This is a genomic window from Mycobacterium sp. 29Ha, assembly GCF_032883055.1.
In the GTDB taxonomy this organism is placed as follows: Bacteria; Actinomycetota; Actinomycetes; order Mycobacteriales; family Mycobacteriaceae; genus Mycobacterium; species Mycobacterium gallinarum.
The window spans coordinates 1-113351 of sequence record NZ_JAMQTI010000013.1; the positions used below are offsets into that span (position 1 = coordinate 1).

Sequence of the window (113351 nt, forward strand, 5' to 3'; positions counted from 1 at the left end):
GGCAACGAATCACCGTTTCGCGCGCATTTCTGATGAGTCAACGCGGTCGGTGGGCGTACGTAGTATCGAATGTATGTTCGAGTCAGAGTTGGCGGCGGTTGACGACGCCAGCGTCGTCGCGGCGATTGCGGATCTGACTCGGGCTGAGGCCGTGACGGCGGCGCGGCGGTTGGCGGCGATCGCGGAGTTGAAGCGTCGTCGTGTTCTTGATGATGATGAGCGGGCGCGGTGGGCGTGTGATTGGTGGGACTGCGCGGCGGCCGAAGTCGCGGCAGCGATGAACATCAGTGCGCGCAAGGCCTCAGGTCAGATGCGTATCGCGGTGGCACTAAGCGATCACCTGCCCGCCGTCGCCGCGATGTTCGCTCGAGGCGAGCTCAGTGCGCGGGTGGTGGGAGCGATCACCTGGCGGACGCAGTTCATCACCGACGACGCGATATGGGCGGTCATCGATCAAGCCATCGCGGAGCGGGCTGGCAGGTGGGGTCCGCTGGCCGAGGACAAGTTGATCTCGGCGGTGGATGCGTTGGTGTTGGAGTTCGATGAGTCGGCGTTGATGGTGGCCAAGACCATCGCTCGGAGCCGGGATTTCGTGGTCGGTGATCTGGAGGATGAGGCCGGTACGACGTCGGTGTGGGGCCGGTTGACGGCGGTGGATGCGGCGGTGCTGAAGAAGAAGATCGCCGCGATGGCGGCCACGGTGTGTCCCAACGATCCCCGTTCGGCCGGTGAGCGTCGCGCCGATGCGATCGGGGCGTGGAGCCACGGTAATGATCATCTGCCGTGTGCGTGCGAGTCTCCGACTTGTGAGGCCCGGGCGAGCCAGCCGGCGCCGAAGTCGTCGGTGGTGGTGACCGTCTACACCGATCAGGCCACGGTGGACGGGCTGAAAGGTAATGCGCCATCGATACCCGCGCCCACGACCCCCGCCCCGGCCACCCCTAAATCCTCTGGCACCGCGCTGTTGTCGGGGACCGAGGTGCTGCCGACTCCGCTGTTGGCGGAGTTGCTGCGCAACGGCGCCAAACTGCAGCCGCTGTGCACACCTGATGCTGAACCCGAGTCGGGGTATCGGCCGTCGGCGATGCTGGCGCGGTTTGTGCGGGCGCGGGATCTGACGTGCCGGTTCCCCGGCTGCACCACGGCGGCGGAGTTCTGCGATATCGATCATGTGATCCCCTACCCGCTGGGGGCCACGCATGCGTCGAATCTGGCGTGTCTGTGCCGAAAACATCACTTGCTCAAGACCTTTTGGACCGGGGATTGGGAGCTGACACTGCGACCCGATGGTGGCGCGGTGTGGACCTCGCCGACCGGACACACCTACACGACTCATCCGGGATCACAGGTTTACTTCCCCGACTGGGACACCACCACCGGAGACCTGCCACCCCCACTGAAGCCGCAGACGTTCAGCACCGACCGGGGGTTGATGATGCCCCAACGTAAACGCACCCGAGCCGAGGACCGCGCCGCACGCATCAAAGCCGAACGCGAACACAACAACTCGCCCCCACCGTTCTAGTTGGCGGAGGTCGCCTCCATCTCACGTTGGCGCTTGAGTACCACTCTCAACAGGCGCAACGACACCGCAGGCGCGAGTCGGTCCAAGTACCACAAGGTCTTCCACCAGGCGGGCACGATGATGATCGCGTCATTTCGCAGCACGGCCTTCAGGACACGCTTGGCGAACTCGTCGGCGTCCATGGGCCGCAACCGTTCCCACGCCTCGAGGAACTCATCGGCGGAGACGCCCGGCTGGCCGATCCGTCCGTACTCGCCGCCAGTGAGGATCGGCGTGCGGATCACGCCTGGGCACAACGCGGACACCCGAACTCCGTGACGCTCGGCCTCGATCCGCATCGATCTCGAGATCGCCACGACGGCATGTTTGGACGCGCTGTAGCTCGTCTGGCCCACCGTGGCCGTCAGCCCGGCCATCGACGCCGTGTTCACGATGTGACCGAAACCCTGCCTGATCATGACCGGGTAGACCGCCTGGATTCCGTGCACCACGCCGTGCAGGTTCACGTCAAAGACGTCGTTCCAATCCGCGAGCGAGTATGAGTCGACTTCGCCGGAGACCCCGATGCCCGCATTGTTGAACAGATAGTCGATCCGTCCCGACTCCTGCACCGCGGCGGCCACCGCACGCTCGAACGCAGCGGCATCGCGCACATCGAGCTCAATCGCGTGCACCTTGCCTCCGTCATGACTCAGGCCCTGCGCCAACTCCTGGGCCCGAACGATCTGGCGGTCGGCCATCCAGACCTGAGCGCCTCCGCGCACCAGCTCGGCGGTGAGCGCGGCGCCGATGCCCGACGCGCCGCCCGTTACGAACGCGACCTTTCCTGACACGCTCGATGGCATTGCGAAAGGATAGGTGTTTCCCGCGGCGACATGCGCTCAGTTCCGATCATCGTGAGCGAATCCCCTGGTCCGGAATGCATACGCCGGGCAGACGTTAGACAGTTAAGTGATGGGTATGCCGGCAGTCGACGAGCTCCGCTTCGTGGCGGTGAGCCAGCACGACACGCTGGCCGCACCGCTGCTGGCCGAGCTCGCCGTCGAATACGCCGGCCGATACGGCGGCACCGAGCAGCGGGTCATGAAGTGGTTGCTCGAGGAGTACCCGGCCGAAGACTTCACGCCGCCGGACGGCGCGTTGCTGGTCGGGCTGCTTGACGGCATCCCCGTGACCGGCGGCGGTTTCAGGCGATTCGACGACACCAGGGCTGAACTCAAGCGCATGTGGACCGACAGCGAGCACCGGCAGCGGGGCTATGCGAAGGCGATGCTCGCAGAACTCGAGCGTGAGATCGCCGCCCGGGGCTACCGCAGCGTTTACCTCACGACCGGCGACCGTCAGCCCGAGGCCGAAGCGCTCTACCTGTCATCCGGATATACCCGGCTCGCCGGGCCCCTGCCCGCCGCGAGCGAGGGCTATCCGATCGCCTTCGAGAAGAGGTTGCGATGACCGGGCACCTACACCTCGGCGTCGCGCTCGACGGCTACGGCTGGCACCCGGAGGCCTGGCGCCACACACCCGACGGCGAGCCTGTGACCAGCGGGCGCTACTGGTCCAACTTGGCCGCCACCGCCGAACGCGGACTGTTGGATTTCGTGACCTTCGACGACGCGCTCACCCCGCAGCGCCGCCGCCGCGCCGAAATCGAACCCCGATGGCTCGCCGGCCGGCCCGATGCCGTCCTCATCGCGTCCAGGGTGGCCCCGACGACGCGTCACATCGGACTCATACCGGTTGCCACCGTCACCCACACCGAACCGTTTCACGTGTCCAAAGCGATTGCCACACTTGACTTTGTCTCCCGCGGACGGGCGGGCTGGCAGGTGAGGGTCAGCGGTACCCCGCATGAATCGGAGCTGTTCGGCCGCCGTGACATCAACGCCGTCGACCTGTTCGACGAAGCTTCCGACGCCGTCGAGGTCGCGCGCCGACTCTGGGACAGCTGGGAGGACGACGCTGTCATCCGCGACGCCACCACCGGGCGCTTCATCGACCGCGACAAGCTGCACTACATCGACTTCGTCGGTAAGTACTTCTCGGTCAAGGGCCCGTCGATCACCCCCCGCCCGCCGCAGGGCCAGCCCGTGGTCGCCGCCCTGGCGCATGCACGACCCGCCTACGAATTCGCCTCGCGCAGTGCAGATCTGGTCTTCATCACGCCCGAGGACGAGGGCTCGCTGCGCTCCATCCTCGGCGAGGTCGCGCAGGTTGGCGGCAACCGTCTCAAGGTGTACGCCGATGTGCTCGTCTCCTTCTCTGGCATCACCGACGATCGTTCGGATGCGCTGGTCTTCGACGGCACCCCGACCGCATTGGTCGACCTGATCATGGACTGGCAGCAGATGGGCATCGACGGAATCCGGCTGCGTCCTTCTGTCAACGTCACGGACCTGCCGGCGATCGTCAACGAGGTCGTGCCGATTCTGCAGCGGGCCAACCGGTTTCGCACGGCATACGACGAAGGTGAGACGCTGCGGCATCGACTTGGCCTACCAGCCGCGGACAACCGCTATACCGAGGCAAGCTGATGACTGTCCCGCTATCGATTCTCGATCTTTCGCCGATCAGCGAAGGTGCCGACGCTGCGACGGCATTGCGCAACACCGTCGACCTCGCCCAGCACGCCGAGCAGTGGGGCTACAAACGGTACTGGGTCGCCGAACACCACTTCGTCGCGGTCGCATCCGCCCAACCCGCGGTTCTCATCGGCCAGATCGCGGCTGCCACCAGCACCATTCGGGTCGGCGCCGCCGCGGTGCAACTCGGCCAGACGACCGCGATCGCCGTTGTCGAGACCTTCGGCACTCTTGACGCATTTCACCCCGGCCGTATCGACCTCGGAATCGGCCGGTCCGGGCAGCGCCGCAGGGAGGCGATCAACGACGCCACCCCGAAACCCGAGCCGTCCACGGAATGGCGCGACGTCGACGGTGTCGTTGTACCCCCGCCGTTCGACATCAGTGCGCTGATGCGCGATCCGCGGTTGCGCGCGAAGATGTCGGTGCTGCAACAGCCCGAGGCCGTCGCACCGGACTTCGCCGACCAGGTCGGCGACATTCTCGCCATGATCGACGGCAGTTATTCGATCGGCACAGTCGACGCACACGCCACGCCGGGGGAGGGAAGGGCGTTGATGCCGTGGGTCTTCGGCAGCAGCAAGGGGCAGAGCGCACAGGTCGCAGGCGCACGCGGGCTTCCGTTCGTCGCGAGCTATCACATCACCCCCGCGACGGCGCTGGACGCGGTCGACGCATACCGCGCGGCCTTCCGGCCGTCGGCGGCACTGGCCGAACCGTATGTGGTCGTGTCGGCAGACGTGGTGGTCGCCGACGACACCGAAACGGCGCGGCATCTGGCGTCGAGTTACGGCCACTGGGTGTACTCGATCCGCGCGGGCGGCGGGGCCGTCCCATACCCGGATCCCCGCACCGTCGAACCGCTGACCGATGATCAGCTGGCGATTGTGAAGGACCGCACCGCAACACAATTCGTCGGTGACGCCGAGGAGGTGGCCGACAGGCTCGAGTCCCTGCGGCGGGTCACCGGGGCGAACGAGCTCGTCGTCACCTCAGTCACGCACGACCATGACGATCGGCTGCGCAGCCACGAACTGCTTGCGAAGAGGTGGGGTCTGTGAGCCGACGAGAGGGCAAGGACCGCAAGCAGATTCATCTTGCCGCCCACTTTCCTGGCGTCAACAACACCACGGTGTGGTCGAGTCCCGAATCGGGCAGTCAGATCGATTTCGACTCGTTCGTCCATCTCGCCCAGACCGCCGAACGGGGCCTGTTCGACTTCTTCTTCCTCGCCGAGGGATTGCGGTTGCGGGAACACCGCGGCCGCATCCACGACCTCGACGTCGTCGGCCGGCCGGACACGTTCACCGTGCTCGCCGCCCTTGCCGCGGTCACCGACCGTCTCGGTCTGACCGGAACCATCAACACCACCTTCAACGAACCCTTCGAAGTGGCACGGCAATTCGCCACCCTTGACCATCTGTCCGACGGCAGGGCCGGCTGGAACGTGGTCACCTCGTCGGATGCCTTCACCGGTGAGAACTTTCGCCGCGGCGGCTTTCTCGACCACTCCGACCGTTACAAGCGCGCCGAGGAGTTCGTCACCGTGGCCCGGGAGTTCTGGGACAGCTGGTCAGCCGACGCCGTCATCGCCGACCGCGAGAACGGAATCTACGCCGTCCCGGGCCGGATTCGTGTCGTCGAGCATCGGGGACCGCAGTTCGACGTCCGCGGCGTCGCCACCCTGCCGCGCACACCACAAGGCCACCCCGTCCTGCTGCAGGCCGGTGACTCCGCCGACGGCCGGGCGTTCCTGGCCAAATACGCCGATGCGGCGTTCACCATGCACTCGTCGCTGGAAGCGGGCCAGACCTACTATGCCGACGTAAAGGCCCGCGCCGCGTCGTACGGCCGAGATCCAGAGGGGCTCAAGGTGTTTCCGGCAGCCACCTTCGTGCTCGGCGACACTGCTGAAGAGGCGGTGGACAGGGCCCGTCATATCCGGCACCAACAGGTGAGTCCGCAGACCGCGATCGCGATGCTCGAACAGGTCTGGCAGCGCGACCTGTCCGGCTACGATCCCGACGGCCCGCTGCCCGACGTCGAACCGGCCGACGATCCCACCGTCACCCAGGGGCGGGTACGGCACGGCGATCCGAAGGCACTGGCGGCGGCCTGGCGTCAGCGTGCCGAGGCGGGCAACCTGTCCATCCGCGAACTCGTCATCGCCGTAACCAGCCGCGAGCAGTTCGTCGGCACCCCCGCACAGGTCGCCGAACAGATCGACCTGCATGTGCAATCCGACGCCTGCGACGGATTCATCCTCGTGCCCCACCTCACGCCGCGCGGGCTCGACGAGTTCGTCGACCTGGTCGTACCGCTTCTTCAGGAGCGCGGCACGTTCCGCACCGGATATTCCGGGCACACTCTGCGGGATCATCTCGGCCTATAGGCTGACTCGGAGGTGCCGCGGCGACACCGGGGGTGAAGATGGCCTTTACACAGCCGGCGGTGGGGTTTCTGCTCCTCGCCGCGGCCGTGCTGACGGCGATTCTCGGCCTGGCTTCGCGTGTCTACATCGGCCGCAGACGCAGGACCAAGCCGGTACAGGCCATGGTCCGAACCTTCCGCAAGACCGGTATCGCCCGGCTGCTGTTCGGCCGCTTCGACAGTGACGTGCTCGACGACGACGAACTCGACAGCATGATCCTGATGCCCACCGTCGTGGTGGCCTGCGGCCTCTGCCTCACCGCGCTGTTCCTGCTCGGCTACAACACCTTGGCTTGAGTCTGGGCCTGAGCCACTGCGTCCCGGATCGAACCCCGCCACACCGGACCGTGACCGGGCAACAGCACCTCGGTGTCCAGCAGGCCCAGTGCGGACAGGCTGCGCAGGCAGCCGTCCTCGTCATGGTTGAAAAGCTTCGGCAGTAGCTGCGGCCCGGTCCGCGGTGCCAGCGGGTGGCTGGTGACCAGCGCGTCGCCCGAAACCAGCACGCCGTCGACCAGGTACGAGCAGTGTCCGCCGGTGTGCCCCGGTGTCGGAATCACCACCGGCGCGCCGGGTAGGCCCGCGGCGATGTCTTCGGTCAGCGCCTGCGTGCTCGGAATGCCGTCGTGGGTCAACGCACCCTTGCGGGTGATCGCCACGGACCACTTGACGTAGCGCGGCTGCCATATGTGTTTCGCGATGTCGACCGGTGAGGCCTGTTCCAGGTACTCCCGTCGGGAGTGGGCGACCTCGGCTGCGTGGCAATAGACCGGCGTGCCATGGGTTTTGGCAAACCAGATCGCCGAACCGAAGTGGTCGATGTGCGCGTGCGTCAACAGGATTGCACGCAGGTCGTCGACGCCGAAGCCGAGCCGGCGCATCGAGTCCAGCACGTCGTCGCGGTTACCCGGGAATCCCGTGTCGATCAGGATCACACCGGCGTCGTCGGTGACGAGGGTCCAGTTGACGAGGTCGGTGTAAGCGAAGTGGACACGGTCCGTGACGGCGTCCAGGGCTGCTGCCATGTCGCGAGTTTAGGCAGGAGGGTAGAAATAAAAGGTGCCTGAACTGAAACTCGGATATAAGGCGTCGGCGGAGCAGTTCGCCCCGCGAGAACTCGTCGAGCTCGGCGTCGCCGCCGAAGCGCACGGGATGGACAGCGCCACCGTCAGCGACCACTTCCAGCCGTGGCGCCACGAGGGTGGTCACGCGCCGTTCTCACTGGCCTGGATGACCGCGGTGGGTGAACGCACCGAGCGGCTATTTCTCGGTACGTCGGTGATGACGCCGACGTTCAGATACAACCCCGCCGTCATCGCCCAGGCCTTCGCCACCATGGGCTGCCTGTACCCGGACCGCATCTTCCTCGGTGTGGGCACCGGTGAGGCGCTCAACGAGATCGCGACGGGTTACGAGGGCGAGTGGCCCGAATTCAAGGAGCGCTACGCCCGTCTGCGCGAGTCCATCCGGCTGATGCGCGAGCTGTGGCTCGGCGACCGCGTCGACTTCGAGGGTGAGTACTACAAGACCAAGGGCGCCTCGATCTACGACGTCCCTGAGGGTGGCATCCCGATCTACATCGCCGCGGGCGGACCGCAGGTGGCCAAGTATGCGGGCCGCGCGGGCGACGGCTTCATCTGCACGTCCGGCAAGGGCGAGGAGCTGTACAAGGACAAGCTGATACCTGCAGTTAAGGAGGGGGCGGAGGCCGCCGACCGCGACCCCGACAGCATCGACCGGATGATCGAGATCAAGATCTCCTACGATCCGGATCCGAAGCTGGCGCTGGAGAACACCCGCTTTTGGGCGCCGCTGTCACTGACGGCCGAGCAGAAGCACAGCATCAACGACCCCATGGAGATGGAGAAGGCCGCCGACGAGCTGCCGATCGAGCAGGTCGCCAAGCGCTGGATCGTCGCGTCGGATCCCGACGAAGCGGTCGAAATGGTCGGTCAGTACGTCAAGTGGGGTCTGAACCACCTGGTGTTCCACGACCCCCGCCACGATCAGCGCCGTTTCCTCGAGCTCTTCCAGAAAGATCTGGAGCCGCGGCTGCGCCGACTCGGCTGAGCCGAAATCGCAACGAGCACAGCATGATTCGAGTGTTCGCGACGGTACTCGGCGTGCTCGCGTTCGTGGCCGGCGCGGTCGGATTGGTGTCGCGGTACCTGCCGATAACCAACGAGGCCATCCTCGTCGTCGCCGCGGCATCGCCGTATCTGACAATCGCGGCCCTCATCGCTCTGATCCTGTTCGCGCTGGCGCGGCGTTGGGTGCTGACCGTCGCCGCGGCCCTGTTGTGTGTGGTGATGATCGGTGTCCAGCTACCACGGTTCATCGGCTCCGAGAGCGCGGATGTGCCGAGCGTCGCGGTGCGGGTGGTCACCGCCAATCTTGGCTTTGGAGAGGCGGATTCGGGTACCGTCGCGGACCTGGCGCGCTCATCGGCCGATGTGCTGGTCATTCAGGAGCTGACGCCCCAGGCTGCGGCCGCGCTGGCGGGGTTGGACGAGACGTTTCCGCACCGCATGCTCAATCCCGAAGATAAAGCATTTGGAATCGGGATCTGGAGCAGGTACCCGCTCGTCGACACCGGTCACGTCGAGGGCTACCAGATGCCGATGCTGAGGGCCCGCATCCAGCTTCCGGGCGTACGGTTCCCGCCGACGCTGCTGGCCGTACACCTCGCCGCACCGTGGGTGCAGCCGCTGCAGATCTTCGGTGACGACATGGCCAAGTTCCCCGCGACCCTGCGCGACCTCGCGCGCGACGCGGGATCGGGTGCGGTGATCGTCGCCGGCGATCTCAACTCCACCATCGACATGCAACCGTTCCGCAAGTTCCTCGACGAGGGTTATCGCGATGCGGGTGAGCAGGTGGGCGCGGGACTGACCCGTACCTATCCGAGCAAGCCGTGGCGTAAGCCGATGATCGGCATCGATCATGTGCTCGTCTACAACTGCGTCGCGTCTTCCGCGCGCACGGTGCCCTTGCCCGGGTCCGACCACCGCGGCCTGGCCACCACGATCGAGATTCCGGTCGACCCGACCGCCAGTTACCCGATTTAGGGGCGGGGTGAGTTCTTTAACAGGTCCTCGTCCACCTCTGGTTTTACAACTCGGTACAGACGCCATTGCTCCTGCCCGAAGGCACCCTGGGCGGAGTGGACAAGCACACCGATTCCTGCGCCGTCATCCCACATCGTCGGGTAGCGAGTAAGGACGGTATCGGGCGCAGCGTTGTACTCAGGGTTGGTGACGAGCAGGTACCGGACTCCAAAGTCCCACGGACGGTTCAAGGCTGCGGCGTAGTCGAAGTCGGTGTCGATAATGAACTGCTTGGGATCGTTGGATGCCAGCCAAACTCCCCAGTTCATGAAGGTGTCCATCAACACCGACCCGTCGGGGAGATTCTGTCGATCTAGATACGCCGCGAGAATGCGGTCGTCCACGCCAACTCGCCGGTACCACTGTTCGTGGGGCGGATATGTATCGGGATCGAGGAGCGAGTTGAGGCCGAACTGCAGGTGGTGATTGCCGATGTCCTTGTCGAGCATCGAAATCGCCGACACCGGGACGCAAACGAGGAGCGAGAGGCTGAGAACTGCCGCGCCAAACCTGCTCGGGATGGTGTTCATTCGCCAGCGACTTATCGGCATCTCAGTCGGGGTCCACCAAATCAACGCGAGGACAATCACCATCGGAATTGCCGGCATGTAATAGCGGAACCACCCGAAGGTCGTGTCGGTGTAGGCGCCCCACAGGGAGAAAGCCAAGATCGATCCGAACGTGACGATCGGTATCAAGCCGTCGATTCTCCTCGTCGACACGATGACCACCACGGCGATGGCTACCGCGAACCCGGTGAAGGGCTGCATAGCCAGTGTTCTGATCGCCAGCAGCATCCATTCGTGCGGCACGTCGAGCATGCCGGAGTCGCGGGCCAGCGACGTCGAAACCTGGCTGGTGTTGCCGTATTGGGAGGTTAGGGTTGCGAACAGCTCACCGGTCAGGATCCATCCTGTGGCGGCCCACGCTAGGAAAGCCACGCCTAGAGGAAAGATTACGATCAGCACATTGAGCACCACTGACGACATGGGTGACTGCGACCGGTAACGGATCAGGGTAACGGCAGCAACAAGCACAGCTGCGCCGACGGCAGCGACTATGACCTCATAGCGGGCGAGATAACCTAACCCCAAGGCGATTCCGGCCAAGGCGAGGTCCCCGACGGCCAGCGAATCGACCCACTTGAGTAGGTGACGGATGCACCACAGGACGAAGAAGATCTCAGCGGCCTCACTCAACCCGGAGCCACCGTATGTGACGACCTTGGGTGGAGAGCGAATGCCGCTACTGCGATGTGGCGCCATACCCGACCGACGCCACGATCCAACGCGATCCGGCGGACCAGCAGCGCTGAGCCCGCCATGAACGCTGCGCTTTGTATTGCGCCAGCCAGACCATATGTCTTCAGTTCCGGCCACCATTGGTGCAGTGGCAGCAGCGGGATTTCGATCAGGCTCGGCAACGGATTCCAGACGAACCCGATCGCGGATAGGTGAGGATCCCTACTCATCAAGGCGAAGCCGGCGTGCGCGACCCGACTTGGACCGTCTCCGTCGAAAAGGTTATAGCGAGTGATCAGAATCGCGTTGATTACGACGTACCCCGCTACCAGAGCGAAGAACAATGCAACCGGTGGCCACGAGATTCGTCGCTTCGGTGGCGGTACTTCCTCCGGAGACGCCTGGACGTCCTCGGCGACATCGACGCTCATCGCCGACTCATGGATTGGCGCGTCGCTTTCTGAGGACGCCAATCGAGATCGCGGCCAGCACGGCGATGGCGCCCGCTGCGATGGTTGCCCAGACCCACCATCTCCAACCATCGGCAAGATCCGGTTGCGGCGTCATTGCATCGCCGGCGCGCACCGCCATGTTCGCGGTGTCGCCGGCTGGGCCAGTGGCGACGGTGTCGCCAATCAACGACGCCCACCGATTCTCTAGTCCTCGGATGTAGTCAAGACTTTGGTCCACGAGGCCCCAGTCGCCCGTGCTGTTCAGAGCGAGCACCATCCGTCCGTTGTGTGAGAACGCCTGCACCACGCCAAGTGGACCATGAATGTCTATGTCTGTGACCGGGGCACCGTTGACATCGACGACGGTCTCGCCAGTGGTAAGCATCGGAGGCTGCATACCCGCGCGCGCAAGCTCCTCACCACTCGCCACGACCACCAACCCGGAGCCACGTCCTGCGGCTTCATCGAGGGTCGCGAGACGGGGCCGCAGTGCGACCACCGAGTGCTGCCCCATCAGGTTGATTGCCTGCGCGGCATAGCGAATGTGCTCCGGTTGGTCGATCGCGACATCAAACTCCGGCGCAAATGCCATTGGTAGAACCGGAAATCCACCGCGATTGTGACTGCCGGGGGTGACGGTGACGGTCGACCGAGGGTCGACAGCGAACGTGATTCTGTCCGTGAGCGGCGCACAATCTCTTTCGGGATTGTACCGAATCTCCAGTGAGAGTCCGACATTCGAGGCAATGGTTTCGGGAGGAAGATCAAAGTACAAGTCGACGAGACCTGACTCGTCGAGTTTGTGAGTTGCGAGGACGGTGCTTCCCGAGCGAATCAAGATAGATGCATTCCCAGATGTCACGGGGGTGTAGTTGGAGATCAAATGCACCTGTGCGTGGTCGATTGAGCCAACGGCGAATTCTGAAGCATCGAAGCCGATATAGAGCGTTTCAACCCCCAATATCTCTGACTCGGCGGTCATATCGAGTTCGCCGAAACTGCGGGTATATGCCGCGGTTGGGACGGAGTTCTTCATCGAGTTGACTGAGGCAGTGGTTGTTTGGGCGAGTTCGTACCGGCGGTCGGCGAAGAGATCCACCTGGCGGAGGAGTTCCTCACCCTTTCCGGTGATCGCCAGAACCGCTCCTTGCGTTCCCGGATTCTCGACGGCAATCCCGGGGTTGTCGCTTTCGCGGATCTCAATCGATCGCCGCGTCGGTCCGCCGCTCCGCCAAACCGGTGACGAGGAAGTGTCGACATCGATTCGAACAGGGATGGGCCGACTCAGTTGGGTGAGCTTGGCTACGAGCGCGAGTGCCGCCTGCTGCTGGTCACGACTCGGGTTGGGGCCCACACCGATCGTGATCTGGTCAAGATAACGAGGAAGGAAACCCGCGACTGTTGGGTCGGGGGTGGGACCAGAGAATGTGGTCATGAGCTGACTCAAGCTGAGCGAAGGAAGCTCAGTGCAGCTGGTTGAAGGCGGATTTTGGTCTCGCAGAATGAAACTCAGTGGTGCTCGTCCTTCATTCACCATCGCGCCTGAGATGTCCACAGTGAACGGCACAGCCGAGACTCCCATGGGTACGACGATGCTGCCGAGCACGATACCGCGGGCGTCCAGGACGTCGACATGGCCATCGATCACGTTGACCACCGATCCGATCTGTCCGGTCAACATCGACGGACCGATGCCTTCGGGTACGGGGATCGAGGTATCGAAGGCCTGGTTGGAGCCGATTATCTCCAGCTTATCGGGAAGTCCCAACTGCCTCAGACCGATCGCCGGTGTCACGTTGGGTTCGGCGGCAGCGGTTTCGTAGGGCTGCGCAGATGCGACGGGACTCGTAGGCAGCATGGCCTGAGCCGCGACGCCGATGACGGCAAGTGGCACGATGAGCGCCCGCGCGATGGCGCGCATTAGTTTCCTCCATTGGTAGGGGTCGGGGCTGTGGGGTGGGTGAGTCCGTGCACCGTCTTTTCCCAGAAGAACGGCCGGAATACCAACTGGTACAGTGCCTTTAATGCGGCAACTGACTGCAGGAGCCAGTACAGCGGCGCCAACAGCGCCGCCCACCATAGGTAGGGTTTGCCGAGCGCTTGGGTGGCGACCAGTCCCACGAAGATCGACAACGGCGCGCCGACGATGAACAGCACCAAGCAGATGTAGTAGGTCAACGGAGGGAATACTTCCGCCACGAATGCGGGTCTACCGAGTACCCATATCAACATCGTGAACCAGAAGATCAAGTTGATGGCGGCGGTCACCGGCACGCCGCCGGTCATGTTGATCAGGCGCAACGTCGACTTGATGCCGATCGTATTGCGCAGCTTGACCGGGCTACGAAGGTGGACCAGCATCGTCTGCAGGTAGCCCTTGTACCAGCGCGACCGTTGCCGAATCCAGTTGACCACGTCAGAGTTGGCTTCCTCCAACGTTATCGAGTCGAGAATGAGTGTCCGGTAGCCGTGTCGCGCCAGACGCACGCCCAGATCGGCGTCTTCGGTGACGTTGTACTCGTCCCAGCCGCCGACCTCACGCCACACTCTGGTTCTCATATGGTTGGACGTGCCGCCCAGCGGAACGACGCCTCGCAACTCGTCGACCGCGGGCAATACAATGCCGAACCACTGGTCGTATTCCAGCGAGAACCACCGGGTGAGCAGATTCTGCCGCTCGTTGAAGTACGCGAGACGCGCTTGTAGACAACCGATTTCAGGTGGGACACGACGGAATGCGACGACTGCGCGGCGGAGCTGGAGCGGATCTGGAATGTCCTCGGCGTCATAGATGGTCACCATCTCACCCTTGAGATCGGGCAGCGACATGCCGTAGTTGCAAGCTTTTGGCTTCGTGCGGGGCATACTGTGGGGAACCAGAACGATCCGCACGGACCGCAGGTCGGCGTCGAAGAGCGCTCTCTGCGTGGCGATGTCGTCTTCCTCCACAAGTAACAGGATCTCGAGCTTGTCGCTCGGGTAATCGAGCCTGCCGACACCATTGATGAGGTTGGACACGATGGAGGTTCGTCGTAGACGGGCAACAGCACTGTGTAGACGGGGAGCTCATCGGGGGTCAGACTCAGGGCCTCGTCATCACTCACGCGTATCAGCGCGGACGACTTCAAACCCTTGAGCACCAGAAAGTTTCGGTCGATAGTCGACCACAGATACAGCATTGCTATCACCAGGGTGATCAGTGGTGGCACGTGGTGCGGCAGCGCAAGAACGGTGCCCGCAAAGAGCAGCACCGCGCACGCCAGCATGATCAGTGAAGCGCGGCCAAGGATTGTGCGCGCCGATAGGTGCGCAGGCAGCACAACTGCTTCGCGGGTTTCAGTCACCGGTCGGCGCCCCCAGGGTCGACTTTGAAGCGTTCATCAGCCGCTTGACCAATGCGTCCGCGCGCGCCACGACCAGCGGGTCGACGTGTCCGGCCGCATTTGGCTGCTGGCGGGCCAGCCACAGCGCCGGCTTGATCGAAGTATCGAGAAACGACAGTGCCGCGGGATTCGGTGGCGGTGCCTCGCTCTTGGGTGCCTGGTTGACGATCACGGTGACACGTTGGTAATTGTCGCCGGACTTCCACATCCAGGTGACGGCGTACCAGTCGGTGTCCGCTGCGTCGGTGGTGGCGTCGGCATTGCTGTGGATGACCCTGGCTCCGGCGGGCATCGATTCGCGTTTGACCGACTGGTATTCGATCGGCCGACTGCTTGGGTACCAGATCGAATCGTCGAAGTCGGTGAGCGCGGGCAATCGCTCAGTGGTGATGACGTCGATGGCTGCCGTGGGCATTCCGTCTTCGGCGGGCACGCGATAGCGGACGAACGTCGCGTCGGCGCCGATATACCTCGTGATGAATGGAAAGTCAGCGTCTGCAACGAGTCCCGCGCGCTGCCCCCAGTCTGCCGCGACCGCGGCGGCATATTGGCTGCGCGCGTGTGGCGGGTTGATCAGCAGCAGCGTCACCGCGACCAGGATCAACATCAGCATGGACAGCGGCGAGCGGTGCGGCATGTCTGACCACGCGCTGCTCGCAGTGCTCACCAAGTGTGCGTCACGCAGCAGCATGACCACGGTGACGACGACGGGCACGATGCCCGCGACCAAGAGCACGGTGGCGGCGAGACTCAGGTGATCGCCCACCAACACAGTCAGCGCGCTCCCGCTCGCCACGCACACCAGGGTGGCGGACAGGCGCCGCCCCCAAGACGCGCAGCGTCCGGCGAGAAACACCGCCGTCGCGCCGAGAACGGCGGTCAGCAGCGCGACCACGGTGTCCGAACCCCCGAACGCGGCGGCCGTCAGTAGAAAGGGCAGTGGGCTGATGCAACACACCGCGAACAACCACAGCTGCCACATCCGCACGACATACCGGACCCCGAACATGACCGCAACCAGGCACGCAATCCAGAGCAGCACGCCCCACAGGTCCAATTGCCATTGCACGGCCAACGTCGGCATGCGATTGCTCAACAGGTAGATGCCGGTGAAGCCGCCGATGCCCGCGACGCCGGCGACGATCCAGTCGGACTCGGTATCGCTGACGCCGCGAGGCGCCTGTCGGTAGCCCGAGGCGATGACGCCGATCAGGATCGGCAGGACGAGCAAGACGACGACGCGGGATCCGGCCAGCGCATCGCCGAGGATGTCGGCGATCGCGAACGCGTAGGCGGCAAAGGACAGTATCGCGAAAACCGCAAGACGGGGCCAATATCGCCGAGCGACCGCAATCGAACCCGGCGACGGCGCCCCGGCTAGCGAGAGCGGGCGCACTGGAGTGACGAGCGACGTTTCCAAGATTCACCTCTATGACGCCCGGGAAGGGGACGTTCAGTTATGAGATTTGCTAGGGCAAGCACAGGACTGATGACGCGTTTGCGCCATTTGGCACGGTATCAGCAAATTCCGTAACTGGGTGTGACATATGAACAAAATCACACAGCCGTCAATATCTGGCAAAGGCTCACAGCGGGTACTCCACGCAGTGCGTGCTGTATCACCGGCCCCCCGGGGCCGTCTCCGCAATCGTACGCGATCTTGATGACGGGCACGTCAATAGCGGTTCGGCCCGCACGCCGCACACTCGGCCTCGCCCGTGCCCTAGGCTTGTCCACGTGCCCGCTGAGCCAACTTCGGGGATCTACATCGCTTCACCGGAAGGCGACACGGGCAAGTCGACAATCGCCCTTGGCATCCTTCATCGGCTCGCCACCAACGTCGCGAAGGTTGGCGTCTTCCGCCCCATCACCCGCCTCGGCGAGGAGCGCGACTACATCCTCGAGCTGTTGCTGTCGCAGGCGACCGCGGGACTGCCCTATGAGGATTGCGTGGGCGTCAGCTATCAACAGCTGCACGAGGACCCCGACGCAGCGATCGGCGACATCGTCGACCGCTATCACCGGGTGGCCGACCAGTGCGACGCCGTGCTGATCGTCGGCAGTGACTACACCGACGTCGCCGCCCCCAGCGAGTTGTCCACGAATGCCCGCATCGCGGCAAACCTCGGCGCGCCCGTCGTCCTCGCAGTGAAGGCAAAAGACCGCAGTCCCGAACAGGTCGCCCAGATCGTCGACGTGTGCCTGGCCGAGATCAGCGCCCAGCACGCACACACCGCTGCGGTGGTGGCCAACCGCTGCGACCCCGATGGGATGGGCGCCCTGGCCGCAGCGCTCGAACCTTTCGGTCCCAAGTGCTACGTGCTGCCCGAGGAGCCGCTGCTGGTGGCGCCGTCGGTCGCCGAGTTGCAGGCCGCCGTCGAGGGGACGGTGATCGGAGGCGATCCCGCACTGCTTTCACGCGAGGCGATGGACGTGCTGGTGGCGGGTATGACCGCCGAACACGTGCTGGAGCGGCTTAACGAAGGCGTTGCCGTCATCACGGCGGGCGACCGGTCCGATGTCGTGCTCGCCGTCGTGAGTGCGCACGCCGCCGAGGGCTTTCCGTCGCTGTCCTGCCTGATCCTCAACGGTGGCCTCGAACTGCACCCGTCGATCGCCTCGCTGGTGTCAGGGCTGGGTCTGCGCTTGCCGATCCTCGCGACCCGGTTCGGCACGTTCGAGACGGCCAGCCGGGTGGCGTCGGCGCGCGGCAGGGTCACCGCCACTTCGGTGCGCAAGATCGACACCGCACTCGCGCTGATGGACGCGCACGTCGACGTCGCCGACCTGCTCGCACAGTTGACGATCGAGATGCCCTCGGTCGTCACCCCGCAGATGTTCACCTACCAGCTGCTGGACTGGGCGCGGTCGGATCGCAAACACATTGTGCTGCCCGAGGGTGACGACGATCGCATCCTCACCGCGGCGGGCCGGCTGCTGAAGCGCGGCGTCGCTGACCTGACGATCCTCGGAGAGGAAGCCCAGATCCGCGCGCGGGCGGCTGAACTGGGTCTCGACCTTTCGGCGGCAGCGGTGCTCGACCCGAAGACCAGCGAACTGTGCGACAAATTCGCCGAACAGTACGCCGAGCTGCGCAAGCACAAGGGCGTGACCGTCGAGCATGCCCGCGAGATCATTCACGACGTCTCGTATTTCGGCACCATGCTCGTGCACAACGACATGGTCGACGGCATGGTGTCGGGCGCTCGCCACACCACCGCCCACACTGTGCGCCCCTCGTTCGAGATCATCAAGACGCTGCCCGACGTGTCGACGGTGTCGAGCATCTTCCTGATGTGCCTCGCCGACCGAGTGCTCGCCTATGGCGACTGCGCGATCGTGCCCGATCCGACATCGGAACAACTCGCCGATATAGCCATATCGTCGGCCCGTACCGCCGCGAGGTTCGGTATCGAACCGCGAGTGGCGATGCTGTCGTATTCGACCGGTACCAGTGGCACCGGGGTTGACGTCGACAAGGTCAGGGCCGCAACGGAACTCGTACGCCAGCGGGAGCCGGAGTTGCTGGTCGACGGGCCCATTCAGTACGACGCGGCGGTCGAACCTTCGGTGGCGAAGACGAAGATGCCCGACTCTAACGTCGCCGGGCACGCCACCGTGCTGATCTTCCCCGACCTCAACACCGGCAACAACACCTACAAGGCGGTCCAGCGAAGCGCCGGCGCCATCGCGATCGGCCCCGTGCTACAGGGCCTGAAGAAACCAGTCAACGATCTGTCGAGGGGTGCACTGGTGGCGGACATCGTCAACACCGTCGCGATCACGGCCATTCAGGCGAAAACGCTGTGAGTCGCGTCCTGGTCGTGAACTCGGGCTCGTCATCGCTGAAATACGCAGTAGTGGAGTCAGATTCGGGCGAAATGATCGCCGACGGCATAGTCGAGAGAATCGGGGACGACGACGGCGTCCCCGACCACGCCGCAGCGTTACAGGTGGTGTTCGACGAACTGGCGGACGATCTGGCCGGACTGGTGGCCGTTGGTCATCGGGTGGTGCACGGGGGTCCGGACCTCTATCAGCCCACGCTGGTCGACGACGCCTTGATCACCAAGCTGGAAGAGCTGTCTCCGCTTGCGCCGCTGCACAATCCGCCCGCGCTGCTGGGTATCGAAGTGGCTCGCAAAGCGCTGCCCGATTTTCCGCATGTCGCCGTGTTCGACACCGCCTTCTTTCACGACCTGCCGCCCGCCGCGGCCACCTACGCCATCGACCGCGACATCGCGGCGCAGTGGAAGATCCGACGGTATGGATTCCACGGCACGTCGCACCAGTTCGTGAGCGAGCAGGCCGCCGAATTCCTCGGTGTACCAATGGACTCGCTGCGCCAGATCGTGTTGCACCTCGGCAACGGCGCGTCGGCGTCGGCGATAGTCGGCGGTCGTCCCGTCGATACCTCCATGGGATTGACACCGATGGAGGGCCTGGTGATGGGCACCCGCTCCGGCGATATCGACCCCGGGATCATCACCTATCTGTCGCGCACCGCCGAGATGAGGGTCGAGGACATCGAGTCGATGCTCAACCGTCGCTCCGGCATGCTGGGCCTCGGAGGTGAGATCGACTTCCGCGTCGTCCACCAGCGCATCGAATCCGGTGATTCGGCAGCACAATTGGCCTACGACGTCTACATCCACCGGTTACGCAAATACATTGGCGCCTACCTGGCGGTGCTCGGTTCGGCCGACGTCATCACCTTCACCGCCGGGGTCGGCGAGAACGACGCCGCTGTCCGTCGCGACGCGCTGAGCGGAATGTCGGCGCTGGGTGTCGAGCTCGACGAGGAACTCAACGCCGAGGCAAGCAAGGTCGCACGCCGGATCTCGGCGGAGAGCTCGAGAACGACCGTGCTCGTGGTTCCCACCGACGAGGAGCTGGCGATCGCCAGGGCCTGCGTCTCCGTGGTTACTGGACAGGGGTGAGCAGCGGCGGTGCCTTCTCCAGCGGCAGCGCACCCTCGGGATCGCAGATCGCGAGAAGGCGACGGACCTGCCTGCCGGCCTGCAGCACCCAGGTGGCTTCGCATCCGCAACAGATCACGTTGATGTTGTGCAGTGCCGCGAAGCCCGCGGTACCGAGGAAATCCACCAGCCGTAGGTCGATGACCACGTGCGTCGAACCCGCGATGTGACGCTGGACGTAGCCGGCGAGTTCACGGCTGTTCGCCGCGTCGATCTCACCCTCGACGGTGACGGTGACCGTCGAAGGCGCATCGCGGTGCGCGCTGAACACCGCGCGGTGGTGCACCTCCCGCCTGCCGATGGATTCGGGATCGGGTCTGAATACGCGAGAAGTACTGATGGTCACTGTGGGCCTCCTCAGTCGAACTGGGATGCCGTCAGGGGATCAGGCCCTACTTCTCAAAGCCGCTGTGACGTCACCGGTTGGCTCTCATCTCAACCTGAGAGAAACGCTACTACGAATTCCGTCGGATAACTATGACAGGTTGATGAGGGAATTGTTGCTCGTTACGCCTGCGACCGCGGTCAGATGCTACGGATTTCGTTGCTGATCGTCAGAACGTCGAGGTGGGCCGCACGCTGTTCGCAAGATCGACCAGCGCATAGCGGTGGCCCTGGGTGGGTGCGACCCGCGCGAGGGCGCGTAGCGAGGCCTCGACACCGAGTTGCAGCCCGTGTTCGGTGAAGGGAAAGCCGAGGATGTGGTTGGTGCTCGCGGTGTTGTCGGCCAGCCAGTCCATCGCGGTGCCGAGGACCAGCGCCCGGATCTGCAGCACGCGCGGCTCGGTGTCCGGCAGGGCTTCGACGCGCCGCGCCGCATCGCGGATGTGTTGCTCGGTGATTTCATTCGTCGACCGTCCGGACAGCAGCGTCACGGCGCTCGTCAGGCGGGCGGTCGTGAAGTGCCGCGACATGACGGGCACCTGGTCCAGCGTCCGCACGGCGGCGTCGCGGTCTCCTGCCGCCGACTGCGAACGCGCCAGCCCGAAGCCCGCCGAGATGACGCCGTTGTCGGTGGACCACACCGTGTCGTAGAACTTGCGCTGCGGCGCCTCGTCGACCTGCGCGCCCGCCAGCTCCGCGGTGGCCGCCAGGGCGATCTTGGGCGCCAGCTCGCCGGGCAGGGTGTCGAGCACCTCCGTGAAATACTTTGTGGCGGAATCGTAGTCGGCCGTCAGCATCGCCGACACAGCCCGGAACCACACCAGCCGCCACCGCCAGCCGACTCGCTCGGCAAGATCCTCCAGCTTCCGTGTGGCCTTGGCGACGTCGCCGAGGTCGAGCAGCGCGCGAACCTCCATCAGCGGTAGTTCGACCGACTCCGACAGATCGATGCCCTCAGAATCGAGCGCACCGTGGCGCGCAGCGCGCAACGAGTCAAGTGTCTGAACGGGTTGCGTGAGCACGCTCGCCGACAACACGGTCGCGCCGACGTCGGCCGGATCGACAAGTGGTACCTGCAGCGCCTTGACGATGTCCTGCGCGGTCAGCCGCTCGGAATGCACCTGCCCATCGAGATAGACGTCGGTGTGGGCCACCAGCAGATCCACCCCGAACGTCGAACGCGAGGCGGAGAACACCGTGGACAGGCCGGGGCGCGGCACACCGGTGTCGCGGGCCACCACCTCGCGCAGGACGCCGAGCAACTGGCTGGTCATCTCCTCGGCGCTGACGAATCGCCGTCGCGGATCCGGATCGATCGCGCGCCGCAACAGCCGGGCGAACGAGTCGTACTCGGTGAGCACCGGATCGTCCTCGGGCAGGCCGTCGACGTAACGGCCCTTGCGGGTGCGCATGTTCAGCGTCAGCGCGGCCAGGGTGCGGCCGACGGTGTAGATGTCGGTGGCGACCGTCGGCCCGGTCCGCACGATCTCCGGCGCCTGATAACCCGGTGTGCCGTACAGATATCCGAACGAGTTGATGGTCGACACGGCACCGAGGTCGATCAGCTTGAGCTGCTCCTCGGTGATCATGATGTTTTCAGGCTTGAGGTCGTTGTAGGTGAGACCGATCGAGTGCAGATAGCCAAGGGCGGGAAGGATTTCCAGCATGTAGCCGATGGCCTGGGCGACCGGCACCTTCTCGCCCTTGGCCTGCTTCAGCGACGTACCGCCGACGTACTCCATCACGATGTAGCCGACCGGATTGCCGTGCTTGTCGTCGTGCTCGACGAAGTTGTAGATCTTCACGATGCCCGGGTGGGTGACCTCGGCGAGGAACTGACGCTCGAGCATGGCGATCTTCTGCGCCTCGGCATCACCCGAATGCACCAGGCCCTTGAGGACGACCGGCCGTTCGTTGACGTTGTGATCGAAGGCCAGGTACACCCAGCCGAGACCGCCGTGGGCGATGCAGCCCTTGATCTCGTACTGGTCGTTGATCATGTCACCCGGACTCAGCTGCGGCAGAAAGGAATACGCGCTTCCGCAGTGGGGGCACCAGCCTTCTGACAGCGCCTCGCCGTCATCCGAGGAACGGCCGACCGGGCGGCCGCAGTTCCAGCAGAACCGCTTTCCCTCGGCGACCACCGGGTTGGTCATCAACGCTTCGAGCGGGTCCTTGGCGCGCACCCGGGGAATCTCTACGAGACCGCCGCCGAGGCGGCGCATCGGAGACAGCGCCCGTGTCGCCGTCGTGTGATCCTGCGGCTCGGTCTCGCCGGTGCCGACGGACATTCCCTCGGAGTCGTCGTCGAAGTGCGGACGGAACACCGCCTGGGTGGCCATCGGCCGCATTGTGGCGGCGCTGTCGAATTCCAGGTCGTCGAGGCCGGCCGGTTGGGTACCCGGATCGGATTCGTCGGACTGTACCGCTGCCATCAGCCCGAATACCTCGCCACCGGTGGTGCCGGGGCAGGCCCCAGCACCGTCAACCACTTGCGGTACAACGTGTTCCACGTGCCGTCGCGGCGGATGCGCTCCAGCGTGCCGTTGACGAATCGCACCAGCCCGGTGTTCTGCAAATTGATGCCGATGCCGTAAGGCTCCTCGTTGAGGCTGGGTCCGACGATGTGCAGATAGGGATCCTGGGCTACCAACCCGGCCAGGATCGAGTCGTCGGTGCTGACCGCGTCGGCCTGCCGCTGTTGCAGCGCCACCAAGCAGTCGGCCCACGCGACGACACCGACGATGATCGGTGGCGGCGTGATCTCCTGGATCCGCTGTAGTGACGTCGTGCCCTTGGCGACGCACACCCGCTTACCCGACAAATCCGACGGCTCCGAGATCGTCGAGTCGCGTGCCGCCAGGATTCGCTGGTTGGCGTTGAAATACACCGTGGAGAAGTTGACTAGCTTCTTGCGTTCGCAGGTGATCGTCATGGTCTTGACGACGACGTCCACCTGATTGTTCTGTAATCCGGCGATTCGGTCGGCCGACGACAGGATGCGGTATTCGACCTGGGAGGGGGTGCCGAAGATGTCGCGGGCGATCTCGCCGGCGATGTCGACATCGAAACCGGTGATCTCACCGGTGATCGGATCGCGGAAGGAGAACAGATTGCTGCCGATGTCGAGCCCGACGATGAGTCGTCCTCGGGTCCGGATGTTCTCGACCGCCGCTTCGGCGTCGGACCGATTGTTGAACGGCCGCAGGCTCGCGGTGCGGTCACACTCGTCGTCGGGTTCGGTTGGAATGCGCACGATCTCGGGCGGCATCTCCTCCATGCCCGCGGGGGTCGGGGGAGGAAGCGTCACGCCGGGTGTCTGAATCACCGACGACGCCTGCGCACACCCCGCCACCACCGCTGCCGCGGCGAGGATGGCGGTGAGCTTTCGCAACATCATCTGTACTCACTCAACCTCGGCCACAAACCCAGTGCCACCGCCAACGCCGCGACGACGGACAGCACCGCTGCTCCGACGGTAGCGCCGGACAGCACGCGGTGGGCGTTGACGATGTCGCCGCGGAGCTGACTACGGCTCTCCTCGATGCCCTTGCCGAGCGCGTCGTCGAGCTTGTTGAACGCCGGAGTGGAGTCGTCTTCGCCGGTGCCGAGCGCCACCTGGGTGGCGGCCTGATAGTTGCCGACCGCGATGTAGGCGTTGATCCGGTCGTCGGCCGCCCGCCATTTCTTGAGCAGTTGTTCCGCGTCGGCCAGGTCGGTCTTGTCTATGACGTCGTCGCGGGCGAGGTAGTCCGACAGCTGCTGCTGCATGACGTCGATGCGCTGGTAGTACGACTGCTTGCGCACGTCCTCGTCGCCGCGGCGAATCAGTGAAAGGGTTTCGTCGGCGCGGGCCTGCTGAGCGGTGATCGCCAGGGTGGTCACGGTCTTGAGCGACTCGGCGGCAGTGTCTTTGGCGCTGCGGCTGTCGGCGGTCGAGATGATCAGCGCTGTTCCGACCCAGACCAGCATGATCAGCACCGCCAGCCCACCCGCGATGAAGCCGATGTTGATGCGTCGCCGGGTCCGGCGGGCCAGCCAGCGGTTGGCGAAAATACCGAACAACAACGTCGCGAGCACGACCAGGATCACCGGACCCGGAATGCGGGTCGAGGCCGTGGTCTCCGCGTCCACCCGCGCCGAGGTCTCCTCGTAGAGACGCTGCGCGTCGGGCAGGATCCGCGTCTGCATCAGCGCCGACGCCTCGGATAGATAGGAAGAGCCGACCGGATTTCCGGCCCGGTTGTTGGTGCGCGCCGTCTCGACCAGTCCGGTGTACACCGACAGTTCGGCGTTCACCCGGCCGAGCAACTGCACCATCGGCTCGTCGGTGAGCCCACTGGAAGCCCTGGTGACCGCGACGGAGGCGTCGGTGATCGCCTGCTCGTAGCGCTGCCGGACGTCGCGCGGCTCGGCGCCGGCGATGAACGCCGTGGCCGCCGCCGCGTCGGCTACCGACAGCGTCGTGTACAGCTGTCCCGCGGCGAACGCCAACGGTTCGGTGTGGTTGAGAACGGTGGTCAGTGCCGCCTGGCGGTCGTTGATCGTCGTCGACGTGGCAAAGGCGCTCGCGATCACCAACGCGGACAGCACGACACCGATGCTCAGAATCCGGCCAGGGGTGGTCCAGAGGAACCACCAGCGTGGGTGCGCTGGTGTTGTGGGCGACCGTGACGCGAGTGGCTCGGTCGACGGGTGCGCCAACTCCACAGTCACGCGCGCGGACCTGCTTTCCGGCTATCGTTTTTCGACGGTTCCACTCTATAAAAAAATCCTAAGAGCTTCATCGAAGACGCGCGTCCGTATTCTTGACGCGTGCGCGGCGATGGCGACGGCTGGGTGGTGTCCAATACCGGCTCGTGGTTCTGGGGTAGGCATGGTGCTGCGGGTCTGTTGCTGCGGGCGCCGCATCACGACGGTTCGGCCGCGGTGCTGCTGCAGCATCGCGCGGCCTGGAGTCATCAGGGTGGAACGTGGGGCCTGCCGGGTGGTGCGCGCGACAGTCACGAAACCGTCGAACAGGCTGCAATCCGGGAGGCGCACGAGGAAGCCGGACTGTCCGAGGATCAGCTCACGGTGCGCACGAAGGTCATCACCAAAGAGGTGTTCGGTGAGGACGACACCTATTGGAGCTACACGACGGTCATCGCCGACGCCCCCGAACAGCTGCCGACCACACCCAATCGGGAGAGTGCCGAACTGCGCTGGGTCGCCGAGGACGACGTCGCGGATCTGCCCCTGCACCCTGGCTTCGCCGCCAGCTGGGCGCGGTTGCGCACCGAGTCGGCATCGATCCCGCTGCTGGTCAACAAGCAGCTCTGAGCGCTTCCTTCAACTGTCGCGCCGCCGCGGACGGATCGTCGGCCGCGGTGATCGCGCGCACCACCACGACCCGGCGTGCCCCGGCGGCAATGACCTCCGGCAGTCGCGCAGCGTCGATCCCGCCGATGGCGAACCACGGTTTCGGCGTCCCGGACCGCGCCGCGGCGTGCACCAGGTCCAGGCCCGGTGCCGGGCGGCCGGGCTTCGTCGGCGTCGGCCAGCACGGCCCGACGCAGAAATAGTCGACGTCCTCTGACGTCGCAGCGGCCACCTGCGCCTCGTCGTGGGTGGATCGGCCGATCAGTGGGCCGTCGCCGATGATGCGGCGGGCGATCGGAAGCGGCAGGTCGTCCTGGCCGAGGTGCAGCACGTCGGCGCCTACGGCCAAGGCGATGTCGGCCCGGTCGTTGACCGCCAGCAACGCGTCGTGCCGCCGGGCGGCGTCGGCGAGGACGGCCAGCGCCTCGAGTTCCCCGCGCGCCTCCAGCGGCCCGTATTGCTGCTCACCCGGCGAACCCTTGTCCCGCAACTGAATGACGTCGACTCCGCCCGCCAGGGCCGCATCGGCAAACTCGGCGAGGTCACCGCGCTCGCGCCGGGCGTCGGTGCACAGATAGAGCAAGGATCCGGCGAGGCGTTCGGAGGCTTTGTGCACACCGCGACGCTAGCGACTACCGTGAAGTCGACACACGGGAGTCCCGGGACCGGGGGCTGAGAGTGGGCACGCCCTGCCCTTACCGTCACACACCTGATCCGGGTCATGCCGGCGAAGGGAGGGGAAATGGCCTCAAATGGAATTGCCGGCTCGCCGGCAGAGAGATCACTCGCGGTCATCGGCGGTGGCGTCATCGGGCTGGCGGTCGCACGACGGGCTGCCCTCGACGGTTGGACCGTGCGCGTGCACCGCAGCGACGAGCCCGGCTCCTCGTGGGTGGCAGGCGGCATGCTCGCCCCGCACAGCGAGGGCTGGCCCGGTGAAGAGCGGCTGCTACGGCTGGGGCTCGCGTCGCTGAAGCTCTGGCACAGCGGGTTCCTCGACGGTCTTCCCGACAGCGTGGTCACCGCGCGCGAATCGCTGGTCGTCGCCGTCGATCGGGCCGACGCCGCGGACCTGAGGACCGTCGGCGAGTGGTTGGCGGCTCAGGGGCATCCGGTCGAGCCGACGACCGCCGCCCGCGAGATCGAACCGCTGCTCGCGCAGGGCATCCGGCACGGCTTTCGTGCCGAAACCGAACTGGCCGTGGACAATCGGGCGATCGTCGATGCGCTCGCCGAGCACTGCGAGCGGCTCGGAGTGCTGTGGGCGCCGCCGGTCGGTGAGTTGACCGACGCTGTGGCGGACGCCGTGGTGATCGCGAACGGTATCGACGCGCCATCGTTGTGGCCCGGTCTGCCGATCCGCCCGGTGAAGGGAGAAGTGCTGCGGCTGCGCTGGCGACGGGGGTGCATGCCGGTACCGCAGCGCGTGATTCGCGCCCGAGTGCACGGCCGCCAGGTCTACCTCGTTCCGCGGCACGACGGCGTGGTCGTCGGCGCCACCCAGTACGAACACGGCCGTGACACCGCGCCCGCCGTCACCGGTGTGCGCGAACTGCTCGATGACGCGTGTGCCGTGATGCCCGCGCTCGGCGAGTACGAATTCGCCGAGTGCGCAGCCGGTCTTCGTCCGATGACGCCCGACGGACTGCCCATCGTCGGCCGGCTCGACGAACGCACACTGGTCGCCGGTGGACACGGACGCAACGGCTTTCTGCTGGCGCCGTGGACTGCCGAGGCGATACTGGGGGAGCTGAACGGTGTTCCGTTGCCTGAAGCTGATTTGGTGGGAAGTGCGATGAGGAGCCAATGAAGATCTCGGTGAACGACGAAGCGGTCGAGGTCGACGACGGCACGACCGTGGCCGCGTTGGTGGAACGGCTGGGATTCGGCGAGAAGGGCATCGCGGTGGCCGTGGACCTCTCGGTGCTGCCCCGGTCGGAATGGCAGACGACGCTCGCCGACGGCGCGCGCGTCGAGGTGGTCACGGCGGTGCAGGGTGGTTGACGCGAAGCTGACGATCGCCGGTCGCGAGTTCGGATCACGCCTCATCCTCGGTACGGGCGGTGCGGCGAACCTGACGGTTCTCGAAGAGGCGCTGGTGGCCTCGGGCACCGAGCTGACCACGGTGGCGATGCGTCGCGTCGACAGCGAGGGCGGCACCGGTGTGCTGGACCTGTTGAACCGGCTCGGCATCACCCCGTTGCCGAACACCGCGGGCTGCCGCGGCGCCGCCGAAGCAGTGCTGACCGCCCGGCTCGCCCGCGAAGCACTACAGACCGAATGGGTCAAGCTCGAAGTGATCGCCGACGAGCGCACGCTGCTGCCGGACGCCGTCGAATTGATCAAAGCCGCAGAGCAGTTGGTCGACGACGGATTCGTCGTGCTGCCCTACACCAACGACGATCCGGTGCTCGCACGTCGGTTGGAGGACACCGGCTGCGCGGCCGTCATGCCGCTGGGCTCGCCGATCGGCACGGGACTCGGCATCGCCAACCCGCACAACATCGAGATGATCGTCGAACACGCATCGGTGCCTGTCGTGCTCGACGCCGGTATCGGCACCGCGAGCGACGCCGCGCTGGCGATGGAGTTGGGCTGCGACGCAGTGCTTCTCGCGACGGCGGTCACCCGTGCCGCCGATCCGCCGACCATGGCCGCTGCGATGGCGTCGGCCGTCACCGCCGGATATCTGGCTCGGCGCGCCGGCCGGATTCCGAAGCGCTTCTGGGCGCAGGCATCCAGCCCCTCCATATGAAACGGTATGTGGCGCTGGGCAGCTCGATGGCCGCCGGGCCGGGAATCCGGCCCCGCGCCCAGGGCGCCCCATTCTTGGCGGGTCGTTCGGCCCGCAACTATCCGCACCTGGTCGCTGAGCGGCTCGGTCTCGAGCTGGTCGATGTGACGTACTCCGGCGCGACCACCGCCAACGTGCTGGCCGAGCCGCAGCCCGGCGCCGCGCCGCAGATCGAGGCGCTCGATGGGACCGAAGACCTGATCACCGTCACCATCGGGGGCAACGACGTCGGCTACGTGCCGCTGCTGTTCGCGGCCGGGCTGCCGAGGCTCGTGCGTGCCCTGCCGCTGGTCGGTCGGCGGTTGACCGACCGGCTGGATGCCTCGGCGCGTGAGCGGGCACTGGTCGAGGTCGCCGAGTCGCTCAGGACCGTCGGTCGGACCCTGCGCCAGCGCTCACCCGGGGCGCGCGTGTTGTTCGTCGACTACCTGACGCTGCTGCCCCCGTCCGGTACCGCCGCCTCGCCGCTGTCCGACGCCGATGCCGCCATGGGACGGCACGTCGCCGACGAGTTGGCGCGGGCCACCGCGCAGGCCGCCGCCGACACCGGCTGCGGGCTTGTCCGGGTCGCCGAGCACAGCGTCGACCACCACGCGTGGTCCGACGAACCGTGGACGACCGGCTTCGGTCTGCCCGTGCCCTGTCGCCCCGCGCCCCTGCACCCCAACGCGGCGGGCATGCGGGCGGTCGCCGATCTGGTCGTCGCGCAGGTGTCCGGTCCCGGTGCCGCCGAGTCGGGATAACGTGGTGGCGATGGGGCACAAAACGTGGTGGAGATTGGCCGCACTGCCGGTGGCCGCCGTCCTGGTGCTGGCCGGGTGTGGACGCGAGATGCGCCCCGAGCCGTCGCAGCCTCCGGCCACCCCGGCGGGGCCCACCACGGCGGCGACGGTCTTCGCGCAGAAGATCTCGGAGGCGGTGACAGGCGACGCGCTGATGGCGCACGTCACCAAGCTGCAGGAGATCGCCGACGAGCACGGGGGCAACCGGGCACTCGGCACCCCCGGGTATGACGCTAGCGTCGACTATGTGGCGAACACCCTGCGCGACAAGGGTTTCGACGTACAAACCCCTGAGTTCGAAGTTCGCCTGCCATATTCCGACGAGCCCGCGCTGACGGTGTCGGGCGCCAGAGTCGAGGCGTTTCCGCTGGAGTTCACCATCGGTACGAAGGGTGACGGGGTGGCCGGTGAGCTGGTGCCCGCCCGCGTCGAGGACTCACCGGGATGCACGGCATCCGATTACGACGGTCTGCCGGTCCAGGGTGCGATCGTGCTCGTCGATCGTGGAGAGTGCCAGTTCGGCGACAAACAGGCCGTCGCCGCTGAGCGCGGCGCGGTCGCGTTGGTCGTCGCCAACAACATCGACGGCGACGAGATGGGCGGCACGCTCGGTCCCGACACCGATGTGAAGATTCCGGTCATCGGGGTCACGAAGGCCACCGGCGAGCGACTGCGGGCGGATCCCGGCCCGGCCACTGTCAAGCTCAACGCCGGCGTGCGCGTGGAGCGCACCCGCAACGTGGTCGCCCAAACGAAGACGGGGTCCACGTCCGACGTCGTGATGACGGGTGCACACCTCGACAGCGTGGCGGAGGGGCCCGGGATCAACGACAACGGCTCGGGGGTGGCCGCGGTGCTGGAAACGGCGCTGCAGCTGGGGAGCTCGCCGGACGTGAAATACGCGGTGCGGTTCGGGTTCTGGGGAGCTGAGGAACTCGGCCTGCTCGGGTCCAACGACTATGTGGCATCGCTGGATCACGACGCGCTGATGGATCTTGCGCTCTATCTGAACTTCGACATGGTCGCCTCGCCCAATCCGGGTTACTTCACGATCGACGGCGATCAGTCCGCGCCGCCGGATCCCCGGCAGCAGGCGCCACGCATCCCGGAGGGGTCGGCTGGGATCGAGCGCACGCTCGTGGCCTACCTCAAGAGCGCGGGGAAGAACCCCGAGGACGTCCAATTCGAAGGCCGGTCGGATTTCAGCAGTTTCACGCTGGCCGGTGTGGCCGCCGGTGGTCTTTTCACCGGCGCCGAGGAGAAGATGACGCCCGAACAGGCCGAGCGGTGGGGTGGCGAGGCGGGCCAGCCGTTCGACCCGAACTACCACAAACCCGGTGACACCATCGACAACATCGACCGTACGGCGTTCGAAATCAACGGTCGCGGTGCGGCATACGCCGTCGCGCTGTACGCGCAGGATCAGTCCGGACGCAACGGTGTGCCGATCCGCGAGGACCGCACACGTCACGTGCTCGAATCATGAAGCGATGGGCGGCCGTCCTTGCGGTCACTGCGGTGCTGACGTCGTGCTCCTCGTCGGACCCCGTCGGCCCTGCGCCGGATCTAGCGGCCGAACTGGCGGGCAAGGTCGGCGCGGACGGAATGTATGCGCACCTGAACGAACTGCAGAAGATCGCGGACGCTAACGGCGGTACCAGGGCCAACGGCACCCCCGGCTATGACGCCAGCGTGGACTACGTTGCAAAGTTCCTGCAGGACAAAGGATTCGATGTCCAGACTCCGGAGTTCGAGTTGCTCGCCCGCTCGGAGGGCGGCGACCCGAAACTCACGATCGGCGGCCGCAACTACAACGTCGAGCAGGCATCACTACTGATCACCACACCGCGCGCCGGGTTGAACGGGGTGACGCTGCGACCGCAGAGGACATCGACGGGCTGCCGTTCCGCCGACTATGGCACGGTGTCGATGAGGGGGGCGATCGCCGTCGTCGACGACACCGGCTGCTCGGTCGTCGACAAGCAGAACGCCGCCGTCGACCGGGGTGCGGTGGGCATGCTCGTGGTCAGCGCTCCGGCCCCGGGCGCGGGCAGCCCACCCGGCCTCTTCACGCCGGGCTACTACCAGCAACTCACCGTGCCGGTCGGTGTCATCGGCAACGACGCGAACGCGGCGCTGCGGCGCACGACCGCGCCCGTGAAGCTGATTCTGGACAACAAGCCCGTCATGAAGAAGGCGCGAAATGTGCTGGCGCAAACCAAATCCGGTGACACCAGCAATGTGGTGATGGTCGGTGCGCACCTCGATAGTTCTGCCCGCAGCCCCGGCATCAACGACGACGGCTCAGGGGTCGCAGCGGTGCTGGAGACCGCTGGGGCGCTCGGTTCGGCACCGCAGATCAAGAACGCCGTGCGGTTCGCACTGTGGGGTTCGGAGGAGAATGCGCTGCAGGGTGCGACGAAGTACATCCGCGGACTCGAGACCGGACAACTCGACGAGATCGCACTGTATCTCGACCTCGACATGATCGGCTCACCCAACGCCGGCTACTTCACCTACGACGGCGACCAGTCGGGCCAGTTGAATCCCGAGATCCCGCTGGATACCGTCCCGGTCGGTTCAGCCGGCATCGAACGGACCCTGGCGTCCTACCTCAACGGTGCGGGCGTGCGGCCCGCCGACATGCCGCTGACCCGCTACACCGACTACAACGCATTCCTGACCGCAGGCGTGCCTGTCGGCGGACTGACGACGGGTGCCGCGCAGCGGAAAACCGAAGTGCAGGCACGGCTTTGGGGCGGCCGCGCCGGTGCGCCATATGACCCCAACTACCGGACTCCGCGCGACACGGTGGACAACATCGACCGCGATGCGCTGTCGGTGATGGGGGCGGCGGCAGCCTTTGCGGTCGGCACGTACGCGCAGTCGCTCGAGGGCGTCAATGGAGTTCCGACGCGGGATCAGCGACATCGGAGCGCTCCCTAGTCCGCCGCAAGCCCAACAGCCGCATGCCGTGATACACGACCAGGGCGGCGATCGACCCCAGCGCGATGCCGGTGAACGTCAAATTGCCTGCATGCCAGGTGAAGTCGGCGATACCGATGACGAGAGGGATGGCCGCGGTCATCTGGTTGATCGGCTTGGAGAAGTCGACGCCGTTGGTCAGCCAGATCCGCACGCCGAGAATGCCGACCAATCCGTAAAGGACAACGGTGGCCCCGCCGAGCACTCCGGCGGGGATGGCCGAGATGACGGCGCCCACTTTCGGGCACAGCGACAGCGCGATGGCGACCGCCGCGGCAACCCAGTACGCCGCCGTCGAATAAACGCGGGTGGCGGCCATCACGCCGATGTTCTCCGCGTACGTGGTGGTCGCCGAGCCGCCGCCGAAGCCCGCCAGCGTCGTCGCCACGCCGTCGGCGGCCAGCGCGCGGCCCGTCACCGGATCGACGTCGGTGCCGGTCATCTGACCGACCGACTTGACGTGCCCGATGTTCTCGGCCACCAGGGCGATGACGGCGGGCAGGAACATCGGCAGCACCGCCAACGTGAAGGTCGGGGTCTGGAACTCGGGAAGCCCCACCCAAGGCGCGGCCTTGATACCCGAGGTGTCGACCTCGCCCAGAATCAGCGCCAGCAGGTACCCGGCGAACACGGCTATGAAGATGGCGAGCCGTCCGACGATGCCGCGGAAGAACGCCAGCGTCGCCAGCAACAGCACCAATGTGACGATGCCGACGAGCGGGCCCTTCTCGAAGTTCGACTTCGCGGCGGGCGCGAGGTTGAAGCCGATCAGCGCGACGATCGCGCCGGTGACGACCGGAGGCAGGGTCACATCGATCCAGTGCGTGCCGACCAGATGCACGACGGCGCCGATGACGATCAGTGCGACACCGACCGCCACCAGGCCACCAAGCGCGCTGCCCGTGCCGTTTGACGCGACGGCCGCGGTGACCGGAGCGATCACCGAGAAGCTCGAACCGAGATAGCTCGGCAGCCGGTTACCGGTGATCAGCAGGAACAGCACCGTGCCGATACCCGAGAACAGCAGGGTGGTCGCCGGCGGAAATCCGGTGAGCACCGGCACCAGAAAGGTCGCGCCGAACATCGCCACGACGTGTTGTGCGCCGATGCCGATCGTGCGGAACCAGTCGAGCCGTTCGTCAGGCGCGACGACGAAATCGTCGTCGGCACGGGCGTCGACCTTGGTCCATGTCAACATCGTCAACGAAGCCATGCTCTAAGACCGTAGGCAACCGTGCCTGCGAGCACCACGCAACTGCCAACGAGCACCGACGAGAGGGGCAGGGTGAACGCGAGCAACAGGCAGCCCGCCAGGCCCACGCCCGGAATGATGCGCGCCGCCCAAGCTTGATGTCGCCGGCCGTCCGGCTCCAGCGTCCACGCCGACGCGTTGGCGATCGCGTAGTACAGCAGCACGGCGAACGACGAGAAGCCGATCGCCTCTCGGACATCCAAGAGTGCCGCTGCCACCGCCACCACGATGCCGACGGCCACCTCGGCGCGATGTGGGCTGCCGAACCGAGGGTGCACGGCGGCCAGGGCATGCGGGAGGTGGTGGTCGCGCGCCATCGCCAAGGTGGTGCGCGAAACCCCGAGAACGAGAGCGAGCAGTGAACCGAGCGCGGCGACGGCGGCCCCGACGCGGACGACGGGTTCCAGCGCGGGAAAGCCCGCCGCGGTGACCGCGTCGGCGAGCGGAGCGCTCGTAGAAGCCATTGTGTCACTGCCCAATTCGGCCAACACCGCGACGGCGACCACGCCGTAAACAACCAGTGCGATGGTCAGCGCGATCGGGATGGCGCGTGGGATCGTGCGGGCCGGATCGCGTACCTCCTCGCCGAGCGTCGCGATGCGTGCGTAGCCGGCGAATGCGAAGAACAGCAAGCCGGCGGCCTGCAGCAGGCCTGCAACGGAGACGTCCGAGCCGACGCCGATTCGCGCCACATCCGCGTCGCCGAAGCCGAGGATGACGACCACCACTGCCGCGAGCACCGCAAGCACCACGGCGACGATGGCGCGGGTCAGGAGCGCTGACTTCTGAATGCCGGTGTAGTTCAACGCCGTCAGTGCCACCACCGCTGCGACCGCGACGGCGTGTGCCCAGGTCGGCCACGCGTAGTAGCCGACGGTGAGTGCCATGGCCGCGCAGGATGCCGTCTTGCCGACGACGAAGCTCCACCCCGCGGTGTAGCCCCAGAAATCGCCGAGTCGCTCCCTGCCGTATACGTAGGTGCCGCCGGATTGCGGATACCGGGCCGCCAACCGGGCCGAGGAGGTCGCATTGCAGTACGCGACGACCGCGGCGATGCCCAGGCCCACGAGCAGACCGGACCCGGCGGCCGCCGCCGCAGGGGCCAGCGCGACGAATATGCCCGCGCCGACCATCGACCCCAGGCCGATGATGACGGCGTCGAAAGTGCCGAGCCGCCGGGAAAGCGCAGGACCGTCCGGCGTGCTCACACGACGATGCTATTTCAGGCGACGGGGTCCTTCCCGAATGCCGATTCGCGGCCCCAGAGCAGCGCTGCCACCGCAACGAGTACGGCAAGCGCAATCGACGCGATCACCACGGGCGGGATGGTCCACAGGCGGCGCACGCGAACGGCTGTCTCGCACTGGTCGACGTAGGTGTGCTCACCGGCGGCGGCCGCGGCCTGGCTCAGATCGGTGGCGAATCCCGTCCCGCACTTGATCTGGAAACCGTATTGGTCGAAGGCGTCGAGGAAGACGGGAAAATTGAGCGCCAGCAGCCCCGCGGCGATCACGACGACGCACCCGACGCCGAAGTAGAACGCGCGATGGTGATAGTGATGCATACGGCCCCCGTTCGTGTCGCGGAGCCTCTATGTTAATGTCCGTTCTCCCCGTCGCCACTGCTTTTGGCGGGTTTTCGACCTGGTCGCATTCGGTGTTTGGGTAACTTCGGTTATGGTGTCTGCCATGGCGCGCCCCCGGCCAGCGAGCGGCGAAACGATTCGGCGCCGCCCCAAGGATCGCAAGGCCCAGATCGCTCGTGCTTCGGCCGAAGCGTTCAGCACGCTGGGCTTTCACGGCGTGAGTATGGAAGCCATCGCGTCTCGCGTTGGCATCTCGGCCGCGGCGCTGTACCGGCACTACACCGGCAAGTACGAACTCTTCCGTGATGCGGTGCTCAGCCTCGGCCAGCAGCTGGTGGACTGCACAGAGTTCGCCGACGACGCCGCGACCGAGGACCCCCAAATCGTCCTGCACCGACTGGTCGCCGCGCTCATCGACACCGCGATGGCCAATCGCGAAGCCGGCGGACTCTATCGATGGGAAGGCCGCTATCTGCGCGGCGACGACCAGGCCACGCTGATAGCGCAGATGCGCACCGTGCACCGCCGGATCCAGCGACCCCTGTGCGTCATCCGCCCCGAGCTCACGGGTCGGCAACGCTGGACGTTGTCGACCGCGGTCCTTTCGGTGCTTGGCAGCATCGTCGATCACCGGGCCAAGCTGCCCGCGATTCAGGTGCGGGCGTTGCTGGCCGAGCTCGCGGATGTCGTTCTGGCGGCCGAACTCCCCGACCCCGCCGACGATCAGGACGCCATCGAACCTCACGCGTCGACGGGCACGGAGCCGTCGAGATACGAAGCGCTGCTTGACGAATCGATGCGGTTATTCAATCTCAACGGATATCGCGACACCGGGATGGAAGACATCGCCGCGGCGGTCGGCATGCCGGCGTCGGGGATCTACCGGTACTTCTCCGGCAAGAGCGACATCCTCGCGGCGGCGTTCCGCAGGGCGGCCGATCGCCTCTCGGCGGATACCTCGACTATCACGGCCACGATCGGCGATCCGCAGGACGCGCTGACCGCGGTCATCGATGCCTACGTCGCTCGGTCGTTCGACCAGCCCGAACTCGATTACGTCTACTACAGCGAGCGGCTCAACATGACCGCGGCCGATCAGAAGATCCTGCGCAACATGCAACGCTCCACGGTGGAGGCATGGGTCGAGCTGGTCGTGGCGGTCCGTCCGGAGTGGACACCGGGACAGGCGCGGTTCGCCGTGCACGCGGCGATGTCACTGGTGGTCGATCTCGGCCGCCTGATGCACTACGAGCGATCGGTGCACAGCTTCGAGACGATGGAGCGACTGCTTGACCTGACGCTGTTGGGCCGCTATCGGTTACGAGCGACGTTGCCCACCAAGTAGGCCAGGTACCCGAGCACTCCGACGACGGCCAGGCGACGGGTCTTCGGTGCTGCCAGACCGAGGCCCAGGGCCGTCTCGATGCCGCCATTGATATAGATGTTCTGGCGCGTGTTGCGCGGAAAAGCCGGCGCGGTGATCGATTCGAAGAGCTGAGGACGGGCGAAGTGGGCCAGGCCTGTCCCGGCGAGGGCCAGGCCCGCTATCGTCGCGCCACGCGAATTCTTCTGTTCTGAGGGCACTGCTACCGATCCTCTCTGATCACGAAATCTGATAGTCGCTCAGCGGGTAATCGGAGGCTTCCTTCAACGCCGCGCGCGTCGAAAGGGGGCGCAGCAGGTTGGCCTCGCCCTTCGGGTCGAAGTAGTACGACCTCGATGTCGCGCAATTCCCGCGCACGAACACCGAATTCCCGATCAGCTCCGACATCCGGTCCAGATAACGGGTGTTGGCTTCCTCGGTGACTTCGAAGGTCGTCGCACCGCGGCGCTGCACCTCGCCGAACAGCCGGTCCATATGGCGCATCTGGTATTCCACCGTGTTGAAGAAGTTCAACCCGAGGAACGCGTATGGGCTGGCCATGCTCAGGTAGTTCGGGAAGTACGGAACCGTCAATCCCTGATATGCCTGGAACCTGGTGTCGCGCCACCACTTTCCGAGGTTACGGCCTGCACGGCCGACGATTTCGATGGCCGGGAAGTTGGCCTCCCACAGGTCGAACCCGGTCGCGAGTACGAGTGCGTCGATCGGCGTCCTGGTGCCGTCGCTGGAGACGATGGCGTCCGGCTCGACGTGGTCGATCCCGCTGGCTTGCAGGTGGACATGGCGCTTGTTGAAGATCCGGTAGTAGTCGTTCGAGAACGTCGGCCGCTTACAACCGAAGTCGTAGTCGGGGGTCAACTGCTCACGCACTTTTCGATCCCGAACGGACACCATGCGGTGGGTCTTGGACAGGTCGCCCGCCGCGACATTGAGCCGCCGAAGGAAAAGGTTGTTCTGGTGGAGTTCGACGAAAATGAAGAATTCGTACAGCGCGTCGGTGATGGCGCGGATGGCCCGCTGCGCCAAGGGCACTCGTGCGAAAAGGCGCTTTGCACGCTCGGAGAAACGGAAATCGACCTTGGGTACCACCCAGATCGCGGTGCGCTGATAGACGGTGAGGTCGGCCGCCTTCTTGGCCAGCTCGGGGATGAGCTGGACCGCGGTGGCACCGGTGCCGATGACGGCGATGCGCTTCCCCTCGAGGTCGTAGCTGTCGTCCCATTCGGTGGTGTGGATGATCTTGCCCGCGAACTGGGTGATCCCCGGGATGTCCGGTGTCTTCGGCTGGGAAAGAAAGCCAGTGGCGGTGATCAGGTAGCGCGCGGTGACGGTCTGACCGCCGGCCAGCGCAATGCACCAGACCTTGGTCTCCTCGTCCCAGCGGGCGCTCTCCACGCTGGTGTTGAACCGCATATGGTGGCGTACGTCGTACTTGTCAGCGACATCGTTGGCGTACTGCTTGATCTCCGCACCGGTGGAGAAGAGTCGCGACCAGTTGGGGTTCGGCTCGAAGAAGTAGGAGTAGGTGGTCGTCGGGACGTCGACGGCCAGGCCGGGGTAGCGGTTGATGTGCCATGTCCCGCCGAGATCGTCCTCCCGGTCCAGAATGACGAAATTCTCGTAGCCCATCCGCTTGAGTTGGATGGCAGCACCGATCCCCCCGAAACCGGCGCCCACGATTACGGCGTCGAATTGTTCCGAAGTCATGGAAGAACGGTACCTCAGGTACTGCTCAACTCCCGTGAAGGACTCAGCCTCTGATGGAGCCGGCCCGCGGCGGGTCGAGCGTCGCGACGCAGGTCACAGCCCTGTCGCCCTGTTCCCACGTTTCGGCTGTGGGGTACAGCACGTAGAGCTGGACACTGTCGTCGGTCATCGACGAGGGCGAATAGCTCGCAAGCTCCGGGCTGCACTTGTCGGCGTACGTGTCGATGGCCGCCTGGCCGGGAAAGTCGTCCCCAGGCATCTGCAGCACCGCGAACACCTCCCCTGCGTGCGGTTCGGCGCAATCGATGGTCTTGACGGTCAGCACTCGGGTGTCGCCGGGGATCTCCGAAAGGCAGTCGCCCATCTCGACGTCGGTCGCGGTGACGGTGCCCTGGCCGACGGCGAAGTAGAGCGCGACCCCGCCACCGACGACGAGCACGATCAGCGCCGCAATGACTCCCAGGACGATGAAGACGATTTTCTTGGAGTTCGACTTCTGTGGCGGGGGAAAATAGCCGGGCGGCTGCTGGGAGTAAGGCGGCGGCGGGGGCGGCGGGTACGCGCCGGGCGGTGGTGGGTACGCGCCGGGGGGTGGTCCGTACGGAGGTTGCTGACCGTATGGAGGCGGCTGCTGGCCATATGGCGGGGGATTGCCCGGCGGCGTGGTCACCCCGTGACATTAGCGTCAAGCGCGGATCGATGACCACCGCTAACTTGTCGGTGTCTGTCCCTAGGACGCAGCGTCCAGCAATCGCAATGCCGCGTCGACCGCCAGCGCCGGGACATTCAGCGTCTTCGAGCCGAGATCATGGCGGGCGCCGTTGATCTCGACGATCTCGGTGGTGCCGGAGATGAGCGCCGCCGCGGTGCGTAGCTCGTCGATCGACCCGAACGGGTCGGCGGTGCCGTGGGTGAACACTGTGGGCACGGATATCCGCGGAAGATGTTCGGTGCGCGCCCGTTCCGGCTTGCCGGGAGGATGCAGCGGATACGAAAACAGGCTCAGTGCATCGACTTTCGCGGCATCGTCGGCGACGACCATCGACGTCATGCGGCCGCCGTACGAGTGTCCGCCCGCGACGACCGGTCCTTTGGTTAGGCTGCGGGCCAGCTCGACGGCTTCGACGATTCCGGCCTGGTCGGTCGCAGCGGAGTTCGACGGCGGCCCCTTCGGCCGTCTCCGTCGATAGGGCAGGTTGTAACGGACCGCCAGCCAGCCGCGTGCGGCCCACTCGTCGCAGATTTTCTGCAGCAGTGGGGAATCCCGACTACCGCCGGCGCCATGAGTCAGAACGACAGTGCCTCGCGGCTTACCCGCGGGTTCGTGGGCGATGCCCGCGATGTCGTCGAAGTTCATCCGTGGAGCCTGAAGAGTGCAGACACCGGCCCATGGCCCTGACCCAGCGGATACGCCGCTCGCAGACATTCAGTGACCCAACGCTTTCCGAACGCCACCGCATCCGGCACGGTGTAACCGTGGGCCAGCGCGCTCGCTATTGCGGCGGCCAACGTGTCACCCGCCCCGTGGTCGTGTCCGGTGTCGATGCGGGCGGTGTCGAACTCGAAGAAGTCGGTTCCGTCGAACAGCAGATCAGGGCTCTGCGACGACGACCTCAAGTGTCCGCCCTTCACCAGCACCCACTGCGGTCCGAGCGCATGCAGGGCATGCGCAGCCGCCCGCTGCGACGCGTCGTCGACGACGTCGACGTCGACGAGCAGGCGCACCTCGTCGAGGTTGGGTGTCACCAACGTGGCCAGCGGGAACAGCCGGCCCGTGAGGGAGTCCAGTGCGCTGGGATGCAGCAGCGGATCGCCGTGCATCGATGCGCACACCGGGTCGACGACGAGCGGCACGGCGCCGGCCAGGCCCTGTGCGCGCCAGGTGTCAGCGACGGTGTCGATGATCGCCGAGGACGCCAGCATGCCGGTCTTGGCGGCCTGAACACCGATGTCGGACGCCACGGCTTCGATCTGGCCGGCGATGACATCCAGTGGTATTTCGTGAAACCCTTTGACCCCCAGAGAATTCTGTACGGTCACCGCGGTCACGGCGACGAGTCCGTGCATGCCGAGCATCGCGAACGTCCGCATATCGGCCTGGATACCCGCACCGCCACCGGAATCGGACCCGGCGATCGTCATGACCCGAAGAGGGGTCTGGCCCGGCGGCGTGAGCGGAAGGAAACTCATGACGTCGTCCCTGCTGTGGTCGAAGGTGGGCGGTTTCGTACGGCCTCATCGGCTCGTCGCGTATGAAACCGTGCCGTCGACAGTGGAGGCATTGTCATGGTTCGTTGCGGCGTGGAAACCTGCGGCTTTAGCCGGTGCAAGGAACGCCGCCTCTCCTTTCGGTGACTTGTCGGTGGTAGCCACTAGGTTGCTGGTGTGTCGCGATACCGTTTGGTTCCTAACGCTGAGCAGGCGGTGCTCCTGGCCGAGCATTGTCGTCACGCGCGGTATGTGTGGAACCTGGCGGTCGAGCAGCAACAATACTGGCAGCCCGGGCGCCGCGCGCCGGGCTATAACGAGCAGTGCGCTGAGTTGACGGCCGCCCGAGCTGAGCACGACTGGTTGGCGGCGGGTTCGCAGACCGTGCAGCAGCAGGCGCTGCGGGATTTTGCCGAGGCGATGGGCAACTTCTTCCGTGGAACGCACCGTCGCCCGACGTGGCGTAAAGCCGGTGTGCACGAAGGGTTTCGACAGATCGCGGTGAAATCGCGTCACGTCGAGCGTGTGAATCGCCGGTTCGGCCGGGTATGGGTACCTAAAGTCGGGTGGGTGCGCTTCCGCTGGTCGCGGTCTGTACCTGGAGGTGTGAGATCCTACCGGGTCACCCTCGATCGGGCCGGCCGCTGGCATATCGCGTTTGCCCACGTCCCCAATCCGATCGCGGGTCCGGGCGTGGGCAACGTGGTGGGTATCGACCGTGGCGTGGTGGTGTCGGCGGCATTGTCGACCGGAGAACTGCTGTGTGCCCCGGGCCTGAGCGGTAGTGAGGCCAAGCGGTTGACGGTGCTGCAGCAACGCATAGCCCGCGCCGAGCGCGGCTCGCGCCGGCGCGCTCGCACCAAGCGCGCCATCGCCAAGCTCAAAGTGCGGGAGCGAGACCGACGCAAGGACTGGATCGAAAAGACCACCACGGACATCGCGCGGCGCTTCGACACCATCCGCATCGAAGCCCTTAACGTGCGCGCGATGACCCGCAGCGCGCGCGGCACCGTCGATCATCCCGGTGTGCGGGTGACACAAAAGCGCGGCCTCAACCGGGCCATCAGTCGAAGCGGATGGGGGCTGCTCGCTGCGCGGTTGCAACATAAGGCTTTCGGTCGGGTGGAGCAGATCCCGGCCGCATACACATCGCAGCAATGCTCGGCGTGCGGGCACGTCGCTCCCGAAAACCGCAAGAACCAAGCGGTGTTCGAGTGCGCAGCTTGCACCACAGGGCCGTGTAACGCCGATGTGAACGCTGCACGCAACATCGCCGCCGGACGGGCGGTGACAGCCCGGGGAGACCTCGGCGCTAGCCGGTCGACGAACCGTGAACCTCAACCTTGCTCTCCTGCCACATAGGTAGTAGGTCGGGTTGGAATCCCCCGCCTTTAGACAGGGGAGGACGTCAAGCCAGTGGAAGATAGACCTGGTTGCCGTGTTCGGCGAACTCCTTGGACTTTTCGGCCATCGCGTCGCGGATGTCCTGCGTGATGCGCATGGAGCAGAATTTCGGACCGCACATCGAACAGAAGTGCGCCGTTTTCGCTGGTTCAGCGGGAAGGGTTTCGTCGTGAAACTCGCGGGCCGTGTCCGGATCCAGCGACAGCGCGAACTGGTCGTGCCAGCGGAACTCGAACCGAGCACGCGAGAGCGCGTCGTCCCGTTCCTGCGCGCGGGGGTGTCCTTTCGCCAGATCCGCGGCATGCGCGGCGATCTTGTAGGCGATCACGCCGTCCTTGACGTCCTTGCGGTCCGGTAGTCCCAGGTGTTCCTTCGGCGTCACGTAGCAGAGCATCGCAGTACCCGCTTGGGCGATCATCGCGGCGCCGATCGCCGAGGTGATGTGGTCGTAGGCCGGTGCGATGTCGGTCGTCAGCGGGCCCAACGTGTAGAACGGAGCTTCGTCGCACAGCTCTTCTTCGAGGCGGACGTTCTCGACGATCTTGTGCATCGGGACGTGACCGGGACCCTCGATCATCACTTGCACGCCATGAGATTTCGCGATCTTGGTCAGTTCTCCGAGCGTGCGCAGTTCGGCGAACTGGGCGGCGTCGTTCGCGTCGGCGATCGAGCCTGGCCGTAATCCGTCGCCGAGCGAGAACGTGACGTCGTAGCGCTGCAGGATCTCGCACAGTTCGGCGAAGTGGGTGTAGAGGAACGACTCCTGATGGTGGGCAAGACACCAGGCGGCCATGATGGAGCCGCCCCGGCTCACGATTCCCGTCACGCGGTTGGCGGTCAGCGGCACGTAACGCAGCAGGACGCCTGCGTGCACGGTCATGTAGTCCACACCCTGCTCGCACTGTTCGATCACGGTGTCGCGGTAGCACTCCCACGTCAGCGCCACCGGATCGCCGTTGACCTTCTCCAGCGCTTGGTAGATGGGCACGGTACCCACGGGCACCGGCGAATTGCGCAGGATCCATTCCCGCGTCAGGTGGATGTCGCGACCGGTGGACAGGTCCATGATCGTGTCGGCGCCCCACCGGGTGGCCCACACCATCTTGTCGACCTCATCGGCGATCGAGCTGCTGACAGCCGAATTGCCAATGTTCGCATTGACTTTCACCGCGAATGCCTTGCCGATGATCATCGGTTCGGCCTCGGGATGGTTGTGGTTGGCCGGGATGACTGCGCGCCCCTGTGCAACTTCGGCACGAACCAACTCGGGTGCCAGCCCCTCGCGGGCGGCGATGAACGCCATCTCGGCGGTGACCTCGCCTGCGCGGGCGCGTTGCAGCTGGGTGCCGCGGTCTGACACCACACCGGGACGCGGCGGCAGTCCCCGGTGCAGGTCGAGCGCCGCGTCGGTGTCGGTGTACGGGCCCGAGGTGTCATAGAGGTCGAAGTGCTCGCCGTTGGTCAGGTTCACGCGGCGGAACGGCACTCGCATCCCGTCGAGGTCCCGGTAGACCTTGGTACTGCCCGCGATGGGCCCGCTGGTCACCGCTGGGGTCGAGGTGGGAACGTCGGAATGCAGCACTTTCAGCATCTCCCTACGCCGGCATTACCCGGTCAGGTTCGTACGGTCGACGGGCCTACCCGTCCTCTCAGCGCACTGGGTGTGCGCTCCCGTGTGTGGACTCCTGCCACGCTAGCGCAGGCGGTGCGTGCCTGGGAATAGGAATTGCTCCGCGTTGCTTTGTATAGCTAATATATGTTTTTTGTGCCGATAGCCGTGGACACGTGAAGCGAAGATTGATGACGACCGATATCGAGAAGACGAACCCGCCGGCCGACGAGGCGTTGAGCGAGACCTCGCTACGACGTACGCGCATGGACCACGACCATCCTTTCTACAAGTGGATCGTGCTGTCCAACACCACGCTGGGCATGCTGCTGGCGGCGATCAACGCGTCGATCGTGCTGATCTCACTACCCGCGATCTTCCGCGGCATCGGATTGAACCCGTTGGCTCCCGCCAACGTCGGTTACCTGCTCTGGATGCTGATGGGTTATCTGGTGGTGACCGCGGTGCTCGTCGTGTTCTTCGGACGGCTTGGCGACATGTACGGCCGCGTCCGCATCTACAACCTCGGATTCGCGGTCTTCACCGTCGCGGCGATTGCGTTGTCGTTCGATCCCTTTCATCTCGGCGGCGGCGCCGTATGGCTGATCGCGTGGCGCGTTGTCCAGGGCGTCGGCGGTGCGATGCTGATGGCGTCGTCGGCGGCGATCCTCACAGATGCGTTTCCGTCCAACCAGCGCGGTATGGCACTCGGCGTGAACATGGTTGCCGCCGTTGCAGGTTCGTTCCTCGGCCTGCTCATCGGAGGGGTGCTCTCGGAGTTTCACTGGCAGGCGATCTTCTGGGTAGGCGTGCCGATCGGGTTGCTCGGTACCATCTGGAGCTATCGCTCGCTGCGTGAGCTCGGCGTGCGGACCCCGGGCCGGCTGGACTGGGCGGGCACGTTGACCTTCGGGGTCGGGTTGACCGCACTTCTCGTCGGGATCACCTATGGCATTCAGCCCTACGGCAATTCGACGACGGGGTGGACCAACCCGTGGGTGCTCGGTTCGATTCTCTTCGGTGTGCTGCTGCTCGTTGCCTTCTGCTTCGTCGAGCTGCGGCTCGAGGAACCGATGGTGAACCTTCGGCTGTTCCGTTCGACATCGTTCGGCATGGGCAACCTCGCGGGCCTGATGTCGTCTGTGGGACGTGGTGGCCTGCAGTTCATGCTCATCATCTGGTTGCAGGGGATCTGGCTTCCGTTGCACGGCTACAGCTTCGAGTCGACGCCGTTGTGGGCCGGCATCTACCTGCTACCCGCGACGTTCGGCTTCCTGGTCGCGGCTCCACTCGCCGGAACACTGGCGGACCGCTATGGCGCCAGGTTGTTCACGGTCGGCGGGATGGCGCTGATGGCAGTTTCGTTCATCGCCCTGGTGATGATCCCGGTCAACTTCGACTACTGGGTTTTCGCGCTGCTGGTCTTCGTGAATGGTCTCGGTGGTGGGATCTTCACCGCGCCGAACACCGCGGCCATCATGTCCAGCGTGCCCGCGGCCGAGCGCGGAGCCGCATCGGGAGTGCGGGCCACCTTCTTCAACGCCGGATCGTCGCTGTCGATCGGAATCTTCTTCTCACTCATGATCATCGGGCTGGCCAACACGCTTCCGGGCGCGCTGAGCACTGGTCTGCAGGAGCAGGGCGTCTCGGCAACCGTGGCGCACGAGGTGGCGAACCTGCCGCCGGTCGGGAGCCTGTTCGCGGCGTTCCTCGGCTACAACCCGATGGCCGAACTGCTCGAGCCCTACCACGCGTTACAGCAGCCGGGCGTGAATGCCGACGTGCTGACCGGACAGACGTTCTTTCCGCACCTGATCATCGAACCGTTCCACGCCGGCCTGGTTGTGGTATTCGTCGCGGCCGCGGCGATGATGGTCGTCGGTATGGTCGCGTCGCTGTTCAACCCGGGCCGCTATGCCGACGAGGAGAACGTCGACATCTCTGCCTAGTTGCTCACGCCAGATCGACCAACACAGGAGCATGATCGCTGGGGGACTTACCTTTTCGCTCCTCGCGGACGATCTCGGCGTGGCTCACACGTTGGGCCAGCGCCGGTGATCCGAGAATGAAGTCTATGCGCATACCGCGGTTCTTCGGGAACCGCAGCTGCGTGTAGTCCCAGTAGGTGTATACGGCGGGTCCGGGGGTGAAAGGCCGGACCACGTCACTGAACTGAGCGTCGAGGATGGCGTCGAAGGCCGATCGCTCCGGCTCGGTGACGTGGGTGCTGCCGGCGTAGGCCTCCACGCTCCACACGTCCTCATCGGTCGGCGCGATGTTCCAGTCACCGACCATCGCGATCTGTGCCGACGGGTCGTCGGTGAGCCACTGCTGTGCCGTACTGCGCAGCGCGGCAAGCCATTCCAGCTTGTAAGCGTAGTGCGGTGAGCCGACGAAGCGGCCGTTGGGCACGTACAGGCTCCACACCCGCACCCCGTTGCACGTCGCACCCAGCGCACGCGCCTCCGCCGCGGCCTCGACCTCCGGCTTGTCGCTCCACGTCGGCTGCCCGTCGAAGCCGACCTGGACGTCATCGATACCGACCCGGGACGCGATCGCGACGCCGTTCCACTGGTTGAACCCGCAGTGCACCACGTCGTAACCGGCGGCCAGAAATGGCATGGTGGGGAATTGCTCGTCGGAGCACTTGGTCTCCTGCATCGCCAGGACGTCGACGTCGGCACGCTCTAGCCAGTCCGCCACCCGATCGACACGAGCGCGGATCGAGTTGACGTTCCACGTGGCCAAACGCATGGGCTCGAGCCTAGTTGTCAGGGTCCGCTAGCGGTTGTCGATCCGCCAATAGCGCGAGCGGTGGTGCAGCGCGAACCGTAGCGACTCGAAAAGCGCTATCGCGGAGGCATTGTCGTCGAGGACCTGGGTGTAGGCGCGGGTGGCGCCGTGGTCTGCACCCCAGCCGAGCAGCGCGCTACACAGTCTCCGCGCATGGCCGTGCCTGCGTTGATCGGGAGCCACCTGCAATGCAGACAAACCCAGCCAGCGAGTACGGTCGGGTGCCTCGGTCACCGCGGCCCGCGCCACCGCTGCACCCGCGAGCGTCGCGAAGATCACCGAGCCACCGATCACCGCGTTCAGCACGTCGATGGGTACGTCGCGGTCATAGATGCGCATCCACTCGTCATCCGGTTGTGGCGCCAGCCGCACCGCGCCAACGCCTTCGCCCGGCTCGATATCGCATGTCATGACGAGGTTCTCGGCCTCGGTCGACGCCTGCGGCGGAACACGAAAAAGCCGGTCCGGCACGCTCACCAACGACGCCGCCGTCCGAGCCGCATACCACTCGGTGATCGCACTTATGTCGGTGCCAACGGAAAAGTCCAATGGGACCGCCGAATTGGCGCGCCTCGTGCTGCCGTGCCCGTAGCGGCAGAACCATCCGTCCACCCACTGCTGCTCGACGCCCGGCCAGGCCAGCGCCGCCGCGTGCTCGAGGTTGCGAATGTCGGCCGTGCGCACCGGCGCGTCGGCCAGCGCCTTGATCACCACGACGTCGTCAACCGCCACGGCCACGACGTCTCCGCGCTTTGTGCGCACCTGCAGCGTGGGCCCGGTCTGCACCAGGTGACCGATCACGTCCGTCAGCGGTGGCACCGACCCGGCGGGCAGGCGGTGACGAATCATCACCCGCGTACCCATCGGCGGGATCTGCATCAGTGACCGAAGGGGTCGGGATCCTCGCCGGGCGTCCACGTCAGTCCTGGCACGCCCCAGCCGTGCGACTTCACCGAGCGTTTGGCGCTGCGCGCGTGCCTGCCGACCAGGCGGTCCAGATACAGGAAACCGTCGAGGTGGCCCGTCTCGTGCTGCAGCATCCGCGCGAACAGACCGGTGCCCTCAAGCGTGATCGGCGTGCCGTCGGCGTCCAGGCCCGTCACCCGCGCCCAGTCCGCGCGCCCGGTCGGAAACGATTCGCCGGGCACCGATAGGCAGCCCTCGTCGTCGTTGTCCGGGTCGGGCATCGTCTCCGGAATCTCGGACGTCTCGAGGACAGGATTGACGACCACACCTTTGCGCCGTGTGACCCTGCCGCGTTCGTCGGCGCAGTCGTAGACGAACACGCGCTTGGCCACGCCGATCTGATTCGCCGCGAGCCCGACACCGTTGGCTGCCGCCATCGTGTCGTACAGATCGGCGATCAGGTCCGCGAGATCCGCCGGCAGCGAACCGTCCTCACCGACGGGTATGGGCTCGGTCGCGGTGTGTAGGACGGGATCTCCTACGATGCGTATCGGTACAACAGCCACGCGGAACAGCTTAAGTCGGCAATCCTTATCGCCCGACTCGCGGGCATGTCGGACGCCTCAGCTTGCAAACCCGTGGTTGAATGAGCGCCGAACCACAGCGATGTCATTTCGAATGTTGGAAGGGTCCAGGAGCGAGATGGACGGCGCAATCGCGCGGACTGAGCAATCCGGAAACGACCCTGCGCTGGCCGATGGGCTGACCCGGCGCGAACACGACATCCTGGCGTTCGAACGTCAGTGGTGGAAATACGCGGGTTCCAAGGAAGACGCGATCAAAGAACTGTTCTCCATGTCGGCCACCCGCTATTACCAGGTGCTCAACGCGCTGGTAGACCGCCCCGAGGCGCTCGCAGCCGATCCGATGCTGGTCAAACGGCTGCGGCGGTTGCGGGCGAGCCGGCAGAAGGCGCGGGCGGCGCGACGGCTGGGCTTCGACGTCACCTGAGGCCGTAAGGGCATTCGCCGACCTGCTTGTCCGGCTGGATACAGTGAACGCAATGAATCAGCAGAACTCCTCTGGCCTACCCCTGCGTGCCATGGTGATGGTGCTGCTGTTCCTCGGCGTCGTGTTTCTCCTGGTGGGATTCCAGGCGATGGGTTCAGGAGACGACGACGGCGAACAGTCGCCCATCGCGACGAGCACGCCGACCGTCACCACCGCCAGTCCGACAGAGTCACCGGAACCGGCCAAGCCCGAGGTCCGGGTGTTCAACATCTCGACAGTGCAGGGTGCTGCGGAGGGCACCGCCAACCGGTTGCGTGAGGGCGGCTGGACCGTCGCCGAGACCGGCAACCTCGAGCTGCCCGACGTGACAGTCAACACCGTGTACTTCACCGACGCCCCAGGGGAGCGGGACGCCGCCGAGGAAGTCGGCAGATTGTTGGACGCGCCGGTCGAACCGCGACTGCCCGAATTGGCCGAGCAGCCGCCGGGCGTGCTCGTGGTGGTGACCGGCTAGGCTCTTGCACATGCTCAAGAACGTCGCTGTTGCAGCAGGCTTCGCCATCCCCGCCCTCGTGTTGAGCGCATGCAGCGCCCCCGAACAACCCGCAACCACGCCGGGTACCACGCCGTCGGTGTGGACCGGCTCGCCGGCACCGTCTGCAGCGCCAGGTGAGCAGGGCGGTGGCCACGGAGGAGGCGAGGGTGAGGCCGCCAGCGGCGAGACGCTGAAGACCGAACTGAAACTCCCGAACGGGACGACGGTCGCCACGGCCGAGATCGCGTTCTCGGGCAACTACGCGACCGTCACGGTTCAGACCACTGAGGCCGGCGAACTCGCGCCCGGCTTCCACGGACTGCACATCCACTCGGTCGGCAAGTGCGAGGCGAACTCGGTCGCGCCCACCGGCGGTGCGCCGGGCGACTTCAACTCGGCCGGTGGACATTTGCAGGTGGCCGGACACAGCGGACACCCCGCGAGCGGCGACCTCTCGTCGTTGCAGGTTCGCGAGGACGGCTCGGCGTTGTTGGTGACGACCACCGACGCGTTCACCGCGGCGGACCTGACGGGTGAGGCCAAGACCGCGATCATCATTCACGAGAAGGCCGACAACTTCGCCAACATCCCGCCGGAGCGTTACCAGCAGGTCAACGGAGCGCCTCCGCCGGACGAGACCACCCTGGCAACCGGCGATGCCGGAAAGCGCGTGGCCTGCGGTGTCATCGGCGCCAGCTAACCGCCACATCGATTTCGTCGCCTCACCCCGGCCGACGCTGGGAGTGGAGTGGGAGTTCGCACTCGTCGACGCCGAAACCCGGGACGTGAGCAACGTCGCGACCGAGGTGATCGAGGAGCTCGGGGAGAACAACCCTCGGGTCCACAAAGAACTGCTGCGCAACACCGTAGAGGTCGTGACCGGCATCTGCGATTCCGTCCCCGAGGCGATGGACGACCTGCGGTCGACGCTGCGGACCGCACGCAAGATCGTCCGTGATCGCAACATGGAGCTGTTCTGCGCGGGTACGCATCCGTTCGCCCAATGGACCTCCGAGAGCCTGACCGATGCGCCCCGCTACGCAGAGCTGATCAAGCGCACGCAATGGTGGGGTCGCCAGATGCTGATCTGGGGCGTCCATGTGCACGTGGGCATCTCGTCGGCGCACAAGGTGATGGCGATCAACACCTCACTGCTCAACCACTACCCGCATCTGTTGGCGCTTTCCGCATCGTCGCCGTTCTGGGATGGTGAGGACACCGGCTACGCGTCCAACCGCGCGATGATGTTCCAGCAGTTGCCGACGGCCGGACTGCCATTTCACTTTCAGACGTGGCGGGAGTGGGAAGGCTTCGTTCACGATCAGAAGAAGACCGGCATCATCGACCACATGAACGAGATCCGTTGGGACATCCGGCCCTCGCCGCACATCGGAACGGTGGAGGTGCGGGTCTTCGACGGGGTTTCCAACATCCGTGAGTTGAGCGCGCTGGTGGCGTTGACTCACTGTCTGGTCGTCGACCTCGACCATCGTCTGGACGCGGGCGAGCGGCTGCCCACGATGCCGCCGTGGCACGTACAGGAAAACAAGTGGCGCGCAGCCCGTTACGGCCTGGACGCGGTGATCATCCTCGACGAAGACAGCAACGAGCGTCTGGTGACCGACGATCTCGACGACCTGCTCAATCGACTCGAGCCGGTCGCTGCGTCGTTGAACTGCGCCGACGAACTCCGGCTGGTCTCCGACATCTGCACCTCGGGCGGGTCTTATCAACGGCAACGGCGGGTCGCCGAGGAGCACGACGGCGACCTGCGTGCGGTGGTCGACGCGCTGGTCGCCGAATTGGACATCTGAGGATGCTCGTCACGCCCATGTTTCCGCTGCAGGTGGCGATGCTGCCCGGCGAGGAACTACCGTTGCGGATTTTCGAACCGCGTTACGCAGCATTGGTTTCGGACTGCCTGGCTCAGCCTGAAGCTCCGGCGTTCGGCGTGGTGTTGATCTCGGCGGGCCGCGAGGTGGGCGGCGGTGACATGCGCAGCGACGTCGGCGCGATGGCACGCATCGCGGAGGCCGCCGACCTAGGGGAGGGCCGCTATCGCTTGCGGTGTGTGATGGCCGAGCGGATTCGGGTGGTGGAGTGGCAGCCGGACAACCCGTACCCGCGCGCGGCCGTGGAGGAGTGGCCCGACGAACCGGGTGACGCCGTAGACGTGGACGCGATCAGGGACATCGAGGACCGCATGGTCGCGCTGTTCGAGCGGATCGCCCAGGCGCGTGGAGCACAGGTGGTGGCGCGGGACATCGTCGCCGGCGCGGACGCGTCGGGGGATGTCGCAATGTGGCTGTACGCGTTGGCATCCCGTCTGCCCATGGGGCAGGCCGACCGGTACGCCGTACTGGCCGCGCCCACTGCCGCTGCGCGGGTAGCCGCGCTCAGCGAAGCCGTGGACACCGTCGCCGCAATGGTCGAATTTCAGCTCTCCGAGTAGGTTTCGGCTAGCCCCGCACGCCCTCGACGAACGTGGTGCGCGGCGTGATGTCCTCCGTGGGCGGGCGGCGATAACGCAGCATCAGGGCGTCGGCTTCCTCCGACGACACCCGCCAGCCGTGATCCATCAGCCAGTCGGCGACGTCGGCGCGGTCCTGTTCCTGGCGGTTGGCCAGATATTCGGGATCGAAGAACCCGGCGCCGAACGATTCGACGCCGATCCGGCTGCCTGGCGCACTGAGTTCGTGGATGCGCTCGAACAACACGTCCTGGCCCTCGGCGGGCAGGTGGGGCAGCAGGCCCTCGGCAATCCACGCGGTCGGTTCCTGCGGGTCGAAACCCGCGTCGCGCAGGGCTTTCGGCCAATCCTGGCGCAGGTCGATCGGCACAGGGACGTAGCGGGCGGCCGGTCGATCGTCGGTCAGCGTTTCGGCCTTGAAGGCGAGCACCTTCGGCTGATCGATCTCGAATACGACGCTGTCGTTCGCCCACGGCAGCCGCCACGCCCTGGCATCGAGACCCGCCGCGAGGATGACGGCCTGCACGACGCCGTGTGCATTGGCGGCGATGAAGAAGTCGTCAAACCACTTGGTGCGCGAGGCGGCGTAATTCGAGATCGCCCGGTTCCGTTCGACGATGTGCGACGGCGGCAGCTGCCAGCCGCGGGCCATCGCGGCATCGACGAAGCGTTGGGCGTACGAGTCGGTGAACAGCGGACAGCTCGCGGACGCTTCCTGCGCACGGGCCCACGCCGCCCCGAGCGCGGTGGCGCCGACACTCTCGGTGATGCCCGAGCCGTCGTCGTCAGTTCTTGCCATTGCCACCATTCTCGGGTTCGGCGAACTCGTACAGCTCGTCCTTGGTCAGCAGGTCGTCGCGAACGTTCTGCTCGCGGTAGGCCAGCTGGCCGACCCGGTTGGCCACCACCGGTGCGGTGATCACGGTGAACAAGCCGGTGAGGACGAGCATGCCGACATCGATGTTGCCGCTCAGCCGGATCGCCGCGCCGGCGAGCACCAACAGCAGTCCGAGCACCTGCGGTTTGGATGCCGCGTGCATGCGCGTCAGCGTGTCCGGGAAGCGGACCACACCCATGGCCGCGGTCAGTGCCAGCGCGGAGCCGCCGAGGATGAGCACCGCGACCGCGACGTCGAGCACGTTCATCGTTCTCCCCTTGTGATGCCTGAGTTGTCGATGTCCGGCACACGGAATCTGGCGACGCTCACCGAGCCGACGAAAGTGATCAACGCCAACGCGGCCATGCCGTACGTCACCGTCGTGTCGAGGCTGAACGCAGCCCAGGTGCCGATGCCGCACATCGTCACGGCGACGAGGGTGTCCAGCGCCACCAGCCGATCGAGTGTGCTGGGGCCTGCGAGTAACCGGATCATCGTGACGCCGGCCGCGGCCGTCAGCATCACCGCCGCGGCAATCCAGACATAATTCATGCGCTCTCCTTGTCCGGTGAAGGCCGCCAGTCGGTTTCGCGCTCGAACGCCCGCACGAGCAGCCGCTCCACCCGGGCGACCTGGACGTAGAAGCGGGCGACGGCGCGTTCATTGCCGACATCGATCACGTGCATGTAGAGCATGCGCCTGCTCTGGTCGATCTCCAGCACGATCGAACCGGGAATCAGGTTGAAGATGTTGACGGCCAATGCGAGCACGAGATCGGACTTGACCGCCAGATGGGCACGCAGCACCGCTGACAGCGGTGGCGGCCCGGGCCTGATGGCCAGGAACGCGATCTGCACCGACGACAGCACCAGGTAGTAGCCGACGGTGACTAGCAGCCGAAGCAGCGACAGCGGGTGCACCCTGCCCTCGACGGGCACCGCGGGCAGCGGCAGCAGGAGCGTGATGACCAGCGCGACGAGCAGGCCGGAGAGGACATTGGCCGCAGAGAACGTGCCCCACAACAGAATCCACACCAAGATCAGCCAGCACACCACCCAGACGCGGAGCACGATGTTTCTCATCTGCCCATCACCGCCGAGATGTACTGGCCGGGGTCGAGGACCTCTTCGGCGGCGCGTTCGCAATAGGCGAAGAACGGCCCGGCGAGAATCGTCATGGAGAGCCCTACCGCGATCAGCGCTCCCGTCGGCAGCAGCATGCCCACCGGCATCCTGCCCACGTCGTCGCGCTTCAAGAAGTTAACATCCTCGGAATCGTCGAGCAGCGCCGCTGGTGCGGCCGCCGACAGATGTCCTTCCGGGGCATCCTCGCGCGACCGCCAGAAGGCCTTCGTCCACACCCGGGTGATCACGTACAGCGTCAGCAGGCTGGTGACCACGCCGCCGCCGACCAGAGTCCACGCCAGGACCGAGCCGTTCTCGGCGCCCGCCTCCAGCAGCGCGACCTTGCCGATGAACCCGGAAAACGGCGGAATGCCACCGAGATTGAGGGCGGGCACCACGAATACGAACGCGAGGATGGGGCTGGCGGCGGCCAGCCCGCCGAGACGTTGCAGCGTGGACGCGCCGGCCTGACGTTCGATCAGCCCGACGACGAGAAACAACGTCGTCTGCACCACGATGTGGTGGGCCACGTAGTAGATGGCACCGGACATGCCGAGCTCGTTGGACAGTGCGATACCGAAAACCATGTAGCCGATGTGGCTGACCAGAGTGAACGACAAGAGTCTCTTGATATCGCTCTGCGCGATCGCACCGAGGATACCGACGAGCATGGTCAGCAGTGCCGCCACGAGCAGCAGCGGATCCAGGCCACCGACGGGGAACAGCAACGAATGTGCCCGGATGATCGCGTAGACACCCACTTTCGTCAGCAGGCCGGCGAACACCGCCGTCACAGGTGCGGGCGCGGTCGGGTAGGAGTCGGGCAACCACGCGGAAAGGGGGAAGACGGCGGCCTTGATGCCGAACCCCACGAGCAGCACCGCGAACAAGGCCGTGCGGGTGCCCGACGAGACGCCCTCGAGTCGCAACGCCAACTCGGCCATGTTCAACGTGCCGGTCGCCGCGTAGACGAGCGCGATGCCGAACAGGAACACCAGCGAGGACACCATCGACACCATGACGTACGAGATGCCCGCGCGCACACGGTCCTTGCTGCCACCGATGGTCAGCAGCACGAAGCTGGCCGACAGCAGCACCTCGAATCCGACGAACAGGTTGAAGAGGTCGCCGGCCAGGAATGCGATGCAGACGCCTGCCGACAGCACCAGGTAGGTCGGCAGGAAGATCGACACCGGTTGGCGGTCGTCGCCGTCTCGGATGCCCTGACCGATGGCGTAGAACACCACGGCCAGCAGCACTATCGACGACACCAGAAGCATCAGCGCCGACAATCGGTCCACCACGAGGGTGATGCCGAGCGGTCCCATCCCGGGCTCCGAGGGCCCCCAACCGCCGACCTGAAGGGCCAGCGTTCCGTCGCGATCGGCGAGGTACAGCAGCAGAGCGCATACGACGACGACCACCGACAGCGCGCCGAGGGCGATGACTCGTTGCAGTCGTGGCCTGCGGCCGGCGAACATCGTCACGGCGGCGGCAAGTGTCGGGATCAGCACCGGCAACGGCGTCAACACCGCGGGCAGTGTCATGCGCGATCCGCCTTCGCTACTCGCTCGGCTGTCATGGGCGATCCGCCTTCGCTACTCGCTCGGCTGTCATCGCGAGCCCTCATATCCGGGTAGCGCGTCCAACTCGTCGGGCTCGTCGGTGTCGCGGGCCGCATCTGCGCGTAGCCGATCCTCTTCGATGGTCACGGCGTCCTTGGCGGCGATCTCCGAGACCCTTGCATCCTCTGGATCGTCACCGACTTCCTCTTCGGTGGTCAGTCGGTACGACCGGTACGTCATCGCCAGCACGAACGCGGCGATACCAAATGTGATGACGATGGCCGTCAGAATCATGCCCTGCGCCAACGGATCTGCGGTGGTGGTCTGGCCTTCGCTGGTTCGGCCACGGATCGGCGGGTTACCCGACGGGCCGCCGACGGTGAGGATCAGCAGATTGATGGCGTTGCTGATCAACAACAGCCCCAACAGCATCCGCGTCAGGTTGCGTTCCAGAAGCAGGTAGACACCCGCGCTGGTGAGGCCGCCGATCATGATGAGCGGGACGAGGTAGGTGCTCATGCCGAGTTCACCGCCCCGCGCTGCTGGCCCATCTCCACGTCGATGCGGGCACCCAGGCTGCGCAGCACATCGAGCACGAGTCCGACGACGATGAGGTAGACCCCGAGATCGAAGAACAGCGCCGTGACGAACTTGACCGTTCCGAGCACGGGCACGTCGAACTCGATCAGCGCCGACGACAACACCGGCGCACCCACCAGCAGTGAGGTCACCGCGGTTCCCGCGGACAGCAGCAGCCCGCTGCCCAGGATCTTGCCCGCGTCCAAGGGCAGCGTCTCACCCAGTTCATAGCGTCCGCCGGCGAGATACCGCAGCACCAGCGCGAGCCCCGCGGTCAGCCCTCCCGCGAAGCCCCCGCCGGGAGTGTTGTGGCCGGCGAAGAAGAAGTACGCCGACAGCACCATCATGAGCGGGAAGATGATGCGCGTCGCGACCTCGAGGACCAACGAACGGTGTCGGGGGTCGCGCAACTCGCTGCCCCTCAGCCACGTGATGTCGCCTGCCGCCGGGCTGTGCGTCGTCATGGGCAGGCGTCCGATGTCGGGCTGGCCGGCGTCGGAGACCCTCGGGGCCGTCCCGAACCGCCTGTGCCGGAACACCATCGACGCCACACCGGTCGCGGCAACCAGCAGCACCATGATCTCACCCATGGTGTCCCACGCGCGGATGTCGACGAGCAGCACGTTGACGGTGTTGGCGCCGTGTCCACGGAAGTACGCTGCGTCGGGGAGCAAGTCGGCGATCGGCGTACCGGTGCGGGCGGCCATCGCGAAGACGGCCAGCGTGGTGACCGTCCCGCCGACGGCGATCGCGAGTGCTGCTCGCGCCACCCGGAACCGGTTGATGTGCGTGCGGTCCGCCTCGGCGGGCAGTGTGCGCAGCACCAGGACGAAGATGACCAGCATCAGCGTTTCGACCAAGAACTGCGTCAGCGCCAGATCGGGTGCGCCATGGAACGCGAAGATCGCGCCACAGCCGTAGCCGGTGACCCCGACCAAGAGCACGGCCGCGAGCCGGTTGCGCAGCATGGTCGCACCGAGCGCGGCCGCCAGCACGATCAACCCGACCACGAGCTGAACGGGTGAACCCCACAACAAGAAGTCCGGTCGATCCCGGGCGCCCATCGCCAACGCCGCGACGGGGACGAGGACCAGCGTCGACAGGATGACGGACTGCGTCGCCGGAATCGAACCGCGCTGCGTCACCGCGGTCAGCTGGACCGACAGAACGTCCAGGCCGCGGACGGCCGCATCGTAGATCCGGTCGGCGTTGCCGAGCGGTTCGCGCACAACGCGAACGCGACGCAGGCGCGACCGCCCGAAGAATGCCGCGCTGCCGACCGCGAGGACGAGAACCGACAACAGCAGCGGCAGTCCGAGTCCGTGCCACAGCGCGAGGTCGTAGTCCGCGCCGCCGGGGACCGTCTCCGCGTAGCTGTCCAGTACGGTGTCGAGGTGCGTCGGCCACAGTCCGAACAGCAGGCCTGCGGCCGCGAGAAGCGCGGGCGGCAACATGAAAGCGACTTCGGGGCGGTGCATTTCGGCCACCCGAGTGCTGGGCTCCGGTCGTCCCTTGCGGCCGAAGGCGCCCACCAGGAAACGCAGGCTGTAGATGGTGGTGAACACCGAACCGAGCACGATGCCAGCGAGGACGAACGGTGCGGCCGAGCCGAGAACCGGGCTGTGCAGCACTGTTTCGAGGTCGGCCTCCTTGGCGACGAAGCCGAAAAACGGTGGCAGCGCCGCCATGCTTGCCGTCGCTCCGATCGCGATGATCAGAAGGCTCCTGCTGCGGGCGCCGAGCCATGCCAGCCTGCGAATGTCACGGGTACCGGTGGCGTGGTCGATGACGCCGACGACCATGAACAGCGACGCCTTGAACATCGCGTGCGCGACCAGCATCGCCAGCCCGGCGAGCATCATGTCGCTACCGCCGGAGCCCACCATGACGGTGATCAGCCCGAGCTGGCTCACGGTGCCGAACGCGAGGATCAACTTGAGGTCGTACTCCCGCACCGCCCGCCAGCCCGCCATCAACATCGTCAGGATGCCGAGGGTGATCACGATGGGCCGCCACGGCGGAGAATCCGCGAAGCCGGGCGTCATGCGCGCCAACAGATAGACGCCGGCCTTGACCATCGCCGCGGCGTGGAGATACGCACTGACCGGTGTCGGGGCGGCCATCGCTCCCGGCAGCCAGAAGTGCATGGGCACGATCGCCGATTTGGACAGCGCCCCGACCAGGACGAGCACCACACCGACGGAAGCGGCGATGCCTGTGGGCGGTGACGCGATCAGCTCGGAGAGCAGGTAGGTGCCGGCCATGTTGCCGAGCACGATGATGCCGACGAGCATCGCCAACCCGCCGAACGTCGTGACCAACAACGCCTGGGTGGCGGCGCGGCGGCTCGTGGCGCGCTCGGCGTAATGACCGACCAGCAGGAAGGACAACACCGTGGTCAGCTCCCAGAACACATAGAGCAGCAGCATGTTGTCGCTGGTCACCAGGCCGAACATGGCGCCGGAGAAAGCGACCAACTCGGCGGCGAAGCTCGGTAGCCGCTTCTCGGTGTGTCCGTCGTGGTGCTGGAAATAGTCGGCGCAGTAAAAGAGGACGAGGGCGCCGATGGCCAGCACCAAAACGCTCATGATCGCCGCGAGCGAATCAAACCGAAGATTGAAGTTCATCGACAACTCGGGCACCCATGGCACGTCGACCGTGGATGCTCCCCCGGGAGCGGGCCAATTGGCCGCAACCCAGACCAGTGAACCCAGCGGCACCAATGCCAATGGGTAGAACGCCATCCGTCCCCAGCGGTACACGAGCAGGGGAGCCAGAGCGGTTGCGACCGCGTGGGCGATGAGGATGGCGAGCAAGGGCACTCCGTTTCTGTCGTAGGTCGGCGGTGAGCCGTCGGCGAAGGGCAGATAGCGGGGTGTCAGCCGGGTTAGGGCTCTGGACTTATCGCCAGTCTACGTGGGCCGATGCAGCTACCATCCGGCGTCATGGACACAGCCGATGTGGTAGTGGTCGGCGCTGGGCCTACCGGTCTGATGCTGGCCTGCGAACTCGCCCTTGCAGGCGTGGCGGTCCGGGTGCTCGAGGAACGCGCCTCGGCACCGAACATCACCAGGGCCTTCGCCGTGCACGCTCGCACCCTGGAACTGCTCGACGCGCGCGGGATGGCCGAGGCTCTGGTGCCACGCGGGGTGCAGGTGTTCGAGCTCGCTCCGCCCGGCGGTACGACGGTCGACCTGCGGGAGCTGCCCGGCAGGTACGCGATGCTGTTGATCGTCCCGCAGAGCGGCACCGAGCACGTGCTCGAGACCCGCGTCGGCGAACTCGGTGTCCCCGTCGTGCGCGGAGCTGAAGTGATCGGGCTGACCCAGGACGACGGTGGTGTCACGGTCGCGTGTGCCGACGGGACGTCGATCCGCGCGAAATACGTGGTCGGCTGCGACGGTGCCCACAGCACCGTCCGCGCTCAGGTCGGCATCGACTTCGCAGGCAAGCAGTACGAGACGCACATCCTGCTGGCCGACGTCGCGTTGGCGCGCGCACCGTCCGACACCCTGACCGGGGTGACCAACGAGCGTGGTGTCGTCCTGATGATCCCGTTCGGCGATGGCTGGTTCCGCGCCATCGCATGGGACCGGTTGCGTGAACAGGCGCCGCTGACCGAACCGGTGACGCTGGACGAGATCCGCGATTCGTTCGTCCGCATCGCCGGTGAGGACTACGGCATGACCGAGATGAGGTGGAGTTCGCGGTTTCTGTCCGAACGCAGACAGGCGCGGCACTACCGGTCGGGCCGGGTGTTCATCGCAGGTGACGCCGCCCATGTGCATTCGCCGCTCGGCGGCCAGGGCATGAACACCGGCATCGGCGATGCGATGAACCTGGGCTGGAAGCTGGCGGCCGCGGTCAATGGATCGGCGCCGACGTGGTTGTTGGATACGTACGAAGCCGAGCGGCATCCGGTCGGCGCGGCGGTGCTTCGCACGACCGACGCCTTCAACCAGGTGGTGCTCGGACGCTCGAAAGTGCAACGCATCGCACGCACTATCGTCATCGGAACGCTGACCCGGGTGCCCAAGACCAGGCGACTGATGCGCGAGTTCCTCAGCGGTATCGGAATCGCCTACCCGCGCAAGCGCGGCGACCACGCGTTGGTGGGCCGCCGGATGCCCGACGTCGACTGCAGCGGCGAGCGCGTCTACGAATTGTTGCGCGCGGGGAAGTTCGTGTTGATCACGGCGACGCCGGTGGACACCGGCCGCTCCGACCTCGTGCACGTCGTCGGCAGGCATCCGGAGCTTTCCGCCGCTGTTCTGGTGCGGCCCGACAGCTACGTGGCCTGGGCCGACGAGCGGGTCCCGAGCGCCGCCGAATGTGTTGCGGCAGTGGATAACTGGATGCATCAGAAGTAGCGCAGCCACACATAGACCCAAGCGATCGCGGTCGAAAGCAGCGTCACAACAATGCCGTAGCGGGTGAATCGCCAAAAGCTGATCGCGTGACCGGCCCGCTGCGCAATACCGATGGCGACGACGTTGGCGCTGGCGGCGATAGCGGTGCCGTTACCCGAGAAGCATGCACCGAGCGCGAACGCCCACCACAAAGCTCGGCCGGTGTCGGCGTCCGGTGCCTGCGCGGCCATGTCCTCGACCACCGGAGTCATCGTCGCCGTATACGGAATGTTGTCGACGAACGCGCCGAGAATGGCGGATCCGAACAGCAAACCCGTTGCGGCGAGGAAGAAGTCGTCGCCGAACAGGTTGACCGCAGCGTCGCCGAGCCACCCGATCACACCGGTGTGCACCAGGCCCGAGACCATAGCGAACAGGCCCATGAAGAACACCAGCGTCGGCCATTCCACCTCGGGCAGCACCTCGGCCACGTCGACGTTGGTGACCAACAGCATCGTGCCCGCACCCAGCAGTGCGACGATGGATGGCGCCACATGCAGCACCGAGTGCAGGCTGAAGCCGACGATCACCAGCACCAACACCGCCATCGACCGCAGAAGCAGGCCGGTGTCCTTGATCGCTCGCCGTTCCTGCAGCGCCATCACCTTGTCGAGGCGCATATGGTTGGCGCGCAGATCGTTTCGGAACAGAAACTTTGTGAAGAGGACGAACAGCGCGAAGATCACGAGCACAATCGGCGCCATATTCACCAGAAAGTCGTTGAACGTCAGGCCGGCCCGGCTGCCGATGATGATGTTGGGCGGATCGCCGATGAGTGTTGCGGCCCCGCCGATGTTGGACGCCAGCACTTCGGCGATCAGGAACGGCTGCGGCGCGATCTCCAGCCGGTCGCAGATGACAAGCGTGACCGGTGCGACGAGCATGATGATCGTGACGTTGTCGAGTACCGGTGAGGCTACGCCGGTGATGACCATCAGCATCACCATGAGCCGAAACGGCTTGCCCTTGGAGCGTTTTGCGGCCCAGATCGCGAGGAAATCGAAAAGCCCCGTCTGCTTGATGACGCCGACGATGACCATCATGCCGAGCAGCAGGAAGATGACGTTCCAGTCGATGCCCTCGTGCTCGGAGTAGAAGATCTGCACGCCGGGGGTCAGGCCGAGCAGCGTCATCAGGCCTGCGGCGACCAGGACGGTTTTAACCTTGTTCGCACGCTCGGTCGCCAGAAACCAGAAGGCGACGACAAATATCGCCAGCGCCAGAAGAGGAGCCAGCACGGGGCCGGTGGATCAGTCGTTGGGGCCGGCCACGGCCAGGCTCGTGAGTAGCCGCTCGAGCGTCACCGCACCGACCAGCTTTCCCCCACGGTCGACGACCGCGATCAGCGGACTCCGTTTGTTGGCCATCACGGTGGCGATCTCGAGGAGGGTGGCGTCCGGGGCCACCGTCACGGGTTTGGCGACCGGGGTGGGAAGGCAGTCGCCCACGGTCAGTCGGCCCGGACCGTGCCAGAACAGGTCGGCGTGGATCTCGTCGACGGTCCGCACGAGCGCCGGATCGTCGCGGTAGGACTCGGGGATCGTCAGTCGCAGGACTTGGGTCCCGGGCAGCACGGCAACCGGACGGTCGGACTCGTCGACCACGACGAGGCCAGGTAGCCGGTTGACCACCATCAGCTGTACGGCCTTGGACACCGGGTCATCCATCCGCACCGTCGGTGGGGTCACGGCGATTTCATGTGCTTGCATGAGTTCGTTCCAATGGGTGCCGGCGGTGTCTGCGGTAAGCGTCATCGTCCTCGTCCTCCGGTCATTTCGTCGACTGACCGTGCATGTTGAGGGTCAGTCTGGGCGGGGGAGAAGTGGCACACCATCGGGTCTGACCCCCATTCGGGCGAGATGTGGCCTGTATGGACAAACCTCGGTATGACTTGTCACCCTGGGGCTATGAGTCGGGCGCGCACTCCGGCGGCCGCGCTGTTTCGGCGTGTCTTCCTGATCAACGGACTGATCTTCGTCGCCGGGACGTTGATTTTGGCGCTGTCTCCCGCGTCGGTGTCATCGCGCATCAAGCTGACCGAGATACCGGTCCTGGTCGTCGGGCTGGCGGTGATGCTGACGGCGAATGCGCTGCTGCTGCGGTCGAGCCTGGCCCCGTTGCTGAAATTTGAGCGGACGACGGCGGGCGCGACCGCGCTGGCCGCCCAGGAGAACGAGCGTCAGCGCATTGCCCGCGAACTGCACGACGAGATCGGGCAGACCCTCACGGTCGCCTTGCTGATGCTCAAACGCGCTGTCGATCTCGCGCCGACGGAGATCAAGAGCGAACTCGCCGGGACGCAGGAGGCGGTGCGCGCCAGCCTCGACGAGCTCCGCAGCATCGTGCGTCGATTACGCCCGGACGCGCTCGAAGACCTCGGACTCACCAGTGCGCTCAACGCGCTGTGCAGTGAGTTCGCTCAGGCCACCGGCTTGACGGTGGTCAAACACATTGCCTCCCAAGCTGATCGGCTGCCTGCCGATGTGGAGTTGGTCTGCTACCGGGTCGCCCAGGAGAGCCTGACCAATGTCGCGCGGCATGCCGTCGCCCACAAGGTGTGGCTCGACATGCACACCACCGCGGATCAGCTGACACTGCGGATCGCTGACGACGGACGGGGTGGCGTCGCCGACGAGGGTGCGGGGATCAACGGGATGCGCGAGCGGGCGGTGCTGGTGAACGCGGCGCTGACGATCACCTCTGTCAAGGACGAGGGCACCGAGGTGCGCCTGGTGATTCCGCTGCCGGGGCGGGACGGCTGATGCTCGCCTCTCCCGCGCGGATTCTGCTCGCCGACGACCACGCCCTGGTGCGCAGCGGGCTGCGGATGATCATCGATGCGGAGCCCGATCTCACCGTGGTGGCAGAGGCGGCTGACGGCAGCGAAGCCCTCGACGTGCTCGACCGCACACCGGCCGACCTGGCGATCCTCGATATCGCGATGCCGCGCATGACGGGTCTGCAGGCAGCGAGGGAGATGAATCGCAGGCATCCGCATGTGCGGATCCTGATCCTGTCGATGTATGACAACGAGCAGTACTTCTTCGAGGCCCTGAAAGCCGGCGCCTCGGGATATGTGCTGAAGTCGGTCGCGGACCGCGACCTGCTGGAGGCATGCCGCGCGACGCTGCGCGGTGAGCCGTTTCTGTACGCGGGCGCAGTGACTGCGCTGATCCGGGACTATCTGCACCGGGCGCGGCAGGGCGACGCGCTGCCCGACACCATCCTCACGCCGCGCGAGGAGGAGGTGCTCAAGCTGATCGCCGAGGGCTTGTCGACCCGCGAGATCGCGACCACGTTGAGTATCAGCGCCAAGACCGTCGACCGTCACCGGACCAACACGCTGGCCAAACTCGGGCTGCAGGACCGGGTCGCGTTGACGCGCTATGCAATTCGCGCAGGACTGATCGAGCCCTGACGCGCCGCACATCCACCGGGGGGACCGCGAACCGGATCGGCACCGCGTGTCCGATGACGCCGATGCCGGCACCGAGGATCGGCCAGATCGGCCAGAAGTACCAGGCGCCCGCGGTGAGACCGACGGCCAGCCACACCGTCAGCACGATGACGACCATCGCGAGGTAGGCCGCGAGGTGGATCTGCACGCCGCGCCTGGCCGCCTTCTGGCGAGCCTGCCTGCGCGCCGGGTCGTTGCGCCGGATGCGGTCCAGCGGCAGGTCTGCGACGAGTTCGTGTAGTTCCGCGGTGGTGTGAGCGGCGAATGTGGCCTGCAGGCGCGTCTCGTACTCGTCCAGTACCAAATAGCCCTGCGCAAGGGCTTGGCCCAGCAGGTTGGAAGTCTGTTCACGCTCGCGATCGCCGGCTCGAATCGTCAATGGCGCGGTCATCGTGGCCTCCCGAAGCTCATCTTGACAGTGTCTAGTTCTAGTCCGACTATGCCCTTTGAACTAGTCACTGTCAAGATGTATTTCCCTGGGCACAGACGTCCGGATGGGAGCGGTCAATATCCGACGCGGGCCGCTCGTCGCGCCCACTATGGACACCTCACTTCTGATCGGTGAAAGGAGGCGGCCATGGCTGTCGACGAAGCGAAGTTGAACGAATTTCTCGGTAAGGCGGTGGGCGACCTCGGGGCCGCGATGAGTGCGACGCTGATGCTCGTCGGCGATCGACTCGGGCTGTATCGCGAGCTGGCGAAAGGCGCACTGACGTCGTCCCAGCTGGCGCAACGCACAGGAACCGACGAGCGCTATATCCGAGAATGGCTCGGGAATCAGGGCGCGGGCGGATACGTGGAGTACGACCCCGCATCCGACGAGTGGTCGATGAGTCCAGAGCAGGCGTTGTGCCTGACCGATCCGAACGGACCGGTCGACATGCCCGGCGCGTACAACATCGTCGAGGCGACCTTCCACGCCCTCGAGCACACGCTCGAGAACTTCAGGTCTGGCCGCGGTATGGAGTGGGGAGATCATCACCCCTGCCTGTTCGAGGGAACGGAGCGCTTTTTTCGCGCTGGCTACAACGCGAACCTGATCGGCTCGTGGCTGCCGGCGCTCGACGGCGTCGTCGAAAAACTGGAGAGCGGGGCCAAGGTCGCCGATGTCGGATGCGGCCACGGTGCCAGCACCATCCTGATGGCGATGTCCTTCCCCGAATCGGAGTTCGTCGGCTACGACTATCACGACGAGTCGATCACGGTCGCCACCGAGAAGGCCGCTGCCGCAGGGGTTACGAACGCGCGTTTCGAAGTCGCCGATGCCGTCGGCTACCAGGACAAGAGCTTCGACCTCATCGCGTTCTTCGACTGCCTCCACGACATGGCCGATCCGGTCAATGTGTCGCGCCATGCGCGCGAGGCGATCAACGACGACGGCACCGTGATGCTCGTCGAGCCGTTCGCGAATGACCGGGTGGCCGACAATCTGAATCCGGTGGGTCGCGTGATGTACGGCGCGTCCACCCAGATCTGTGTCCCGGTTTCGCTGGCCCGGAAAGGTCCGGCGCTGGGCGCCCAGGCAGGTGAAGCGCGGCTACGCGAAGTCGTGGTCGACGGTGGCGGGTTCACCCGTTTCCGCCGGGCCACCGAGACTCCGTTCAACCTCGTGCTCGAGGCTCGGCCCTAGTCGACGAAGGTCGTCAGCGGGCGGCAGAGAACGCCCGTAGCGACTCGACCTGGACGGGGTCGAGCGACGGCCGCACGGTTTCGCGGGCCTTGGCCACGTCGTCGGCGGTGACCGCGGCGGCGTCGATGGAGCGCCGCATCGCCGTCAGCGCGGACTCCCGCAGCAACGCCACACAGTCGGCGGCACTGTAGCCCTCGAGCCCGGCCGCCAGCGCATCGAGGTCGACATCGTCGGCGAGTGGCACGGATTTGCCTGCCGTGCGCAAGATCTCGCGGCGGGCTTCGGCGTCGGGCGGTTCGACGAAGACAAGCTTTTCGAGCCGGCCGGGCCGTAACAACGCCGGATCAATCAGGTCGGGCCGGTTCGTCGCGCCGAGCACCACCACGTTGCGTAGTGGTTCGATGCCGTCGAGTTCGGTGAGCAGCGACGCCACGACCCGATCGGTGACACCGGAGTCGAAGCTCTGGCCGCGCCGCGGCGCCAGCGCGTCGAGTTCATCGAGGAAGACCAGCGACGGCGCCGAGTCGCGCGCGCGCCGGAACAGGTCGCGGACCGCCTTCTCCGAGGAGCCCACCCACTTGTCCATCAGCTCGGCACCCTTGACGGCATGCACGCTCAGGCGACCAGAGCTGGCCAGCGCCCGCACCACGAACGTCTTGCCGCAGCCGGGCGGGCCGTAGAGCAGGACGCCGCGCGGAGGCTCGACGCCGAGGCGCTCGAACGTCTCCGGATGCTGCAGTGGCCACAGCACGGCTTCGGTGAGCGCCTGTTTGGTCTCGGCCATGTCGCCGACGTCCTCGAGCGTCACCGATCCGACCGAGACCTCCTGGGTCGCCGACCGCGACAGGGGCCGGATCACGCTGAGCGCGCCGGTCAGGTCGTCCTGTGTCAACGCGGGCGGCTCGCCGTCGGTGCTGGCCCTGGCCGCCGCCCGGAGTGCGGCCTCGCGCACCAGCGCGCACAGGTCGGCGACGACGAAACCCGGTGTACGTTCGGCAATTTCGGTCAGGGCGAGATCACCGGCGGGCACGTCCCGCAGCAGCACCTCCAGCAGCTGCTTGCGGATGGCGCCGTCGGGCAGGCTCAAGCCGAGCTCGCGGTCGCAGAGGTCGGGTGCGCGCAGGCGCGGATCGACGTTGTCGGGCAGCGCGGACGTGGCCACGAATGCCACGCCACGGGTGGCGACGGCATTGCGCAACTCGGTGAGGATCAGTGTCGCAACGGGTTCGGCGGGTGAGGGGAGCAGCGCGTCGATGTCCGTGATGAGCAGCACGCCGCCGCCGTCGCGGACGGTGGATACCGCAGCCGCAACACGGGTGAGCCGGTCCTCGGCGCGTAGTGCCCCGACCTCGGGTCCGTCCAGCTCGACCAGGCGCCGGTCGGTGCAGACCGTCCGCACCATGGTCGCCTTTCCGACGCCCGCCGGACCGGAGACAAGCACGCCGAGATTGGCTGTCGCGCCGAGTGTTTCGAGTAGCTGCGGTTGGTCGAGGGCGAGCTTGAGCCACTCGATCAGCCGCGACGCCTGGGCGTGTGCGCCCTTGAGGTCGTCGAAACTGACGGTGCTCGCCGTCGACTCCTTGGCGGCGGTGACGGTCGGTTGCCCCGACGATGCGGGTATGGACGGAGTCACCCCGTCGCCCCAGCTGACGAGCGAATTGGGCTGGATGCTCACCGGTCCCACGGGATCGACACCAGTCACCGTCAGCAGTTCCGACGTCCACGTGATGCCGACCGACGACGCCAGCGCCGACGTCGCTGCCGACGTCGGGATGTCGGGACCGAGTTCTCGGGGGAGCAGCGACACCGTGTCGCCCACCGTCATCACCTTGCCCAGCAGTGCCTGACGCAGCGTCGCCGGTGAGATCGACCGGGTCGCGAGGTTCGAACCGGACAGTGTCACCGATCGTGCGCCGTGCACCGTCACAGGCGCGACGAGCACCGTGGTGTCCTCACGTACGCCTGCGTTGGACAGTGTGACGTCATCGAGCAGCGCGGTGCCGGTGGGCGTGCCCGGCGGTGCCACTGCGGCCACCGCTGCGGTGGTACGGGAACCCGTCAGCGACACCGCGTCCCATTCCCGAATGCCGAGCGCCGCAATGACTTCCGGATGAAGGCGGACGACTCCACGCCGAGTGTCCAACGCTGAGGTGTTCAGGCGCGCGGTCAGCGTCAGCTGCTGCTTGAGGGCGGGACGGTCGCTTGCCGACTTCCCCGAATCGAAACCGGTCACGTCAGGAGCCCGGCCTGCGCAATCCGAGTCGCATCACCGATCGCCGGTGCGGCTGCGCGCGACGAATCGCCCGCCGAGCCGCCCGCTGTTGTCGAGGTTTGTCGTCCCAGACTTCGGGATGGGCCGCCAGGAAGCGCCGGGTTCGGATCGCGAACGGAATGTGGATGACGTACCCGAGGATGATCGCCAGGATCACGAGGTAGCCGTAGAGGATCGACGCGGCGACCAGGATCGCGACCGCCACCAGAAGCGGAGCCACCATGTTCGGTGACACTGAGAAGGTGTGGATCTTGCGCATCGGCAGGGTGCTGACCGTCAAGAGCGAGACGCCGATCATCCAGATGACGACGGCGATTTCAGAGGTCCACCAGCCGTCGCCGAACTGCATCTTGGCAGCCAGCGGGCCGATCGCGCCGATCGCTCCGGCGGGGGCGGGCATGCCGACGAAGTACTTGCTCTCGTAGGCGGGCTTGGCGACGTCGAGCATCGCGTTGAAACGGGCCAGCCGCAACACGATGCACACCGCGTACAGCAACACCACGATCCAGCCGACCCGGGACGACGACAGCAGCGTCGCGTAGACGATGAATGCCGGTGCGACACCGAAATTCACCGCATCGGCGAGCGAGTCGATCTCCTCGCCCATTCGGGACGTGGCCTTCAGGATCCGGGCCATCCGGCCGTCGAGTGCGTCGAGTATCGCCGCGACGGCCAAAAACGCCATCGACTCTGTCGGTCTGCCGTCGAGTGCGAATTTCACCGAACTCAAGCCCAGACAGATGGCGGTCACGGTCATGGCGCTGGGCAGGATGCGCAGACTGATGACCGGCGTCTTGACGCGGGGTTTGATCACGAAGCGTCTCCGGCCGCGACATCAGACGCGGGAGCCTCTGGCAACTCGGCCAATATCGTCTCTCCGCCGAGGGCGCGCTGGCCGAGGGAGACCAGGACGTTGGAGCCGGCGGGCAGGTAGGTGTCGAGCCGAGATCCGAACCTGATCAGGCCATAGGTGTCGCCCATCGCGAGTTTGTCGCCCACCTTCGTGTCACACACGATGCGGCGGGCCACCAGGCCGGCGATCTGCACGGCGATCACCTGCGCGCCTTCCGGGCTGCGGATGACGACGCTGTTTCGTTCGTTGAGTTCGCTGGCGGCCTCCAGTTCGGCCGAATGAAACTTCCCTGGCCGGTGCGAGACCGCGATCACCTCACCGCCGATCGGGGCGCGCTGCACGTGGGCGTCCAAGATCGACAAGAAGATGCTGACCCGCGGCAATGGCGTTGAGGGCAGGCCGAGTTCGGCGGGCGGCACCGCCTCCTGGATCAGGCAGACCAGTCCGTCTGCGGGCGCCACGACAAGGCCGGGACGGGTTGGTGGCACCCGCGGCGGGTGCCGGAAGAATGCGGCATTGGCCGCGGCGGACGCGAGCCCGGCGCGCCGCAGCCAGCGGCTGCGGTACCCCAGCGCGGCGACCGCGAGGCTCGCGCCGACGAACGGTAGGCCCGCCGGGTGCATCGGAGGTACGGAGGAGCGCACCAGCGCGGCAAACCGCGCGGGGCCGGATTGAATGTCGGGGCGTCTGGCCATCGTGGGCCGATTCTACGGGCGGAGCGCGTCGCCAATAGGGCTTAGGTCAAGTCCCAGATCTGAACATCGGATCCGCCGGCCAGTTCGGCAACGTCCTCATCGATCTCCAACAGACAGTTCGCCGACGCGAGCCAGCGCAGGTGGTGCGATGCGGGCGGTCCGTAACTGGTGACCGTGCCCGCAACCGAATCGAACACGCCGCGCCGGAATTGGCGCTTCCCCCGCGGTGACGTGAGGTCCTCGATCAGGACGGCGGAACGCCGCGGCCGATCGGGATGGGGCAGCCCCATCGCACTTCGCACCGGAGCACGCAGGAACACCTCGAAAGACACCAGCGCGCTGACCGGGTTGCCCGGCAGCGTGATGATCGGCGTGCCGTCCACGACGCCCGAGCCCTGTGGCATGCCGGGCTGCATCGCGACCTTGACGAACTCCACCTCGCCGGCCAGGCCCGATGTCGCCTGCCCTCCGGCTCCGAGCGCGTCCTTGACGACCTCATATGCGCCGGCGCTCACCCCGCCGGTCGTGATGATGAGGTCGGCGTCGCTCCTGTGACGGATCAGCGCGTCACGAAACGCGGCGACGTCGTCTCCGGTCGTCGGTGACGCCACCACCTCGGCCCCGGCCTCGCGCAGCGCCGCGGCCAGCATCACCGCGTTGGATTCGTAGATCTGACCCGGCTGCAGCGGCGTGCCGGGCGGTACGAGTTCCGATCCGGTCGACATCACCAGCACCCGTTGCCGAGGAATGACCGTCAGCTCACCCAATCCGAGCGCGGCGGCCAACCCCACCGCCGCGGGGGTGACGACCTGCCCTGCCCGCAGCACGGTGGTGCCCGAGGTGACGTCCTCGCCCGCGCGTCGAATGTGTTGGCCGGGTTTGGCACTCGCACGGATCTCCACGGTGTCGGTCGCGGCGTTGGTGGCCTCGACAGGCACCACAGCGGTAGCGCCCTGCGGCAGCGGTGCGCCGGTCATGATCCGGTGTGCGGTCCCCGATGTGAGTGTGAGCGGGTCGGTGCGGCCGGCCGGGATGTCCTCGGCGACGGGCAGCAGCACGGGCTGCGCCGCCGTGGCGGTCGAGACGTCCTCGGCCACAACGGCATAGCCGTCCATTGCGGAGTTGTCGAAACCGGGCAGCGACAGCGGCGCCACCACATCGTCGGCCAGGACCAGCCCCAGCGAGTCGGCGAGCGCGACGGCGATCGGCGTCCGGCGGCGGATCAGGCCGGCGACGACACGCTGATGTTCCTCGACGGACCGCATCAGACTCCGAAGGTCACGCCGGTCAGTTCCTCGGAGACCGTCCACAACCGACGCTGAATGGCCTCGTCGTGTGACTGTGCGCTCGAGGCAACCACTTTGGGATTTCCCTTGGCCTCGCCGATGCCGTCGGGACCGTAATACTGGCCGCCCTGTGCACCCGGATCGGTGGCCGCGCGAAGGGTCGGCAACGCCCCCATCTCGGCGGGTTGGGCCACGACCTTCCACAGCGAATCCGGGATGAAGCCCGGCAGGTGCCGCATGAGTTCGGTGTCGGAGAAACCAGGGTGCGCGGCGAGGGCCACGGTCGGGGCGCCCTTCGCCGCGAGACGACGCTGCAACTCGTAGGTGAACATCAGGTTGGCGAGCTTGGACTGGCCGTAGGCCTTGACGCGGTTGTAACTGTGCTCCCAGTTCAGGTCGTCGAAACGGATCTTGGCCATGATCCGGTGACCGACGCTACTGACCGTCACCATGCGGGAGCCGTCGACTCCGATCAGGTTGTCGAGCAGCAGACCGGTGAGCGCGAAGTGGCCGAGGTGGTTGGTGCCGAATTGCATTTCGAAGCCGTCGCTGGTGGCTTCGCGGGTCGGCACGTACATCACCCCCGCGTTGTTGATCAGCAGGTCGATGCGCGGATAGGCCGACCGCATGACCTCGGCGGCCTTGCGGGTGTTGTCCAGCGACGACAGGTCGAGTTCCTGCAGGGCGACCTGGGCATTGGGATGTGTCCGCTGGATGCGCCCGAGGGCCTCGTTGCCCTTGTCGAGGTTGCGCACCGCCATGACGACCTGCGCACCCTTGCCGGCGAGGAGAGCCGCCGTGTCGTATCCGAGGCCGCTGTTCGCGCCGGTGACGATCGCGACGCGACCGGATTGATCGGGTATGTCGGCCGCGGTCCATTTGGCACTCATGCGATCAACATACTGAAGCCCTGCTGCCTTGCGCCGCCGGTTACTTTCGTTCTATGCGAGTGGTTGCGGTGATCATCGGCACGCTGTTCGGTGCGGTCCTGGTGTTGTTGGGGCTGCTGGTGGCAGGCATGCGTTGGCAGGTCTCCCCGGTGGTGAACACGGTGCGACGAATGAATCGCTCCTTGACGAATCCGCGGGTGATGCGCACGGCGGGCAACGCGGGAACGCAGACGTCGGTCATCGAGCACATCGGACGTCGTTCGGGCAAGACCTATGAGACACCGGTCGACATCATCGAGACCACAACCCGGCTTCTCATCGCGCTGCCTTACGGCGCGCGCACCGACTGGCTGCGCAATGTGCTGGCCGCCGGTTCGGCCACCGTCGTGTCCGGCGGAGAGCGCATCCCGGTTGAACGGCCGGCCGTCGTGGCGACCACCGATGTCGAGGAGTTGATCCCGGTGCGGACGTTGCGGCTCTTCGGGGTGAGCGAGTGTCTGAGTCTCGAGAAATCGTGACCTCGTGAACGTGCTGAGCATGAGGGATCCCGCGAATCCGCCGAGTCGCAAGGCGCCGCTGGTGTGGGCGCTCGGCGCGCTGATTCCGTGGGCCTTGTTGACACTCGCCCAGCTGGTGTGGTTCGTCGTCGACCACCGCACGTGGTGGGTGCATGCAATCGCCGCGGTAATCACGGCGATTTGTGTCCTCCTGTTCGTTGTCGTGGTTCCCTTGTGGCGCTTCCGAGTTCATCGCTGGGACGTCACGCCCGAGGCGGTGTACACGCGCTCGGGGTGGCTTGTGCAGGAGCGCCGCATCGCGCCGGTATCGCGGGTGCAGACCGTCGACACCGAACGCGGACCCCTGGACCGGCTGTTCGGGCTCGCGAACGTGACCGTGACGACGGCGTCGTCGGCCGGTGCGGTGCGCATCGTGGCCCTGGATGTCGATGTCGCGGACCGCGTCGTCGCCCAACTCACCGACATCGCGGCGATCGGGGCCGAGGACGCGACGTGAATTCCCCGACCGGCGCCGAGTGGAGTCGGCTGAGCGCCCGCATGCTGCTGGTGCACCCCGTTCACGAAGTGCTGCGCCAGATCCCGGTGATCATCGGGACGGTCGTGCTGGGCTCTGCCACCGGCAATCCGATGTATGCGGTCGCCGTTCTGGTGGTCACGGTGGGTATCGGGCTCGCACGTTGGTTCACCACGAGCTACCGCATCGGCCCCGGCGAGGTGCAGCTGCGCAAGGGGATTGTGCAGCGCAAAGTTCTTTCGATGCCGCGCAACAGGATTCGTTCGGTGTCCACCGACGCGAGGTTGCTGCACCGGCTGCTCGACCTGACCGTGGTACGGGTCAGCACCGGGCAGGAAGCAATGGGAGACAGTGTTTTCGCGCTCGACGCGGTCGCTGCCGCGGAAGCGCCGAGGCTGCGCGCCATGCTGCTGGCCGGATCGTTGGCAGGCGATGAGCATCAGGGCGCCACGCCGGGTAGCGTGCTCGCGCGTTGGCACCCGTCGTGGCTGCGGTACAGCCCGCTGAGCTTCACCGGCCTGGCGATGATCGCGGCCGCCGTCGGAATCGCATATCAGGTGGGAGCAGCTGCGGCGCTGCGGGATTCGCGGATCGAGCAGTCGGGCGCGGCCATCGCTGATCGCTTCGGCGTAGCAGCCGCCATCGCCGCAGGCGCGGTCGTGGTGCTCGTCGCGTCCGTCGTGCTGTCGGTCGCGCAGTCCCTGCTGAGCTACGCGAACCTCGACCTGCGCCGCGACGCCGACGTCCTGCACCTCAAGCACGGGCTGCTGCGGGTGCGGGAGCACACGTTCGACATGCGCAGGCTACGGGGCGGAACGCTGCGGGAACCGCTGCTGGTCAGGCTGTTTGGCGGTGCCCGTCTCGATGCGGTGATGACGGGTGTCGGCGGCGCGGGCGAAGCGTCGATGCTGTTGCCGCCGTGTCCGAGGTCGACCGCGCAGACGGTCCTGGGCGATTTGATCGCGCGACCCGACGCGGTCACCGGCACGCTGCGCCGCCACGGGCCCGCCGCGACCCGCAGACGCTGGACCCGTGCGCTGGCGTGTCCTGCGATCGTCGCTGTCGTCCTGGTGGTCGTGCTGGTGCCGGTCTGGGTATGGGTGGCATGGGCGGTGCTCACCGTGTGCTGTGCGCTGCTCGCCCTGGACCGGTCGCGGTCGCTCGGGCATCTGGTGAGCGACGGCTGGTTGGTCGCGCGCACGGGGAGCCTGCAGCGCAGGCGTGACTGCATCGCGGCGCCCGGCATCATCGGATGGACGGTGCGCCAAACCTTCATGCAGCGCCGGGCCGGTGTCGCCACGCTGATCGCCGCGACCGCGGCGGGCGTCAAGCACTATCAGGTGATCGACATACCGGCCGGGCTGGCGTGGACGATCGTCGGCGAAGCGTCCCCGTGGGTCGCCGACACCAGGTGGGCGCGCTCCGGCGAATAGGGGTGGGTCCGACTTGCGCTGAGACGATCGCCGTTTACTGTCGGGCAATGGCAATCGGTGGTGTGTTGTTCGACATCGACGGCGTCCTGGTGACGTCGTGGAAGCCGATCGCCGGTGCCGCGGAGACGCTGCGGGCCCTCGCCGACCATCAGGTCGCCTGCTCGTACCTGACCAACACCACGACCAGGACGCGGGCGCAGATCGCCGAATTGCTCAACGACGCCGGGATGGCCGTGCGCGCCGACGAGGTGATCACTGCCGCTGTGCTGACCGCCGAGTACGTCCGCCACAACTTCCCCGATGCGCGATGTTTCCTCGTCAACAGCGGGCAGATTGCCGAGGACATGCCCGGTATCGATATCGAGTACTCGAGCGACTTCAGCGGACCCACTGCACCGGAGCGCCCCGACGTGGTGATTCTCGGCGGGGCGGGACCGGAGTACAGCCATCTGACGCTGTCGTGGGTCTACGACTGGATGGCTCAGGGGGTTCCGGTGGTGGCGATGCACCGCAGCACGGTGTGGACGACGACCGATGGTTTGCGCGTGGATACCGGCATGTACCTGATCGGTATGGAGCAGACCTCCGGCCGGAAAGCGACTGCGGTCGGAAAGCCTGCGCCAGAGGGATTCCTTGCCGCCGCAAGCCGACTCGGCGTCGACCCCGACGAGATGTACATGATCGGCGACGACCTCAACAACGACGTGCTGCCCGCACAGGTCGTCGGCATGTCCGGAGTGTTGGTGCGCACCGGCAAGTTTCGTCAGGACACGCTCGACCGGTGGGCGGCCGATGAGTTCGCGATGCAACCCAACCACGTCATCGACTCGGTCGCGGACCTACCGCAGTTGCTGGGGCTGTAGCGTTGCCGGAGCCGGGGATCTGGGTGCGCGTCGAACGGATGCTGTTCGATCGCGGCATCAACACATTCCTGGAGCTCGCGTTGTGGATCGCGTTGATGTACATCGTGATCGGCGTCGGCTACACGATTTTTCACATCGAGCTGATGGGTCAGCTGCAGCAAGCGCTCACGGGTGCGTTCCCGATTTTCTCCGACATCGCAGCGCTGGTGGTGATGGTCATCGCCTGGCCGTTCCTGTGGGTCACGTCCTTTCTCTGCGGTGTCGCGGGCTGCGGTCTGTTCTGACGGTGAGTTTTGGCGGCCGTGGCGGTCGGTACGCATATGACCGATCAACACGTGAACGCCGTCACGACCGTCAACGCGCCCGCCGAAGTGGTCTTCGACGTGCTGGCCGACCCGTCGACACACCCGGCGATCGACGGCACCGGATGGGTGCGCGACGCACTCGATCCCCAGCGTCTGACCGACGTGGGCCAGATTTTCCGGATGGCGATGTATCACGACAACCACCCCGAAAAGGATTACGAGATGGCCAACCGGGTCGAGGTGATCGACCCCCCGCGGGCCCTCGCCTGGCAGCCCGGGCAGGGCCCGGACCAGCGCGGATACCTGATGGGTGGCAACGAGCTCGCATTTGGCGGGTGGATCTGGCGCTACGATCTCGAAGCGGACGGGCCTGGCCGGACGCGGGTGACGTTGACCTACGACTGGTCGGGGGTGCCGCCGCAAATGCGCGACATCGAGTTCCCGCCGTTCGAGGTCGACCACTTGGACAACTCGCTGAAGAACCTGGCCCGGCTGGCCGAGCGCCGTATCGTTAGCTGACGTCACTTCACGCTGATGGGTAGGACAGCCGATGCCGCAGAGAGGCCCAGTGTTTGGTCTTCTCGGACCGTTGCAAATGACGGTCGACGACACCGTGGTGCCGATCGGCACGCCGAAACAGCGAGCGGTGCTGGCGTCGCTGGTGATGAACCGTAATCGGCCGGTGGCAGCGGATTCCCTGATCAACGCCGTCTGGGGTGAGGATGCCCCAGCCGAAGCGCGCGCGAGCCTGCACGCCTACGTGTCCAATCTGCGTCGGCTCCTCGGATCGGTCGGTGTGGACGGGCGGAGCATGCTCGAGAAGGTCTCGCCGGGATACCGGCTCAACATCGACGAGTTGAGCGTCGACCTGGGGAGGTTCATCCGCGAGCGGAACGCGGGCGTCCAGGCCGCGACGGCCGGCCGGTTCGACAAGGCGAGCAGTCACTATTCGAACGCGTTGGCCCAGTGGCGCGGTGACGTGCTCGAAGACCTGCGGGCTTTCGACTTCGTCTCGGTTTTCGCCACGGCCATGACCGACGAGAAGATCGCCACCCACATCGCCCTCGCCGAATCCGAGATCGCTTGCGGGCGCGCGAAGCTGATCACGGGGGAGCTGGAGCGGCTGGTCGCCGAACATCCCTTCCGCGAGCCGGCCTGGGAGCAGTTGATGATCGCGTACTACGTCTCGGCGCGACAGTCGGATGCCCTCGACGCGTATCAGCGCCTGAAGACCGTGCTGGCCGATGAGCTCGGAATCGACCCGAGCCGGGCGCTGCGCGACCTGCATGAGCGGATCCTGCGGCAGGAGCCGATGGACGTCAAACCCCCGCCCGACACCACACTCGCAGGCACGTTCATCAGCCTGGCCAACCGCACCGCCATCAACACCGGCAAGGAGCGTGCCCAACTGCGGGCGGCTACCGGTGAGTGCTATCCGGTGAAGGGTGTGGCCACCAGGATCGGGCGGCGATCAGACAACGACATCGCCCTCAACGATCCGAGGGTCAGTCGCCACCACGCGGTGATCATCGACACGGGTACCAGTTTCGTGCTCATAGATGCGCGCTCGGCCAACGGCGTCGAGCTGGACCACAAGCGAATTCGCGGCAGCGCCCCGCTCAGTGACGGGTGCCATGTGCGCATCGGCGAAAGCGATTTCCGCTTCGAGCTGTCGCCCCGCTAATCAGAGAGTGCGGACCGCCTCGATACGGGCGAGCAGATGGTCGGTGGTCGCCGCCGCCATCGGCGGGCCGCCACAGATTCTGCGCAACTCATTGTGGATCCACCCGTGCGGCTTGCCGGTGCGGTGGTGCGCGATCGATACCAGTGCGTTGAGTTCGCGGCGAAGCTCGCGCAACTGTCCGTGCTTCGAGGGGCGGAAATTCAGAGGAGAAGCCGTGCTCGAATCAATGTCGCCGGCTGCGCGGCTCCGGCGGTCGAGCTGCTCCTCCTGCCGGCGCCGCAACAGATCGCGCATCTGTTCGGCGTCGAGCAGGCCGGGGATGCCGAGATAGTCGGCCTCCTCCTCACTGCCGGCCGGCGTCGCCGTGCCGAATGAGGACCCATCGAAGATCACCTGATCGAGCTCCGCGTCGGCGCCCAGCATCTCGAAGCCGTTGTCCAGTTCGGTGGACTCGTCTTTCTGCTTCTCGGCGTCTGCGAGCAGATCGTCGTCGAGGCCATCCGACTCGCGGTCCGGCTTGCCGAGCACGTGATTGCGCTGCGCCTCCATCTCGCTGGCGAGGAGCAACAGGTTGGGCACCGAGGGAAGGAAGACGCTGGCTGTCTCGCCGGGCCGACGTGACCGGACGAACCGACCGATCACCTGCGCGAAGAACAGCGGCGTCGACGCGCTCGTCGCATAGACCCCGACCGCCAGCCGTGGTACGTCCACGCCCTCGGACACCATCCGCACCGCGACCAACCAGCGGCTGGTGCCCTTTGCGAAGGCGGAGATGCGGTCGGAAGAACCCTTGTCGTCCGACAGCACGACCGTGGGTACCTCACCGGTGATCCGGGTCAGGAGTTCGGCGTACGCCCGCGCCGCCGTTTGGTCGGAGGCGATGATCATGCCGCCGGCGTCGGCCACGTGCTGACGCTTCTGCTGTAGGCGTTTGTCGGCGGCCGCGATCACGGCGGGCATCCACTCACCGGCGGGGTTGAGTGCGGTGCGCCAGGCCCGCGCCGTCTGCTCCGCGTTGAGCGGCTCGCCGAGGCGCGCCGAGTGCTCTTCGCCGGCGCTGTCGCGCCATCGCGACTCACTCGAGTAGGCCATGAAAACCACGGGGCGGACGACTCCGTCAGCCAACGCGTCGCTGTAGCCGTAGGTGTGGTCGGCCTGCGAGCGCAACAGGCCGTCGGCGCCGCGCTCGTAGTTGATGAAGGGGATCGGGCTGTCGTCGCTGCGGAACGGCGTGCCGGTCAGCGACAGCCGTCGCGTGGCGTCGCCGAACGCCTCGCGGATCGCCTCACCCCAACTCTTCGCGTCGCCGCCGTGGTGGATCTCGTCGAATATGACGAGTGTGCGGCGATTCTCGGTTCGTACGCGATGGCGCGACGGATGCTTGGCGACCTGGGCGTAGGTGACGACGACACCGTGGTACTCCGACGACGTCTGTGCTGAGGAGTTGGAGAACTTCGGGTCGAGCGCGATGCCGACACCGGCGGCGGCCATCGCCCACTGAATCTTGAGGTGCTCGGTCGGCACGACGACGGTGATCTGGTCGACGACGCGCTCGGAAAGAAGTTCTCCGGCGATCCGCAGGGCAAACGCCGTCTTGCCCGCCCCCGGTGTGGCGACCGCCAGGAAATCACGCGGCGCAGCGGTGAGATACCGCACCAATGCCCGACGCTGCCAGCCCCGCAAAGCCTGGGTGTCGGGCGCTGCATAAGCCCGCACCCAAAGCTCCTTGTTCTGATCGGAACGCGATCGGAATGAGCCTAGCGCAACGGATTACGCCTACGCACGTTTCGGCGTGTCGGCTACCGCGTGTCATTCGACGGAGTGGTTGTCGTTCTTGATGAACCACTCGGCGCGCTCCTCGTCGGACAGGTCGGCCAGGTGCGCGAAGCCCTCGAAGTAGGCCTCTCTGGGTGCGCCGGGAGCAAACAGCATCAGCAGCGAGACGGACGCGTCGGCCTCGTTGCGGAAGCCGTGGATGCCGCCCGGTGGCACGTAGAGAAAGTCGTTCGGATGGCCGTCGATCCAGTCGGTGCCATCGTAGAGCCTCACGGTCCCCGACAGGACGAAGAAGGCCTCCGACATGGTGCGGTGGAAGTGCGGGCCCGGCCCGCCGCCGTTGGGGGCGATGTCGACGCGGTACAGGCCGTAATCGCCGTCGGTGGATTCTTGGTTGGCCAGATAGTGGTACTTCACGAGGCCGAATTCGTAGTCCGGCGGGTCAGTGCCGGGCCTCAGGCGGGCACTGACCTCCGGTTCGTCTTTGGTGTAGCGGGCCAGCGGATACGGGGGCACGTTTCGCGGATCCCAGAGTGACATCGCTTGTGATGCTAGCGGTGAAACTCTCTCGGAGCGGCCATCTTTCGGCAAAAATGCCAGTATCCGCGCCCCCTCCGCCGAATCACCTCATCGTGGCAGTGGGGGCGTGACTGGGGACTCCACCGACGTGAGTTCCTCGGAGACCGCCCAAAGCCTGCGCTGCGCGTCGACGTCGTGCGATGCCCTGCTGGAGGCCACCACCACGGGGTAGCCGCGCTGCTCGGCGAAGCCGTCGGGGCCGAAATACTGCCCGCCGAGCACGCCGGGATCAGTGGCTGCCCGCAGCGTCGGAAGAGCGCCCATGGCGGCGTCCTGGAATAGCGGTTCCAGCAGGCCGGACGCTGCGCCGAGCAGTGGTGGCAGATTGCGGGTCAGCTCGGTCCGCGATCCACCGGGATGGGCGGCGGCGGCGATGGTGTCCGTGCCGGCCAGTCGCCGCTGCAGTTCGTAGGTGAACATCAGGTTGGCCAGCTTCGACTGCCCGTAGGCGAGGTAGCGGTTGTAGCTTTGCTCCCACTGGAGGTCATCGAAACGGATGCCGTTACGGGCGAAGCGATGGCCCACGCTGCTGACCGTGACGATGCGCGACCCGGGCGTCTCGAGCACCCGGTCGAGGAGCAGTCCGGTGAAGGCGAAGTGGCCCAGATGGTTGGTGCCGAACTGCAATTCGAAGCCGTCCTTGGTCGTCGACTTCGGCGTGAACATCACTCCGGCGTTGTTGATCAGCAAGTCGAGCATGTCGTGGGTGGACTTGAGTTGTTCGGCGGCAGCACGAATGGATTCCAGCGACGTCAGGTCGAGTTGTTGCAGGTCCACGCGGGCGGCGGGGGTGGCTTGTTCGATGCGGCGGACGGCTTCCTGCCCTTTGTCGAGATTGCGTACGGCCAGCACGACGTGCGCGCCCTTGGCGGCGAGCGCCGCGGCGGTCTCGTATCCCAGGCCGGTGTTGGCGCCCGTGATCACCGCCGTGCGGCCAGTCTGGTCAGGGATATCGGCGGTATTCCAATTGGACATCGGGTCTCCTCGGTAGAGTATTAAGCGGAGCGTACGCCCCGGTTGATGACAACTATACGGAACGAGCGCCCCGCTTAATCCATTCCCGAGGGGACAAAGGTGACCGAGACCGCCCGACCGTTGCGCGCGGACGCGGCCCGCAACCGCGCCCGGGTGCTCGAGGTCGCCTACGAGACCTTCGCGAGCGAGGGGCTTTCGGTGCCCATCGACGAGATCGCCCGGCGGGCGGGCGTCGGGGCGGGCACCGTCTACCGCCACTTCCCGACCAAGGAGGACCTGTTCCGGGCCGTCGTGGAGGACAGGATTCGGGGCATCATCGGCGAAGGCCGCAGTCTGCTGACGGCCGGAGACCCAGCGACTGCGCTGTTCGAATTCCTGCGGTCGATGGTGTTGAAGTGGGGGGCGACCGATCGGGGCCTCAGCGAGGCGCTGGCGGGGGTCGGTATCGACGTCGAGAAGGCGATGCCCGAGGCGGAGGGCGAGTTTTACGCCATGCTCGGTGACCTGCTGCTTGCCGCCCAGGAGGCGGGTGTGGTGCGCCGTGATGTTTCGGCACCGGACGTCAAAGCGGTCATGGTCGGGCTGCAAGCCATGCAGACCTACGACGACGAGGCGGCGAAGCGGCTCACCGACGTCGTGCTGGACGGCCTTCGCCCGCGGTGAACGATCTTGCACTCGCCATGGTTGAGTGCTAAAAATGCAGTTGGCACTCGCGACCGGTGAGTGCTAGGTCGGGACGGTGAGGCAGGGGCCGCACACGCGGAGCACATCCCCAGCCGTCCGTCGCGGGCACTGCGCCCGACCGCAAGACGTGCATCCCCAATCCGGAGGAATCACTTCGCAATGGCCAAGACAATTGCGTATGACGAAGAGGCCCGTCGTGGCCTCGAGCGGGGCCTGAACAGCCTCGCCGACGCCGTAAAGGTGACGTTGGGACCCAAGGGCCGCAACGTCGTACTCGAGAAGAAGTGGGGCGCCCCCACGATCACCAACGATGGTGTGTCCATCGCCAAGGAGATCGAGCTGGAGGACCCCTACGAGAAGATCGGCGCTGAGCTGGTCAAAGAGGTCGCCAAGAAGACCGACGACGTCGCGGGCGACGGCACCACCACCGCCACCGTCCTGGCTCAGGCACTCGTTCGCGAGGGTCTGCGCAACGTCGCCGCCGGCGCCAACCCGCTCGGCCTGAAGCGCGGCATCGAGAAGGCCGTCGAGAAGATCACCGAGACGCTGCTCAAGTCGGCCAAAGAGGTCGAGACCAAGGAGCAGATCGCTGCCACCGCCGCCATCTCCGCCGGTGACGTCCAGATCGGTGAGTTGATCGCCGAGGCCATGGACAAGGTCGGCAACGAGGGTGTCATCACCGTCGAGGAGTCCAACACCTTCGGCCTGCAGCTGGAGCTCACCGAGGGCATGCGCTTCGACAAGGGCTACATCTCGGGCTACTTCGTCACCGACGCCGAGCGTCAGGAAGCGGTCCTCGAGGATCCGTACATCCTGCTCGTGTCGTCCAAGGTGTCGACGGTCAAGGACCTGCTTCCGCTGTTGGAGAAGGTCATCCAGTCCGGCAAGCCGCTGCTGATCATCGCCGAGGATGTCGAGGGCGAGGCCCTTTCCACCCTGGTGGTCAACAAGATCCGTGGCACCTTCAAGTCCGTCGCCGTCAAGGCCCCGGGCTTCGGTGACCGCCGCAAGGCCATGCTGCAGGACATCGCGATCCTGACCGGTGGCCAGGTCATCAGCGAAGAGGTCGGCCTCTCGCTGGAGACCGCTGACGTCGCGCTGCTTGGTCAGGCCCGCAAGGTCGTCGTGACCAAGGACGAGACCACGGTCATCGAGGGTGCCGGCGATTCCGACGCGATCGCGGGCCGCGTGGCCCAGATCCGTGCCGAGATCGAGAACAGCGACTCCGACTACGACCGCGAGAAGCTGCAGGAGCGCCTGGCCAAGCTGGCCGGCGGTGTTGCGGTGATCAAGGCCGGCGCCGCCACCGAGGTGGAGCTCAAGGAGCGCAAGCACCGCATCGAGGACGCCGTTCGCAACGCGAAGGCCGCCGTCGAGGAGGGCATCGTCGCCGGTGGTGGCGTGGCGCTGCTGCAGTCGGCTCCGGCGCTCGACGACCTCGGTCTCACGGGCGACGAGGCCACTGGTGCCAACATCGTCCGCGTGGCGCTGTCGGCTCCGCTGAAGCAGATCGCCTTCAACGGTGGGCTCGAGCCCGGCGTTGTCGCCGAGAAGGTCACCAACTCGCCCGCCGGCACCGGCTTGAATGCCGCCACCGGCGAGTACGAGGACCTGCTCAAGGCTGGCGTGGCCGACCCGGTCAAGGTGACGCGTTCGGCGCTGCAGAACGCGGCGTCCATCGCGGCGCTGTTCCTGACCACCGAGGCAGTCGTCGCCGACAAGCCGGAGAAGGCGGCCGCACCTGCGGGCGACCCGACCGGTGGCATGGGCGGCATGGACTTCTAAGTCTGGCTCAACGAAAAGCCCCGGCTCGCTTGTCGAGCCGGGGCTTTTTCGTGTCGACTTCGCGCCGAACGTGGGTTACCCGCACGCCTTTTCACGAAAAGCGTGACACAAGCCCACGCTCGGCGAGCTTGCTATTGCTTCAAGGGCAGGCAGTCGTGCAGGCCGTCGGGACTCGTCGCCACGGAGTCGGACGTGGCTCTGCGGTGCAGAATCGCCTTGGTGGGCGTGACGGTGAGTCCGCCGTCGGTTACTTCGGCGCGGCCGTCGACGATCAATGTGTAGCCGCCGGGGGCGGCGGGCGGCCAGATGACGGTGACGTCGGGATGCTCGCCGGCGTTGCGGCGCGTGCCCGATCCCATCTGACCCACCTCGAACACGCCATCAGTGAGTACCGGTTCGACGGCCACGGTGTGCGCGCGGAAGTCGTCGCCGACCGTGATCAGGTATCCGAACGAGAACTCCGCCAACGCGTCGGCGAGTTTGTCGAGATCCACCTTGACGCTCATAGAGCCGACAATACGAGCCCTGGGGAAGATTTCCATCGCATCGCGGCGTTGAGCCAGAACATGGCGACAATGGCAGCGATCGGCGCATTTGCCACGAAGTCCGTCGACGACGACGAAGCCCTGCAGGACGTCATTGTCGACGTACCCGAACTGCGTTCCCGCGACGTCCTGGTCCGTGTCCTAGCGGTCTCGGTCAACCCCGCCGACGTCAAGGTGCGCGCCGGCCTGCAGCCGTCGTCGGACCCCTCCATCCTCGGATACGACGCCGCCGGGATCGTGGAAGCCGTTGGGCCACAAGTGGAAACGTTGCACGTTGGTGACGAGGTCTGGTATGCGGGCGACCTCACCCGTCCGGGTAGCAACGCCGAGTTCCAGGCTGTCGACGAGCGCATCGTCTCGCGCAAGCCGACGTCGCTGTCGTTCGCCGACGCGGCCGCACTGCCACTGACGACGATCACCGCCTGGGAGACGCTGTTCGATCGTTTCGATCTGACGAAGGACTCGACGGGCGACTTGCTGGTGCTCGCCGCGGCGGGCGGCGTCGGCTCGATCATGATCCAGTTGGCCAAGGCGCTGACCAGCGTTCGAGTCATTGCGACGGCCAGCCGTCAGGAGTCGCGCCGATGGGCCGAGAGTATGGGCGCCGATGCCGTCATCGACCACCACCGGCTGCGCGACGAGGCACTGGGCATCGCGCCCGACGGCGTCGACTATCTGTTCTCGCCGCACTCGAAGGACAACATCTCCGACTACGCCGCGATCGTCAAACCGTTCGGCCACATCACCGCGATCGACGAGCCGCCCGGTCTGGACCTTCTCGAGCTGAAACAGAAGAGCATCGCGTGGCATTGGGAGCTGATGTTCACCCGGTCGATGTTCGAGACACCCGACATGATCGAGCAGCAGCGGCTGCTGGCCCGCACTGCCGCACTCGTCGACGACGGCACGCTGCGCACGACGGTCACCAAGACCGTCGAGGGGTTCACGGCCGAAGGCCTTCGCGAGGCGCACCGCGACGTCGAGACCGGCCGGATGACCGGCAAAGTGGTCGTCACTCGGTCCGCGTAGGTTCGAGCCATGGGACTTCCCTCGCCGTCACCGGCCACCACCGCCGTCGTCACCGGAGCATCGTCGGGTATCGGCGCCGATATCGCTCGTGAGCTCGCGGCCCGCGGGCATGGCGTCACGCTGGTGGCCCGCCGCGAGGACCGGTTGCAGGATCTGGCCGCCGAACTGTCCGGCACCGTGCGCGTCGAGGTGATCGGGTGTGACGTCGCCGACCCCGATGCGCGGGCGAGGCTGTTTGACGAGGTCGATTCGCGTGGTCTCACCATCGACATCCTGGTGAACAACGCCGGCATCGGAACCATCGGCGCCGTCCAGAATTCGACGGTCGACGACGAGATCAGACAGGTACGCGTCAACGTCGAAGCCGTCATCGACCTGAGCACGCGGGCGGTGCAGCAGATGGTGCCGCGTGGTCGTGGCGCCATCCTCAATGTCGGCTCTACAGCCGGCTACCATCCGTTTCCCGGACAAGCCGGCTACGCGGGAACCAAAGCCTTCGTGAAGACCTACACCGAAGGCCTTCGCGGCGAGCTGGCGGGAACGGGCGTCACGGTGGCCACGCTAAATCCCGGACCTGTGCGCACCGAATTCCTCGAGGCGGCAGGCATGGACGAGGAGAAGTTCGCCGCGGCGTTCCCGAAGTTCTTGTGGATGCCGTCGCGCGAGGTCGCCAAGGCAGGTGTCGACGCGCTCGAACACGACCGCGGCGAGGTGATCGCCGGCGTGCAGAACAAGCTGAGTACCGTTCTGATGCAGGCACTTCCGCGGCAGGTGTTGCTCAAGCTCCTCGCCAGCCAGCATCCGGGCCTGCGCCGCGACCGCAAATCAGTCGGCTGACCCCGGCCACCGCCGCATCCAGGCCTCGATCGGTAGCGCCATCCCGTTGCACAATGTGCAGATCGTCCGGTACCAGCCGACGGCGATGAGCAATTCCAGACGCTGCTCGTCACTGAGGCTGTCGCCCAAGCGATTCCACGTCTCCTCGGACCACGAGCCCGTGCGCTCCAGTTCGTCGACGGCGCCGATCAGGATGCGCTCGGACTCGCTCCAGCCGGGGTCGACACCGGTGACCAGCGCGTCGCATTCGTCGTCGCTGACGCCTGCGATCGGGCCCCAGAACGCGGACTGCCCGCCCCACTCGTACTCGCAACCCACCAGCGCGCAGATCCGCAGAATCGCGATCGTGCGCACCCGCGGAGGCAAAAGCGCGTCGACATAGAGGGATTCGCCGAGCTTGCGCAATCGCGACGCCAGATTGGGGTGCCGCTGAAGGCAGCGCACCAACAGCAGGGGTTCATAGGTGCGGTCGGGATGGCCCCAGCTGTTGATCCCCGCGGCATCCTGGTCGCTCCACGGCGGAGCGACGGGAGCGACTCTGCTCACGCGATGGCGGGTGCGGTCTGGCGACCACGGATCAGCTTGCCGGGACGGGCCGCAGTGGGTTCGCCGTTCTCGCTGATGATCTCGCCGGACACCATCGTCATCACGTAGCCGTCGGCCGTCTGGTCGAGCCGTCGCCCACCGGCGGGTAGATCGGACTTGACGGTGGGCCGGTGCAGACGCATCGCGTCGGCGTCGATGACGTTGATATCGGCCTTGTACCCGACGGCCAGGCGGCCACGGTCCTGTAGGCCGCCGATCCGGGCAGGCACGGACGTGAGCTCTTTGATCACCTGGGTGATCGACAGCCGTCCGGACTCACGGTCGCGCACCCAGTGCGTCAGTAAGTACGTGGGAAAGCTTGCGTCGCAGATCATTCCGTAGTGCGCACCGCCGTCACCGAGGCCGAGTACGACGTCGTCACGCTGGATCAGTTCAGCGACGGTGTCCAGGGAGTTGTCGCGGAAGTTGGCGAGGGTGACGAGCAGCATGGCGTGTCCGTCGTCGTCGAGGAGACGGTCGTAGGCCTCCTCCAACGGATTCACGTCGCGCGCCCGGGCCCGCGCGCCGATCGAATCCGAGGCGGCCGGTTCGTAATTCGGCGGATCGCCGAGTGGGAACATGTAGTCCCATGCCTGCGCGGCGAACATCAGGGGATGCCCGTCGCTGCTCGGTCGGTCGTTCAGAATGCGTTCGCGCACTTCGGGTTTACGCATCTCGGCGACCCGCTCTGCGAGTGGCAGCCCGGCGATCTCCTGATACGAGGGGTACATCACGAACGGATTGCCTGACAGATCCAGGCCGAGCACCAGCCCGATCGGGCGGGGGAAGATCTGGCCCGTGACATCGCCGCCGTTGGCGTTGGCCTTCTCCACCATGGTCAGCGCGTCGAGGTGAATCGGTGGTCCCGCGTTGCCGATCGCCAGTGTGAAGGTCACGGGTAGACCGACTTCGCCCGCGACGTCGAACACCGCACCCAGAGACGCTTGGTAGTCACCCGCCATCAGGTCGGGCACGAACTGCAGCAGACCACCGCCGGCGTCGTTGATACCACGCGCAATCGCCTCGATCTCCGCGTAGTCCACGTCGTAGCTCGGAATCGGTTGTCCCTTGATGGTCTTGTGCAGCGTGAGGCGCGACGATGCGAAACCCAGCGCACCCGCCCGCACCGCTTCGGCCGCGAGTTTGCGCATCAGGGAAAGGTCTTCGTCGGTCGCGGGTTCGCGGTCGACACCGCGTTGCCCCATCACGTACACGCGCAACGGGGAGTGGGGAAGAAACGCGGCCACGTCAATGTCGCGGCGGCGCGAGTCGAGCGCGTCCATGAATTCGGGGAACGTCTCCCAGGTCCACGGCAACCCGTCGACCATCACGACACCGGGGATGTCTTCGACGCCGGCCATCACGTCGACGAGCACGTCGTGGTCCTCGGCGCGGCACGGCGCGAATCCCACGCCGCAGTTGCCCATGACGGCTGTTGTCACGCCGTGCGCCGACGACGGGATCATGCGGTCGCTCCAGATGGCCTGCCCGTCGTAGTGGGTGTGCAGGTCGACGAACCCGGGGGTGACCAGCAGACCCGTCGCGTCGATCTCCCTGGCACCGGAGCCGTCGACCGTGCCGACGGCCGCAATCAGACCGTCAGAGACCGCGACATCGCCGACGAACGGTTCACCGCCCAGGCCGTCGACGATGGTGCCGTTACGGATGATCAAGTCGTACGTCATGAGCTGAATGTACGACTTTTGCTTCTGCTCTTCACGCAAGCGTTCATCGCCGTCGGCCCGGGATGCCAGGATGAGGCTGTGATTGACCACTTCGGAATCAACTGTGCGAATTGGGAAGAATCGAAGGCGTTCTACGACAAGGTCCTCGGAGTGCTCGGATACAGCCGCCAGATGGACTATCAGGTGGCCATCGGCTACGGCACCGAGGGCAAACCCGATTTCTGGATCGCCGACATGAATGCGGGCGAGGCGGCCGGGCCCAACCGTGAGGTGCACTTCGCATTCCAGGCCTCCAGCACCGACGCCGTCCAGGCGTTCTATGACGCGGCGATCGAGGCGGGTGCCGAATCCCTGCATGCGCCGCGGATATGGCCCGAATATCACCCGGGCTACTTCGGGGCATTCGTGCGCGATCCCGACGGCAACAACATCGAGGCGGTCTTCCACGGTGCGCAGCCGCAGGGCTGAACTGGGTACCGTCAGGGTATGGCTAGCTCTGATGCCTCTACTGATTCCTTGGCGGTGCGCGCACTGCTGCGCGATGCCTTCACCCGGTTGATCGAGCACGTCGAGCGGCTCACCGACGGGCTGACGGACGAGGTCGCCTTCTTCCGGCCGACTGCGAATGCCAACAGCATCTCGTGGCTCATTTGGCACAGCGCCCGTCAGCACGACCTGCAGCTGGCGGATATCGCGGGCACCGAACAGGTCTGGTTCCGCGACGGCTGGGTCGACCGTTTCGGTCTCGACCTGCCGCGCGACGCGATGGGCTACGGCGACGGCCCCGACGAGGTGGCCAAGGTGCGCGCGTCAGCTGACCTGCTGGCCGGCTACTACCACGGCGTGCACAAGGCGACGCTCGAGTACATCGCCTCGGTAACGCCCGAGGAGCTGAGCCGCGTCGTCGACGATCACTGGGACCCGCCGGTGACTGCAGGCGCGCGGCTGGTGAGCATCTTCGACGACAGTGCGCAGCACTTGGGCCAGGCGGCCTACGTGGCCGGCATCGTGTGAGTCCGATTCGGTGGTGGCCGCCGGTCGGGGTGACCGCGATGATCGTGCTCGGACTTGCCGTCGGTAAGGGATCCACCCCGCTCGACGACTGGTTCCAGACGCTCAATCGCAGTGTCGCCCAAGACCTGTCCAACCTTGCAAAGCCACTGTCGCTCGCCATCCTCGGCGTCACGGTCGTGGGCATCGCACTGTATCGCCGGTGTTGGAGGCTGGCTCTGGCCGCCACAGTGTTTCCGCCGCTGACCTACCTGCTCGTGCAGTTCATCAAGCCGGTCTTCGGGCGAATCAAGGAAGGCGGCCTCGCGTACCCGAGTGGGCACATCACGACGACGACGATCGTGTTGGGCCTCTTCGTGCTGGTGGCAGGGGGTGCCCTGTGGGCGGTGCTGACCGCGGTCACCTACGTCGCGCTCGCCATGGTCGGCGTGGGCTCGACGTTTCATTACTTCACCGACACTGTCGGCGGGTTGCTGCTCGGCACCTCCGTCGTGGGCGTCGCGGCGCTCGTCGCCCACCGTGACTTGACACGTGTCAACCCCGGTGCGATCTACGTCACACGCGGTGGCTAGCATGGGGCTATGACCGCGACGCCAGATGTTGATCTGCCCCCGGAATCGCAAGCCGCCACTGTCCTCAATCCCGCGACCGGCGCTGTCGCCGGAACCGTGCGGTGGACCGACCCCGCCGACGTGCCCCGCATCGCGGCGGGCTTGCGCCGGGCGCAACGCGAATGGGAGGCCCGCGGGCCCAAGGGCCGCGCCAAGGTGCTGGCCCGCTTCGCCGTCTGGATGGGCGAGCACCGTGACGAGATTGAGCAGCTGCTGATCAAGGAGACCGGTAAGTCGGCGACCGACGCCGCCCAAGAGGTGCCGCTGCTGATCATGATCGCCTCGTACTACATCAAGACGATGGAAAAGGCGCTGGCGCCTGAGGCCCGGCCCGCGTCGCTGCCCTTCCTGAACATCAAGAAGGTGACGGTGCACTACCGGCCGCGGCCGATCGTCGCCATCGTCGCACCGTGGAACTATCCCGTGGCCAACCTCCTGATGGACGGCATCGCCGCGTTGGCGGCGGGCTGCGCGGTCCTCCTCAAACCCTCCGAGCGCACCCCACTGACCGCTGAGCTGTTGTTGCGCGGCTGGGCGGACTCCGGCGCGCCCGAGGTCATGGCGATCGTCCAGGGGGCAAGGGAGGCCGTCGAGGCCGTCGTCGACAACGCCGACTACGTCCAGTTCACCGGGTCATCCGCGACAGGCGCCAAGGTCGCCGAGCGCGCGGCGCGCCGACTCACGCCGGTGAGCCTCGAACTCGGTGGCAAGGACCCGATGGTCGTGCTCGAGGATGCCGACATCGACCTTGCCGCGCACGCTGCGGTCTGGGGTGCGTTCTTCAACGCCGGCCAGACATGTGTGTCCGTCGAGCGGGTGTACGTGCTCGAACCGGTCTACGACCAGTTCGTCGCCGCCGTCGTGCGCGACGTCAAGAACCTGAAGATGGGCGCGGGCGAGGGGCACGACTTCGGCGCCCTCATCGACGACTCCCAGCTCGCAGTCACCGAGCGTCATGTCGCCGACGCCGTCGCCAAGGGCGCGAAGGTGCTCACCGGCGGCAAGCGCGCGACGGGCCCCGGCAGCTTCTACGAGCCGACGGTGCTCGTCGACGTCGACCACACGATGGACTGCATGACGGAGGAGACGTTCGGCCCCACTCTGCCCATCATGAAGGTCGCCTCTGTCGCCGAAGCGGTACGCCTGTCGAACGACAGCCCGTACGGCCTCAGCGCGTCGGTGTTCTCGAAGGACATCGACCGCGCGAAAGACGTTGCGGTGGAATTGGATTGCGGGGCCGTCAACATCAACGACGTGATCTCGAACCTGATGTGCACCACGGCGCCGATGGGTGGCTGGAAGACATCGGGCATCGGAGCTCGCTTCGGCGGCGCCGACGGTGTGCGCAAGTTCTGCCGCCAGGAGGTCGTGGTCGCGCCCCGCACCAACATCGGTGCGGGCGGCAACTACTACAACAACTCGCTGCGGGCACTGAAGCGGATGAACACGATGATGACGAAGCTCGCGTTGATCCGGCCCAAGCGCACCGCCAAGTAGCGCCTCCGCACGCCACCTTGCGTTCGTCTTTGCGTCAGCCTCGCTTACGCGCTGTCGTCGACGGACCTCGCGTCGCTGGACAAGTGGGATGCCTACACCGCGGCCAAGGAGGACATGTTCGAGCTCACCGACACCGACATCGCCCCCTGGACGGTCGTCAAGAGCAACGACAAGACGCGTGCTCGCATCAACGCCATGCGCCACGTCCTCGGTAAGTTCGACTACGACAACAAGGACCGCGAGGTGGTCGCCGAGGCGGACCCCCTCATCGTGGGACGTGCGCCGGCCGACTGATTCCGACCGCGTCCCCGGAGCCGCCCCGGCGGCGACATGAGGCCTGGAAGGAGGACGCGTGCGGTTCGTCGCGACTATGTTCCTTTGGCTGGTCACGACCGTTCTGCTGGCTGTGGCGGTCCCGACGATGTGGGCGCAGCGCAACGTGGTGAGCGAGGACGGATATGCGGCGCTGGCTGCGGCCGCGGCACAGGATCCGAAGCTGCAGCGCGCGATGGCGTCGGAGTTGACGGCGCAGATCCGCAGCTTCGCCGCCAACAACGGGTACGGCACCCTCAACACCGAGCTCGTCGGAAACGTCGTCACCGCCTACACCGGCAACGACGGATTCCCCGGCCAGTTTGCGCAGGCCAACCGAATCGCGCACCGCTGGATGTTCACCGACACGGTCCGGACAGACGGCTCGGGGGACCGTTGGCTCGTCGACATCGCGCCGATGCTCAACGATCCGTCGATCAAGGAGACGCTCGGCGATCTCGACCTGGACGTTCCGCAGACGCTGACGGTGCCGATCACGGTGCCCGATTCGTCGGAGCTGCGGCCAGGCCAGCTACGGCTGTTGTCGACGTGGGGTCCGTGGGTCAGTGTCGGGTCGACGGTACTGGCGGGCATATCGGCGCTGCTGATGCTGGCGGCAGCCCGATCACGCGGCAAAGCACTTGTATCGCTTGGTATTTCGGCTCTGCTGGTGGGAGCCGGGGGATGGGCGGCGTTGGAAACGTCACAACGTTTCGTCGACGACGCACTGAACCAGACGGCAGGCGACATCCGGCAGATCGCGGACGTCATGGTCGGCCAGGCCGAATTGAGCGCGCACCACTGGCTGAACCTGACGCTGGCTGCGGGCGGTGTGCTCGTGGTGTTCGGGGTCGCGGTGGCGATGCTGGGCGGTCTGCGCCGGCGGGACTAGGCGCCACCGTCCTCCCGGGTACCGTTCTGCCCATGCCATTCGTGTCGGACATCGCGGGACCTCAGCAGCCTGTCCGGGCACCGGCGGTGCTGGTCTCGGGTTCTTTTCGCCGTACCAGCACCATCGACACGCATCCGGCCGGGACCGGCGATTCCGACGTCGACCTGAGGGCCCGCGACGTGACGGCAGATCAGGACGCCGTCGAGGTGCTGGGCGAGACGCGGATTCGAGCGCACCTGTCGCAACGGGTGATCGACAGCATCGAGTCCGCCCCGCGCGTCGAGCGACTGGACCGGTTGCTGGGCAGCCGCGTCGGCCCCGGATTCCGCTCGGCGGTGGGCAAGCTGCTCCCCGGTGAGGCGCAGCGCGCGAGCAGGCTGCACCTGTTGCTCGACGACTGGGTCGGCGCGGCTCTGGTATCCGGCTACGCGGTGCAGCACGCGGCGATCGTTCTCGGCGTCGAGGAGAAGTTGCCTGCCGGCACCGCAGACCGCATGGCGGGCATCTGCGCGGGGTTCGCGCCGGAGGCTTCGCTCATCGATTACGCCAGGCGGTACGACGTCATTCCGTCGGTCCACGGCCCGGTGGCACCGCCACTGGATGGTCTGCATCCCGTCGAACCACTGCGCGCGCACGGTATGCGACGGTTTCGGCGGCTCGATCTTGTTCCCGCGGAGGGAGATTCCGCGGGATTTGAGGCGCACTTCCGGGATTCGCATGTGGACGGCGAAGGTGTCGAGACGATCGTGCACGAGTACACCGTCGGCGGCACGGTGGATACGTCGACGCGGACCATCACATCGGTGAGGGCGGATGTGCGAGTGCTGCCGTGGCGGGAGTGTCCCGGCGCGATCAACAGCGCCGAGCGGATTCGCGGAATGGCGCTGCCGGACATGCGCGAACGTATTCGCGGTGAGTTCGTGGGTACCAGCACGTGCACGCATCTCAACGACACGCTGCGCTGTATCGCCGATCTCGATGCGCTGGTGGATCTGTTCAGGGCTCGATGACATGCGACGGGTCCGGCCTGCGCTCCGTGGGTGCCTGGCTGTAGTCGCCCCACGGTCCGTCGCGTTCCTCGATGGCCGCCCGAACGCCTTGTGAGCCAGCGGTTTCGATGAATGACAGCGCTTCGGGAGTGTTGCGCATCAGCCCGTCGAGGATGCCGCCGAGTGTCTGGGTGGAGGACAGTCCCATGTTCTCGTAGGCCTGGTTGACGATGAGCTTCTGTGCCTGCAGCTGAGACAGCGGGATCTTGGCGAGCTTGTCGGCGATCTCTTTGACCCGGGCCTCGAGTTTCTCGAACGGCACGGACTCGTTGATGAGTTCGACTGCGGCGGCTTCTTTTCCGGTCAACGGCTCCCCGGTCAGCGAGTGCCACTTCACCTTCGCCAGGCTCAGTCGGTACAGCCACATGCCGGTGAGGTACGCGCCCCACATGCGGGCATAGGGAGTGCCGATGACGGCGTCATCACTGGCGATGACGATGTCCGCGCACAGTGCGTAGTCGCTTGCGCCGCCGACGCACCAGCCGTGGACTTGGGCGATGACGGGTTTGGACGCTCGCCAGATCGCCATGAACTTCTGCGTGGGCCCGGTCTCGCGGGCGCTGACCATCGCGAAATCCTTGCCCGGATCCCAGCGACCGTCGGTGTTCATCGCCTCGCCCCAGTGCTGGAAGCCGCCGCCGAAGTCGTAGCCGCCGGAGAACGCGCGACCGGCGCCGCGAAGGACGATCACCTTGATCGAGGAGTCGCGTTCGGCCAGCCCGATGGCCTTTTCGATCTCGTCGGGCATCGGCGGGACGATGGTGTTGAGCTGCTCGGGCCGGTTCAGGGTGATGGTCGCGACATGTGACTCGGTCTTGTAGAGCAGGGTTTCGAACGTCGGGGTCGACATAGGGAGAGTTTCGCAGCGATGCGTCGTTGCGGTGCGCAAAAAGGCGCTCACAGCGACTTCACAGTGAATGGACGACGCTTAGGTGTGCCTACCCTCCGGCCTGCGGGAATGCTATGTTTTGCCTTTCCTAACTTAGAGGGTGCAAATGAATCGCTATTTCGCATGGTCGGTGCCGGTCGTAGCCGCGAGTCTCATGCTCTCGGGCTGCTCCAGCGACGCGGGCAGTTCCGAGGAGACGTCGACCGCCACCGCGACCACGACCTCGTCGAGTGCCGCCGCTTCCGCTCCCGATCCGTTGGCCGAGCAGGCCGCTGCGGAGTACAAGACGTATGCCACCGGTCAGATCGACGAACTCGTGGGCGTCGTCAAGGTGCTCACCGACGCCGTGCGCGCGAACAATCTGCAGGCCGCGCAGGACGCGTACGCGCCGTCCCGTATCCCGTGGGAGCGCATCGAACCGCTGGCCGGCCTCGTCGAGGAGATCGACGGCAAGGTCGATGCGCGAGTCGATGACTTCGCCGGCGTCGACGACGCGGAGTTCACCGGCTGGCACCGCCTCGAATACCTGCTGTTCCAGCAGAACACGACCGAGGGTGGCGCCCCGTTCGCCGATCAGCTCGACGCAGACATCGCTGCCCTCAAGGAGCAGTTCCCCTCGGTCGAGGTGAAGCCGGTGGACGTCGCGACCGGTGCGGCCGAGCTGATCGAAGAGGTCTCCGAGGGCAAGATCACCGGCGAGGAGGACCGCTACTCCAAGACCGACCTGTGGGACTTCGACGCCAACCTGCAGGGCTCGCAGGCCGCGGTCGACAAGCTGAAGCCGGCTCTGGAGAAGGCTGATCCGGAGCTGCTCGGCAAGATCGAGACCCGCTTCGCCGACATCAACGCCACTCTGCAGCCGCTGCGCCGCGGCGACGGCTGGGTGCTCTACTGCACCGAGAACGACCCCTACCCGTCGCCTCGCTGCACCGGCGTGACCGTTGACCCCCCGACCATCGACAAGCTCAAGGCCCAGCTGGCCGGCCTGTCGGAAAATGTGTCCCAGGTCGCGGGGGTCTTGAAGCTGTCGTGACCGAGCCGCAGTCGCGCCAGGGCATCTCGCGACGAGGGTTCGTCACGGGAGCCCTGAGCGCGGGTGCGGGGGCCGCTGTCGGAGCCGGCGCCACGTATGCGCTGACCAACTCCGGACGGCAGGCCCCCCCAGCGCCCGCCGCCCAAAAGAGATTCGTCCCGTTCGAGGGCGTTCATCAGACTGGCGTGACGGCGTTACCCATCCCCGAACAAGGGATGATCGCCTCCTTCAATGTCCAATCCAAAGACCGCGCCGGGCTGACGACCGCGCTCAAGGAGCTCACCGAGGAGATCCGCGGGCTGATGGCCGGCAAACCGCCGGAAACGCGGGACGCGGCGTATCCGCCCGTGGACTCGGGCATCCTCGGCGAAAATCCGCCTGCCGACGACCTTTCGATCGTCGTCGGCGTCGGGGCGTCGTTGTTCGACGACCGATTCGGCCTTGCCGACCGCAAGCCCAAAGACCTTGAAACGATGCCGTTTCTGGCCAACGACCGACTGGATCCCAAGCTCTCGCATGGGGACATCTCGATCATCTTCGAGGCGGGTCACAACGACACCGTTCAGTTCGCGCTGCGGCAGGTGATGAGGCGGACGCGAAGCGACCTGGTGCTGCGATGGATGATCGACGGCTACGCCCGCGGCATCGGTGCAGGACAGGCCTCAGATGCGGCCACCCCTCGAAACCTGTTGGGATTCAAGGACGGAACAGCCAACCTCGACGTCGACGACGCCGCGTTGATGGATCGCCACGTGTGGGTTGGTGCCGACGACGGCGAACCAGAGTGGGCGGTCGGCGGTTCGTATCAGGCCGTCCGCATCATCCGGATGTTCGTCGAATTCTGGGACCGCACCCGGCTCATCGAGCAGGAGCAGCTCATCGGTCGGGCCAAGGTCAGCGGCGCACCACTGGGGCTGACGGGTGAGTTCACCGATCCCGACTATCCCGAAGATCCCGACGGCAAGCGGATTCCGCTCGATGCGCACATCCGGCTGGCCAATCCCCGCACCCCCGAGACGGACGAAAACCTCATCCTGCGGCGCGGATTCAACTATTCACGCGGCTTCGACGGTGCCGGCCGACTGGACCAGGGACTGGCGTTCGTCGCCTATCAGCGGAGCCTGGAGAAGGGCTTCCTCACCGTGCAACGTCGGCTCAAGGGTGAGCCGCTCGAGGAGTACATCATGCCGGTCGGCGGCGGATTCTTCTTCATCCTGCCGGGCGTGACGGGGCCGGACCGGTTCCTCGGCGATCGTCTGGTCGACTGAGCATCGACCACAGGTACTCGTAGATCAGCGCGGACTTGAAGGCCGTCTGCGCGTTGTCGGCCGCACCGGCGTGCCCGCCCTCGATGTTCTCGTAGTACGCCACCGAATGCCCCAGCTGTTCCAGCGCCGCAGCCATCTTCCTGGCGTGGCCCGGGTGCACCCGGTCGTCGCGGGTCGACGTGGTGATCAACACCGGCGGGTAGCGCCGGTCCGCCGAGATGTTCTGGTACGGAGAATATTCGGAGATGAACGCCCAATCGTCGGGGTCATCCGGATCGCCGTACTCGGCCATCCACGAGGCGCCGGCGAGCAGCAGATGGAAACGGCGCATGTCCAGCAGGGGCACGCTGCACACCAGCGCTCCGAACAGTTCGGGATACCGCGTCAGCATGACGCCCATCAAGAGGCCACCGTTGCTGCCGCCCTGGGCACCCAGCTGGTCGACGGTGGTGACGCCACGGTCCACGAGGTCGGATGCCACCGCGGCGAAGTCTTCGTACACCAGGTGCCTGTTCTCGCGCATCGCCTGGGTGTGCCACGTCGGGCCGTACTCGCCGCCGCCGCGGATGTTCGCCAGCACATAGGTGCCGCCGCGAGCCAGCCACAGCCGGCCGAGCACCCCCGCGTAACCCGGGGTGTTGGCGACCTCGAACCCGCCGTACCCGCCGAGCAATGTCGGCCCCGGGCCGGTCGAACCACGGTGGCCGACCACGAAGTACGGGATCTTCGTGCCATCGGCCGACGCCACGAAATGCTGCGTGACTTCGATATCGGAGGCGTCGAAGAACGCGGGCGCGCTCTTGATCGTCGCCACCTCGCCACCTGCCCGTCCCCACAGCAACTGCGACGGTGTGTCGAATCCGCTTGAGTCCAGGAACATCTCGTCGCCGTGCTCGTCGATGTCCACGAGCACGGTGTTGGTGTTCGGCGGGATGCCGGAGATCTCCGAGCGCTCCCACGTGCCGGGCGTGACGAGTTCCACGTGGCTCGCCACGTCGACCAGCGTGACGAGCACCAGGTGGTCTCGCGCCCACGCGTAGTTGTCCAGGCTGGAATGCTCGTCGGGTTCGAAGACGACGGTCAGTTCCCGGGCGCCGGAAAGGAATTCGTCGTAGCGAGCCGCCAGCAGTGAACCCGGCCGGTAGGTGATCGCGCCGACGGTCCACTCGGTTCGCGGCCGGATCAACAGCCACTCGCGGTGCACGGACATCGCGGAGTCGGTAGGAATCTTGATGTCGATCAACTCGTCGCCGCGAAGCTCGAAACGGTCGCGGTTGAAGAAGTCGAAAGACCGTGTGATGAACAGTCGCTCGAAGCCCGGCGTCGGGTCGTAGCCGCCGCCGACGCTCACGTCTGAAGCCGCACCCTCGAACAGCGTCTGGGCATTCTCGAGTGGCTCGCCGCGACGCCAGCGCTTGGCGATTCGGGGATAGCCGGACTCCGTCATCGAATCGGGGCCGAAATCGGTGCCCACCAGCACCGTGTCCTGGTCCTGCCATGCGACGCCGGACTTGGCTTCCGGCAGTTCGAATCCATCGGCAACGAATTGCCTTGTCGAAATATCGAATTCGCGCACCACGGTGGCGTCGGCGCCACCCCTGGACAGTTCGATCAAAGCCAGACGGTGATCGGGTTCGAGGACGTCCGCGCCGGCCCAGACCCAGTTCTCGTCCTCGGCGTCGGAGAGCGCGTCGACGTCGAGGATCACGTCCCAGTCGGGGTCGGACGTGCGGTAGCTGTCCAGCGTGGTGCGCCGCCACACCCCGCGCGGATTGGCCGCGTCGCGCCAGAAGTTGTAGAGGTGGTCGCCGCGCCGCCGTACGTACGGGATGCGCGCCTCGGTGTCGAGGACCTCGAGCGCTTCGGCACGCATCTGCTCGAAGCGGGGTCCGCCGAACTTCGCGAGGGTCGGCTCGTTGTGCGCGCGCACCCAGTTCAGCGCGTCGTCGCCGGTGATGTCTTCGAGCCACAGATAGGGGTCTTGCGCCACAACACCATTGTGGTCACCCGGCGTAATGTGAGCCCCGTTACACCCATCCATCCGCGCTGTCAGAGAGGGAGTCGTCGATGACTGTCTATGCCCGTCCTGGTTCCACCGACGCCCTGATGTCGTACGAGTCGCGATATGGCAACTTCATCGGTGGGGAATGGGTGCCGCCCGCCTCGGGCGAATACTTCGAGAATCCGACGCCCGTGACCGGCCAGCCGTTCTGCGAGGTCCCGCGCTCGAACGAGACGGACATCGAGAAGGCGCTCGACGCCGCCCACGGTGCGGCGACCGCGTGGGGCAAGACGGCCGCCGGCGAGCGCGCGAACATCCTCAACAAGATCGCCGACCGCATCGAGTCCAATCTCGAATCGCTCGCGCTGGCCGAGGCTTGGGACAACGGCAAGCCGATCCGCGAGACCCTGAACGCCGACCTGCCGCTGGCGGTCGATCACTTCCGGTATTTCGCGGGCGCCATCCGCGCGCAGGAGGGTTCGCTGAGTCAGATCGACGACGACACCGTGGCCTATCACTTCCATGAACCGCTCGGCGTCGTCGGCCAGATCATCCCGTGGAACTTCCCGATCCTGATGGCGGTGTGGAAGCTGGCTCCCGCGCTGGCGGCGGGAAATACGGTGGTACTCAAGCCTGCCGAGCAGACCCCGGCGTCGATCCTCTACCTGATGTCGTTGATCGGCGACCTGCTACCCGCCGGCGTGGTCAACGTCGTCAACGGCTTCGGCGTCGAGGCGGGTAAGCCGCTCGCATCCAGCAACCGCATCGCCAAGATCGCGTTCACCGGCGAGACCACCACCGGCCGGCTGATCATGCAGTACGCATCGCAGAACCTGATCCCGGTGACGTTGGAGTTGGGCGGCAAGAGCCCGAACATTTTCTTCGCCGATGTCCTCGCGGCCAACGACGACTACCAGGACAAGGCGTTGGAAGGGTTCACGATGTTCGCCCTCAACCAGGGCGAGGTGTGCACCTGCCCGTCGCGCAGCCTGATTCAGGCCGACATCTACGAGGACTTCCTCGCGATGGCGGCCATTCGCACAAAGGCCGTCCGGCAGGGCGATCCACTGGACACCGAGACGATGATCGGCGCACAGGCATCCAACGATCAGCTCGAGAAGATCCTGTCCTACATCGAGATCGGCAAAAGCGAAGGCGCGCATGTCCTTACGGGGGGCGAACGCGCTGACCTCGGCGGTGACCTCAACGGCGGCTACTACGTGCAGCCGACGATCTTCGAGGGCAACAACAAGATGCGAATCTTCCAGGAAGAGATCTTCGGACCCGTCGTCGCGGTCACGTCGTTCAAGGACTACGACGACGCGATCGGCATCGCCAACGACACCCTCTACGGACTCGGCGCGGGCGTGTGGTCGCGCGACGGGAACACCGCGTACCGGGCCGGGCGCGATATCAAGGCCGGCCGGGTGTGGACCAACTGCTATCACGCCTATCCGGCGCATGCCGCGTTCGGCGGCTACAAGCAGTCCGGCATCGGCCGGGAGAACCACAAGATGATGCTCGACCACTACCAGCAGACGAAGAACCTGCTGGTGTCCTACTCCAACAAAGCGCAGGGGTTCTTCTGATCTTGAAACTGGCACGAACGTGGGTTACCCGCACGCCACATCGCGGTATTGCGTGACGGTAACCCACGTTCGGCGGAGAGGGAATCGTGACTGACGCCCCGCCTCGTGCGCTGATCACCCAGGCGGCCGCGGATCTGCTTGCGCGGCTGCAGGGGCGACACGGCGCGCTGATGTTCCACCAGTCGGGCGGATGCTGCGACGGGTCGTCGCCCATGTGTTACCCCGCGGGTGAGTTCCTCGTCGGGGATCGCGATGTCCTGCTTGCGGTGCTCGACGTCGGCGAAGGAGTTCCGGTGTGGATCTCCGGGCCGCAGTTCGAGGCGTGGAAACACACGCAGTTGGTCATCGACGTCGTCCCCGGCAGGGGAGGGGGCTTCAGCGTCGAAGCGCCGGAAGGGATGCGGTTCCTTTCCCGCGGGCGCGCGTTCAGCAGCGACGAGAACGACCTGCTGCACGCCGCGGAGCCGGTTACCGGTGCGGAGTTCGAACAGGGCAAGAGGCCACCGCGGGCCGGTACGCACATCGTCGCGGAAGCCGTCGACGCGTGCTCGATTCCCGGGCGTGCCTCAAACGCCTAGCGTTTTCTCGGCGTTAACCTCAAAGGGTGATACCGCTGCCGCGCCCGCGGTTGCTGACCAGCGCTCTGCTGATCGGCACGGCGTTCGGACTGCTCCTCGGTATCGGCGCAAGTCTGGTGGTGACCGCCAAAATCCGGCCCGACGTGGTGATAGCCCTCGTCGTCGGCGTGCCCGGCGTGATCGGCATGCTGACGATTTTGTTGTCGCGCCGACGCTGGCTGACGGCGGTCGGCGCCTTCGTCATCGCCATCTCCCCGGGCTGGTTCGGTGCGCTGGTGGCAATACAGACGGTGAGTGGTGCTTGACGTGGACCGCGACCTGCTGATCGAAGACACCCAAGAGTTCACGCCGACGTGGGACACGGGTGAATTCGACGCTCAACCCCAGCCGGTCGACGAGGCGCCGTCGGAGCCATTGCCCGTACCCGCGGCCCCGCTGGTCGTCCCGGGTAGAGACCTCTATCTCAAGCGCTGGCACTTCGTTCTGGTCGTGGCATGCGTATGGGCGGTCGCCGCCGCCGCGGGATGGGGACTCTATTTCTGGTGGTACCACTCGATCGACAAGACGGCGTCGGAGTTCGTGGTGCTGGTGTTCCTGATTCTGTGCACCGTGGTCGGCCTGCTCGTCGCGATGGTGCCCAACAGGCCGATCGCGTCCGCTGTGGCCATCGCATTCACGTCGGCGCCGCTGGCGGCGACGGCCGGCGCCGCCGTGCTGCACGGTCTCTACTTCTGCGAATGGGCCACTCGCTGTTTCGTGGGGCTGATCCCTTACTAGAGTTGAGCGTGTGACCCACTATGACGTCGTCGTTCTCGGAGCCGGCCCCGGCGGATACGTCGCTGCCATTCGCGCCGCCCAACTCGGACTGAACACCGCAGTCGTCGAACCCAAGTATTGGGGCGGGGTGTGCCTCAACGTGGGGTGCATTCCATCCAAGTCGCTGCTGCGCAACGCGGAGCTTTCCCACATCATCACCAAGGAAGCCAAGCTCTTCGGCATCAATGGTGAAGCCACCATGGACTACGGCGTGGCGTTCGACCGCAGCCGCAAGGTCGCCGACGGCCGTGTCGCCGGCGTGCACTTCCTGATGAAGAAGAACAAGATCACCGAGATCCACGGCTACGGGAAGTTCAAGGACGCCAACACACTCGAGGTCGCCCTCAACGAGGGCGGGACCGAGGCGGTCACCTTCGACAACTGCATCATCGCGACCGGCAGCAGCACCCGATTGGTGCCCGGCACGTCGCTGTCGGAGAACGTCGTCACGTACGAGAAGCTGATCATGACGCGCGAATTGCCGTCCTCGGTCGTCATCGCCGGCGCCGGGGCGATCGGCATGGAATTCGGCTACGTGCTGAACAACTTCGGCGTCGATGTGACCATCGTCGAGTTCCTGCCGCGGGCGTTGCCGAACGAGGACGCCGAGGTGTCCAAGGAGATCGAGAAGCAGTTCAAGAAGCTCGGTGTCAAGATCCTGACAGGCACCAAGGTGGAGGCCATCGACGACGATGGCAGCCAGGTGAAAGTCACCGTCAGCAAGGACGGCAAGTCCGAGGAGCTCAAGGCCGATAAGGTGTTGCAGGCCATCGGATTTGCGCCCAACATCGAGGGCTATGGACTCGACGTCACCGGCGTGGAGGTCACCGATCGCAAGGCGATCGGCATCGACGACTACATGCGCACCAACGTGCCGCACATCTACGCCATCGGCGATGTCACTGGGAAACTGATGCTGGCCCACGTCGCCGAGGCGATGGGTGTCGTCGCGGCCGAAACCATCGCTGGTGCAGAGACTTTGGCGCTCGGTGACTACCGGATGTTGCCGCGTGCCACGTTCTGCCAGCCGCAGGTCGCCAGCTTCGGACTCACCGAGGAGCAGGCCCGCGACGAGGGTTACGACGTCAAGGTCGCCAAGTTCCCGCTCACCGCCAACGCGAAGGCGCACGGTCTGGGTGATCCGAGTGGGTTCGTGAAGTTGGTCGCCGACGCGAAGTACGGCGAGTTGCTCGGCGGTCACTTGATCGGGCATGACGTCTCAGAATTGCTGCCAGAGCTGACCCTGGCGCAGAAGTGGGATCTGACGGTCAACGAGCTGGCCCGCAACGTGCATACCCACCCGACGCTGTCGGAAGCGCTGCAGGAATGCTTCCACGGCTTGGCCGGCCACATGATCAACTTTTGACGGCGGCGATCTGGGTCGCCGGGATCGGCGGGTTGGTGGTCGGTCACGTCCTGTGGCTGGCCGGGATCACGGCTGCGACGTCCACCGCGACCGTCAGCTCGTGGGTGCTCGCGGTGGCGGCCGTTTCGTTCGTGGTCGGGGGCATCGTCGGTGCGCTCGGGTGGCGCGCATACCGGCGGAAGTCGGACGTATGGGCGGCGTTCCTCTGGGGATTGCCGATCGCACCGGTACTGCTCTCGCTGGTGGTTCTCGGCGTGACGTACCTGTAGCTCCCCGTGCGGGGTACCCGACGAGCGTCAGCGGCTCGGCTCAGTCGGGAAAGTCAAGCGGCACGTTCAACGTGTTGATGGTCGCGGCCAACCCGTCGTACTGAGCCGCCAGCATGCAGAACTCGATGAGCTGTGGCTTGGTGAGTTGGCGGGCCAGTACCGCCCACGTTTCGGGCGATACCCCGCGCGTGACGACGAACTCGTCGGTGGCGGTGATGAGTGCGCGCTGTCGCTCGGTCAAGCCGTCCGCGTCGGGACCCTCGAAGATCTTGGCCTGGACCTCGGGACCGATGCCGCGGCTGCGGGCCAGCCGGCGATGCTGTTGCAGTTCGTACTCGCAGTTGCGGAGATGACCGACCCGCAGGATGACGGTCTCGGCGTCGCGCCTCGACAGCTTGCCTGCGTAGAGCAGGTAGAGGGACATCGGCAGCCAGATCGGGAACAGCACTCGGTGCTGACCGATGACGTTCGTCAGGCTGAACCGTGGTCGGCGAATGCCATAGGCGCCGACCTTGGCGGCCACCCAGCCGAACGGTCCGAGTTCCTTGAATCCGCCGGGCGCAATGCGCGCGGGTTCTGTTGCACTCACCGTAGCGAGTCTATTAGGACTGCTTGACCAGATAGGGCGACACAGTGCTGCGATGCTCATCTATGTCCAGTGCGCGGCCGAGCGCGGGGAAGGCCCGCTGCGGGCAGTTGTCCCGCTCGCAGACGCGGCAGCCGGCGCCGATCGGTGTCGAGTTGTCGCCCGACAGATCCAGGCCCTCCGAATAGACCAGCCGGTGCGCATGCCGCAATTCGCAGCCGAGGCCGATCGCGAAGGTCTTACCCGGCTGGCCGTAGCGGTGGGCACGGCGCTCGACCGTGCGGGCCACCCACATGTAGTTGCGCCCGTCGGGCATCTGCGCGATCTGCACGCCGATCTTGCCGGGGCTCGCGAACGTTTCGTAGACATTCCACAGCGGACAGGTTCCACCGCTCGACGAGAAATGAAAGCCCGTGGCGGACTGTCGCTTTGACATGTTTCCCGCGCGGTCGACTCGTACGAACGACAGCGGCACCCCCCGCATCGAGGGTCGTTGCAGTGTCGACAGTCGGTGCGCGATCGTCTCGAACGAGACGGCGTAGAAAGCCGAGAGGCGTTCGACGTCGTAGCGGAACTTCTCGGCAACGTCGTGAAACTGCCGGTACGGCAACACTGTTGCGGCCGCGAAGTAATTCGCGAGGCCCAGGCGCGCGAGCACGGTCGACTCCTCGCTGGTGAAGTTACCTTCGTCGACGAGCTTGTCGATCAGCGCGCCGAACTCCAGATACGCCAGCTCCGCGGCCATCCTGAATACCGTCTGCCCCGACGACAGGTGGCCGCTGATCTCCAGGGTCTTGGAAACCGGGTCGTATCGGTGTAACACCGTGCCGCCCAGGTCGATTTGCTGCTTGATGTGCACACCGTGCACCCTGGTCAGCCGGTCAGCGAGCTCACGCGTCAGCTCGGCGCGGTGCATCCGCATCCGGATCGTGAGGTCTTCGGCGGCGGTGTCGAGCTCGTGCAGGTAATTCTGCCGCTGATAGAAGTAGTCGCGGACCTCCTCGTGCGGCATCGTGATCGCGCCAGACCCAGAGCTCAAGCCGCTGCTGTCGGAGTGCCTGTCCTCGGTTACGGCGGCCAGCTGCGCGGTGGTCAACCGGTAGCGCCGGTGCAGGTTCACCATGGCGTGCGCCAGTGCCGGATGCGAGCTGACCATGTCCGAGATCTCGGCAAGATCGACGTCGATCGCCACGTCCCGATCGAGGGTCACCTCGCGCAGCTCGGCGACCAGCCGGGTGTCGTCCTCGGAGGCGAAGAACGTCGCATCCACCCCGAACACCTCGGTGATCCGCAACAGCACCGACACCGTCAGCGGACGTACGTCGTGCTCGATCTGGTTGAGATAACTCGGCGAGATTCCCAGCATCTGGGCCAGTGCCGCCTGGCTGTAGCCCCGTTCTCCGCGGAGTTGCCGAACTCGAGAGCCGACGAACGTTTTTGCCACCTCACCAGCGTAACAACAATGCGAAGTGCACCTTCGCATTGTTGGCAGTTCCGGCGCTATGGCAGGATCGTTGGTCATGGGAGGCGAGCCGACGACCGGTCTGGCGAAGGTGATGATGCCGGTGCCCGATCCGCACCCCGATGTGTTCGACATCGAATGGCCCCTGCGCGTCGCCGACGTCGATCGCGACGGCAGGCTCAAGTTCGACGCCGCCACCAGGCACATCCAAGACATCGGCTCAGATCAGCTGCGCGAGATGGGTTACGAGGAAACCCACCCGCTGTGGATCGTCCGTCGCACGATGGTCGATTTGATCAGGCCCATCGAGTTCAAGGACATGTTGCGCCTGCGCCGCTGGTGCTCGGGCACCTCCAACCGGTGGTGCGAGATGCGGGTCCGCATAGATGGGCGCAAGGGCGGATTGATGGAATCCGAGGCGTTCTGGATCAACATCAACCAGGAGACGCAGGGGCCGGCCCGCATCTCCGACGACTTCCTCGAAGGCCTGCAGCGCACCACCGATATCAATCGGCTGCGGTGGAAGGCCTATCTGAAGGCCGGCAGCCGCGAGGACGCGGACGAGATTCGCGACTATCCGGTTCGCGTCAGCGACATCGACATCTTCGACCACATGAACAACTCGGTCTACTGGTCGGTGGTCGAGGACCATCTGTACAAGGCACCCGAGCTATTAAAGGCACCCTTGCGGGTGACGATCGAGCACGACGCCCCGGTAGGGCTCGGCGACAAACTAGAGATCATCACGCATGTCCATCGGCCCGGTACGACTGACAAGTTCGGTCCCGAACTGGCGGATCGCACTGTTACAACGCTCACATATGCCGTCGGCGACGAGACCAAAGCCGTCGCATCGATCTTCGCGCTCTGACGCCGTTTCCCTAACAGTACGACCGTACTGACGTGCGCAAATCGGTTACCGGCAAGTAGCTTCTGAACCGTTTCAGGGAATGCTTACCTTCGCAACCTTTGCAACATGGCGCGACTGCTTGGCGAAAATTGGCAATCAAAACGGGTGGACCTGCGCGTATGGCGTGATGCATCCTCGTAACAGCGGAACAGCCAAGTTTGTTGAGTATTAGCAAGCCGAGCCCCGCCGGCTATGCAAAGCGATCCGAAGGAGCAGCCATGTCCACTGTGGGCACGCCGAAGTCACCCGAACAGATCCAGCACGATTGGGACACCAACCCGCGCTGGAAGGGCATCACCCGTACGTACACCCCGGCCGACGTGGTCGCACTGCAGGGTTCCGTCGTCGAGGAGGCGACCCTGGCCCGCCGCGGCGCCGAGGTGCTGTGGAACCAGCTGCACGACATGGAGTTCGTCAACTCGCTCGGCGCGCTGACCGGCAACATGGCCGTCCAGCAGGTGCGTGCCGGCCTGAAGGCCATCTACCTGTCGGGCTGGCAGGTCGCCGGTGACGCGAACCTGTCCGGCCATACCTACCCGGACCAGAGCCTCTACCCGGCCAACTCGGTGCCGCAGGTGATCCGTCGCATCAACAACGCGCTGCTGCGGGCCGACGAGATCGCCAAGGTCGAGGGCGACACCTCGGTGGAGAACTGGCTCGCCCCGATCGTTGCCGACGGTGAGGCCGGCTTCGGTGGTGCGCTGAACGTCTACGAGCTGCAGAAGGCGATGATCGCCGCAGGCGTCGCGGGGTCGCACTGGGAAGATCAGCTGGCGTCGGAGAAGAAGTGCGGCCACCTCGGTGGCAAGGTGCTGATCCCCACCCAGCAGCACATCCGCACCCTGACCTCGGCCCGCCTGGCTGCCGACGTCGCCGACGTGCCGACCGTCGTCATCGCGCGTACCGATGCCGAGGCCGCCACGCTCATCACCTCCGATGTCGACGAGCGCGACCGCCCGTTCATCACCGGCGAGCGGACCAAGGAAGGCTTCTACCGCGTCCGCAACGGTCTCGAGCCGTGCATCGCCCGCGCCAAGGCCTACGCGCCGTTCTCCGACCTGATCTGGATGGAGACCGGCACCCCGGACCTCGAGCTGGCCGCGAAGTTCGCCGAGGGCGTCAAGAGCGAGTTCCCCGACCAGATGCTGGCGTACAACTGCTCGCCGTCGTTCAACTGGAAGAAGCACCTCGACGACGCGACCATCGCGAAGTTCCAGAAGGAGCTCGGCGCGATGGGCTTCAAGTTCCAGTTCATCACGCTGGCCGGCTTCCACGCCCTGAACTACTCGATGTTCGATCTGGCCTACGGCTACGCCCGCGGCCAGATGAGCGCCTACGTCGAGCTGCAGGAGCGCGAGTTCGACGCCGAGGAGCGCGGCTACACCGCCACCAAGCACCAGCGTGAGGTCGGTGCCGGCTATTTCGACCGGATCGCCACCACCGTCGACCCGACCAGCTCGACCACCGCGCTCGCGGGTTCGACCGAAGAGGGTCAGTTCCACTGAGCCCTATCGTCGAGCGCACGGTTGTTGTACGCCAACGTCGAGTAGACGTGTCAACAGCCGTGCGCTCGACGTCTGTTAGGAAGTACGAGTGAGCATTGAACGGGTCGGCGTCATCGGCGCCGGGCAGATGGGTTCGGGAATCGCCGAGGTATCGGCCAAGGCCGGCGCGGATGTGCTCGTCTACGAGCCGACCGACGAGCTGGTGACCGCGGGAAACCAGCGGCTCACCCAGTCGCTGGAGCGCGCGGCGGCCAAAGGCAAGCTGAGCGAGGACGATCGCGACGCGGCGCTGGCCCGCCTGAAGTTCACCACCGACCTGGCCGACCTGGCTGACCGTCAGCTCGTCATCGAGGCGGTCGTCGAAGACGAGGCGGTCAAGGGCAAGATCTTCGCCGAGCTCGACAGGGTGATCACCGACCCAGATGCGGTACTCGCATCGAACACGTCGAGTATCCCGATCATGAAAATTGCTGCGGCAACGCAGAATCCAAGCCGAGTGCTGGGTCTGCACTTCTTCAACCCGGTGCCGGTCCTGCCGCTCGTCGAGCTCGTCAGCACGCTGGTCACCGCGCCTGAAGCCACCGCGCGCACCGAGCAGTTCGCGAGCGAGGTGCTTGGTAAGAAGGTGGTGCGAACCGGGGATCGGTCGGGCTTCATCGTCAACGCCTTGTTGGTGCCGTATCTGTTGGCAGCCATCAGGATGGCGGAGGCAGGGGTCGCGACCGTCGAGGACATCGATACCGCGGTGGTCGCCGGGCTGTCGCATCCGATGGGCCCGCTGCGGCTGTCGGATCTGATCGGCCTCGACACCATGAAGCTCATCGCCGACTCGATGTACGACGAGTACAAGGACGCGAACTATGCTCCGCCGCCGCTGCTCTTGCGCATGGTCGAGGCGGGACAGCTGGGTAAGAAGTCAGGTCGGGGTTTCTACACGTACTGATGGTCGAGCACGGGTTACCAGGTGGCGAGCGGCTCAAGCCTCGGCGAGTCGCTTCTTCTCGGCCTCGACATCGAAATCGGCTGGGGGCCAAGATAAGTTCATCGACTCGAGCGCCTCGATCAGCAGCTCGGTGATCGCCAGCCTGCTGTACCACTTTCGGTCGCACGGAATCACGTGCCATGGTGCGTAATCGGTCGACGTCTTGTCCAGCAGCGCCTGGTACGCCTCCTGGTACAGCGGCCACTTGAGCCGTTCGTCTATGTCGCCCGGGTTGTACTTCCAGTACTTGTCGGGCCGCTCCAGCCGCTCGGACAGCCGGGCCTTCTGTTCGTCGAGCGAGACGAACATCGCCACCTTGATCAGCGTCATACCGCCATCGACGAGCGCCTTCTCGAAGGCGTTGATCTCGTCATAGCGCGCCCCCCACACATCGGGCGCGACGAGATTGTGCACCCGGACGATCAACACGTCTTCGTAGTGGCTGCGGTCGAAGACCCCGATGTGGCCGGCGGTCGGCAGCGCATTGCGAATACGCCACAGATAATGGTGCGCCAGCTCTTCCTCGGTCGGCTTGACGAAGCTGGTGTACTGGATGCCCTGGGGATTACCGCCTCCCACAACATGTTTGACGATGCCGCCCTTACCCGCGGTATCCATACCCTGCAGCACCAGCAGGATCGAGCGGGTGTCGCCGGAGCGGCTGTTGGCGTACAGCATCTCCTGCAGCTCGGCGAATCGTGCGTTGCGTTCGGCCTGCAATGCCGGGGCGTCGGCCTTCTTACCCCGAAAGCCCGGCGTCGCCCCGGTGTCGATGTCAGCAATCTTGTCGCCGTGATGGAACTCGAGATGGGTATGCGGCTCGTGGGTCCACAAGGACGGCAGGTGTGACTCGCTCATCACCTCAGTCAAGCAGTTGCCGGGGTAAAACCGGCGAAGGATGCGGGTCCTGCCGAAACTTCTCCAGCGATCCGCCGACCTCGACGATGCCGCACAGCGCGCTCCACGACAGCATCGTGAGGTAATCGATCAGTTCGTCTGAACTCATGCGTGGGTTCGACATCCACGAGTGCGTGGCCAGCTGCACGCCGCCAACGGTGTGATACGCCCACGGCTCGACGCCGCCGGTGTCCATCCCCGCCTCGGCCATGCGCCGCCGCAGCATCACCGCGAGCATGCGAGCGATGATCTGCTCCGAGCGCGCGACGGCCTGGCTCTTGGAGGCCGAGTTGTTTGCCATCACGAACTGGTACGGCTCCGGCTCGGCGGCGACGGTTTCCACGTAGACCCCGATGATCCTGCGCGTCAGGTCGTAGCCGTCCAGGTTGGATGAGAGAGCCGAAGCCATATTCGGGATCAGTGTGGTCTGCGCGAACCGCATCATCACCGCGGTCGTCAGGTCGTTCTTGTCGACGAAGTAGCGGTAGAGCACCGTCTTGGACACACCGATCTCGGCTGCGATCTCGTCCATGCTGACGTTGCTGCCGCGGCGCCGAATCGCCTCCAGGGTGCCATCGACCAGCTCGTTGCGCCGTTCCACCTTGTGCTGGTGCCAGCGCCTCTTGCGTCCATCGGTCTTGACCGCGACGGACGAGATTTGTTCTGCCACGATCGCCGTAATCCCGTTCCCTAGTTCCCCTCGATAGTACGGGTGATCTTGCGTTCGAGCGCTGTCGGCTGGAACCGCCACTCCGCGGGTAGCGGATGATGTAGGTGTGGCACACAGACCGAGCGCCGGCAACCCGGCTCCGCGTAGCTTCGCCGAGTCGCTGGCGGCTGCTGACAGTGGCGCCGATGCCGAGCGCCAACGCGGCCTGCGGCGGATGAAGGTCGTCGCGGTGTCGTTCCTGCTCGGTGCCACGGTGATCTTTCTCGTATGCACCTGGGCTCAGTCCCAGGGGGCGGCGCCGTGGGTTGGGTATGTCCGCGCCGCAGCCGAAGCGGGCATGGTCGGCGCGCTGGCCGACTGGTTCGCTGTCACCGCGCTGTTCAAGCATCCGCTGGGTATCCCGATCCCGCACACCGCGATCATCAAGCGCAAGAAAGACCAACTCGGCGAGGGGCTGGGGACGTTCGTCCGCGAGAACTTCTTGTCACCCGAAGTCGTGGAGGCCAAACTGCGCGACGCGCAAGTCGCCGGACGCCTTGGCAAGTGGGTCTCCGAGCCGGTCCACGCCCAGCGCGTAGCGGCCGAAACATCAACGGTGCTGCGGGTTCTGGTGGAGATGCTGCGCGACGAGGACGTCCAGCATGTGTTGGATCGCATGATCATCAAGCGCATCGCCGAGCCGACATGGGGCCCGCCGATCGGCCGCGTCCTGGCCACCCTGCTCGCCGAGGGCAGGCAGGAAGCACTGATCCAGCTGCTGGCCGATCGGGCCTTCCAATGGTCGCTCAACGCCGGCGAGATCATCGAGCGCGTCATCGAACGCGACTCACCCACCTGGTCGCCACGCTGGGTCGACCACCTCGTCGGCGATCGCATCCACCGCGAGCTCATGGACTTCACCGACAAGGTGCGCCGCAACCCCGACCACGAACTGCGACGCTCGGCGACCCGCTTCCTTTTCGAGTTCGCCGACGACCTCCAGCACGACGAGGCCACGATTCAGCGCGCCGAGAACGTCAAGGAACAACTCATGGCCCGCGATGAGGTGGCGCGGGCGGCGGAGACGGCTTGGAGTGCTGCCAAGCGGATCATCCTCGAATCGGTCGACGACCCGTCGTCGGCTCTGCGGACCCGCATCACCGACTCGGTCGTGCACATCGGTGAGTCGCTTCGCGACGATGCCGATCTCCGCGACAAGGTCGACAACTGGATCATCAGAGCGGCTCAGCATCTGGTGTCGGAATATGGGGTGGAGATCACAGCGATCATCACCGAGACCATCGAGCGCTGGGACGCGGACGAGGCCAGTCGCCGCATCGAATTGCATGTGGGTCGTGACCTGCAGTTCATCCGAATCAACGGCACCGTCGTGGGTTCGCTCGCGGGTCTGATCATCTATTCGATAGCCCAGCTACTCTTCTGACCTGCGCTAACTAGTGCTTGCAAAAGTTAGCACCCCGTCGTACCGTGGGATGTGTCGTTACCGGTTACCCGATGCTCGAGGGGGGTCACGCATGCCGCAGGATGAGAAGATCGCCGCAGTGGTGTCCAACGCTGCACAGGACATCGGCACCTTCATTCGCACGCAGCGCGAGGCAGCCCAGGTATCGGTACGGCAGTTGGCCGAGAAGGCTGGCGTCAGTAATCCCTACCTCAGTCAGATCGAGCGGGGATTGCGGAAACCCTCCGCCGATGTGCTCAACCAGATCGCCAAGGCGCTGCGGGTGTCCGCGGAAGTTCTCTACATAAGGGCGGGAATCCTGGAGCCCAGCGAGAACAACGAAGTCCGCGACGTCATCATCACCGACTCGGCGATCACCGAGCGGCAAAAGCAGGTGCTGCTCGAGATCTACACGTCGTTCGTCCAGCAGAACGAGGCCCAGCACGACGAGGGCCAGCAGAACGGGGACCTGCAGATCGAAGCCGCGCGGGTCCAGACCGACGAGGAGCAGACGACTGAATAGAAATTCGCACCGCATTTAGTCCAACCGAACCGTCCGTTTGAAGTTCTGAACACCAAATCTCCAGAAAGTGAAAGGAAACACCGACATGGCTAAGAACACCCCGGCCAAGAACAAGAACCAGCCGACCGCTGACGACCTGAAGGCCCCGCTGCTTGCCGCAGTCGGCGCTGCCGATCTGGCCCTCGAGCGCGTCAACGAGATCGTCGCGGCCCTGCGCGAGCGTGCCGAAGATGCGCGCAGCGATGCCGGGACCCGCGTGGAAGAGACCCGCGCCCGTGTGACCAAGCTGCAGGAAGAGCTGCCCTCGCAGTTCGGCGATCTGCGTGAGCGCCTGAGCTCCGAGGAGGTGCGCAAGTTCGCCGAGACCTACGCCGAGGCCGCGCAGACCTCCTACAACAAGCTGGTCGAGCGTGGTGAGGCCGCCCTCGAGCGCCTGCGCAGCCAGCCGGCTCTCGAAGAGGCCGCCGGTCGCGTCGAGCGCTACTCGGACCAGGCCGTCGAGCTGACCCAGGAAGCGCTGGGCAACGTCGCCACCCAGACCCGTGCGGTCGGCGAGCGCGCCGCCAAGCTGGTCGGTGTCGAGCTGCCGAAGAAGGCCCAGAAGGCCGCGGCGCCCGCGAAGAGCGCCGCCAAGAAGGCTCCGGCCAAGGCCCCCGCCAAGAAGGCCGCCGCCAAGAAGGCTCCGGCCAAGAAGGCCCCGGCCAAGAAGGTCACGCAGAAGTAGCATTTCGGCACTTGGTCGCCCGGCTGGGCGAGTAAGAGTCGACCAGGGGACGTAGCCCGCATACGCTTGGAGCGTGCAGCTCCAAAACTTGGCGGGTTACGTCCTCTTGTTGTTGGCGGTCGTCGTACTGGCCTTCACCCTCTATGCCTTCGTGCACGCCGCCATGCAGCGGCCCGACGCGTATACCGCCGCGGGCAAGCTCACCAAGCCGGTCTGGCTGCTGATCATCGGCGGTGCAGGCGCCTTCGCCCTGCTCACCAGCCTCGCCGGAGTCTCTGTTTTCGCGATTGCGATCGCTGCTGTCGCGACCGGCATCTACCTTGTCGATGTGCGGCCGAAGATCCTGGAAATTCAAGGGAAGTCCCGTTAACCGGCGTTTCGTCGCGGCTGCGGTCGCGACGGTCTTCGTACCCCTCACCTTCGCGCCCGCCGCCCCGGCCACTGCGGCGCCCGCGCCGCCGGCCAGTCCGGCGCCCCCGCCCCCCTACGTCGACCACGTCGAATGGGCGAAGTTCGGCGACCTCTCGAGTCTGCGGGTGTATCCGACCGCTGCGGGCCGGCAGGCGTCGCTGGTCGCGACCGTCGACACCGAGGCCGCAGCATGGCAAGAGGTGCTGGCCCTGTCGCCCGACGCCGCGATGCCCGGAATGTACGAACAATTCGTTTGCCACTGGGAGTTGGCCGAACTCGGCCGCCCCGGAAAGACCAGTTGGAATCTCGAGCCGTGGCGGCCCGAGGTCGATGACGGCACGTTGATCGCGACGGGTTGTAATCCGGGCGGGACCGAGGAACCGTTTTAGTGGCTCGGTGGGCAGGAGCGGAGCGACCCGGGAATGGGCAGAGCTACTGCCGCGATGACGTGGCCGCGCTCATCGATCACACTCTGCTCAAACCCGAAGCCACCGAACACGACGTTGCGCGACACGTTGAGGAAGCGACCGAACTCGGGGTGTACGCGATCTGTGTGTCACCGTCCATGGTCGCCATCGCGGAGCGAGCCGGCGCGGGCGCCAAGCCCATCGCCGCAGTCGTCGGATTCCCTTCGGGCAAGCATCTTTCGGCAATCAAGGCCGAGGAGGCGCGCGTTGCGGTGTCGGACGGGGCCGCTGAGATCGACATGGTGATCGACATCGGCGCCGCGGTGTCCGGCGACTTCACCGCCGTAGGGGCGGATGTCGCCGCGGTCCGGTCGGCGATCGGTGGCGACGTCGTCCTGAAGGTGATCGTGGAGTCGGCGGCGTTGCTCAGCATCGTTGGAGAGGATGCGCTGGTGTCGGCGTCCAGGACCGCCGCCGATGCCGGCGCCGACTTCGTGAAGACCTCCACCGGGTTTCACCCGGCGGGGGGCGCATCGGTGCACGCGGTGGAGCTCATGCGTGGGGCTGTCGGCCCGAGTGTCCAGGTCAAGGCGAGTGGCGGCATACGTACGACAGCCGATGCGCTGTCGATGCTCGACGCCGGCGCGACCCGGCTGGGACTGTCTGGGACTCGGTCGGTGCTAGACGGATTGAAGGGGGCGGAGCGCGTTATTGACGCAAACTAGTAATATTTGCTGAGTTCGATTTACGAGTGTGCCAAAAGTGTGCGAAGATCTAGATCAAGCTCACCTATTCCGCTGGTGATAATCCGATAGGATGGAAAGATGACGACCGACAATCGTTTGCTTCGTCGAGTTTCAGCAGTTGCGGGAATTGGAGCCATCGCCGCGATGGGCTTCTTCACCGCATCGTGCGCCAAGGAAGAGGAAAAGGCGCCAGAGACCACCACGACCACCACTACGACCACGACTTCCGCCGCACCGGTCGAGCCGACCGAGAAGGCTCCCCGCCTGGAGCCGGGCGGACCGAACCCGTTCTCGCCGAGCGTTATTGCGCCGCCGGCACCGGAGGCCACGCCTGGCCGCCATCGCTGATAGGCGACTCCGGGTTCAGGCCAGGCTCTCGGCACTCGTCGCCGCAGCGGCGCTGACCGCCACCAGCTTCAGCGCCGCTTGCGCGCGGCAATCTCCCGACCCGATCACGGGTCCCTACGCAGCATTGCTGGCGAGTTCGGCCGACCTCGGCCCGTCGCATTCTGCTGACACCCAACTGACCGTCACGCTCGCAGACCCGACGCAGGCACCGGCATTGACCCGATGGGCCGGTGATCGAGGCCTGTGGGTACGTACCC

The 113351-nt window shown here is 65.8% G+C and carries 114 protein-coding genes, 3 pseudogenes and 2 riboswitches (1 of these 119 running past the window's edge); of the genes and pseudogenes, 66 read left to right on the forward strand and 51 right to left on the reverse strand.

Going from position 1 to position 113351, the window contains the following annotated elements; genetic code table 11:
• Positions 1-73: 73 nt before the first annotated feature.
• Positions 74-1525, forward strand: a complete 1452-nt coding sequence (locus M1248_RS17655) for an HNH endonuclease signature motif containing protein (RefSeq protein ID WP_317149218.1) — start codon at positions 74-76, stop codon at positions 1523-1525.
• Here M1248_RS17655 and M1248_RS17660 read toward each other — a convergent pair.
• Positions 1522-2370, reverse strand: a complete 849-nt coding sequence (locus M1248_RS17660) for an SDR family oxidoreductase (RefSeq protein ID WP_317149219.1) — start codon at positions 2368-2370, stop codon at positions 1522-1524. The two genes, M1248_RS17655 and M1248_RS17660, sit on opposite strands and share 4 nt — an antisense overlap.
• A gap of 109 nt (positions 2371-2479) precedes the next feature.
• Between M1248_RS17660 and M1248_RS17665 the strand changes: the two genes are divergently transcribed.
• The 5 genes from M1248_RS17665 to M1248_RS17685 are packed head-to-tail and all read left to right on the forward strand — an operon-like array spanning position 2480 to position 6831.
• Entirely contained in the window at positions 2480-2977 is a 498-nt protein-coding gene (locus M1248_RS17665; protein WP_317149220.1) for a GNAT family N-acetyltransferase, read from the forward strand.
• Entirely contained in the window at positions 2974-4056 is a 1083-nt protein-coding gene (locus M1248_RS17670; RefSeq protein WP_317149221.1) for an LLM class flavin-dependent oxidoreductase, read from the forward strand. The genes M1248_RS17665 and M1248_RS17670 overlap by 4 nt, the downstream gene beginning before the upstream one ends.
• Positions 4056-5165: an LLM class flavin-dependent oxidoreductase gene (locus tag M1248_RS17675; protein WP_317149222.1), complete on the forward strand. Its 1110-nt coding sequence runs from the start codon at positions 4056-4058 to the stop codon at positions 5163-5165. The genes M1248_RS17670 and M1248_RS17675 overlap by 1 nt, the downstream gene beginning before the upstream one ends.
• A complete protein-coding gene (locus M1248_RS17680) occupies positions 5162-6496 on the forward strand; it encodes an NtaA/DmoA family FMN-dependent monooxygenase (RefSeq protein ID WP_317149223.1) in 1335 nt (444 codons plus the stop codon). The genes M1248_RS17675 and M1248_RS17680 overlap by 4 nt, the downstream gene beginning before the upstream one ends.
• Positions 6497-6534: 38 nt before the next feature.
• Positions 6535-6831, forward strand: a complete 297-nt coding sequence (locus M1248_RS17685) for a hypothetical protein (RefSeq protein WP_163734198.1) — start codon at positions 6535-6537, stop codon at positions 6829-6831.
• On the opposite strand, the gene M1248_RS17690 is transcribed toward M1248_RS17685, so the two are convergent.
• The gene (locus M1248_RS17690; protein WP_317149224.1) at positions 6813-7559 is read right to left on the reverse strand and encodes an MBL fold metallo-hydrolase; all 747 of its coding nucleotides are present in this window, start codon (positions 7557-7559) and stop codon (positions 6813-6815) included. The two genes, M1248_RS17685 and M1248_RS17690, sit on opposite strands and share 19 nt — an antisense overlap.
• Positions 7560-7593: 34 nt before the next feature.
• Here M1248_RS17690 and fgd point away from each other — a divergent pair, with 34 nt between their 5' ends.
• A complete protein-coding gene (gene fgd / locus M1248_RS17695) occupies positions 7594-8604 on the forward strand; it encodes a glucose-6-phosphate dehydrogenase (coenzyme-F420) (protein WP_163689257.1) in 1011 nt (336 codons plus the stop codon).
• Between the two features lie 23 nt (positions 8605-8627).
• Entirely contained in the window at positions 8628-9602 is a 975-nt protein-coding gene (locus M1248_RS17700) for an endonuclease/exonuclease/phosphatase family protein (RefSeq protein ID WP_317149225.1), read from the forward strand.
• Here M1248_RS17700 and M1248_RS17705 read toward each other — a convergent pair.
• From M1248_RS17705 to M1248_RS17725, 5 genes and pseudogenes are all read right to left on the reverse strand, one after another.
• A complete protein-coding gene (locus M1248_RS17705) occupies positions 9599-10750 on the reverse strand; it encodes a hypothetical protein (RefSeq protein WP_317149226.1) in 1152 nt (383 codons plus the stop codon). The genes M1248_RS17700 and M1248_RS17705 overlap by 4 nt on opposite strands.
• 86 nt (positions 10751-10836) lie before the next feature.
• Positions 10837-11313, reverse strand: a complete 477-nt coding sequence (locus M1248_RS17710) for a hypothetical protein (protein WP_317149227.1) — start codon at positions 11311-11313, stop codon at positions 10837-10839.
• Between the two features lie 7 nt (positions 11314-11320).
• Positions 11321-13129 (reverse strand): hypothetical protein, encoded by a 1809-nt coding sequence (locus M1248_RS17715; RefSeq protein WP_317149228.1) that lies wholly within the window; start codon positions 13127-13129, stop codon positions 11321-11323.
• A 125-nt stretch (positions 13130-13254) separates the two neighbouring features.
• A pseudogene (locus M1248_RS17720) lies at positions 13255-14600 on the reverse strand (glycosyltransferase family 2 protein).
• Positions 14601-14670: 70 nt separating this feature from the next.
• On the reverse strand, positions 14671-16137 hold the full coding sequence (locus tag M1248_RS17725; protein WP_317149230.1) for a hypothetical protein: 1467 nt from the start codon (positions 16135-16137) through the stop codon (positions 14671-14673).
• 317 nt (positions 16138-16454) lie between these two features.
• On the opposite strand from M1248_RS17725, the gene pta reads away from it, so the two are divergent.
• Both pta and M1248_RS17735 read left to right on the forward strand, forming a co-directional pair.
• Complete coding sequence (gene pta, locus M1248_RS17730; RefSeq protein WP_317149231.1) at positions 16455-18527, forward strand: phosphate acetyltransferase; 2073 nt, start codon at positions 16455-16457, stop codon at positions 18525-18527.
• Entirely contained in the window at positions 18524-19657 is a 1134-nt protein-coding gene (locus tag M1248_RS17735; protein ID WP_317149232.1) for an acetate kinase, read from the forward strand. Before pta ends, M1248_RS17735 begins: the two co-directional genes overlap by 4 nt.
• Here the strand turns inward: M1248_RS17735 and M1248_RS17740 are convergent.
• The 4 genes from M1248_RS17740 to glnX form a co-directional block, all read right to left on the reverse strand.
• Positions 19641-20042, reverse strand: a complete 402-nt coding sequence (locus M1248_RS17740) for an STAS domain-containing protein (RefSeq protein WP_163689264.1) — start codon at positions 20040-20042, stop codon at positions 19641-19643. The genes M1248_RS17735 and M1248_RS17740 overlap by 17 nt on opposite strands.
• Positions 20043-20250: 208 nt before the next feature.
• The gene (locus tag M1248_RS17745) at positions 20251-22515 is read right to left on the reverse strand and encodes a serine/threonine-protein kinase PknG (protein ID WP_410506682.1); all 2265 of its coding nucleotides are present in this window, start codon (positions 22513-22515) and stop codon (positions 20251-20253) included.
• On the reverse strand, positions 22515-23477 hold the full coding sequence (locus M1248_RS17750; RefSeq protein WP_410506688.1) for a glutamate ABC transporter substrate-binding protein: 963 nt from the start codon (positions 23475-23477) through the stop codon (positions 22515-22517). Before M1248_RS17750 ends, M1248_RS17745 begins: the two co-directional genes overlap by 1 nt.
• Complete coding sequence (gene glnX / locus M1248_RS17755; RefSeq protein WP_163734235.1) at positions 23477-24796, reverse strand: protein kinase G-activating protein GlnX; 1320 nt, start codon at positions 24794-24796, stop codon at positions 23477-23479. Before glnX ends, M1248_RS17750 begins: the two co-directional genes overlap by 1 nt.
• Positions 24797-24895: 99 nt before the next feature.
• Between glnX and M1248_RS17760 the strand changes: the two genes are divergently transcribed.
• Positions 24896-25402, forward strand: coding sequence for an NUDIX hydrolase (locus M1248_RS17760; protein ID WP_163734239.1), 507 nt, complete (start codon positions 24896-24898; stop codon positions 25400-25402).
• On the opposite strand, the gene thiE is transcribed toward M1248_RS17760, so the two are convergent.
• Positions 25386-26057, reverse strand: coding sequence for a thiamine phosphate synthase (thiE, locus tag M1248_RS17765; protein ID WP_163734242.1), 672 nt, complete (start codon positions 26055-26057; stop codon positions 25386-25388). The genes M1248_RS17760 and thiE overlap by 17 nt on opposite strands.
• Before the next feature lie 24 nt (positions 26058-26081).
• A riboswitch (TPP riboswitch) is annotated at positions 26082-26194 on the forward strand.
• Between thiE and thiO the strand changes: the two genes are divergently transcribed.
• From thiO to M1248_RS17795, 6 genes are all read left to right on the forward strand, one after another.
• Positions 26184-27251, forward strand: coding sequence for a glycine oxidase ThiO (gene thiO, locus M1248_RS17770; protein ID WP_317149233.1), 1068 nt, complete (start codon positions 26184-26186; stop codon positions 27249-27251). It overlaps the preceding riboswitch by 11 nt.
• Positions 27248-27445 (forward strand): sulfur carrier protein ThiS, encoded by a 198-nt coding sequence (gene thiS, locus M1248_RS17775; protein ID WP_163734249.1) that lies wholly within the window; start codon positions 27248-27250, stop codon positions 27443-27445. The genes thiO and thiS overlap by 4 nt, the downstream gene beginning before the upstream one ends.
• Entirely contained in the window at positions 27438-28196 is a 759-nt protein-coding gene (locus M1248_RS17780; RefSeq protein ID WP_163734252.1) for a thiazole synthase, read from the forward strand. The genes thiS and M1248_RS17780 overlap by 8 nt, the downstream gene beginning before the upstream one ends.
• On the forward strand, positions 28193-28978 hold the full coding sequence (locus tag M1248_RS17785; protein WP_174262156.1) for an SGNH/GDSL hydrolase family protein: 786 nt from the start codon (positions 28193-28195) through the stop codon (positions 28976-28978). Before M1248_RS17780 ends, M1248_RS17785 begins: the two co-directional genes overlap by 4 nt.
• Positions 28979-28988: 10 nt before the next feature.
• On the forward strand, positions 28989-30503 hold the full coding sequence (locus M1248_RS17790; protein ID WP_163734255.1) for a M28 family metallopeptidase: 1515 nt from the start codon (positions 28989-28991) through the stop codon (positions 30501-30503).
• Complete coding sequence (locus M1248_RS17795) at positions 30500-31963, forward strand: M28 family peptidase (protein WP_163734257.1); 1464 nt, start codon at positions 30500-30502, stop codon at positions 31961-31963. The genes M1248_RS17790 and M1248_RS17795 overlap by 4 nt, the downstream gene beginning before the upstream one ends.
• On the opposite strand, the gene M1248_RS17800 is transcribed toward M1248_RS17795, so the two are convergent.
• From M1248_RS17800 to M1248_RS17810, 3 genes are read right to left on the reverse strand one after another with little or no spacing between them, the layout of a single operon-like run.
• Positions 31917-33215: a uracil-xanthine permease family protein gene (locus tag M1248_RS17800; protein WP_163734260.1), complete on the reverse strand. Its 1299-nt coding sequence runs from the start codon at positions 33213-33215 to the stop codon at positions 31917-31919. The two genes, M1248_RS17795 and M1248_RS17800, sit on opposite strands and share 47 nt — an antisense overlap.
• The gene (locus M1248_RS17805) at positions 33203-34462 is read right to left on the reverse strand and encodes an APC family permease (RefSeq protein ID WP_317149234.1); all 1260 of its coding nucleotides are present in this window, start codon (positions 34460-34462) and stop codon (positions 33203-33205) included. The genes M1248_RS17800 and M1248_RS17805 overlap by 13 nt, the downstream gene beginning before the upstream one ends.
• A gap of 14 nt (positions 34463-34476) precedes the next feature.
• On the reverse strand, positions 34477-34818 hold the full coding sequence (locus M1248_RS17810) for a hypothetical protein (RefSeq protein ID WP_163734262.1): 342 nt from the start codon (positions 34816-34818) through the stop codon (positions 34477-34479).
• 124 nt (positions 34819-34942) lie between these two features.
• On the opposite strand from M1248_RS17810, the gene M1248_RS17815 reads away from it, so the two are divergent.
• A complete protein-coding gene (locus M1248_RS17815; protein ID WP_317149235.1) occupies positions 34943-36184 on the forward strand; it encodes a TetR/AcrR family transcriptional regulator in 1242 nt (413 codons plus the stop codon).
• Here the strand turns inward: M1248_RS17815 and M1248_RS17820 are convergent.
• The 5 genes from M1248_RS17820 to thiD are packed head-to-tail and all read right to left on the reverse strand — an operon-like array spanning position 36151 to position 40120.
• Positions 36151-36423 (reverse strand): hypothetical protein, encoded by a 273-nt coding sequence (locus M1248_RS17820; protein ID WP_163734268.1) that lies wholly within the window; start codon positions 36421-36423, stop codon positions 36151-36153. The genes M1248_RS17815 and M1248_RS17820 overlap by 34 nt on opposite strands.
• 19 nt (positions 36424-36442) lie before the next feature.
• Positions 36443-37930 (reverse strand): NAD(P)/FAD-dependent oxidoreductase, encoded by a 1488-nt coding sequence (locus tag M1248_RS17825; protein ID WP_317149236.1) that lies wholly within the window; start codon positions 37928-37930, stop codon positions 36443-36445.
• Between the two features lie 43 nt (positions 37931-37973).
• A complete protein-coding gene (locus M1248_RS17830; protein WP_163734273.1) occupies positions 37974-38600 on the reverse strand; it encodes a septum formation family protein in 627 nt (208 codons plus the stop codon).
• 60 nt (positions 38601-38660) lie between these two features.
• Positions 38661-39287 carry an alpha/beta family hydrolase gene (locus M1248_RS17835; protein WP_317149237.1) on the reverse strand — a complete coding sequence of 209 codons (627 nt, stop codon included), beginning with the start codon at positions 39285-39287 and terminating at the stop codon, positions 38661-38663.
• Positions 39284-40120 (reverse strand): bifunctional hydroxymethylpyrimidine kinase/phosphomethylpyrimidine kinase, encoded by an 837-nt coding sequence (thiD, locus tag M1248_RS17840; RefSeq protein ID WP_317149238.1) that lies wholly within the window; start codon positions 40118-40120, stop codon positions 39284-39286. Before thiD ends, M1248_RS17835 begins: the two co-directional genes overlap by 4 nt.
• A 195-nt stretch (positions 40121-40315) precedes the next feature.
• On the opposite strand from thiD, the gene M1248_RS17845 reads away from it, so the two are divergent.
• Positions 40316-41500 (forward strand): transposase, encoded by a 1185-nt coding sequence (locus tag M1248_RS17845; RefSeq protein WP_317149239.1) that lies wholly within the window; start codon positions 40316-40318, stop codon positions 41498-41500.
• Between the two features lie 46 nt (positions 41501-41546).
• On the opposite strand, the gene thiC is transcribed toward M1248_RS17845, so the two are convergent.
• Positions 41547-43133, reverse strand: a complete 1587-nt coding sequence (thiC, locus tag M1248_RS17850) for a phosphomethylpyrimidine synthase ThiC (protein ID WP_410506683.1) — start codon at positions 43131-43133, stop codon at positions 41547-41549.
• Positions 43117-43227, reverse strand: a riboswitch (TPP riboswitch). Its footprint overlaps the gene before it by 17 nt.
• A gap of 115 nt (positions 43228-43342) precedes the next feature.
• Here thiC and M1248_RS17855 point away from each other — a divergent pair.
• On the forward strand, positions 43343-45100 hold the full coding sequence (locus M1248_RS17855) for an MFS transporter (protein WP_317149240.1): 1758 nt from the start codon (positions 43343-43345) through the stop codon (positions 45098-45100).
• A gap of 4 nt (positions 45101-45104) precedes the next feature.
• On the opposite strand, the gene M1248_RS17860 is transcribed toward M1248_RS17855, so the two are convergent.
• The 3 genes from M1248_RS17860 to M1248_RS17870 are packed head-to-tail and all read right to left on the reverse strand — an operon-like array spanning position 45105 to position 47416.
• A complete protein-coding gene (locus M1248_RS17860; protein ID WP_163734294.1) occupies positions 45105-45905 on the reverse strand; it encodes an exodeoxyribonuclease III in 801 nt (266 codons plus the stop codon).
• Positions 45906-45932: 27 nt separating this feature from the next.
• Complete coding sequence (locus M1248_RS17865; RefSeq protein WP_317149241.1) at positions 45933-46823, reverse strand: GNAT family N-acetyltransferase; 891 nt, start codon at positions 46821-46823, stop codon at positions 45933-45935.
• Positions 46823-47416, reverse strand: a complete 594-nt coding sequence (locus tag M1248_RS17870) for a peptide deformylase (RefSeq protein ID WP_163734298.1) — start codon at positions 47414-47416, stop codon at positions 46823-46825. The genes M1248_RS17865 and M1248_RS17870 overlap by 1 nt, the downstream gene beginning before the upstream one ends.
• 136 nt (positions 47417-47552) lie before the next feature.
• Between M1248_RS17870 and M1248_RS17875 the strand changes: the two genes are divergently transcribed.
• From M1248_RS17875 to M1248_RS17895, 5 genes are read left to right on the forward strand one after another with little or no spacing between them, the layout of a single operon-like run.
• Positions 47553-47861 (forward strand): DUF3263 domain-containing protein, encoded by a 309-nt coding sequence (locus M1248_RS17875; RefSeq protein ID WP_083124120.1) that lies wholly within the window; start codon positions 47553-47555, stop codon positions 47859-47861.
• A 52-nt stretch (positions 47862-47913) separates the two neighbouring features.
• Entirely contained in the window at positions 47914-48375 is a 462-nt protein-coding gene (locus M1248_RS17880) for a LytR C-terminal domain-containing protein (protein WP_174262157.1), read from the forward strand.
• A 10-nt stretch (positions 48376-48385) separates the two neighbouring features.
• Positions 48386-49096, forward strand: coding sequence for a superoxide dismutase[Cu-Zn] (gene sodC / locus M1248_RS17885; RefSeq protein WP_163734305.1), 711 nt, complete (start codon positions 48386-48388; stop codon positions 49094-49096).
• Entirely contained in the window at positions 49053-50210 is a 1158-nt protein-coding gene (locus M1248_RS17890; RefSeq protein WP_317149242.1) for a glutamate--cysteine ligase, read from the forward strand. Before sodC ends, M1248_RS17890 begins: the two co-directional genes overlap by 44 nt.
• A 2-nt stretch (positions 50211-50212) precedes the next feature.
• Positions 50213-50848 (forward strand): LON peptidase substrate-binding domain-containing protein, encoded by a 636-nt coding sequence (locus tag M1248_RS17895; RefSeq protein ID WP_163734310.1) that lies wholly within the window; start codon positions 50213-50215, stop codon positions 50846-50848.
• Between the two features lie 7 nt (positions 50849-50855).
• Here M1248_RS17895 and M1248_RS17900 read toward each other — a convergent pair whose 3' ends face one another.
• From M1248_RS17900 to M1248_RS17930, 7 genes are all read right to left on the reverse strand, one after another.
• Positions 50856-51665, reverse strand: coding sequence for an SAM-dependent methyltransferase (locus M1248_RS17900; protein WP_163734313.1), 810 nt, complete (start codon positions 51663-51665; stop codon positions 50856-50858).
• A complete protein-coding gene (gene mnhG / locus M1248_RS17905; protein ID WP_163734316.1) occupies positions 51652-52011 on the reverse strand; it encodes a monovalent cation/H(+) antiporter subunit G in 360 nt (119 codons plus the stop codon). The genes M1248_RS17900 and mnhG overlap by 14 nt, the downstream gene beginning before the upstream one ends.
• Positions 52008-52295: a monovalent cation/H+ antiporter complex subunit F gene (locus M1248_RS17910; protein ID WP_163689293.1), complete on the reverse strand. Its 288-nt coding sequence runs from the start codon at positions 52293-52295 to the stop codon at positions 52008-52010. Before M1248_RS17910 ends, mnhG begins: the two co-directional genes overlap by 4 nt.
• A complete protein-coding gene (locus tag M1248_RS17915; RefSeq protein WP_163734319.1) occupies positions 52292-52825 on the reverse strand; it encodes a Na+/H+ antiporter subunit E in 534 nt (177 codons plus the stop codon). The genes M1248_RS17910 and M1248_RS17915 overlap by 4 nt, the downstream gene beginning before the upstream one ends.
• Positions 52822-54414 carry a Na+/H+ antiporter subunit D gene (locus M1248_RS17920; RefSeq protein WP_317149243.1) on the reverse strand — a complete coding sequence of 531 codons (1593 nt, stop codon included), beginning with the start codon at positions 54412-54414 and terminating at the stop codon, positions 52822-52824. Before M1248_RS17920 ends, M1248_RS17915 begins: the two co-directional genes overlap by 4 nt.
• Positions 54415-54480: 66 nt before the next feature.
• Positions 54481-54951, reverse strand: a complete 471-nt coding sequence (locus M1248_RS17925; protein WP_163734325.1) for a Na(+)/H(+) antiporter subunit C — start codon at positions 54949-54951, stop codon at positions 54481-54483.
• Entirely contained in the window at positions 54948-57827 is a 2880-nt protein-coding gene (locus M1248_RS17930; protein WP_317149321.1) for a Na+/H+ antiporter subunit A, read from the reverse strand. The genes M1248_RS17925 and M1248_RS17930 overlap by 4 nt, the downstream gene beginning before the upstream one ends.
• A 129-nt stretch (positions 57828-57956) precedes the next feature.
• Here M1248_RS17930 and M1248_RS17935 point away from each other — a divergent pair, with 129 nt between their 5' ends.
• A complete protein-coding gene (locus M1248_RS17935; protein WP_163734331.1) occupies positions 57957-59381 on the forward strand; it encodes an FAD-dependent monooxygenase in 1425 nt (474 codons plus the stop codon).
• On the opposite strand, the gene M1248_RS17940 is transcribed toward M1248_RS17935, so the two are convergent.
• On the reverse strand, positions 59372-60658 hold the full coding sequence (locus M1248_RS17940; protein WP_163734334.1) for an SLC13 family permease: 1287 nt from the start codon (positions 60656-60658) through the stop codon (positions 59372-59374). The two genes, M1248_RS17935 and M1248_RS17940, sit on opposite strands and share 10 nt — an antisense overlap.
• A 12-nt stretch (positions 60659-60670) precedes the next feature.
• Positions 60671-61174 (reverse strand): CBS domain-containing protein, encoded by a 504-nt coding sequence (locus M1248_RS17945; RefSeq protein WP_232076306.1) that lies wholly within the window; start codon positions 61172-61174, stop codon positions 60671-60673.
• 153 nt (positions 61175-61327) lie between these two features.
• On the opposite strand from M1248_RS17945, the gene M1248_RS17950 reads away from it, so the two are divergent.
• Positions 61328-62182 (forward strand): sensor histidine kinase, encoded by an 855-nt coding sequence (locus M1248_RS17950; protein WP_163734340.1) that lies wholly within the window; start codon positions 61328-61330, stop codon positions 62180-62182.
• Entirely contained in the window at positions 62182-62838 is a 657-nt protein-coding gene (locus M1248_RS17955) for a response regulator (protein ID WP_083124133.1), read from the forward strand. The genes M1248_RS17950 and M1248_RS17955 overlap by 1 nt, the downstream gene beginning before the upstream one ends.
• Before the next feature lie 16 nt (positions 62839-62854).
• Here M1248_RS17955 and M1248_RS17960 read toward each other — a convergent pair.
• Positions 62855-63268, reverse strand: a pseudogene (locus tag M1248_RS17960) (DUF1707 domain-containing protein); the annotation flags it as partial.
• Between the two features lie 186 nt (positions 63269-63454).
• Here M1248_RS17960 and M1248_RS17965 point away from each other — a divergent pair.
• Positions 63455-64507, forward strand: coding sequence for a methyltransferase domain-containing protein (locus M1248_RS17965; protein WP_163734346.1), 1053 nt, complete (start codon positions 63455-63457; stop codon positions 64505-64507).
• Between the two features lie 13 nt (positions 64508-64520).
• Here M1248_RS17965 and M1248_RS17970 read toward each other — a convergent pair whose 3' ends face one another.
• Genes M1248_RS17970 through M1248_RS17990 form a run of 5 tightly spaced genes read right to left on the reverse strand, consistent with a single transcriptional unit; the run spans position 64521 to position 70503 of the window.
• The gene (locus M1248_RS17970) at positions 64521-66740 is read right to left on the reverse strand and encodes an AAA family ATPase (RefSeq protein ID WP_317149244.1); all 2220 of its coding nucleotides are present in this window, start codon (positions 66738-66740) and stop codon (positions 64521-64523) included.
• Position 66741: 1 nt separating this feature from the next.
• Complete coding sequence (locus tag M1248_RS17975) at positions 66742-67593, reverse strand: CDP-alcohol phosphatidyltransferase family protein (RefSeq protein WP_174262159.1); 852 nt, start codon at positions 67591-67593, stop codon at positions 66742-66744.
• Positions 67590-68327 carry a phosphatidylserine decarboxylase gene (locus M1248_RS17980; RefSeq protein WP_163734349.1) on the reverse strand — a complete coding sequence of 246 codons (738 nt, stop codon included), beginning with the start codon at positions 68325-68327 and terminating at the stop codon, positions 67590-67592. The genes M1248_RS17975 and M1248_RS17980 overlap by 4 nt, the downstream gene beginning before the upstream one ends.
• A gap of 41 nt (positions 68328-68368) precedes the next feature.
• Positions 68369-69592, reverse strand: a complete 1224-nt coding sequence (glp, locus tag M1248_RS17985) for a gephyrin-like molybdotransferase Glp (RefSeq protein WP_317149245.1) — start codon at positions 69590-69592, stop codon at positions 68369-68371.
• A complete protein-coding gene (locus M1248_RS17990) occupies positions 69592-70503 on the reverse strand; it encodes an SDR family NAD(P)-dependent oxidoreductase (protein WP_317149246.1) in 912 nt (303 codons plus the stop codon). The genes glp and M1248_RS17990 overlap by 1 nt, the downstream gene beginning before the upstream one ends.
• Before the next feature lie 53 nt (positions 70504-70556).
• Here M1248_RS17990 and M1248_RS17995 point away from each other — a divergent pair, with 53 nt between their 5' ends.
• From M1248_RS17995 to M1248_RS18025, 7 genes are read left to right on the forward strand one after another with little or no spacing between them, the layout of a single operon-like run.
• On the forward strand, positions 70557-71021 hold the full coding sequence (locus M1248_RS17995) for a nitroreductase family deazaflavin-dependent oxidoreductase (protein WP_317149247.1): 465 nt from the start codon (positions 70557-70559) through the stop codon (positions 71019-71021).
• A 19-nt stretch (positions 71022-71040) separates the two neighbouring features.
• Positions 71041-71517 (forward strand): PH domain-containing protein, encoded by a 477-nt coding sequence (locus tag M1248_RS18000; protein ID WP_317149248.1) that lies wholly within the window; start codon positions 71041-71043, stop codon positions 71515-71517.
• A 41-nt stretch (positions 71518-71558) separates the two neighbouring features.
• Positions 71559-72968 (forward strand): PH domain-containing protein, encoded by a 1410-nt coding sequence (locus M1248_RS18005; protein ID WP_317149322.1) that lies wholly within the window; start codon positions 71559-71561, stop codon positions 72966-72968.
• A 47-nt stretch (positions 72969-73015) separates the two neighbouring features.
• Positions 73016-73831: an HAD-IIA family hydrolase gene (locus M1248_RS18010; protein ID WP_163734360.1), complete on the forward strand. Its 816-nt coding sequence runs from the start codon at positions 73016-73018 to the stop codon at positions 73829-73831.
• Positions 73832-73854: 23 nt separating this feature from the next.
• Positions 73855-74115: an addiction module protein gene (locus M1248_RS18015; RefSeq protein WP_317149249.1), complete on the forward strand. Its 261-nt coding sequence runs from the start codon at positions 73855-73857 to the stop codon at positions 74113-74115.
• A gap of 36 nt (positions 74116-74151) precedes the next feature.
• Positions 74152-74655: an SRPBCC family protein gene (locus M1248_RS18020; RefSeq protein ID WP_163734363.1), complete on the forward strand. Its 504-nt coding sequence runs from the start codon at positions 74152-74154 to the stop codon at positions 74653-74655.
• A 31-nt stretch (positions 74656-74686) separates the two neighbouring features.
• Positions 74687-75820: a BTAD domain-containing putative transcriptional regulator gene (locus M1248_RS18025; protein ID WP_163689307.1), complete on the forward strand. Its 1134-nt coding sequence runs from the start codon at positions 74687-74689 to the stop codon at positions 75818-75820.
• Here M1248_RS18025 and M1248_RS18030 read toward each other — a convergent pair whose 3' ends face one another.
• From M1248_RS18030 to M1248_RS18040, 3 genes are all read right to left on the reverse strand, one after another.
• Positions 75821-77536 carry a DEAD/DEAH box helicase gene (locus M1248_RS18030; protein ID WP_317149250.1) on the reverse strand — a complete coding sequence of 572 codons (1716 nt, stop codon included), beginning with the start codon at positions 77534-77536 and terminating at the stop codon, positions 75821-75823.
• 93 nt (positions 77537-77629) lie between these two features.
• Positions 77630-78136 (reverse strand): cupin domain-containing protein, encoded by a 507-nt coding sequence (locus tag M1248_RS18035; RefSeq protein WP_317149251.1) that lies wholly within the window; start codon positions 78134-78136, stop codon positions 77630-77632.
• Positions 78137-78223: 87 nt separating this feature from the next.
• A complete protein-coding gene (locus M1248_RS18040) occupies positions 78224-79150 on the reverse strand; it encodes an SDR family NAD(P)-dependent oxidoreductase (protein WP_163734376.1) in 927 nt (308 codons plus the stop codon).
• 99 nt (positions 79151-79249) lie between these two features.
• On the opposite strand from M1248_RS18040, the gene M1248_RS18045 reads away from it, so the two are divergent.
• Together M1248_RS18045 and groL are read left to right on the forward strand one after the other, a co-directional pair.
• Positions 79250-79813, forward strand: coding sequence for a TetR/AcrR family transcriptional regulator (locus tag M1248_RS18045; protein WP_163734379.1), 564 nt, complete (start codon positions 79250-79252; stop codon positions 79811-79813).
• A 180-nt stretch (positions 79814-79993) separates the two neighbouring features.
• Positions 79994-81619 (forward strand): chaperonin GroEL, encoded by a 1626-nt coding sequence (gene groL / locus M1248_RS18050; protein WP_083124148.1) that lies wholly within the window; start codon positions 79994-79996, stop codon positions 81617-81619.
• Between the two features lie 131 nt (positions 81620-81750).
• On the opposite strand, the gene M1248_RS18055 is transcribed toward groL, so the two are convergent.
• Positions 81751-82125 carry a pyridoxamine 5'-phosphate oxidase family protein gene (locus tag M1248_RS18055; RefSeq protein ID WP_163734382.1) on the reverse strand — a complete coding sequence of 125 codons (375 nt, stop codon included), beginning with the start codon at positions 82123-82125 and terminating at the stop codon, positions 81751-81753.
• A 60-nt stretch (positions 82126-82185) separates the two neighbouring features.
• Between M1248_RS18055 and M1248_RS18060 the strand changes: the two genes are divergently transcribed.
• Positions 82186-83193: a zinc-binding alcohol dehydrogenase family protein gene (locus M1248_RS18060; protein WP_410506684.1), complete on the forward strand. Its 1008-nt coding sequence runs from the start codon at positions 82186-82188 to the stop codon at positions 83191-83193.
• A 9-nt stretch (positions 83194-83202) separates the two neighbouring features.
• Positions 83203-84030, forward strand: coding sequence for an SDR family oxidoreductase (locus M1248_RS18065; RefSeq protein ID WP_317149253.1), 828 nt, complete (start codon positions 83203-83205; stop codon positions 84028-84030).
• Here the strand turns inward: M1248_RS18065 and M1248_RS18070 are convergent.
• Together M1248_RS18070 and M1248_RS18075 are read right to left on the reverse strand one after the other, a co-directional pair.
• Positions 84019-84576 carry a carboxymuconolactone decarboxylase family protein gene (locus tag M1248_RS18070; protein ID WP_163734388.1) on the reverse strand — a complete coding sequence of 186 codons (558 nt, stop codon included), beginning with the start codon at positions 84574-84576 and terminating at the stop codon, positions 84019-84021. The genes M1248_RS18065 and M1248_RS18070 overlap by 12 nt on opposite strands.
• Positions 84573-86300, reverse strand: coding sequence for an N-acyl-D-amino-acid deacylase family protein (locus tag M1248_RS18075; protein ID WP_317149254.1), 1728 nt, complete (start codon positions 86298-86300; stop codon positions 84573-84575). Before M1248_RS18075 ends, M1248_RS18070 begins: the two co-directional genes overlap by 4 nt.
• A 78-nt stretch (positions 86301-86378) precedes the next feature.
• Here M1248_RS18075 and M1248_RS18080 point away from each other — a divergent pair, with 78 nt between their 5' ends.
• The 7 genes and pseudogenes from M1248_RS18080 (at position 86379) to M1248_RS18110 (ending at position 91633) form a co-directional block, all read left to right on the forward strand.
• Entirely contained in the window at positions 86379-86768 is a 390-nt protein-coding gene (locus tag M1248_RS18080) for a VOC family protein (protein WP_163734393.1), read from the forward strand.
• 18 nt (positions 86769-86786) lie between these two features.
• Positions 86787-87314 carry a mycothiol transferase gene (locus M1248_RS18085; RefSeq protein ID WP_163734396.1) on the forward strand — a complete coding sequence of 176 codons (528 nt, stop codon included), beginning with the start codon at positions 86787-86789 and terminating at the stop codon, positions 87312-87314.
• Positions 87311-87883: a phosphatase PAP2 family protein gene (locus M1248_RS18090; RefSeq protein ID WP_174262161.1), complete on the forward strand. Its 573-nt coding sequence runs from the start codon at positions 87311-87313 to the stop codon at positions 87881-87883. Before M1248_RS18085 ends, M1248_RS18090 begins: the two co-directional genes overlap by 4 nt.
• Positions 87884-87892: 9 nt before the next feature.
• Positions 87893-89419 carry an aldehyde dehydrogenase family protein gene (locus tag M1248_RS18095; RefSeq protein WP_163734399.1) on the forward strand — a complete coding sequence of 509 codons (1527 nt, stop codon included), beginning with the start codon at positions 87893-87895 and terminating at the stop codon, positions 89417-89419.
• A gap of 45 nt (positions 89420-89464) precedes the next feature.
• A pseudogene (locus M1248_RS18100) lies at positions 89465-89713 on the forward strand (polyphosphate kinase 2); the annotation flags it as partial.
• 58 nt (positions 89714-89771) lie between these two features.
• Positions 89772-90623 (forward strand): hypothetical protein, encoded by an 852-nt coding sequence (locus M1248_RS18105; protein ID WP_317149255.1) that lies wholly within the window; start codon positions 89772-89774, stop codon positions 90621-90623.
• 32 nt (positions 90624-90655) lie between these two features.
• A complete protein-coding gene (locus M1248_RS18110) occupies positions 90656-91633 on the forward strand; it encodes a DUF2889 domain-containing protein (RefSeq protein ID WP_317149256.1) in 978 nt (325 codons plus the stop codon).
• On the opposite strand, the gene M1248_RS18115 is transcribed toward M1248_RS18110, so the two are convergent.
• Positions 91620-92522, reverse strand: coding sequence for a crotonase/enoyl-CoA hydratase family protein (locus M1248_RS18115; protein ID WP_163734407.1), 903 nt, complete (start codon positions 92520-92522; stop codon positions 91620-91622). The two genes, M1248_RS18110 and M1248_RS18115, sit on opposite strands and share 14 nt — an antisense overlap.
• A gap of 145 nt (positions 92523-92667) precedes the next feature.
• On the opposite strand from M1248_RS18115, the gene M1248_RS18120 reads away from it, so the two are divergent.
• Positions 92668-93594 (forward strand): EfeM/EfeO family lipoprotein, encoded by a 927-nt coding sequence (locus M1248_RS18120; RefSeq protein ID WP_317149257.1) that lies wholly within the window; start codon positions 92668-92670, stop codon positions 93592-93594.
• On the forward strand, positions 93591-94862 hold the full coding sequence (locus tag M1248_RS18125; protein WP_317149258.1) for a Dyp-type peroxidase: 1272 nt from the start codon (positions 93591-93593) through the stop codon (positions 94860-94862). Before M1248_RS18120 ends, M1248_RS18125 begins: the two co-directional genes overlap by 4 nt.
• Here M1248_RS18125 and M1248_RS18130 read toward each other — a convergent pair.
• On the reverse strand, positions 94804-96903 hold the full coding sequence (locus tag M1248_RS18130) for a prolyl oligopeptidase family serine peptidase (RefSeq protein ID WP_317149259.1): 2100 nt from the start codon (positions 96901-96903) through the stop codon (positions 94804-94806). The genes M1248_RS18125 and M1248_RS18130 overlap by 59 nt on opposite strands.
• A gap of 26 nt (positions 96904-96929) precedes the next feature.
• Here M1248_RS18130 and adh point away from each other — a divergent pair, with 26 nt between their 5' ends.
• The 6 genes from adh to M1248_RS18160 all read left to right on the forward strand — a co-directional run bounded on the left by adh (position 96930) and on the right by M1248_RS18160 (position 101482).
• Positions 96930-98453 (forward strand): aldehyde dehydrogenase, encoded by a 1524-nt coding sequence (gene adh / locus M1248_RS18135; protein ID WP_317149260.1) that lies wholly within the window; start codon positions 96930-96932, stop codon positions 98451-98453.
• A gap of 86 nt (positions 98454-98539) precedes the next feature.
• The gene (locus M1248_RS18140) at positions 98540-99031 is read left to right on the forward strand and encodes a DUF779 domain-containing protein (protein WP_317149261.1); all 492 of its coding nucleotides are present in this window, start codon (positions 98540-98542) and stop codon (positions 99029-99031) included.
• Positions 99032-99057: 26 nt separating this feature from the next.
• Positions 99058-99336: a putative holin gene (locus M1248_RS18145; RefSeq protein WP_317149262.1), complete on the forward strand. Its 279-nt coding sequence runs from the start codon at positions 99058-99060 to the stop codon at positions 99334-99336.
• Positions 99326-99808 carry a hypothetical protein gene (locus M1248_RS18150; RefSeq protein WP_317149263.1) on the forward strand — a complete coding sequence of 161 codons (483 nt, stop codon included), beginning with the start codon at positions 99326-99328 and terminating at the stop codon, positions 99806-99808. The genes M1248_RS18145 and M1248_RS18150 overlap by 11 nt, the downstream gene beginning before the upstream one ends.
• Positions 99809-99818: 10 nt before the next feature.
• The gene (lpdA, locus tag M1248_RS18155; protein ID WP_317149264.1) at positions 99819-101213 is read left to right on the forward strand and encodes a dihydrolipoyl dehydrogenase; all 1395 of its coding nucleotides are present in this window, start codon (positions 99819-99821) and stop codon (positions 101211-101213) included.
• Positions 101174-101482 carry a hypothetical protein gene (locus M1248_RS18160; protein ID WP_410506685.1) on the forward strand — a complete coding sequence of 103 codons (309 nt, stop codon included), beginning with the start codon at positions 101174-101176 and terminating at the stop codon, positions 101480-101482. The genes lpdA and M1248_RS18160 overlap by 40 nt, the downstream gene beginning before the upstream one ends.
• Positions 101483-101522: 40 nt before the next feature.
• Here M1248_RS18160 and M1248_RS18165 read toward each other — a convergent pair whose 3' ends face one another.
• Both M1248_RS18165 and ramB read right to left on the reverse strand, forming a co-directional pair.
• Positions 101523-102071 carry a carboxymuconolactone decarboxylase family protein gene (locus M1248_RS18165; RefSeq protein WP_317149266.1) on the reverse strand — a complete coding sequence of 183 codons (549 nt, stop codon included), beginning with the start codon at positions 102069-102071 and terminating at the stop codon, positions 101523-101525.
• 13 nt (positions 102072-102084) lie between these two features.
• Entirely contained in the window at positions 102085-103512 is a 1428-nt protein-coding gene (gene ramB, locus M1248_RS18170; protein WP_317149267.1) for an acetate metabolism transcriptional regulator RamB, read from the reverse strand.
• A 76-nt stretch (positions 103513-103588) separates the two neighbouring features.
• Here ramB and M1248_RS18175 point away from each other — a divergent pair, with 76 nt between their 5' ends.
• The 3 genes from M1248_RS18175 (at position 103589) to M1248_RS18185 (ending at position 106888) form a co-directional block, all read left to right on the forward strand.
• A complete protein-coding gene (locus M1248_RS18175) occupies positions 103589-104401 on the forward strand; it encodes an acyl-[acyl-carrier-protein] thioesterase (protein WP_317149268.1) in 813 nt (270 codons plus the stop codon).
• Positions 104402-104658: 257 nt separating this feature from the next.
• Complete coding sequence (aceA, locus tag M1248_RS18180; RefSeq protein ID WP_317149269.1) at positions 104659-105945, forward strand: isocitrate lyase; 1287 nt, start codon at positions 104659-104661, stop codon at positions 105943-105945.
• A gap of 88 nt (positions 105946-106033) precedes the next feature.
• Positions 106034-106888, forward strand: a complete 855-nt coding sequence (locus M1248_RS18185) for a 3-hydroxybutyryl-CoA dehydrogenase (protein WP_317149270.1) — start codon at positions 106034-106036, stop codon at positions 106886-106888.
• 33 nt (positions 106889-106921) lie between these two features.
• Here the strand turns inward: M1248_RS18185 and M1248_RS18190 are convergent, their stop codons facing one another.
• Entirely contained in the window at positions 106922-107785 is an 864-nt protein-coding gene (locus M1248_RS18190; protein WP_317149271.1) for a polyphosphate kinase 2 family protein, read from the reverse strand.
• Between the two features lie 4 nt (positions 107786-107789).
• On the reverse strand, positions 107790-108494 hold the full coding sequence (locus tag M1248_RS18195; RefSeq protein ID WP_317149272.1) for a TetR/AcrR family transcriptional regulator: 705 nt from the start codon (positions 108492-108494) through the stop codon (positions 107790-107792).
• Positions 108495-108600: 106 nt separating this feature from the next.
• Here M1248_RS18195 and M1248_RS18200 point away from each other — a divergent pair, with 106 nt between their 5' ends.
• The 8 genes from M1248_RS18200 to M1248_RS18235 form a co-directional block, all read left to right on the forward strand.
• Entirely contained in the window at positions 108601-109917 is a 1317-nt protein-coding gene (locus M1248_RS18200) for a DUF445 domain-containing protein (protein ID WP_317149273.1), read from the forward strand.
• Positions 109918-110008: 91 nt separating this feature from the next.
• Positions 110009-110458, forward strand: coding sequence for a helix-turn-helix domain-containing protein (locus M1248_RS18205; protein ID WP_317149274.1), 450 nt, complete (start codon positions 110009-110011; stop codon positions 110456-110458).
• 85 nt (positions 110459-110543) lie between these two features.
• Positions 110544-111182, forward strand: a complete 639-nt coding sequence (locus tag M1248_RS33405; RefSeq protein ID WP_410506686.1) for a heparin-binding hemagglutinin — start codon at positions 110544-110546, stop codon at positions 111180-111182.
• A gap of 73 nt (positions 111183-111255) precedes the next feature.
• Positions 111256-111552, forward strand: coding sequence for a DUF2516 family protein (locus tag M1248_RS18215; protein WP_083124174.1), 297 nt, complete (start codon positions 111256-111258; stop codon positions 111550-111552).
• Positions 111509-111982 carry a DUF2599 domain-containing protein gene (locus M1248_RS18220; protein ID WP_317149275.1) on the forward strand — a complete coding sequence of 158 codons (474 nt, stop codon included), beginning with the start codon at positions 111509-111511 and terminating at the stop codon, positions 111980-111982. The genes M1248_RS18215 and M1248_RS18220 overlap by 44 nt, the downstream gene beginning before the upstream one ends.
• A complete protein-coding gene (gene deoC / locus M1248_RS18225; RefSeq protein WP_317149276.1) occupies positions 111982-112725 on the forward strand; it encodes a deoxyribose-phosphate aldolase in 744 nt (247 codons plus the stop codon). Before M1248_RS18220 ends, deoC begins: the two co-directional genes overlap by 1 nt.
• 99 nt (positions 112726-112824) lie before the next feature.
• Positions 112825-113094 carry a hypothetical protein gene (locus M1248_RS18230; RefSeq protein ID WP_163734461.1) on the forward strand — a complete coding sequence of 90 codons (270 nt, stop codon included), beginning with the start codon at positions 112825-112827 and terminating at the stop codon, positions 113092-113094.
• Positions 113087-113351, forward strand: partial view of a protease pro-enzyme activation domain-containing protein gene (locus M1248_RS18235; protein ID WP_410506689.1) — the start only. Its footprint extends 1343 nt past the window's final position; the window shows 265 of its 1608 coding nt (coding positions 1-265); its start codon is at positions 113087-113089; its stop codon lies beyond the right edge, outside the window. Before M1248_RS18230 ends, M1248_RS18235 begins: the two co-directional genes overlap by 8 nt.

Excerpts from the sequence above, each read along its gene's own strand:
- M1248_RS17915 (WP_163734319.1), bottom strand. The coding sequence starts at position 52,825 with ATGAGAAACATCGTGCTCCGCGTCTGGGTGGTGTGCTGGCTGATCTTG.
- M1248_RS18190 (WP_317149271.1), bottom strand. The coding sequence starts at position 107,785 with ATGAGCGAGTCACACCTGCCGTCCTTGTGGACCCACGAGCCGCATACC.
- M1248_RS17865 (WP_317149241.1), bottom strand. The coding sequence starts at position 46,823 with ATGCAGATCCCGCCGATGGGTACGCGGGTGATGATTCGTCACCGCCTG.
- M1248_RS17965 (WP_163734346.1), top strand. The coding sequence starts at position 63,455 with ATGGCTGTCGACGAAGCGAAGTTGAACGAATTTCTCGGTAAGGCGGTG.
- M1248_RS17685 (WP_163734198.1), top strand. The coding sequence starts at position 6,535 with ATGGCCTTTACACAGCCGGCGGTGGGGTTTCTGCTCCTCGCCGCGGCC.
- M1248_RS17790 (WP_163734255.1), top strand. The coding sequence starts at position 28,989 with ATGGGGCACAAAACGTGGTGGAGATTGGCCGCACTGCCGGTGGCCGCC.
- M1248_RS17795 (WP_163734257.1), top strand. The coding sequence starts at position 30,500 with ATGAAGCGATGGGCGGCCGTCCTTGCGGTCACTGCGGTGCTGACGTCG.
- glp (WP_317149245.1), bottom strand. The coding sequence starts at position 69,592 with ATGCGGTCCGTCGAGGAACATCAGCGTGTCGTCGCCGGCCTGATCCGC.
- M1248_RS18055 (WP_163734382.1), bottom strand. The coding sequence starts at position 82,125 with ATGAGCGTCAAGGTGGATCTCGACAAACTCGCCGACGCGTTGGCGGAG.
- M1248_RS17855 (WP_317149240.1), top strand. The coding sequence starts at position 43,343 with ATGACGACCGATATCGAGAAGACGAACCCGCCGGCCGACGAGGCGTTG.
- M1248_RS18160 (WP_410506685.1), top strand. The coding sequence starts at position 101,174 with ATGCTTCCACGGCTTGGCCGGCCACATGATCAACTTTTGACGGCGGCG.
- M1248_RS17675 (WP_317149222.1), top strand. The coding sequence starts at position 4,056 with ATGACTGTCCCGCTATCGATTCTCGATCTTTCGCCGATCAGCGAAGGT.
- M1248_RS17890 (WP_317149242.1), top strand. The coding sequence starts at position 49,053 with ATGCCGGAAAGCGCGTGGCCTGCGGTGTCATCGGCGCCAGCTAACCGC.
- M1248_RS18110 (WP_317149256.1), top strand. The coding sequence starts at position 90,656 with ATGCCATTCGTGTCGGACATCGCGGGACCTCAGCAGCCTGTCCGGGCA.
- M1248_RS18130 (WP_317149259.1), bottom strand. The coding sequence starts at position 96,903 with ATGGATGGGTGTAACGGGGCTCACATTACGCCGGGTGACCACAATGGT.
- M1248_RS18060 (WP_410506684.1), top strand. The coding sequence starts at position 82,186 with ATGGCGACAATGGCAGCGATCGGCGCATTTGCCACGAAGTCCGTCGAC.
- M1248_RS17660 (WP_317149219.1), bottom strand. The coding sequence starts at position 2,370 with ATGCCATCGAGCGTGTCAGGAAAGGTCGCGTTCGTAACGGGCGGCGCG.
- M1248_RS17900 (WP_163734313.1), bottom strand. The coding sequence starts at position 51,665 with ATGGCAAGAACTGACGACGACGGCTCGGGCATCACCGAGAGTGTCGGC.
- adh (WP_317149260.1), top strand. The coding sequence starts at position 96,930 with ATGACTGTCTATGCCCGTCCTGGTTCCACCGACGCCCTGATGTCGTAC.
- M1248_RS17670 (WP_317149221.1), top strand. The coding sequence starts at position 2,974 with ATGACCGGGCACCTACACCTCGGCGTCGCGCTCGACGGCTACGGCTGG.
- M1248_RS17980 (WP_163734349.1), bottom strand. The coding sequence starts at position 68,327 with ATGGCCAGACGCCCCGACATTCAATCCGGCCCCGCGCGGTTTGCCGCG.
- M1248_RS18000 (WP_317149248.1), top strand. The coding sequence starts at position 71,041 with ATGAGGGATCCCGCGAATCCGCCGAGTCGCAAGGCGCCGCTGGTGTGG.
- M1248_RS17745 (WP_410506682.1), bottom strand. The coding sequence starts at position 22,515 with ATGGCAGCGGTACAGTCCGACGAATCCGATCCGGGTACCCAACCGGCC.
- M1248_RS18205 (WP_317149274.1), top strand. The coding sequence starts at position 110,009 with ATGCCGCAGGATGAGAAGATCGCCGCAGTGGTGTCCAACGCTGCACAG.
- M1248_RS17945 (WP_232076306.1), bottom strand. The coding sequence starts at position 61,174 with ATGACGCTTACCGCAGACACCGCCGGCACCCATTGGAACGAACTCATG.
- M1248_RS17920 (WP_317149243.1), bottom strand. The coding sequence starts at position 54,414 with ATGACACTGCCCGCGGTGTTGACGCCGTTGCCGGTGCTGATCCCGACA.
- M1248_RS17710 (WP_317149227.1), bottom strand. The coding sequence starts at position 11,313 with ATGAGCGTCGATGTCGCCGAGGACGTCCAGGCGTCTCCGGAGGAAGTA.
- M1248_RS17935 (WP_163734331.1), top strand. The coding sequence starts at position 57,957 with ATGGACACAGCCGATGTGGTAGTGGTCGGCGCTGGGCCTACCGGTCTG.
- M1248_RS18175 (WP_317149268.1), top strand. The coding sequence starts at position 103,589 with ATGGGAGGCGAGCCGACGACCGGTCTGGCGAAGGTGATGATGCCGGTG.
- M1248_RS17990 (WP_317149246.1), bottom strand. The coding sequence starts at position 70,503 with ATGAGTGCCAAATGGACCGCGGCCGACATACCCGATCAATCCGGTCGC.
- M1248_RS17700 (WP_317149225.1), top strand. The coding sequence starts at position 8,628 with ATGATTCGAGTGTTCGCGACGGTACTCGGCGTGCTCGCGTTCGTGGCC.
- M1248_RS18085 (WP_163734396.1), top strand. The coding sequence starts at position 86,787 with ATGGCTAGCTCTGATGCCTCTACTGATTCCTTGGCGGTGCGCGCACTG.
- M1248_RS18120 (WP_317149257.1), top strand. The coding sequence starts at position 92,668 with ATGAATCGCTATTTCGCATGGTCGGTGCCGGTCGTAGCCGCGAGTCTC.
- M1248_RS18035 (WP_317149251.1), bottom strand. The coding sequence starts at position 78,136 with ATGTCACTCTGGGATCCGCGAAACGTGCCCCCGTATCCGCTGGCCCGC.
- groL (WP_083124148.1), top strand. The coding sequence starts at position 79,994 with ATGGCCAAGACAATTGCGTATGACGAAGAGGCCCGTCGTGGCCTCGAG.
- M1248_RS17880 (WP_174262157.1), top strand. The coding sequence starts at position 47,914 with ATGAATCAGCAGAACTCCTCTGGCCTACCCCTGCGTGCCATGGTGATG.
- M1248_RS18065 (WP_317149253.1), top strand. The coding sequence starts at position 83,203 with ATGGGACTTCCCTCGCCGTCACCGGCCACCACCGCCGTCGTCACCGGA.
- M1248_RS17800 (WP_163734260.1), bottom strand. The coding sequence starts at position 33,215 with ATGGCTTCGTTGACGATGTTGACATGGACCAAGGTCGACGCCCGTGCC.
- M1248_RS18115 (WP_163734407.1), bottom strand. The coding sequence starts at position 92,522 with ATGTCGACCCCGACGTTCGAAACCCTGCTCTACAAGACCGAGTCACAT.
- M1248_RS18040 (WP_163734376.1), bottom strand. The coding sequence starts at position 79,150 with ATGTCCAATTGGAATACCGCCGATATCCCTGACCAGACTGGCCGCACG.
- M1248_RS18020 (WP_163734363.1), top strand. The coding sequence starts at position 74,152 with ATGACCGATCAACACGTGAACGCCGTCACGACCGTCAACGCGCCCGCC.
- aceA (WP_317149269.1), top strand. The coding sequence starts at position 104,659 with ATGTCCACTGTGGGCACGCCGAAGTCACCCGAACAGATCCAGCACGAT.
- M1248_RS18220 (WP_317149275.1), top strand. The coding sequence starts at position 111,509 with ATGTGCGGCCGAAGATCCTGGAAATTCAAGGGAAGTCCCGTTAACCGG.
- M1248_RS18025 (WP_163689307.1), top strand. The coding sequence starts at position 74,687 with ATGCCGCAGAGAGGCCCAGTGTTTGGTCTTCTCGGACCGTTGCAAATG.
- M1248_RS17860 (WP_163734294.1), bottom strand. The coding sequence starts at position 45,905 with ATGCGTTTGGCCACGTGGAACGTCAACTCGATCCGCGCTCGTGTCGAT.
- M1248_RS17925 (WP_163734325.1), bottom strand. The coding sequence starts at position 54,951 with ATGAGCACCTACCTCGTCCCGCTCATCATGATCGGCGGCCTCACCAGC.
- M1248_RS17785 (WP_174262156.1), top strand. The coding sequence starts at position 28,193 with ATGAAACGGTATGTGGCGCTGGGCAGCTCGATGGCCGCCGGGCCGGGA.
- M1248_RS17750 (WP_410506688.1), bottom strand. The coding sequence starts at position 23,477 with ATGTTGCGAAAGCTCACCGCCATCCTCGCCGCGGCAGCGGTGGTGGCG.
- M1248_RS17825 (WP_317149236.1), bottom strand. The coding sequence starts at position 37,930 with ATGACTTCGGAACAATTCGACGCCGTAATCGTGGGCGCCGGTTTCGGG.
- M1248_RS18075 (WP_317149254.1), bottom strand. The coding sequence starts at position 86,300 with ATGACGTACGACTTGATCATCCGTAACGGCACCATCGTCGACGGCCTG.
- M1248_RS17955 (WP_083124133.1), top strand. The coding sequence starts at position 62,182 with ATGCTCGCCTCTCCCGCGCGGATTCTGCTCGCCGACGACCACGCCCTG.
- thiD (WP_317149238.1), bottom strand. The coding sequence starts at position 40,120 with ATGAGTTTCCTTCCGCTCACGCCGCCGGGCCAGACCCCTCTTCGGGTC.
- M1248_RS17835 (WP_317149237.1), bottom strand. The coding sequence starts at position 39,287 with ATGAACTTCGACGACATCGCGGGCATCGCCCACGAACCCGCGGGTAAG.
- M1248_RS18230 (WP_163734461.1), top strand. The coding sequence starts at position 112,825 with ATGACGACCGACAATCGTTTGCTTCGTCGAGTTTCAGCAGTTGCGGGA.
- M1248_RS18005 (WP_317149322.1), top strand. The coding sequence starts at position 71,559 with ATGCTGCTGGTGCACCCCGTTCACGAAGTGCTGCGCCAGATCCCGGTG.
- M1248_RS17815 (WP_317149235.1), top strand. The coding sequence starts at position 34,943 with ATGGCGCGCCCCCGGCCAGCGAGCGGCGAAACGATTCGGCGCCGCCCC.
- thiS (WP_163734249.1), top strand. The coding sequence starts at position 27,248 with ATGAAGATCTCGGTGAACGACGAAGCGGTCGAGGTCGACGACGGCACG.
- M1248_RS17690 (WP_317149224.1), bottom strand. The coding sequence starts at position 7,559 with ATGGCAGCAGCCCTGGACGCCGTCACGGACCGTGTCCACTTCGCTTAC.
- M1248_RS17910 (WP_163689293.1), bottom strand. The coding sequence starts at position 52,295 with ATGAATTATGTCTGGATTGCCGCGGCGGTGATGCTGACGGCCGCGGCC.
- M1248_RS17655 (WP_317149218.1), top strand. The coding sequence starts at position 74 with ATGTTCGAGTCAGAGTTGGCGGCGGTTGACGACGCCAGCGTCGTCGCG.
- mnhG (WP_163734316.1), bottom strand. The coding sequence starts at position 52,011 with ATGAACGTGCTCGACGTCGCGGTCGCGGTGCTCATCCTCGGCGGCTCC.
- sodC (WP_163734305.1), top strand. The coding sequence starts at position 48,386 with ATGCTCAAGAACGTCGCTGTTGCAGCAGGCTTCGCCATCCCCGCCCTC.
- M1248_RS18095 (WP_163734399.1), top strand. The coding sequence starts at position 87,893 with ATGACCGCGACGCCAGATGTTGATCTGCCCCCGGAATCGCAAGCCGCC.
- M1248_RS17995 (WP_317149247.1), top strand. The coding sequence starts at position 70,557 with ATGCGAGTGGTTGCGGTGATCATCGGCACGCTGTTCGGTGCGGTCCTG.
- M1248_RS17895 (WP_163734310.1), top strand. The coding sequence starts at position 50,213 with ATGCTCGTCACGCCCATGTTTCCGCTGCAGGTGGCGATGCTGCCCGGC.
- M1248_RS17950 (WP_163734340.1), top strand. The coding sequence starts at position 61,328 with ATGAGTCGGGCGCGCACTCCGGCGGCCGCGCTGTTTCGGCGTGTCTTC.
- M1248_RS17810 (WP_163734262.1), bottom strand. The coding sequence starts at position 34,818 with ATGCATCACTATCACCATCGCGCGTTCTACTTCGGCGTCGGGTGCGTC.
- M1248_RS17875 (WP_083124120.1), top strand. The coding sequence starts at position 47,553 with ATGGACGGCGCAATCGCGCGGACTGAGCAATCCGGAAACGACCCTGCG.
- M1248_RS33405 (WP_410506686.1), top strand. The coding sequence starts at position 110,544 with ATGGCTAAGAACACCCCGGCCAAGAACAAGAACCAGCCGACCGCTGAC.
- M1248_RS17665 (WP_317149220.1), top strand. The coding sequence starts at position 2,480 with ATGGGTATGCCGGCAGTCGACGAGCTCCGCTTCGTGGCGGTGAGCCAG.
- thiO (WP_317149233.1), top strand. The coding sequence starts at position 26,184 with ATGGCCTCAAATGGAATTGCCGGCTCGCCGGCAGAGAGATCACTCGCG.
- thiC (WP_410506683.1), bottom strand. The coding sequence starts at position 43,133 with ATGCTGAAAGTGCTGCATTCCGACGTTCCCACCTCGACCCCAGCGGTG.
- M1248_RS18010 (WP_163734360.1), top strand. The coding sequence starts at position 73,016 with ATGGCAATCGGTGGTGTGTTGTTCGACATCGACGGCGTCCTGGTGACG.